Raw genomic sequence first — 113432 nt, 5'->3', positions numbered from 1 at the left:
CGGGATATGGTACTTGTTGTTGAACTCGACGAGCGCCTCCCGGAGGCTCATCCCGTAGTTCACCTTCGCGTACATCACCTCGAACTCCTCGGCGAGTTTCCCGCTCGAGGTGTCGGCCGTCGTCCGGATCGACTCCAACAGCGTCTGCCCGGTGTCGTTGGCCGACGAGAGCTTGCGGAGGTTGTCCGAGAGCTTACCGGTGATCCCGCCGCGCCGGAGCTGGTGCCACTCGTAGAAGACCACCAGCGGGATCAGCGTGACGTAGGCGGGGACGTACACCCACACGAACGTCGACCACACCGGGTTGTCGACGAACCCCTGGAACGTCAGGGGCGCGTCGCCGGAGGCGACGCCGAACCCGACCAACACGAGCGCGGCGGGCACGGTGAGCGCGAGGGTGAACAGGGGATTGTCCCGGAAGAACAGGTGCGGCGCCCCCAGCAGCTGCCCGGTCTTGTACGTTCCCTCGCGCGACCGGATCCGGTCGAACAGCGAGAAGTCGCCGACGAACGCCTCGACGAGCCCGAGGTGAAGCAGCCCCTCGCGCTGCTCCTCGGCGAAGTGCTCGTCGACGCCGCCGGGCTCGAGGTAGCCGTCGCCCGGCTCGTCCTGCTTCACCGTCGACACGAGCACGAGGAAGCCGACGCCGATGAGCGGCGTGAGCAGGTACACGGTCGCCGTCAGCAGGAAGTCCTGGCCCTGCCCGAGCATCGACATGATGACGAGGATGATGATGAGCAGGAGGGGAAACAGCGACAGCGTCATGTACATCTCCCCGAACAGCTCCAGTGTCTCCAGCGTCAGCTCCTGCTCCTGTTTCGCCGTGCGGAGGTGCTTCTCCTTTTTGTCGTAGAGGAACCGCTCCATGTCGCCGCCGGAGTTGATGATAGACAGCATGTCCGTGAGGAACTGCGAGAACTCCTCGCTGGGCGTCTCGATGGACTGCTGGCGGACCGCGTTGCGGTAGTCGGTGCCGAAGTAGCTCGTCTCCTGGACGATGCTCTGGAACTCCTTTGCCACCTCCCCGTAGGTGTCGTCGGCCTCCGCCATCGCCTCCAGGATCTCCAGTTGGTTCAGCCCGCCGACGGAGAGGGCGTACATGAACGAGACGGCGTCCGCCAGCAACATGTTGATCTCGCGCTTGCGGGCGTCCGCCCGCTGGTACGGGATCGCAAGGAGCGTCCCGAACCCGAGCCCGAAGCCGACGCCCCCGAAGACCACACCGCTGACGATCACGGCCGCCGGCTCCGTGAGCGACTCCAACAGCGCCGCCTGTTCCGGAGAACTCACCGGGATCCCGAGCCCGATCGACTCAGCCTGGACGATCCCGAGCGCGAACAGCCCCCACCCCAGCAGCATCCCGACGAGCCACAGCGCCAGCCCCACGAGTACGCCGACGCCGAGCGCCCGGGAGACGTACAGCTCGACCGGCTGGTTCATCCGCGCCTGCGTCAGTTTCGTGTCGACGGTGTCGACGAAGTCGCCCTCCTCGTCGAACACCCGCCGGAACAACGGGTAGAAGGCGTCCGCGAACCCCCGCGCGCTCCCGAAGCCCGCGTCGGTGTCGAGGCTCATCTACGTCTCCCCCTCCTCGTCGTCCGGTCCGCCCTTCGCCGCCGCGTCGTCGTCGGGTTCCGCGACCTCCCCGAACCCCCAGTCGTCGATCACCTCCTCGTCGGGGGACTCCCCGTCGACGCCGGGATCGGACGCGTCGCCGTCGTCGAGGGCGCCGGTGTCGATCGCCGTGTCGTCGTCGGGACGGTCGCCCTCCGACCGGCCGCCATCGGAGCGGTTGACGCCGGCGTCGCTGCCCGACGGGTCGTCGTCGAACTGATCGATCGCGTCGAACGCGTCGGCAGCCTCGCCGGCCGGATCGGTCGCGTCGTCAGCCGTGCCGTCGGCCGCCTCAGGCGCGTCGTTCGAACCGCCCGTGTCGAACGATCGGCCGATGTCGAGCGGCTCCGGACCGATCCCGTCGAACGGTGCGCCGGCGGCGTTCGCGTCCGCGTCCGCGTCGCCGGCGAGCGCGTCCCCCGCGCCGGGTTCGGCGGCGACGTCGCCGGCAGGCTCGACCGCGCCCAGGGCGGCCGCGACGCCGTCGGTGCGCTCGCCGCGGAACTCCGCGAGGATCGACTCCGCCTCCTCGAGGATCGACTCCGCCTCCGCCGCCTGCGCCTCGGAGGGCTCCGGACGCGGGACCATCTCTTCTTTGTCCTCGTCCACGTCGATCAGGACCGACTCCATCTCGCGGAGGTCGTCGAGGCTCGCCTCCAGCCGTTCGTTCGCCATCAGCGAGAGGATCGTCTCGGGGTCGTTAATGAACGCCTGCAGCGTCGCCGCGACCTGCGTGTACGTGTTGAGGTCGCGGTCGATCAGGTAGGCGATCACCGCGCGACGCTTGAGCAGCTCCTCCTCCAGCCGCTCGTGACTCCATCCCCGGTCGAACATGATCTCCTCGAGGGTGTTCGAGTCGCCCATGTGGAGGAACTCGTCCGTCTCGGCCTGCCACTGGTACACGTCCTGAACGTTGATCTCGTCGTTCTCGGCGTCGTAGTGGTTGATCTCCGTGAGCGACTTGTTCCGGCGGACCTTCCGACCCTGTACCCGCGTCGACGCCTGCACCGACACGAGATCCAGCGCCGTGAACATCGTCTTCGAGACGTTGATCGGCTCGGTCGTGAAGCGCTTGAGCACCTCGCCGACGTTGTCCGCGTGGAAGGTCGTGTACGTCGTGTGCCCGGTCGACATGACCTGAAAGAGGGTGCGCCCCTCCTCGCCGCGGATCTCGCCCATGACGATGTAGTCGGGTCGCTGGCGCAGTGCGGCCTCCAGCAGGTCGAACTCGTCCACGTCGCCGCCGCCGTCGTCCGCGAACGAGGGTCGGGTGACGGAGGCGATCCAGTTGCGCTGAGGCAACTCGACCTCGCGGGTGTCCTCGATCGAGACGATCTTCGAGTTCGAGGGGATGAACAGCGAGACGGCGTTCAGGCTGGTCGTCTTCCCGGAGGCGGTGCCGCCCGCGAAGATCAGGCTCTTGTGGTTCTCGATGCACAGCCACAGGAACGCCATCTCGTCGAGGCTGAACGTGTTCCAGTTGATGAGGTCGATCGGCGTGAACGGGACGTCCTTGAACTGGCGGATGGTGTAGTTCGTCCCGTGATCGGACACCTCCTTGCCGAGGGTTAACTGTGCACGCGAGCCGTCCGGGAGCGTGGCGTCCACCTGCGGGCGGCGCTTCGAGATACCCTTCCCCGAGCGCTGGGCGAGCTTGACGACGAAGTCGTCCAACTCCTGCTCGCCGTGGTAGACGTTCGAGATGATCTGCTCGTAGTCGGAGTGGTAGACGAAGACGGGGGAGTTGTACCCGTCACAGGAGATGTCCTCGACGTTGATGTCGTGTTTGATGCCGTCGATGCGCTCGTAGCCGACGAAGTCGCGTTCGAGGTAGTACAGCGCCTTCGTCACGGTGTACTCCGTGAGCGTGTCCGGGTCCTCCGCGAGGACCGCGGGCTCGGGTCGCGCGGCGATCCCGTCGATCTCGCCGTGTGACTCCCGGGGTGCGACGCCGAGCGCGCGGATCAGCCGACCCGCGGCACCCTCGTCGTCCACGTCGACGCCGAACAGATCCGCGAGCTTGTCGCCGAGCTGCGGGCCGGCGTCGCGGGTGTAGAGGTCGTACCGTTCCAGCAGGTCGTACGTCTCCTCGCGGATCGTCAGCCGGCGGTGGTCGTCGTCGGCCGCGACGGCGCCCTCGTCGGCGTACTTGATCGCCGAGCGGAGCTTCCCCTCGAGGAACTCGAACAGGTCCTCCTCGATGGCGTTACGGTACGGTTCGACCACGTAGTACTTTTTCTCGTTCTCCTTGGTCGAGTGAAAGACGATCACGAACGAGTACGGTTCGTTCACCCAGTAGCGTTCGACCTCGCGGAAGTGACGCTTCTTCGGCATCGGCACCGCCTTCTCCAGGTCGTAGCGGTTCGCGACCGTCGTCGTCCCGGCGGCGTCGCTGAAGAACGCGTCCTCGTCGACGTCGTCGGCGATGTCGACGGTACGCTCGTCGATCACCTCGTCCAGTTCCGGCGCGCGTTTCGCGAGGTGCCCGAGCGTCTCCTCGACGCGGTTCGGGTCGAACCCCAGCGCCTCGGCCTTGTCGGCGTCGGTGAACTCCAGCGGCTCGTCCTCCTCGTCGGTCGGTGGGTTCCCCTCCTCGTCGAGGAAGTACTCCTCGCGGTAGTCGTCCCACGTGTAGATGTCCTTCCAGACGGGCGTCTCGTCGTACGCCAGCAGCGGGGAGCGGTCCGCGATCGACTCACCGAGCGCGCCGGCCGAGCCGACGGCGGCCGACACGTCGCCGGGGTCGATACCCAGCGCGTCGGCGGCCACATCGGCGACGCCGAGCGCCGCCAAGTCCTCGGCGGTCGCGGCGCGGACCTCGATCCGCACGACCTCCTCGCCGTCCTCGTCCTCCTCGACGACCTCCGTCCGGAGGCGCTCGGCGAGTTCGTCGGCAGCGTCCTCGTGTCCGTGCTCCCGCAGGAAGTCCGGCCACGTGTACTCCCCGACGACGGCCGCATCCCCCGAGCGCGCCGCCGACCCGGATTCGCCCTCGAATCCGGAGCCGGCGGCCGCGTCAGCCTCGTCGGTAGCCATTGAGTCCACTCAACTCCGGCGCCACGTTAAATGCTTGCCCTCTATATCATCGGTGAGAAGCACCGATACACACGTTATGTGGCCGGTTTTCGAGCGAAACCGCGTCCGTCCTGTTCGGTTTGTAATGAGTTGTCCGAAGTCGGAAAGAATTCTTCTACCGGGTAGTCCCCGTCGCGAGCAACGCCCGATACCGCTCACGGGTCGCTTCGCTCACGGGTCACGGGGTTCCCCGCTCGCTGCCGCGGCCTCACTCACGTTCGGCCGGGCGTTCGCCGTTCGCTGTCGGGGTCTCGCCGCCGCTCGACCGCGCACGCTCCCCGTTCGCATCGAGGTCTCGCTGCGCTCGACCTCGCAACGGGCGTGACGGGAGTCACGCGAGCGAGCGGAGCGAGCGAGTGTTACTACGTCACGGCCGTGAACGAGCGAAGCGAGTGAACGGGCGTGACGGGATTCGAACCCGCGATCTAGCGGTTAGGAACCGCTCGCCGTATCCGCTTGGCCACACGCCCCGCGGTGGGGAGTGTTCGGCGGGCGGGTAAAAACGGTCCGGGACGGCGCCTCAGTTTTTCTCCGTGTCGGTCTCGACGGCGTCGTCGGTCGAGCCGGTGGACGTGTCGGCCGTCGAATCGACGGTCGAGTCGGCGGCGATCTCGTCGTCCTCGTCGATCTCGCCCTCCTGCATCTCCTGAAGCTCCTCTTCGACCTGCTCGCGGCCCTTCTTGAACTCGCCCATCGCCTGCCCGGTCGAACGGGCCAGCTTGGGGATCTTGTTCGCGCCGAACAGCAGCACCAACACGAGCAGGATGATGAGCATCTCCGGACCGCCCGGGATGGCGCCGAACAGGGGTAGGGTGGTAGGCATCTCTACTCCCGGCTTACCCGGTGGCAATTATAGGCTTTTTGGACCGAACGGTACGGCCTCCACAGGCGTTCTTGCACGGAGCAACCGGAATATCCCCGTTTGACGGAGGGACGGTGTCGATCCGATGTCCCCTCCTCGGCGAACCCGTGATCGGCAGTCGAAACCCGACCGGCGTACAGTCGGAGGGGATGTTGAGCGTAGATGGTACGGATCCGTCCGTAGATCTACTGCGACCGGCGCGGCGCGCGCCGGGGCGTGTTCCTGCGCCGGCCCTCGCCGTCACGTCGACGGACCTACAGGAACATCATCGCGCCGAAGACCATCCCGACGACGAGGGCGAGACCGCCCCAGGCGGCCACCGCGATCCCCTGCACTTCGTCGAAGTCCCTGTACACTCGGTAGCCGCAGTAGATCGAGAGCGGGCCGAACACGATCGGGAGCAGGACGAACGCGATCAGGCCGGAGACCGCACCGCCCACGAGGAACGTGTTCTTCCCCGTCGACGAGCCGCCCGCCGCAGTTCCTGAAGCCGCGGTCCCCGTCGAACGCGAGCCGGTGACCCCGGTGTTGCCCGTCGCAACCCCACACTCGGGGCAGAGCTCGGCGTTCTTCTTGATGACCGCGCCACAGGAGGAACAGTACATGTCGTTGGGTCCCTTCTCGCGAGGGTCCGTGTCGCCGGGGTCGTCGTCGTTCAGCTCCTCCGTGGCCTGTTCGACGCCTTCGACGGAGCCGCCGCCGGTCGGGTCTCTCCCGGACTGTTCCACACCGTCACCGGGACTGTCATCGGTCGATCCCTCCTGAGAACGTTCCGCTCCGTCGGTCGGATCGGGCGCCATGCCGAGCGCATCACAGCATTCGTAAGTAATTGTTTCGACAGATCCGGCCGAAACGGGGGCCGGAAGACGATTTCCGAGCATCGATCCACGCCGACGGAACCTCCAGCGCGTCGATAGCGGAGGGTCGCGGAGACGAACTACGGGAGAGGCCGAGCCCTTTTGCGGGCGCCCCCCGTCCGCCGTAGTATGAGCGACAACGCCGGTTCGACGGGGACGTCTCCGGACGACGATCGGATCGACGACCCGAACAAGATGAGCGTTCGGCAGTACGACCCCGACGCCGAGCACGCGTTCCCCGACGAGCGCGTGAACGAGGTGTTGGCGGCCATCGAGTCCGACCCCGAGATCCGGACGTACCTCCGCGCGCAGAACGTCAACGCCGTCACGCGCAAGGGATACAACGACCACGGCGCCAAGCACATCGAGATCGTTCGCAACCGGGCGTTGCGACTGTACGACCTGCTGAAGCGCGGCGGCGTCGCGTTCAACGGCGCGAGCGAGCAGGGGCTCGACGAGGCCGACGAGGCGGTGATCGTCGCGCTCGCGGCAACGATCCACGACATCGGGCACGTCGTCCACCGCGACGACCACGCCTACTACTCGATCCCGCTGGCGGCCGACCTGCTGGATCGGTTCCTCCCGCAGTTCGACTACTACGGAACCGAGGAGGCCGTCCGCGTGAAAGCGGAGGTGCTCCACGCCATCCTCTGTCACCACACCGAGGAGACGCCGCTCACCCGCGAGGCGGGCGTCATCCGCGTCGCCGACGCGCTCGACATGGAGCGGGGTCGCTCCCGGATCCCCTACGAGAAGGGCGGTCGCGGGATCAACACGCTCTCCTCGCAGGCCATCAGCAACGTCGACCTCAAGCCCGGCAGCGAGGCCGACGGCCACGACGGCGACGCGATGCCAGTGCTCGTCGAGATCGAGATGGTGAACGCCGCGGGCGTCTATCAGGTCGACAACCTCCTCAAAGCGAAGCTTCGCGACTCGCTCATCGAGGACCTCGTCCGCATCGTCGCGATCAACACCAAAAGCGACGACCAGCTCGTCGAACGGATCGAGCTGTAGCGGCGTCGACGCCGGGGCGATCCGGGGACTGCGATGAACGTACACCGTGAGAATCCACCCCGTATCCGGCCGCGATGATGGAATTTAAGCGCACCCTGTGTGTTTCGGAACGTAACAGTGGTGCAGTTCGGCAACTCCGTCGCGCTGTTGCGCGACAAGGAGTTCTCGGCGCTGGCCGGCACGGCGTTCGCGCGCAGTCAGGCGTACTCGACGCTGCTCATCGCGCTGGCGCTGTACGCCGAGGACTTCGGGACGACCGGCACGGTCGAGGGACTGTTCGGCACCGCCTTCGCCGTCGTCCAGTTGCTCATCGTCCTCCCGCTCGGCCGGAAGGTCGACACGAGCAACGCGAAACACTGGCTCCTGCTGGGGCTCGCGATCAACGTGGTCGTCTTCTTCGGATTCATGCTCGTCGAGAGCGCGACGCACGTCATCCTCGTCCGGGTGTTGCAGGGCGTCGGCGCGTCCGTCCTCTGGATCACGGGCTCGACCGTCGTCGGGCACATCGCGCCGGACGACCAGAACGGCCGCTGGCTCGGTTCGTACAACCAGGTCGCGGCGTTCTCCAGCCTCGCGGGCGACGTGGTCGGCGGCTACCTCCTGTTCGCGGAGGGGTACACCTTCACCTACGTCGTCCTCACCGCGGTCACGATCCTCGCGTTCGTCCTCGTGTTCCTCAACCTCCGCGACGATCCCGGCGGCGGCACCGAGAACGACGCCGGCGGCGGCGTCGCGACGCTGAAGGCGCTGCTCGACCTCCCGATGATCCGCGCGCTCGTCGTCTTCCGGCTCGCGTTCTCGGTCGGCAAGATGGCCGTCATCATCTTCCTGCCCATCCTCGCGCGCACCGAGTTCGGCACGACCGCGTTCGCCATCGGCTGGATCCTCGCGGGCGGGAAGCTCACGAAGTCGATCACCCAGGGGTACGTCGGCGATCTCTCCGACCGCGTCGGCAACAAGGAGTACTTCGTCGTCGCCGGCGCGTTCCTGTACGGGATCGGCACGGCGCTCATTCCCCTGAGCTACTACTTCGAGGGGACGGTCGACCCGGTTCGATTCGTCGCCTTCGGGGGCGAGCAGGTGCTCGGCGGCGCGTTCTTCAGCCTCTTCGGGGCGTACATGGTCCTCGGTGTCGCCGACTCGATCCGCCTGCCGGCGTCGATGTCGCTGTTCGTCGAGGAGGGCGAGCGCTACGACTCCGTCGCCTCAGCGATGAGCCTCCGCTCGATCTCCTGGAAGGTCGGGCAGGTAGCGGGGCCGGTCGGCATCGGGGCCATCAAGCAGTACGTCTCCACGAGCGCCGCCTTCTACACCGCCGCGGGGTTCATCGTCGTCGCCTCCGGCGTCTTCTGGGTCGTGTTCCGCCGGGCGTCGGCGCGGGAGGCGGCGCTGGAGGAACTGGACGCGGACCCCGCGGACGACTGATCCCGTCGGCGCCGCTGGCGACGTGGAACCCGCAAGAACTGCGCCGGCCGGGATTTGAACCACGCCCGGACGTGCTCACTCCGCTGCGCGCGTCCGGTCTAGTTTAAATCCCTCGAAGGCGAGTACGTCTCTCACTTCGTTCGAGACAGTACTGCACCGGCCGGGATTTGAACCAGAGCAAGACGGTCGCGCTCACTCCGTTCGCGCGCTGCGACTTGCAGGGTAGCAAATCCCTCTGAAGCGATTTTCACCTCACTTCGTTCGGCAGAAAATGCGCCGGCCGGGATTTGAACCCGGGTCGTTGGCTTGGAAGGCCAAAGTCATACCAGCTAGACCACCGGCGCACATCGCTCGCTTCGCTCGCTCGTGCGCCGTACCTCGCAAACCCTTCGGGTTTGCTCACCACCGGCGCGCGGGAGCTATCTCACAGTTTCCGGTCCAAGAATAAGGGGTTTGCCGTTTCCGTCGGCCTGTCGCCGTCCCGGATCAGTCGTCGGCCGTCGCCTCGCCCTCGACCTCATCGGCGTCTGGTCGCGGGCCGCCGGCGTGTCCCTCGTGGGCGACGGCGGTCGCCATGAGTTCGGGCGAGATGGCCGGCACCTCGCTCTCGTCGACGGGGCCGAGGTCGGCGATGTCGTCGGTCGACCGCGGGAACGCCCGCAGGTCCATGTGGATCGCGATGCCGCACTTGGCGCCCTCGCCCATCGCGACGGGGATCTGGTTGTGACCGGGCGTGAGGTCGCCGACGGCGTACACGCCCTCGAGGGAGGTCCGCCCGTGGTCGTCGACGGCGACCTCCCCCGAGTCCTCCCGCTCCAACCCGAGCGCGTCGGCGAGTTCGGCGTGGTAGTCCGAGCCGTACATCGGGAAGCCACCCTTGTACTCGCGGACCGTCCCGTCCTCGAACTCGAAGCTCTCCAGCCAGCCGTCGTCGTCCTTGTTCATCCCGGCGATCTCCTCTCGGACCACGTCGACCGGGTGGTTCTCCAACATCTCCGCGGTGTCGTCGGACCACTCGGGCTCCTCGCCGCGCAGGAGGACGTCCACCTCGTCTGTGAAGTTGAGCATGATCATCGCGACGTACGCGGCGGAATCGCCCGTCCCCATCACGTACACGGACTCGTCGACGAACATGTACGCGTCACAGTGGAGGCAGTAGTGCAGCCCCATGCCGGTGCGGGGCAGCGGCGGGTCGGGGCGCTCGTCGGAGAACCCGGTCGCGAGCACGACGCGGCGCGTCGTCAGCTCTTCGTCGCCGGTGTCGACGCGGAATCCGTCGGGGGCGCCGTCGTCCCCCTCGTCTACGTCGCCGTCGTCCCCACTGCCTCTGCTGTCGCTGTCCCCGCCGCCTCCACCGATCGCCTCGACGTGCTCCACGAACCCGCGACGGTACTCCCCGCCGTAGCTTTTGACCTGCTCCTGGGCGGTCTTGAGGAACTCGTTGCCCGAGGTCTCCTCGGTGACCCCGATGACGTTGTGGGTGTCTCGCATCATCGCCGCGCGGCCGCCGCCGCGGTTCACGACGAGCGTGTCGAGACCGAGCCGGGTCGCGTACAGCGCGCTCGTCAGCCCCGCCGGACCGCCGCCGACAACCGTCACGTCGAAGTCGAACTCGTCGTCGCTGATCATCTGTCTCGACGTTGGGTCGGCCCCCGTATAAAAACGCGTCCGGTCGTGCGGCCGTCGTATCCACCCGGCAGGCGTTCACATACACGCAGACACCGCTCGCCGGCCGGTTCCACGGACTGCGGCTCGGCAGTTCACTCCGGCGCGACGACCGCATAGCAGTTGCCGCTGGAGACGACCGACCTGACGACCCGAAGGTCGCTCGCGGTCAGATCCGCGTCGAACTCCCGCGGCGCGTAGATGTGATAGAAGCGCGGCACCGTCTTCCCGCCCGGAAGGGTCCAGTCGATCGTCGTGTCGAACCCCGCCTCGGCGTCAGCGTCGGCGTCGAAGCGGTCGTGCGCGGTGCTCCACGCGCTCACCAGCGCCCGACCGCCCGGCGCGAGCGTCCGGGCGAGCTCCGACAGCGAGGCGACCCGTCGCTCGCGCGTCCGGAGGTGATGGAGCGCGGCGACGTACACCGCCAGATCGACGCGACTGTCGGCGACGGGAAGCGCGGCGGCGTCGCCGCTGACGAACGACACGTCCGAGCCGTACCCGCGCTCGCGGGCTCGTGTTCGCGCTTCGAGCAACACCCCCCGGCTCACGTCAACGCCGACGACCCGGTCGACACGGTCCGCGAGCGGTTCGCAGTGGCGCCCGTTTCCGCAGCCGACATCGAGCCCGACCGCTCCGGAGCGGCCGTCGAGGAACGACTCCACCTCCGGCCAGGCGTGCTCGCGCGTCTTCGAGAAGTGGGTCGCGATCCGGTCGTACGTCGACGCGGCCGCCGGCGGCGACCGTAACGAGTCGGCAGCGTCGACGCCGTCGGCTTCGGGAGCGTCCGCAGGATCCTGGGTCATCCGACGATCACGAACGTGAGGTACGCGAGCAGGAGCATGACAGTGGCATGTTTCACGCCGTCGCTGACGTTCCCCTCGCCCAACTGTCCGGCGATGAGTCCCGACGCGACCGCCTGGATCGCCGAGGCGTGATAGAAGATCAGGACGTAGCTGTCGGTGTCGACGCCCCCGATACCCTCGAACACGCCGGTCGAAACGCCGGAGACGCCGCCGGGGGACGACAGCTGCGCCCCCTCGACGGCCGGGATGAACGCCACCGTCAGCGCCCCGATGATGCCGAGAAACACCGCGAACGAGACGTAGATCACGAGCAGGTACGTCACCATGACCTGTCGTCGCTCCCTGCGGAGCCGCCGCGTCGAGCGCGCCTCGTCGGCGGCGATCTCGAGTACCGGCGCCACGTCGCCGCTCGCGTCGACGGCGTTCGTGACGAGCGCGATCGCCCGCGACACCATCGGCGAGCGAACCCGCCGGCGGAACCGATCGAGCGCCGTCGTCACCGTCGCACCCCACTGTACGTCCCGCCACGTCCGCCGTATCTCCGGCGTGAGCCGTTCGAGGTCGGACCGCGTAAGCCGACGGAGGCTCTCGATGACACTCACGCCGGCGTCGTTGACGCTCGCCATCCGATCGAGGAAGTCGGGAACCGCGCGTTCGATCGCCCGGATCCGTCGCTTCTCGATTTCGTAGGCGAGACCGTAGGCGGCGAGCACCAGCAGCGCCGCCTCGATCACCGGCGAGTCGACGGCCCCGGCGAACGCCGCCGGCGTGGACCGGAACGACGGCGTCCGCATCCACACCCACCACAGGCCGACCGGAACCGTGAGGAGGGCGGTCAGCACCGGCCGTTCCAGCAGGATCCCTATCGGGCGCCGTGCGGCGTCGAGCACGGCCTCGATCCGGTCGTACGCAGCCAGCCGCTCCCTGCTCGCCGCCCACCGATCCCCTCGCTCGGCGCCGCCGTGATCGACCCCCGTCGCGCCGCCGTCCGCCCGAGCGTCCGAGGCGCCGCCGACCCCGGCGACGTTCGGCCCCGCAACCGCGCGAACACGCGCGTCTCCCACCGGCTGTTCAGCCGCGATCGCGTCGCCCGTCGACCGAGTGATCGAGTCGATGTAGACGACGAAGCCGAAGCTCGCCAGCGGGATCGCGAGGTAGACCACCGCTCGCAACAGCGGAAGGGTGTCCGAGAGGACGATCCCGATCACGACCAGGATCGTGATGAAGAACAGCGGGCCGGCGACGAGCACCGTCACGTACGCCTCCGCGAACGTCGAGACGAGTTCGAGATACTGCTCCTGTTGGGACTCCGCCTCCTCCTGGTATCGCTCGTACTGGTCGTGCAGGAACGCCGACAGCTCCCGACCGCTGCCGAGCACGGACGCGAGGTTCTCGCCGAACTCGGCCATGTTCTGGGAGGGCGTTCGCTCGGCCATGCGTTCGAGCGCGGTGAGGACGTCCGTTCCGAACGTGTTCATGTCGCGGACGGCGACGCCCAGCTCGCGGGCGGCCTCGCCGTACACGTCCTCGTTTCGCGACAGCGTCTCCAACACCGCCGGCAGCGCCATCCCCGAGCGCGACAGCGCGTACACGAACGCGACCGTCCGGGGGAGCGTCGCCTCGATCTGTGTCGCCCTCGCGTGGGCCCGCTGGTCGAGGATCTCCCATCGGAGGAGGTACACGCCGACGGCCGACCCGACGCCCACGGTCGCCGAGGAGAGCAAGAGGAGGGGGAACAGCTCCGTGACCGTGAGCTGCCCGATCCGGGTCAAGTCCGCGAGAAAGCCCAGCGGCGCGGGCAGCGCCGCCCGGATCGCCTCCCCGCCGATCCGCAGGAGCGCCAGCGTCGCCGCGGCGACGTACACGCCGAGGACGCTCCCCGAGACGCCGGCGACAGCGGTGTACAGCAGCGTCTTCGAGGCGTACAGCCGGTGTGTGACGCCGACGTGTGCCGCCCGAAGGCGGTCGCGTTGGCGGTGCTTCCGGGGCCGGTCGACGCCGACGTAGTCGCCGAAGGCGTGAACCGCGACCCGGGTCACCGCGAGGTTCGCCCCCGGGCTCACCGACGCCGCGGCGACGGGTGCCAGGAGGAGCAGCGCCCCGACCAGCGGCAGGAACGACAACACCATCCGTCAGTCCCCGCCGCCGGTGTCCGACCCAACCGAACCCGTCGAACCGTTCGGGTTCGTCGAATCGTCCAGTTCCGGCGAGTCGTCCGGGTCCGGCGAGCCTCCCGGGTCCGTCGAGTCGTTCCGATCCGCCGACCGATCCCGATCCGTCGGGTCGTCGCCGGCGGGGCCAACGGTTCGGTCGTCGTCCGCGGTTCGGCCGGTTGGGCCGGGGTCAGCCGGATCCGCCGTGTCCGATCCGAGCGCCTCGCCGTCCGTGCCGTCCTCGGCCTCCTCGATCCGGGCCATCACGCGGTCGGGGTCGGCGTAGTACTCGTTGACGAGCGCAGTGAACCGCCGGTAGTCGGTGACGCCGCGGTCGTGGAGGTGTTCGAGGAACCGTCTGCGGTCGCGAAGCTCCGACAGCAGCTCCGCCCGGCTCCACCCCCGTTCCGATTGGATCTCATCGAGCAGCGAGGAGTCCCGGCTGGCGAAGCTGTCCGACCCCGCCTCCCACTCGAACACCGACGAGTAGTCCAGCTCGCCGGTCCGCTGGTCGATCCCCCCGATCTCGCCGACGGTCTTCGCGCGGCGCACCCTCCCGCCCTCGAACCGGGCGAGCGTCTGCACCGACAGCAGGTCCAGCGACCGAACCATCGCCCGGGGGACGTTGATCGGCTCGTTCTCCAGGCGGTTGATCACCGTCTCGATGGAGTCGGCGTGCATCGTCGAGAACGTGGTGTGGCCGGTGTTCATCGCCTGGAACAGCGTGAGCGCCTCCTCGCCGCGCACCTCGCCGACGATGATGTACTCGGGGCGGTGTCGCAGCGCCGAGCGCAGGAGGTCGTACATGTCGATGTCCTCGCCCTCGCCCATCCGCTCGCGGGTGACCGACGAGAGCCAGTTGTCGTGATACAGCGACAGCTCCCGGGTGTCCTCGATGGTGAGCACCTTCGAGCGCGGCGGGATGAACATCGACACCGCGTTCATCGAGGTGGTCTTCCCGGAGGCGGTGCCGCCGGCGAAGATGAGGCTCTTGTTGTGCTCGATGCACAGCCAGAAGTAGGCCATCTGCTCGATCGAGAAGGTGCCGTACTCGATGAGGTCGATCGGCGTGAACGGCTCCTCGGCGTACTGGCGGATGGTGAACGCCGACCCGCGCGGGGTGACCTCCTCGCCGAGCGCCAACTCGGCGCGCGAGCCGTCCGGGAGCGTCGTCTCGACGATGGGGTCGCCGACGGAGATGTGTCGCCCCGACCGCTGGGCCAGGCGGATGACGTAGTTGTCCAGCTCGTCGGGGCCGAAGACGACGTTCGTCTCGATATCGCTGTACTCGTCGTGATAGACGAAGATCGGGAGGTCGTAGCCGTCACAGGAGATGTCCTCGATGTGTCGGTCCGACAGGAGCGCGTCGACCTTCCCGTACCCGCGGAAGTCGCGACGGAGGTAGTACGACAGCGCGTGAAACGTCGACATCGACGCGTCGACGCCGTACTGTTCCAACAGCGCCGCAAGCTCGTCGCGAAGCGTCTCGTCGTCGGCCTCGTTCGGGTCGTCGCGGAACAACAGCGGGTCGCGGATGTCGTCGACGACGCGCTGGAGCAACTCGAGCTCGAAGTTGTCGAGTTCGGGCTCGACGACGTGGTAGACGTGGTTGTCGTCCTCGGTGTCGTAGGTGACGACGACGTACGCGTACGGGGCGTTCACCCAGTAGCGGTCGACCTCCTCGTGGTCGGGGGGCGGGTCGAACGACGCCAGCGGGCCGTCCTCGCCGGGGAGGAACGGCCGAACGTCGAGGTCGGCGCCCCTGAGCACCTCGATCGTCCGTTCGAGGCGCCGCCTGAGCGTCGACAGGGGGCTGTCCTCGGCCGTGGCGTCAGCGGCGTCCCCCGACATCGGTTACTGGTTGTCGTAGGGAAGTCCGGTACTTAACTTCACCACCGGCGGTCACAGATCTGATACCGTCGCGGTCCGCCCCGACGAACGGGACTCGTCGTCGCGGTTCCCGGTCCGACCGTCGCGTTCCTCAGCTCACTCGCTCCGCCCGCAGGAGCACGCCGCCGAGCACGAGCTGGAGCACGGCGCCAACCGGGATCGACACGCCGGGGATCCCGCCGCCGACGCCGAGGCCGAGACCGAAGAAGCGCTCCGGAAGCAACATCGAGGCGACGAGGAACAGCACGGCCGAGGCGACGAGCAGGCCGCCCAGCACGTCGACCGGGTCGACGGCCCACGACTCGGCGCGCTCCTCCTCGCGGTAGTAGTACACGGAGATCACGAACGCGACGAGGTACGCGACCGCGCCGACGAGCCAGAGCCCGTAGGCCACCTGCACGGAGGTGCCCGACTGGAGGAGGAACGCCGACACCGGCGAGGAGACGCTCGTCGCGCGGACGAACGGGAGGCCGAACGCGTAGCGGATCTGAAACAGCGGGAAGCGGACGAACAGCACCGACCCGCCGGCGACGGCGCCGTAGAACACGTTCCACGGGAGCAGCGCCGCGACCCACGTCGAGAGGACGGCCAGCTCCCCCGCGTACTCCGAACGGACCCAGACCATGTTCCCCGGAGTACTCTCCGTCGAAATAAATCGATTGGACCGTCGACCGCGCGGACGGGGGCCCGCGACCGTCGTACGTTCCCGGGGCGTTACGTACTTACACACCGATCCCGTACGACCGTTCACGGAATGAGGCGCGACTACTTCGAGTTGACTGTGGAGCACATCGACTGGGTCGAGACCGACGCTGATCCCGCCAAGCCCCACGTATATATCGACTTTCACGGCCAGGAGGACCTCCTCCGGGAGCGCCTCACCGGGACCGACGGCGAGCTGCTCGACGCCGGGGAGACCGACGTGGCGTTCCGGCTCCAGTCCGACCACGAACGTGACTCCGAGGCGACGGGCGTCGTCGGGGTGACGAACCGCCACACCGGCGATTTCGTTCTCGAACTCAACGAGTCCGCCGACGACGTGCTCCGGTTCATCCGCGCGGCCCGCGAGTACGGCCGCGCCAGCGACGGCGACGGCCGCTACCGCGTCGAGATCGACGTCGACGGCGACCCCCTCGTCACCTACGAGAAGGAGACGTTCCTCGTGTACGACGCCGAGGGGAACCTGCTTCGCCACGAGAGCCTGATCCCGTCCGGCGTCGAACTCTGATTCGGTGGGACCCCCCGAGGAGGTCACCGCGTTCGTCGCAGCGTGTAGTTCGTCTCCGGATACGCCTCGCCGCCGATCGTCGTCTCCGCCTCCCCCGTCCGTTCGAAGCCGAACGATCGGTAGAACTCGTTTCCGGGGTCGTTCTCCCTCAGCACCGTCGCGTGAATCCGGTCGACGCCGCGGTCGAACAGGTCGTCGCGGACCCGTTCCAGCAGCCGACGCCCCCGTCCCTCGCCACGGGCGTCCGGGTGGACGTACAGCCGGAGGACGTGACCGGCGCCGGCGTTCCCGTCGACGACGCCGTGGGCGAACCCGACGATTTCCTCGGCGTCGGCGGCGTCGGCGGCGTCGGCAGTGGTGTCCTCGCCGCGCTCGGCCACGTACAGCAGCTCGTCGTCGGCCTCGACCGCTCCCCGGACGCGGGCGGGATCGTACCACTCCTCGACCCCGGACTCGGCGCTCTCCCTGCTGAGGATCGACGGGTAGTCCGTCTCCCACGAGTCGCCGGCGATCCGCCGGACGGCGTCCGCGTCGCCGACGGTCGCGCGTCGAATTGTCATATGGTATCATACCGCTCGCGCGACGTATCCGTTTCGGCTGCCTGCCCGGGCAGCCCCGCGGCCGAGCGCGCGAACCGGAAGCGCCATGTGGCTCAGACGGCCAACGAGTGTCCGTGAAGAACGTCACCGACCGCGTCTCGAACCCCTTCGGGATGGACCCGGGCTGCGAGCGGTTCGTCCCCGGGTACGGCGACGCGAACGCCGACTTCCACGTCGTCGGCGACCATCCCGGCGTTCACGGCGGCCTCGACACGGGCGTCCCGTTCACCGGCTCGCCCGCCGGCGAGCGGTTCCTCGACGCGCTGGTCCGCGCCGGGCTGTTGGAGTCGGCGGGCGACGCCCCGGTCGTCGACTCGACGTACCTCTCGTATCTCCACATGTGCGAGGCGACCGGCGACCGGCTCGGCCCCGACGGCTCTCCGACGCCGGCGTCGTACGACGACATGGAGCGGTTCTTCGACGCCGAGCTTCGCGCCATCGCCGCCCACGTCCTGCTTCCGGTAGGCGAGCGCGCGACCCGACACGTGCTGGAGCAGTACACAGCACAGGCCCACAAGACCCCGATCCGGATGGACGACCTCCACGGCCGCGAGATCCGCGGCTCCGGCTGGCTCGTCCTCCCGGTCAAGGAGCCCGCCGAGTGGACGCCCGGCGCCGGCGAGGCCGCCGAGTCGACCCGGGCGGCCGGCGCGACCGACGGCGGCGACGCGACCGCTCCCGGCAACGCCACCGCCCCCGGCGACGCCGACCGGCTGGTCGAGTCGCTCGCGACGCTCCGGGCGACGGATTACCGGCGCGAATCGGACCTCGGGCGGTTCATCGCCGGCTCGGACCCGTACCTCGTTCGGTGAACGCCGCGCGGACCGGTCTCGCCGTTCGTCGGTCGTCGGGGCGACCGCGGAACGGTTTCGGGCTCCGGCTCGTCTACTCCGGCGGATCGGCGGCGGGGAACTCCACCGTGACCGCGGTGCCCGTCTCGTCGATGTCGAAGGAGACCCGTCCCCCCGATTCCTCGGTGACCCATACGACGAGCCACAGCCCCAGTCCCGACGAGTGGGTGACGGCCGTCTCGGCCTCGGTCTGGAACGTCCGAAGCTCCTGACTGGGGATCCCCGGACCGTCGTCGGCGACGGTCACGGCGACGTACTCGCCGGACTCCGTGACGGTCACCTCGATGGCCGGCCGCTCGCGGTGACTGTGTTCGATCGCGTTCTCGAGGAGGTTCACGAACACGGTGTCGATCAGTCCGGTCGCGGTGATCCACGCCGACTCGGGGGCGTCGACGGTTACCTGCGGGTCCGCGGACGGGTACTCCATGGCGAGCCCGTCGACCTGCGCGCGCACCAGCCCGGCCACGTCGAGTCGCGATCGGGCGGACACGTCCGCGTCCAGCGTCGCCTCGACGTGGCGAACGGTCTGGGCGCGGTCGAGCATCGTCTCCGCGGCGCCGGTGACCCGCTCGAGCGCGGTCGCCGCCTCGTCGTCGGGGGCGTCCTCGGGCGCGTCGCTCCCGGCTGCCTCCCGTCGGAGGCGGTCCTCGATCAGTTCGGTGTACCCCAGGACGACGTTCATCTCGTTCCGGAGGTCGTGGCGGAGAAGTCGGTTCAACACCCCAACCCGCCGGCGAAGCCGGTGTTCGTCGGTCACGTCGCGGAAGGTGAGCACCAGCCCCGCGAGTTCGGTGCGGTCGAACCGGGAGACGCGAAGCTCGTAGTGGCGTTTCCCCTCGTCGGTCATCCGAGTGAGACGCGGCGTCCCGGTGGCGTCCACGTCCGTGGCCGTGCCCGTGTCGGCCGCGACCTGCTCGTCCTCGTCTGCGACCTGCTCGTCCTCGTCTGCGACCGGTTCGTCGCCGTCCACGAACGGTTCGTCGCCGGCGGCGTCGACCGCCTCGCCGATCCGGGCGGCTATCTCCGGGTCGAGCGTCGCGATCGGCTCGCCGACGGCGAGTTCCGGATCGATCCCCATCGCGTCGGCCGCGGTTCCGTTACACTCGAGCACGACGCCGTCGTCATCGACGACGATCACACCCTCGGTCGCGCCGTCGACCGCTACCTCGCGTGCGACCGCCAGCGCGTCGGCCGACGGGTCCGCGTCCCCGCCGTCACCGTACCGAACGGCGGCTGCGGACGCCCACGCGCCGGCCGACGCCAGGGCCGCGGTGACGGCGTCGCGCACGCGACCGCGTACGTACCGCCAGATCATCGACACGCTCCCCGGCCGTCCCCGGCTCCGGCGTCCCGGTGCGACCGGGCGCGGCGATGACTGGCACGCTGTACGGTAAACACTCGCGAGTATGTACGGTGTGCCCGTCGGTGAAAAATGTGCGTGTCGACGCGAGATCGGCGGATCGTGGTCCTCGAGTCCGTCGCGATCCGAGTCGGAAGGGTTCTTGCCACGGGGGAGCCCATCCGTCGGCATGGAGCGGATCCGTCTCACCAACACCGTCTTCGAGGGGCTGAACAACGTGTACGTGCTCGACGGCCCCGCGGACGGCGGTGACCCGGACGAACTCGTCCTCGTCGACGCCGGCGTCGCCCTCCCCGAGGTTCGCGAGCAGTTGGCCGTCGGTCTCGCCGACCTCGGGTACGGGATCGCGGACGTCGACCGCGTCCTGCTCACGCACTGGCACGCCGACCACGCCGGCCTCGCGGGCGCGATCCAGTCGGAGTCGGGCGCGACGATCCACGCCCACGAGGCGGACGCGCCGCTCGTCGCCGGTGACGAGTACAGTCTGCTGGAGGAACGACGGCTCCAGCGCGAGAAGTTCCGCGAGTGGGGGATGCCGGAGGGACCACGCGCCGAGCTCGTCGACTTCCTCGAGGGTCACGCCGACCTCGGGGGCGAGCCGTGCGACGTGGAGCCGTTCGCCGACGGCGAGGAGTTCGCCGTGAACGGCCGCACCCTCGAAGCCGTCCACCTTCCCGGACACGCCGCCGGGCTCACGGCGTTTCACGACCCCGCGGCCGACGAGGCGTTCGTCGGGGACGCCATCCTCCCGAAGTACACCCCGAACGTCGGCGGCGCGGACGTCCGCGTCGAGGCCCCCCTCGCGAGCTACGTCGGGAGCCTGCTGGACCTGATAGACCTCGACCCCGGGACGGCGTGGCCGGGGCACCGCGACCGCATCGACGACCCCGCCGGGCGGGCGGCGACGATCCTCCGGCACCACGTCGAGCGCACCGGGAACGTCGTCGACGCGCTCGCCGACCTCGGTCCGTCGACGCCGTGGGAGGTGAGCGCCGCGCTGTTCGGCGACCTCCACGGGATCCACGTCCTCCACGGCCCGGGCGAGGCGTACGCCCACCTCGACCACCTCGCCGAGGCCGGCGTGGCCGAGCGGACCGGGACGCGCTACACCCTCGTCGACGCGGATCCGGACGTGTCGGCGCTGTTTCCCGACCCCGGGATCGACCGCGTTGTCGAGTGGGAGGGGGAGTGACCGGTCGGGTCGCGAACGCGGGACGCGACGATCCGAACAGACCAGACGGCGACGTGCCGGCGACGCGCGAATCCGCGGAACACAAGCTTGAAACGCGCCTGCGGCGAACGCTCCGGCAATGGAACTTCGCGTCATCGACAAGACGGACGAGGAACTCCGCATCGAGATCGCGGGCGAGGACCACACGTTCATGAACGTCCTCAAGGGGCAGCTCCTCAGGGCCGACGGCGTCGCCGCGGCGACGTACGACATGAACCCCGAGCAGTCCGGCGGTCAGACCGAGCCGATCCTCTCGATCAAGACCGAGGACGGGCTGGACCCCCTGGACGCCCTCGAACAGGCCGCCACGGGCGTCTCGGACAACCTCGAAACGCTGTACGACCGGATCGAGGCCGCGTTCGACGACGCCCCGGCCGCCGAGGCCTGAGCCGGGACCCGTCGCGGTCCGTCCCTTCGTTCTCTCTCGGTACTCGTTCCGTGCTCGTCGGGCAGCGTCTCGCCCGCCGGAACAGCCACGTCGAGTCAGTTCTCCGTCCGGACGAGCGGACGCTCGGTCGGCTCAGAGCCGGACGGGGACGCCGTGCTCGTCGAGGTAGCGCTTCACCTCGTCGATGCCGTACTCGTCGAAGTGGAAGATGCTCGCCGCGAGCCCAGCGTCGGCGCCGGCCTCGACGAACACCTCCTCCATGTCCTCGGGGCCGCCACAGCCGGAGGAGGCGATCACCGGCGTCGACACGGCGTCACACACCGCCTTCGTGAGCGGGATGTCGTAGCCGTCCTTCGTGCCGTCGGCGTCGATGGAGTTGACGAACAGCTCTCCCGCGCCGCGCTCCTCGGCCTCCTTCGCCCAGGTGACCACGTCCATCCCGGTTCCCTCCCGGCCGCCCTTGACGGTGCACTCGAACCAGCACTCCTCGGTCTCGCCGTCCTCACGTTCGATCTCGACGTAGTGGTCGCCCTCGTCGTCGAACCGCCGCCGGGCGTCGACGGAGATGACGATGCACTGGCTGCCGAACGCGTCGGCGCCCTCGGCGATCAACTCGGGGTTCTCGATGGCCCCGGAGTTGATGGACACCTTGTCCGCCCCCGCCCGCAGCGTCTCCTTGATGTCGGCCTTCGTTCGGATGCCGCCGCCGACGGTCAGCGGGATGAAACACTCGTCGGCGACCGCCGACACGGTATCGAGCATGGTCTCGCGCCCCTCCGCGCTCGCGGTGATGTCGAGGAAGACGAACTCGTCGGCGCCGACCTCGTTGTACTTCTTCGCCATCTCGACGGGATCGCCGGAGTACTCCAGGTTCTCGAAGTTGACGCCGGTGTAGACGGCGGCGTTCCCGTCGTCGTCGAGATCGACGTCGATACACGGGATGATCCGCTTCGTGAGGGTCATACGTTCGATAGCCCCGAACCGGGTTTCATCGTTTCGCCTGTCGGCGTGGGCGCCGCCACACCGCGCGCCGGCGACCGCGCCCCCTTCATCGTTCGTGATTCACCCGAACCCCGCTGTCCGGCTCACTGCTTCCAACCGGCGACGGTTCCGCCGCCGTACAGCCAATCGCGAATGCGGGTGACGACCGAGTGGAGGAGGACGAACAGCACGAACACGTACGCGAGACCGACCACCGCCTGCGCCATCGGCTCGACCCGCGCGGCGACCGTCGGAAGGACGTACCGGAAGTACAGGTACCCCCCGCCGACGACGCCGCCGAGGCTGATGGCTGCGACGCTGACGGCGTAGCATACGAACACGGACCACCAGATGGCCTCGGCGACGTACTCGTTTCGCTGTGCCGACCGCCGGACGAATCGGAGGAGCGACGTGTGTCCTCGGGGGACCATGCAGTCGTGTGCAGGTGTCCGTGTCAAAACCCTGATGGCCGTCGGGGCGGAGGGGCGGCCCTCCCGGCCCCGGGCGCGCGCCGCGGACCACGACGGATTAAGTACCAGCGCGACGCCCCCTCGATCACGAACCATGGCCGACCACCACGAGCACGACCACTTCAAGGAGTTCGACTACGAACGCGTCACCTCGCCGATGCAGGAGATCACGAGCGGACAGGCGGCCACCGGCGCGGTCATCGCGCTCGTCGGCATCCTCGTGACCTTCGTGGTGCCGCTGTTGCTGGTCTAACTCCGGATCATCCGGTCTCGTTCACACGGAGGGTGACTGCGCCGTCCGTGCCGGACGCCGTCGCGCGCGTCACGAACCGCTCGTCCCCGAGCAGTACCACGACCGTCCCCGGCGCGGCGCGAACGAGCCGCACCGTCGACGCGTTCGCCGGACGGTCCGCCCGCCACGTCTCGAACGCCGCCGCGAACGCCGTCGCGTTGGCGGCGTCCTCGAATCGGATCGCCCACGCGTAGCCGGTGTGTGTCGACCCGTCGTCGGCGTGCGCGACGAACCGCCGTCGCACGTCGTTGTCCCAGCCGTGTGCGGCATCGGCCGCGGTCGGTTCGTCGACGCTCGTCTCCAGCAGCGTGCGAACGAACAGCTCCCCGTAGGTGTCCCTCGCCCGTCCGTCGCTGGTCCACCCGTCGCCCGGCGCATCGCGAACGGCCAGCGCCGCGAGCGGCTCGCTCCCCGGCGGGCGGTCGTGGAGCAACTCCTCGGCCGTGCGGGGCGGATCGGCGTACACCTCGCGAACCTCGCCGGGGTCGGACACCCGGCCGTCGACGTAGCGCGCGCCGGCGAGATACGGCGCGGCCCCCAGGCGTGTCGCCGCCGACCCGTTCGCCGCTCGCGCGCGCAGCGACTCGGTCGGCCTGGGGGCTTCCGGGGCGTACCGGCGGACGTACTCCCCCTGCACGTACGTCGCCGACCCCTCGATGATCGCCGCCCGAAGCAGCCGCGAGGCCGTCGATCCCGGCGGCGTCGCCGCCGTTCCGTCCAGGTCCTCGAACGCGCCCGTCCGGAACTGGACGACGTGAACCGACTCGTGGGCCAGCGTCGACTCCGCGTCCGCTGCGTCCGCGAGGACCGCCTCGTTGACGACGACCGCCTCCGCCGACGCGACGTACGCCGCCGCGGTGAGTGCCCGCCCGCGCTCCTCACCCACGCTGAAGCCGAGCAACCGGTAGAACTCCGGATACTCGCTCCCGCCCAACTCCATCGACTCGTTCGGCTCGACGCGGACGACCGACGGCGGCTCGACCGTCGGCCGATCCACCGTCACCGCGACCCTGGCGAACACCAACGGGTACTCGACGGGCAGCGACCCGCCGGACACGCGAACGTCGTACCCGTCGGCGAGCGCCCGTGGCGACGGCGGTGTCGCTTCCGACGTGTTCGCGGCCGCGCCGTCCGCACCCGGCGACGGCTGCGGCGACTCTGCCGGCGGCTGCGTCGACTGTGGCGACTGTGCCGACGGCGTCGACGGAGACACCGTGGATATCGTGGCATCCGGCGATCCCCCGCTCGTCGTGTGGTGGTCCGAGGCGGCGGGGTCGCCCTCGGTCGTCGCCGGGGGGACCGCGGGGGCCGCACAGCCGCCGATGACGAGGAGGGCTGCGAGGAGGAGGGCACGGATCGACACGACGTATTGTCAACGTGAGAACTAAAAAGCGCTCGTTCGATTCTCACGATGTCAGGTCCCTGGAACGCCCGACCGGTCCGTCGACGCCGGCCGTCAGTCCAGTTCGCGCTCGATGACCGACCTGAGGTCGCGGATCGACGCGGCGTCGCGCGTCAGTTCCGCGTCGCCGACCGAAAGCGAGAGCGTCCCGTCCGCGGTCGCCTCGCCGATCTCCTCGACCGGCGCGACGCCGTCGAATGCTGCCCGGACCGCGTCCGGGTCGGCCGTCTCGATCACCGCGCGACCGGGGGTCTCGTCGAACAGCGCGAGCGCGTCGTCGAGGGCGACCTCGGCGCCGGCGTCGTCGGTCACCATCTCCGCGAGCGCGACCGCGAGTCCCCCGTGACTCACGTCGTGCACCGCGAGGGTGTCGTCGCCGTCGGCGACCGCCGCGAGCGTCTCCACGACCGCCGGCGCGTTCTCCGGAAGGGCGGGGAAGCGGTCGCTCCCGCCCGACTGCGCGAGATACTCCGAGCCGCCCAGCGCGCCGCCGGCGGCGCCGACCGCGAGCACGGTCCCCTCGCCGGCGAACGCCGCCGGGGGGGCGTCGAATCCGGCCTTCGTTCCGATGACCGCCAGCGTCGGCGTCGGCGGGATGGGGCCGGCGACCGAGTCGTTGTACAGCGAGACGTTGCCGCCGACGACAGGCATCGAGAGGTCCGCGCACATCTCGGCGAGGCCGTCGACGGCGGCCGCGAAGCCGCCGTACACGTCCGGCTTCTCCGGGTTGCCGCCGTTGAGGCAGTCGACCGCCGCGAGGGGGGTCGCGCCCTTCGCCGCGAGGTTCGTCGCGTTCTCCAGCGCGACGGCGCGGGCGCCCTCGTACGGCGCCGCCTCCGTCCACCGCGGCTCGGAGCCGGAGGACAGCGCCAGCCCGACCGGGTCGCCGCCGTCGGTTTCGGCCTCGCGGATAGCCAGCACCGCGGCGTCGTCGCCAGGGAGCACCGAGGTCCGGACGCCGACCTCGTGGTCGTACTGGCGGTACACCCAGCGCTTGCTCGCGGTGTTCGGGTGGCCGACGACGGCGTCGAACGCCTCGGCGAGCGCGTCGGGATCGGGCTCCCCGTCCGCGACGAGCGCGGGGAGGTCGCGGTCGGGCTGGCTCGGCTCCTCGCGATCGAGGTCGTTCATCGGCGCCCCGTCGGCGAGGTACTCGGCGGGCGCATCGACGACCGTCTCCCCCTCGAAGGTGCACACGTAGTTGCCGTCGGTCACCTCGCCGATGACCGAACAGCCCAGGTCGAACCGCTCGGCCAGCTCGGCGACGCGGTCGGTGTCCTCGGGCCGGACCTCGTACACCATGCGCTCCTGGCTTTCGGCCAGCAGGATCTCCATGGCGTTCATGTTCGGCTCGCGCTGGTGGACGCGGTCGAGGGCGATCTCGGCGCCGAGGCCGCCCTTCGCGACCAGCTCCGAGGACGCGCCCCCGAGTCCGGCCGCGCCCAGGTCGCGCGCGGCGACGAGCAGTCCCTCGTCGACGAGCGCCTCGTTGCACTCGATCAGTCGCTTCTCGGCGTACGGATCGCCCACCTGAACGGCGGGACGGTCCTCCGTCTCGGCGTCCTCGGCGAGGTCCTCCGAGGCGAAGGAGGCGCCACCGAGGCCGTCGCGGCCGGTGGCGTTGCCGACGAGCACCAGCTCGTTGCCGGGCGTCTCGGCGGTCGCGGTGACCAGTCGGTCGGGTGTCGTCAGGCCCACGCAGGCGACGTTGACGAGCGGGTTCCCCTCGTACCCGTCGTTGAACGCGACGGAGCCGGCCACCGTGGGGACGCCGATGCAGTTGCCGTAGTGGCTGATCCCCTCGACGACGCCCTCGAACAGGTATCGCGAGTGCTCGCGGTCGAAGTCCCCGAAGTACAGCGAGTCCGCCAGCGCGATCGGGTACGCGCCCATCGACATCGTGTCGCGGACGATGCCGCCGACGCCCGTGGCGGCGCCGTCGAACGGGTCGACGTACGAGGGGTGGTTGTGGCTCTCGATGCCGAGCGTGGCGTACGTGTCCTCGTCGAGCGCGACTACCGCGGCGTCGTCGCCGGGGCCGATCACGACGTCCTCCGACTCGCTCTCGAAGGCGCCCAACAGCGGGCGCGACGAGCGGTACGCGCAGTGCTCGCTCCAGAGGTTCTCGAACAGCGCGGCCTCGGCTCGGGTGGGCTCCCGTCCGAGCTCCGCCTCCACCAGTTCGCGGTCCGCGTCGGCGAGGGGCATTCACGAGTACGGTCAACATCGCCGCTCAAATGGCTTTCTATGTGCACGGTCGTGTCTATTCGGGTCGCGAGCGACCGGCGGTCGATCGGACCGGATTCCTTTTCTACGGTCCACGAGTATCCGCGACCGTGCTATCGGTCGAGCTGCACAGTCACTCCGCGCTCTCACACGACGGCCGCGACCCGGTCGACATGCTCCTCGAACAGGCGGCCGCCGTCGGGCTCGACGCGCTGGCGGTCACCGACCACGACGAACTCGACGCGAGCCTGGAGGCCGCCGACATGGCGGACGACTACGGGCTCGTCGGCATCCCGGGCATGGAGATCACCTCCGCCGCGGGCCACGTGCTCGCGTTCGGCATCGAGGAGTTGATCCCCGCCGGCCTCGACTACGACGAGACGCTCGACCGGATCCACGACCAGGGCGGCCTGGCGGTCGTCCCGCATCCGTTTCAGAAGTCGCGCCACGGCGTCGCGCCGCACATCACCGACGACCAGTTGGCGAGCGCCGACGCGATCGAGGTGTACAACTCCCGGCTCCTCACGGGTCGTTCGAACCGACAGGCGGAGACGTTCGCGGTGAACCGGGGGCTCCCGATGACCGCCGGAAGCGACGCGCACATCGCCGAGATGGTGGGGCAGGCCGTCACCGAGGTAGGCGCAGACGAGCGCTCGGTCGACGCGATCCTCGAGGCGATCCGCGACGGCCGTACGAGCGTGGTCGGCAAGCGGACGCCGTGGTACATCTCCTTCCGGCAGGCCGCCGGCGGCGCCAAGCGCCGGATCGGCCGCCGAGTCGCCGACTTCCTGTGACTCGCGAGCGTCGGTCCCCGGCGACGGATCTCGACGGCGACGAAGACGCCACGGACCCAGCCCTTGTCCGCACCGCGCTCGCGGACGGCGACCCGCTGCCCGGGACCGACGGGTTCGCGGGCGTCGTCGACGGGACGCTCGTTCGCGACGTCCTCGGTCGTCGACCGCTGTTCGTCGACGCGGACGACCCGGACCGCTGGAGTCGCAGCCCCGGCGGTCTCGAACGCCCGCGGTCGCTTCCGGCGGGACACGCGCTCGACGGCGACGGCGAGCGACGCGTCTGGGCGCTTCCCGACCCCGATCCGCCGGGCGACGAAGCCGCGCTCGGCGCGGTCGCCGACGCAGTCGACACGAGCGTTCACGCGGTCGACCCCGACGGCCTCGCGGTGGCGTTCTCCGGCGGCGTCGACTCGGCGGTCGTCGCCGCCGGCGTCCCCGGGGCACCGCTGTACGTCGCCGGCTTCGAGGGCGCACACGACGTGGCGGCCGCTCGCGACGCCGCCGAGGCGATGGACCGCGACCTGCGGGAGGTCACCCTCTCGCACGCGGATCTCGAACGCGCCGTCCCCGAGATCGTTGACGCGACGGGACGGCGCAACCCGATGGACGTGGCTATCGCGCTCCCGCTGTATCTCGTCGGGGAACGTGCGGCCGCCGACGGCTACGACCGCCTCGCGGTCGGTCAGGGCGCCGACGAGCTGTTCGGCGGCTACGCGAAGCTGGTCGACCCGGCTGACGACCCCCGCGTCGACGCCGACACCGTCCGGGGTGCCCGCCGCGAAACGGTCGCGACGCTCCCCGACCAACTGGAGCGCGACGTGCTGGCGCTGCGGGCCGCCGGCGTCGAGCCCGTCGCGCCGCTGCTGCACGACCGCGTCGTCGCCGCGGCGCTGGCGCTGCCCGGACACCTGCTCGTGGCCGACGGCGAGCGGAAGGTGGCGCTGCGCGCCGCCGCCGAGGGACTCGTCCCCGAGCGCGTCCGCTCGGCGGAGAAGAAGGCCGTCCAGTACGGCACCTACGTCTCGCGGGAACTCGACCGCCTCGCCCGACAGGCGGGGTTCAAACGGCGGATGGACGACCACGTCGGACGCTACGTCGCCGACTTGTGCGGCGAGGAGTACCCGACGGATGGCGACGCCTAGGCGCCGCTCGCCGTCGATCGATGGCTGACAGTCGACACGGCCTCGCGGGCCACCGCCGGGCGACGCGGTGTCGCGCACCCGCTGTGCGCCGCCCGTCTTGGGTCACTCGATGGCGGCCGTGGTCCCGGCTTCCCCGAAGAAGGTTCGCGGCGACACCGGTACGGTCGCGCCGCGGACCGACGGCGGCGATCGCCCACACCGACTTCCGTTCGCTACTCCTCGCTCGCGGCGGCGACGGTCTCGATGGCCTCGATTCCGATCCGGGTGGTGTCGCTGTCGATGTCGCTCTCGCGGAGGTCCTGGGGGGTGTACCACGCCCAGGCGTCGGCGCAGACCTCGTCGTCGCCGTTCGGATCGATCCGGCGGCCGTCGACGGCGGCGAAGTAGATCGAGTCGATGTGCTGGTGGCCGACGGTTCCGTCGTCGTGGACGTTGATGTCGTACAGCATCGTGTGCCGGGGCGCCGGGAGCGTCTCGCCGGCGGGAGCCCCGATATCGGGGGTGTCGTCCACGAGCGTCGGATCGAGGCCGGTCTCCTCGCGCGCCTCGCGCAGCCCCGCCTCGTGTGGGAGTTCGTCGCGGTCGACGTGGCCGCCCGGCGGGATGCGGATCCCGAGCTTCGGGTGTACGTGCAGCGCGGTCGCGCCGTCGTGGACGAGATAGACCGTCGCGGTGAAGTGGCGCGTCGTCTCCATACCCGTGGCTGGCGGGTGGGTGGCTTCGGCGTTACGAAAGCGCGAGCGCGTTCGGGGGCGACGAGAGATCCGTCAGAATCAGCCGAGCTGGACCTGTTCCTCGGCTTCCAGCAGCTCGTGGTACCGGTTCCGGATGGTGACCTCCGAGATGTTCGCCACCTCGCTCACCTCGCTTTGGGTCACCTTCTCGTTGGTGAGCAGCGAGGCGGCGTAGACGGCCGCGGCGGCGAGTCCCACCGGCGACTTGCCCGAGTGGACGCCCTCCTGTTTGGCCGTCTGGAGGAGCTGGCGGGCGCGACGTTCGGACTCGTCGGACAGGTCCAGGTCGGATGCGAACCGCGGGACGTAGCTCTCGGGGTCGGCCGGCTGGATCTCCAGCTTCAGTTCGCGGACGACGTAGCGATACGTCCGGGCGATCTCGTCCTTCTCGACCCGCGAGACGTTCGTGATCTCGTCGAGGCTGCGGGGCGTCCCGGCCTGTCGAGCAGCCGCATAGAGGCTCGCGGTGGCGACGCCCTCGATGGAACGGCCAGGGAGGAGATCCTCGTCGAGCGCGCGGCGGTAGATGACCGAGGCGGTCTCGCGGACGTTGTCCGGGAGGCCGAGCGCGCTCGCCATACGGTCGATCTCCCCGAGCGCCTGCTTGAGGTTCCGTTCCTTGGAGTCGCGCGTGCGGAAGCGCTCGTTCCAGGTGCGCAGGCGCTGCATCTTCTCGCGCTGGCGGCCCGACAGCTGGTTGCCGTAGGCGTCCTTGTCCTGCCAGCCGATGTTGGTCGACAGCCCCTTGTCGTGCATCATGTTCGTCGTCGGGGCGCCGACGCGGGACTTCTCGTCCTTCTCCTTGGAGTCGAACGCGCGCCACTCCGGCCCGTGGTCGATCTCGTCCTCCTCGACGACGAGACCGCAGTCGCGACACACCGTCTCGCCGCGCTCGGTGTCGTTCACGAGGTCGCCGCCGCATTCGGGACACTCGAGCTGTTCTCCCTCCGACTCGGACGCCGACTCGTCCTCGTCGACGGTGGCCGTACTCGATCGGTCGTCCGTGTAACTTCGGACGTTCTCACTCATTGTAGGGTTGGGGAACGAAAGCCAGAGAGGCGTCTCTCTGCCTGATTCGCTGTATCCAGTACAGGTCCGCAAGTCACTTATACCTGCTGGCTGACTGCGCCGGGTCATCGACAAAATCTACCCGACCGCGACGGGGCGGTTCGACGCGGTCCGGTCGCGACGAACGGCGCGCTAAGCCTCCTAAGCGTTATGATATTGACGGGGTTGAGTAGTCCCCGAGCAGGACGTTCGCCCCCGAGAAGCCGCGGGGTGTCGGGACCGCCCGAGGCGAGCCGGATCACGTGAAGTAACCGCGCCGCCGTCGAGGTCCCCGCCGCCGTGAGGGACCCGCGTTGCCGCGAGCGAACCGCCCCCGCGAGGGCCGTGGGTCGGGGGTATCGAAACCCTTACTCGCGGTCCGCGGCACCCATCGCACATGACAGCGACGGACGAGGGCGACGCGTCGGCCGCCGACGCGGACGCCGTCGACCCAGACGAGGTCCGCCACGTCGCCGACCTCGCCCGGGTCGACCTCGACGACGAGGAGGCAGCGGCGTTCGCCGAGCAGTTCGCGGACGTGCTCGACTACTTCGCGGCGCTCGACGAGGTGCCCGAGGTCGAGGACGAGCCCGACCTGGTGAACGTGATGCGCGCCGACGAGGTGCGCGACGGCCTCACCCAAGAGGAGGCGCTGGCGAACGCGCCCGACTCGGAGGCGGGCTTCTTCAAGGGCCCGAAGGTCTCATGAGCGCCGACGACGCCCCCGACGGCGAGGCGGCCGACGGGCTGAACGCGTTCGTCACCCGCGTGACCGTCGATGGCGACGCCGACGGGCCGCTCGCGGGCAGGACGGTCGCGGTGAAGGACAACATCTCCACCGAGGGGATCCGCACGACCTGCGGCTCGGCGATGCTCGATGAGTACGTGCCGCCGTACGACGCGACGGTCGTCGAACGCCTCCGGGAGGCCGGCGCGACGATCGTCGGCAAGACGAACATGGACGAGTTCGGCATGGGTGGCACCACCGAGACCTCGGCGTTCGGACCGACGAAGAACCCCGTCGACCCCGAGCACGTCCCGGGCGGCTCCTCGGGCGGCTCGGCGGCCGCCGTCGCCGCCGGCGAGGCGGATCTGGCGCTCGGCTCCGACACGGGCGGCTCCGTTCGCAACCCCGCCGCGTTCTGCGGCGTGGTCGGGATCAAGCCGACGTACGGGCTCGTCTCGCGGTACGGACTCGTCGCGTACGCCAACTCGCTGGAGCAGATCGGCCCCTTCGCCCGCACCGTCGAGGACGCGGCCGCGCTGCTGGACGCGATCGCCGGCCCCGACGAACGCGACGCGACGACGCGCTACGACGCCGCCGAGGGCGGCGCGGCCGACGCGCCCGGCGTTCCGGACGACACCCACCCCGCCGACGCGACCGAGTACGCCGCCGCGGCCGACGGCGACGTCGACGGCATGACCGTCGGCGTCCCGACCGAGCTGGTCGAGGGTGCCGACGACGAGGTCGTCGCGGTGTTCGAGGACGCGCTCGCGGACTTGGAGGCGAAGGGCGTCGAGACCGTCGAGGTGTCGCTCCCCTCCGTCGAGCACGCGGTGCAGGCGTACTACGTCATCGCGATGTCGGAGGCGTCCTCGAACCTCGCGCGCTTCGACGGCGTCCGCTACGGCGTCGACGGCGGCGAGGGCAACTGGAACGAGTCGTTCGCCAGCTCCCGCGAGGAGGGCTTCGGCGACGAGGTGAAACGGCGGATCCTGCTCGGGACGTACGCCCTCTCGGCGGGCTATCACGACAAGTACTACAAGAAGGCGCAGGACGCCCGAGCGTGGGTGAAGCGCGACTTCGACGAGGCGCTCTCGGAGGCGGACGTGCTGGCGACGCCGACGATGCCCGTGCTCCCCCCGAAGCGCGGCGAGAGCCTCGACGACCCGCTCTCGCTGTACCTCATGGACGCCAACACCGTGCCGGTGAACCTCGCGAACCTCCCGGCCATCTCGGTGCCGGCGGGCGAGGCCGACGGCCTCCCCGTCGGGATGCAGTTCGTCGGCCCCGCCTTCGGCGAGGAGGCGGTCATCCGCGCCGGCAGCGCCGTCGAGAAGTAGACGGCGCGACCCCCTGCCCCTTCCTCCCGACTCACCGCCGCCAGTATTCGGGCGTGAGACACACGAGGACCGGGATGATCTCCAGCCGGCCGATCCACATCAGAAACACCATGTAGAGTCTGCTCGCGTCCGTGAACCCGAGGTAGCTCCCCATCGGCCCGACGACCCCGAACCCGGGGCCGACGTTCCCGAGGGTGGCCGCGACCGCGCTCATCGTTTCGAGGACCGAGACGGTCTCCGGGAGGCGAGTGCCGTCGAGGAACAACACCAGCGTCGAGACCAGGAACAACACGAGATACAGCAGGGTGAACGCGAAGATGCCGCGGACACCACGCTCGTCGAGCGCGCGGCCGTTGAGCCTGACCGGCCGGACTGCGTCGGGGTGGGCCGTCGTGAACAGCTCCCGCCGGAGCGACTTCAGGATGACCACCCACCGGATCACCTTGATCCCCCCGCCGGTCGAGCCGGCGGAGCCGCCGATGAACATAGCGAAAAGCAGCGTGTACTGCGCCGGCGCGGACCAGGTGTTGAAGTCCATGCTCGCGTACCCGGTCGTCGTGACGATCGAGACCGTCTGGAACGCCGCGTGCCGAAGCGAGGGCTCGATGCTCCCGGAGATGGCGCCCGTAACCGCGGAAAGGTAGGCGGCGTCGTACGTCTCGCCGGCCGGGGCGGCGGCGACGAACGCCCCGGCGAACAGCAACCCCGTCACCAGTGCGGCGATCACGCCCATCGCCCCGATGAACGTCCGGAACTCCACGTCCCGGAGCATCCGTCTCGGGTCGCCCGTGACGACGCCCCAGAACAGCGCGAAGTTGATCCCGGCGGCGACCATGAACGGAATGATGACCCACTGCACGGCCGCGGAGAACGCCTCGATCGAGCGCGCCTCCGGCGAGAACCCGCCGGTCGGCATCGTCGTCAGGCCGTGAGCGACGGCGTTGTACAGCGTCATGTTCGGGGCGAGCCCCGGCATCCCGAGCGCCGGCCCGGCGAGGTGCATCCCGTACAGGAGGACGATCTCGAGGGCCGTGATGCCTGCGTAGACGCCCCACAGCACGCGGGCGGTCTCGGCGATCCGCGGCGTGAGCTTCTCGATGCCCGGGCCGGGCGCCTCGGCGTCCATGAGCTGGGCGCCGCCGACGGAGAGCTCGGGGAGGATCGCGACCGCGAGGACGACGATCCCCATCCCGCCGAGCCACTGGGTGAGCTGGCGCCACAGCATGATCCCGCGGCCGTGGGTGTCGAAGGAGATGTCGCCGAGGACGGTCGCGCCCGTCGTCGTGAAGCCGGACATCGACTCGAACAGGGCGTTCACGGGGTTCGCGAGTGTCGATGCCGGCGCGAGCGGGGCAACGATCCCGGGGATCCCGTGGGCCTCGATCAGATACGGGACGGCTCCGACGAGCCCGACCGCCAGCCACGTGGTCGCGACCATCAGGAACCCCTCGCGGGCGCCCAGATCGGGCTCGGGATCGAGGCGTTCGAGTCCGGTGCCGACCGCCAGCGCGAGCGCGATGGTGACGAGGAAGGGAGCGACCGACTCGCCGTAGTACACCGAGACGAGAAGCGGCGCCACAAGCGGCACCGAGAGGTAGCGCACGACGGTGCCGACGAGGCTCAGGCTCGCCCGGTACTCGACGCGGAGGTTCACTCTCGAATCGCGCGGTCGCGTCAGTGTTCAACGTATCGTTCTCTCGTCGCCGGCCGCCAGCCGTCGCTCTCCGGTCGTCTTCCGCCCGTCGTCCGCCCGTCGCCGTTCTCCCGTCTCCGTTGTCCCGTTACGGTTCCCCGTTCAGCGGCTAGCCGGTCGGGGGGCGACCGACCGCGCAACGGTCAAGTCGCTCGGCGAGCGAACCCGTGTATGGACACGGTACTTCACCTCGCGCCCGCCGCCCACGGCGTCGTCTACGCGCTCGTCGTCGCCCTCGGCGGGCTCGCCGGCGCCGGGCTGCTCGGGCTCGGCCTCGCGGCGTTCCTCAGGCGTCGGTCGCGGTCGTACCTCCTCGTGGCGCTCGCGCTCGGCACCCTCGCGCTCCGGGCGGGGCTCGGGGGCGCGACGGCCTTCGGCCTCGTCGGCGCGGAGGCGCACCACTTCGGCGAACACGTCCTCGACGTGGTCATGGCCGGCCTCGTCGTCGCGGCGGTGTACTACGCACGGACGATCCGGACGGAGGCGGCCTCGTGAGCGACCGCGCGACGCCGGCGGGCGGGCGCCCCACCCGCGAGCGCGTCGCCGATTACGTGGTCGCCAACCCCGGGCTCCACTTCAACGAGCTGGTTCGCCGACTCGATCTCGCGCCGGGGCAGGCGCAGTACCACCTCCGGCGGCTCGCCCGCGCCGACCGCGTCGTCGGCGAGGAGGTCTCCGGGCGCACGCACTACTTCGACCCCGCGCTCGACCCGCTGGAACGCCGGCGGATCGCGCTGTTCAGACGCGAGACCGCCCGCGACGCCGTCGTCGAACTCCTCGACGGGCCGGCCCCTCCCGACGCGGTCGCCGAAGCGGTCGGCGTCGCCCGCAGCACGCTCGAACACCACCTCGACGGCCTCGTCGACGCCGGCGTCGTCGAGAAGCGCCGCGACAACAGGGGCCGGGTGACGCTCGCGCTGACCGACCCCGAGGCCACCGCCCGATCGCTGCGCCGCATCGAGCCGTCGCTCCCCGACCGGCTGCTCGACCGGTTCACGCGGCTCGTCGACGCCCTCCTGGAGTAGCGCCGAACCGGACTGCGGCCGCCCCGTTTTTCAGTCCGGATGGTACACCCTTCCCGTGTGCCCTCCGTCGACTCGCTCCGACCGCAGACTCCGTCGTCAGCACTGTTCGCGACCGTGTTCGTCGCCGCCGGCGTCGCCGGCGGCGCGACCGAACTGCTCGAACTCGCCGTCGTGAGGTCCCCGGTCAGGGGGATCGCGCTCACCGTCCTCGTGGGGGGACTCGGGGAGTATCTCCACGCGCTGCTGCCGTTTGCGTTCGTCGCGGCCGCGGTCGGGCGGGGCGACCTTTCGCCTCCCGCGTCGGTCCGGGCCGTCGCAGCCGTGTCGCTGGCTGCCGGAGTGATCGGCCGGTACGTCGGGACGGTGCTGGGCGCGCTCGTCCAGGGACGCGCAATTCCGTCGCCGATCGTACTCGTGGGCTCGGCGGACTTCGCGGTCGACAGCTTCGGCCCAGACATGTGGGCCGTGACTGTCCTCGGGATCGTCGCTTCCGGACTCTGGGCGCTCGTCGGCGCGTTCGCCGGGGTCGGGGTCTCGACGGTCTCCGGAGGACGGGAGTGAATGTCGGCAGGCAGAGGTCGGCGGGCGAACGTCGTGCGGTGGGGGTCGCTGCGCGTTACCATGCCGCCACGGCCGCGTTCGACGCCCACACCACAATCCCCTTCTCCGGGAGCGCGCTAGGACGCGTATGACCGACGCGGACGCCGACGCATCCGATGCACCGTCGCTCGACGGGCTCTCCCGCCGAGAGGCGCTGAAGGCGGCCGTCGCCGTCGGCGGCGCCGCCGGGCTGGCAGCTTGCGTCGACCGACTCGACGGCGCCGAGCCGATCCCCGCCGGCGACGGCGCCGACGCCCACCCGGAGCGGCAGTACGCCTGGAACGATTACGTGCGAACCGACGACGCCGGCAACTGGCAGCTCCCCCGTCACCAAACGCTGTTGTACCTCTCGCTGCCGGATGAGGGTACCCCCGGAGCGGAGGAGCGGGAGGCCGTCCGCGGCGCGCTCGACGCGCTCGACGAGGCGTACGCCTGGAGCCACGAGGGGCTGCTCCACTCGGCGGCGTACTCGCCGTCGTACCTCGACCGCTTCGAGGCGGAGCTGGCGGTGCCCGACGACGTGTCGCTCCCGGAGCCGACGCCGCTGGCGGACTTCGAGACCCCGGAGTTCGACACCCAGGACGTGCTCGTCCACCTCGCGTCGGACCGCCCGGACGGGTTGTTGGCCGCCGAGGAGGCGCTCCTCGGCGAGCGCGAGGAGGCGAACGGCGTGACGTTCCCGTCGGCGCTGACGGACGCGCTCGACCTGGACGACCGCCGGACCGGCTTCTTCGACCCGGGGATGCCCCACGAGAAGGCCGACGAACTCTCCGGCGTTCCCGACCCGAACCCCGTCCCGGAGGACGCACCGCTGTTCATGGGGTTCGCCGCGGGGTTCCGGGGCAACCAGGCGACGGAGGACTCCGTCGCGATCGGCGAGGGGCCGTTCGCCGAGGGGACGACCAAGTCGGTCGGCAACTGGCGCCAGCGGCTCGACGACTGGTACGGCGAGCAGGACTTCGAGCAACAGGTGATGGAGATGTTCTCGCCGGGCCACGCCGCCGAGAACCTCGTCGAGGGCGTCGGAACGAACCTCGGCGACGACTCGGGGATCGATCGCTTCCTCGACTCGGTGGTCGAGGACGCCAAGGAGTACGGCCGCGTCGGCCATGCGCAGAAGGCCGCCCGCGACAACCGCGACGACGACGGGAACCCGATCCTGCTTCGCCGGCACTTCGAGTCGGCCGACGACGACATCGCGAGCCTGCATTTCCCGTCGCTCCAGCGTTCCATCGACCAGTTCGAGACCGTCAGGCGGTCGATGAACGGCGTCGACGCGACGGAGGCGACCCCGGCGGTCCGCCAGCGCGTCAACAACGGCATCCTCGAGTACATCTTCCTGCGCCACCGCGGCTACTTCCTCGTCCCGCCGCGGTCGCTGCGCGCGCTGCCGACCCCCGCCGGCGACGAGGGATGACCCGCTCCGGTCCGATCTGATCCGATTCGGATCCCGGACCGGGTCCGGTTAGAAGTGAACGAACGCGACGAACGCCCCGAGAACCGTCAGGACGGCACCGACGCCGACGCCGGCGCTTCGTGTACGCTCGGTGAGGACGCCCTCGTGAGCGAGCAGTAACACCCCCGAGGCCAACAGCACCCCCGCGAGTCCGATCCCGAGTCCGGTGGGGGATGCCCCGGCGAGCGGTCCGCTCGGGGTCGCCGCCGGGTGGCCCGGATGGGCGAGCACGCTCCGGGGAAGCGACGCGAACGCGAGCGCCGCCGCGAGCGCGGCGACGGCGGATCTCCGTCTCATCGGTCGAGGTGACGGTCGGCGCGCATAACACGGTTTCGACCACGGCTCCCGGTCGCCGTAGCGACACTGTCGGTTGCCGGTTCGATGGGGGGTACCCGTCGTCGGGGTGGCGGTTCGACGGGGCAGCCGTCGGACGGAGCGGCCGTTCGACGGGCGTACCAGAATCCCCTTTCGTAGGCGTCACCGAGTGTCCGTATGGACAGACGTACGTTCCTCAGGAGCGCGGCAGCGGGCGGCGCGGCCGCCGGTATCGGCGGCGTCTCGGGGTGTCTCGGCTTCGAACTCGCCACCGGGAGCGCCTCGCGGGCGCCGCCGATCGTCGAGGACCGTCCGGACGGCGTGTACCTGCCCAGCCACGTCGAGGGGATGGAGATGGGCGGAATGGGGAAGGACGGGGACTACCAGGTCGGCGTGTTCTACTCGTACGCCCACCGGTTCTGGAACGTCAACGGCACGGAGGTCGAGCGCACCGACATCGAGTCCGACGACGACGTGCACCTGATGGCGAGCGTCTGGGACCCCGAGACCGGGCAGGTGCTCCCCGAGACTGGGCTCTCGATCGAGGTGACGAAGGACGGCTCGCTCGTCACGCAGGAGGTCATCTACCCGATGCTCTCCCAGCCGATGGGCTTTCACTACGGCGGCAACTTCCCGCTCGACGGCGACGGCACCTACACCGTGAACGTCTCCGTCGGCGCCGTTCGCACCCGCCGGACGGGGGCGTACGCCGGCCGCTTCGAGTCGCCGGCGGACATCCCCGTCGAGGTGGAGTACAGCCAGGAAGCGCGCGACGAGATCATGTTCCGGACGCTCGAGAACGCGGGCGAGCGCGACGCCGTCGACCCGATGCGGATGGAGATGGTGCCCGACGCGACCGCGCCGGCGACCGACGACCTCCCCGGGGAGGTCGTCGGCGAGGCGAACAGCAACGACGCGGTCCTCGTCGCCACGGTGCTGGAGGAGCCGCCCGAGGGGATCGACGCGGAAGGCCCGTACCTCGCGGTGTCGGCGCGGACCCCGTACAACCGGATGCTGATCCCCGCGATGGGGCTGGAGGCGACTCACGCGCGGGGCGGCGAGACGGTGTTCTCCGGAGAGCTCACCCGCACGCTCGATCCGGACCTCTCCTACCACTACGGCGCCGCCCTCGACGGCGCGAGCGTCGAGTCCGGCGACGAACTGACCCTGACGCCGACGGTCTGGCCGCAGGTCGCCCGCCACGAGGGGTACGAGACGGCCTTCGGCGCCCTCCAGGACGGAATGCCCGAGCGGACGATCACCGTCGAGTAGTCGCCGCGACGCGTCAGATCTTGCTCGAGACCTCGTCGACGACGCTCTCCTCGAAGAAGACGACGACGTGGTCGCCGGGCTCGATCACGGTGTCGCCCCGCGGGGTGACAAGCTCCCCGGCGCGGGTGATCGCGCCGATCACCAGACAGTCGGGGAAGTCGTGGATCGACTCGCTGATCGGCCGGTTCGCGAGCAGCGACTCCTCGGTCACCTCGACCTCCAGCACCTCCGCGCGGTCGTCCTCGATGAGCGCGACGTTCTCGGCGCTCCCCTCACGGGTGAACCGGGAGATCTCCTCGGCGACGACCGCACGCGGGCTGACGCCCACGTCGATGCCGACCGTCTCGAACAGATCGACGTAGACGGTTCGGTCGACGACCGCGACCGTCCGCTCGACGCCGAGCCGGCTCGCCAACAGACACGACAGGAGGTTCTTCTCGTCGGAGTCCAGCGCCGCCACGAGCACGTCGGCGTCGCCGACGCGCTCGCGCTCGAGGAAGCCAACGTCGGTCGCGTCCGACTGCATGACGACCGTCTCCGGGAGCTCCTCCGCCAGCTTCCGGGCGCGGTCCTCGTTCTGCTCGATCAGCCGCGGGGAGAACCCGCGCTCGCCGAGCAGCCGGGCGGTGTGGTAGCCGATCTCCGACCCGCCGAGGATGACCACCTCCTCGCCGGTCCCGACGTGCTCCTCGGGCGCCACGTCGGCGGCGAACCCGCGGACGCTGTCGGGCGAGCCGATGACGACGGCGCGGTCGCCCGCCTCGATCAGCGTCTCGCCGCGCGGGATCACGACCTCGTCCTCGCGCATGATCGACGCGAACGTCAGCGAGTCGAACCGGTCGGCCTCGCTGACGGTCTGGCCGACGAGCGGGCTCCCCTCGCTCACCACGAACTCCGCCATCTGCACCTTGCCGTCGGCGAAGGGATCCACGTCCCGGGCGGCCGGCAGGCCGATGACGCGGACGATGGACTCGGCGGTGAGGAGGTTCGTACACACCATGAAGTCGATACCGAACGCCTGCCGGGAGCGTTCCCACGTCCGGAGGTACTCCGTGTGTTTGATCCGGGCGATCGTGAACGCGTCGCTGACCGCCTTCGCCGTGGAACAGGCGACGATGTTCGTCTCGTCGTCGTCGGTCGAGGCGACCACCATGTCGGCGTCCGCGATCCCCGCCTCCTCCAGCGTCGAGACGGCCGTGCCGTCGCCGTTGACCGTCAGCACGTCCAGCGAGTACGTCAGTTCGTCGCAGCGCTCGGCGTCCCGTTCGACGACCACCACGTCGTGGCCGTCCGCGAGGTCCGCCGCGATGCTCTCGCCGACCTGCCCCGCGCCGATGATCAGCACCCGCACGCCGGAGCCACCCCAGTCATGTCCCCACCTGTTCGACCGAGGGGAATGAGCGTTCCGGACTCGTGTCGACCGCCTATCCCTCCGCTATCGGCGGATCACAGCGCCTCGGAGTCAGTCCGAACCGTGAGGCTGACCTCCCGCTCGCGTCCCTCCAGGTCCGCGACGGCCCGACGGACGACGCGTTCGGCCTCCTCGGCGACGAGCCCTTTCACCTTGTCGAGCACCCACCCGAAGGAGACCAGCGGCGGGAGCGACACCGACGAGGAGTCGGCGCTGTCGGCGTCGAACCGGATCGAGAGCGTCACCCGACAGCCCTCGGTCGCGTCGGCGGGTGCGTCCGCCGGCAGCTCGTCGAACGGCTCGATCAGCCACGCGCCCCGGGCGTCGATGTCCTTGAGGACGCGCCAGTCGATCCGCGTCGGCGGCGTCACCTCCGTCACCTCCGAGCGCGCGGTGTAGGTGAGCTTCCACCAGGAGAACCGCATCGCGTAGCGCGACCCCGGACCGCCGTCGCCGTGGGTTCGCGAGACGCGGTCGAGGTACTCCGTGTAGCGCTCGTAGCGCGGGAACTCGAGGAGGAACTCGTACGCCTCCTCGGGGGCGACGTACACGTCCGTCGAGACGACGAGCTCGTCCATGTCATCGGATCCGCCGGACCGGAGGTAAGGGTTCGGGCTCTGCCACGGACCGGGGGTCGGTCACCCGCCTGCGGTGCGGTTTTGTACCGCCGGGCGAAACCCGCGGTCGACCCGGCGGACGCCCGGCCGGACCGACCGACGATGACGGATATCACGACGCTGCTCGACCGAGACGACACGGACGCCGTACGCGCCCGCCTCGCCGACCGACGCGAGGGCGACGCCCGCGAGCGCAAGGACCTCCTCCGGGCGCTCCGTTCGGCCGCCGAGGACGACGCCGCGGCGGTCGGCCGCGTCGCCGACGCGGTCGTCCCGTACCTGACCGACCCCGACCGCGCTGTCCGGCTCTCGACGGCGAAGGTGTTCGTCGCCGTCGCCGAGCGTTCCCCCGAGCGCGTGGTCCGGGTCCGCGACGCGTTGGCCGAGCGACTGGCCGACGAGGACGAGTTCTACTACGTTCGGGCCCGCGCGGCGGAGGCGCTCGGCTACGCCGCCGTCGCCGACCCGGCGGCGGTCGCGTCGCCGGAGCTGCTCGCCGACCTCCGGATCGGGCTCGCGTTCGACGAGCGGGAGGTGCGCGAGAAGCTGGCGAAGGCGCTGGAGCACGTCGCGCTCGCGGACCCCGACCGGCTCCGCCACCGCGTCGCCGACCTCGCAGAGCACCTCGACGACGACGCGGAAACGGTCCGCTATCACCTGCTCGCCGCGCTCGTCGTCGTCGGCTGCGTCGATCCCGGGCGGCTGACGGACGCGCGTGGAGCGCTGGTCGCGCGGCTTGACGACGAGAGCCCGTACGTCCGTGGACGCGCCGCCGGGGCGCTCGGGCTCCTCGCCCGCGCGGACGACGCCGAGGAAACCGAGGACGGCGCGCAGGGTATCGAGGACGACGCCGGGGGTGGCGCCGATGCCGTCGCCGGCGTCGCCGACGACCTCCGGGCGGCCGCTCGCGTCGAGGAAGCCGACGGCGACGCCACGAGGTTCGTGGCCGACCGCGTACGGTTCGCGCTGGCGTCGGCCGCCGGCGTGGACGCGGGACTCGTCCCGGAGTCCGACGCCGACCCCGGTCAGGAACCGGAAGGCGTGTTCGGGGACGACGCCCCCGAGGACGACACGTGCGGGGACGACGCGGCCGTCGGGACGGTCGAGGGCGTCCGCGCGACGAGCGAGGCCGCCGTGACGGCGATCCGACGGCCGAACGAGACCCGTTGTCCCCACTGCGGAACCGACGTTCCCGACACCGCCCCGATCTGCCCGGTGTGCGGATCCCCTCGCTGATCCCCGTTCGGGCGGACCGGTTTCTTTAGGCGAACCGAAACCGATTTACTCAGTTAGGCGAGCCTAAATCACATGACGAACGACGAGCGACGCGGGGACCGACCCATGCGCAGGGAGCACGCGAGATCCGGCGGCGCCGTCGTCGCCGGGGCGGAGTAACGATGACTGACCACGACGTGGCCGTCGTCGGCGGCGGTCCCGCCGGCGCCTCGACCGCCGTCTTCCTCGCCCGAAGCGGACTTGATACGGTCGTGTACGACCGTGGCCGCTCATCGATCGGCCGGTGTGCGCACCTCGAGAACTACCTCGGCTTCCCCGCCGGCATCGACGTGGAGACGTTCTACGCGCTGGCACACGACCACATCGAGACCGCCGGCGGAACGCTCGTCGACGACATGGTCGAATCGGTCGAGCGCATCGACGGCGACGGCGACGGCGGCGACGACGACAACGACGGCGACCGCGACGACAGCAACTGCGACCGCGCCGGCGACGAGGCAAATGGCTTCCGCGTGACGCCGCAGGAGGGCGACCCGATCACGGCGACCCGCGTCGTCGCGGCCGCCCGCTACGACGGCGAGTTCCTCCGCGGCCTCGACGACGAGGACGCGATGTTCGAGACCCACGACCACGACGGCGAGACGCACCGACACTTCGCTCGCGACTACGCCGACGACGAGGGCGCGACGCCCGTCGAGGGGCTGTACGTCGCGTCGCCGTCGCCGGAGACGGACGCCCAGGCGATCGCCGCGGCGGGCCGGGGCGCGATGGTCGCGCGGCGCGTGCTCGCCGACGTGCGGATCGCCGACGGCTGGTGGCCGGAGGCCGCCGAGGGCGTCGACTGGGTCCGACGTGAGGCGGAGTTGACGAGCGAGTGGGCCGAGCGCGAGCGCTGGGTCGAGTGGTTCGATGAACACCACGCCGAGCACGCGCCCGTCGATGTGGACTCCGAGCGCTTCCGACGCGTCCGCGAGGCGTACCTCGACGAGGGGCGTTCGCCGTATCTGCCCGACGACGAGATCGAAGCCCGGGCCGCGAGCGGCCACCGCACGCTTGCGGGCCATCTCGACCCCGAAGCCGTCGTCGACGCGCACGACGCCGCGGACCTGCTTGACGCGATCGACGACGGGACGATCCGTGCGTACCTCGACGGACGTGACCACGACGGGGCGGCGATCGCCACTTCGACCGACGCTTCCGCCGAGACCGGCGAGTAGGGGCTCGTAGCGAGCGAATCAGCCTCCGAACGCCGACGCCCGGCTGTCGCCCCCGCGAACCGATACCGTTTTCAACTTTTAGGCTGGCCTAAATCACATGCCGAGAGAGACCGCAGACCGAGACGGCGACGGACCGACCCGGCGGGAGTACGTGAAGTACGGCGGCGCGGTCGCCGCGGGCGGCCTGTTCGCCGGCTGTACCGGCGGGACCGGCGGCGATTCGACCGAGACGGGACCCGCCGGCGACCCGACGGAAACGGGAACCGCCGGCGACGACGGCGAGACACCGACGGCCACCGGCAAGGACGCTCCCTACACTGTGACGATGGAGCCGATGGGCGAGGTCACATTCGACTCGACGCCCGAGCGCTGGATGTCGTACTTCAGCACCTACGGCGACATGGCGATCGCTCTCGGCCAGCTCGACGGCCTCCGCGGCCTGGTCTTCACCGAGAACTGGCCGATGAGGTTCTTCGACGCGCTCCCGGGCGTCGATGTCGACTTCTCCGACGTTCCGCAGCTCATGGGCGAGGGAACCATCGACAAGGAGGCGTTCTACGAGCTGGACTGCGACGTCCACCTGTTCGACCCGAACTTCCTGCAGTTGCTGGACGACAACTGGACCGACGATGACTTCGCGGAGGTCGTGGACAACGTCGGCCCCATCGTCGGCAACTCCATCCGACGCCGCGGCGACGACTGGCACGACTACCCGTACTACTCGCTGTACGAGGCGTTCGAGAAGATCGCGGACGTGTTCGACGAACGCGAACGCTACGAGGCCGTGCGGGCTGTCCACGACGAGACGCTCGCGACGATCCGGGCGGACCTCCCGCCGGAGGACGACCGCCCGAGCGTCGGCCTGCTGTCGGTGAACTCCGACTTCGAGGGCGGGTCCTTCTACGCGTACCCGGTCCACGACGGCAACGGGCACAAGCAGTACCGTGACCTCGGGATGCGCGGCGCGTTCGACGACGAGATCGACGGGAGCTACGCCGAGTGGGACTACGAACAACTGTTGGAGGTCGACCCCGACGTGCTGGTGTTCCAGTACGGCTTCTCGCACGTCTCCGACGAGGAGTTCGAGGCGCGGATGGACCGGATGCGCGAGGACCCGGTCGGGGAGCAGCTCTCCGCGGTCCGAAACGACCGGATCTACCGCGGCGGCACCTCCTACCAGGGGCCGATCATCAACCTCTTCCAGACGGAGGTGGCCGCGAAGCAGTTCTACCCCGAGCAGTTCGGCGAGTGGCGCGGCGTCGGGGAAACCCCCGAGGACGAGCACCTGTTCGACCGCGAGCGCGTCGCCGCGGCGATCCGCGGCGAGGTCGAGTAGTCGGGACCGCGAACGGGTCCCGCCACCGGCCCCTCCGTTCCAACCCCCACACCCCACCATGATCGGAACCACCCTCGGCGACCTCAGACGCCACATCGAATCGCTCGCGGACCCGACGGGCGCCTACCGCCTCCGCTGTGCCCGCACCGGCGAGCGCCCGGTCCCCGTGGCGGGGCTCGCGTTCGACACCCGCGCGACCGCACGGGCGGCGGCGCGCTGCGGCGAGCAGTACCGCGCCGCGTTGCGCCGGTACGACCCGCAGGTCCCGTTCTACGACCTCGTCGCCGTCGAGCGGGCCGACGCGCCGGCGGTCGAGCCGGACGGTTCCCCCCACGACGCGACCGACGAAGGCTTCGACAGCGGGGGAGCAACCGAGCGCCACGCGCTCGACGGATACGCGTCCGACTCGGCGATCGACCTGTGTCACGCCGTCGTCGGCGTCGTGTTCGAGGCCGTCGCCGACTCCCCGCACACGGCGGTTCAGGACGCCGTCATGGAGACGTACTTCGCGGCGGCGGAGTCGGTCGACGGCCCGGACGAGCTGTGTCTCCGCCTGCTGGCGAGCGTCGCCGACGGCCTCGCCGAGCACCTCGACGACGAGGAGACGCTCGCCGTGCTCCGCGAGGCCGGCACGCGACTATTGCCGGCGCCGCTCGACGGCGACCCCCTCGAGGCGGCCCTGTCGCGCCTGCGGACGGCGGGGATGCTCCGGTCGTACGCCGTTTCGCCCGCGACCGTGGACCTCGACGGGGAGACCCGTCGGTGGCGCGTCGAACTCGACGGCTACGCCCTCGTCGACGGCGGGGACCCTCTCGTAGCCGATTCTGGTTCTGACGACCACGGCGACCCCGACCGCATCGTCACCCTCCCGGTGGTGGTCACCCTGTTCGGACGCGCGTCGGTTTCGGCGGTGGCGGTCACCGACGCGACGCGGAAGCCCTCGGGCGCGTGGCGTCTCACGGTCACGACGAACCCGCCGGACGAGGCCACCGGGCTGACGACGGTCGAGGGGGAGCGATGACCGACGACGCCGCGGCCACGCTGTCGGCCGCCCGGGACCGGGTGGCCGACGAGCGTGACGCCGTCGCCGCCAAGCGCGAGGCGTACGAGGAGTTCCGCAGCGAGATCGCCCGGATCCCGGTCGAGGGTGTCGACGACGACGGTGCGGCGGGCGGCGTCACGGCCGGCGCTTCGAGCGCGTCGGGCTCCGTTGCGTGCCGGGCGCCCGCCGTCCGCGACGCCCGATCGCGCATCGGGACGGTTCGCGAGCGGTTCGCGACCCTGATCCGTCCCCACAGCCTCGTCGACGTGGAGACCTCGGGGACGACGGAGACGCTGGCGGAGACCATCGAGGCGGAGTTCGACGCGGGCGTCGCGCGACTCCTCACGGAGCCGGGGAGCCGGTTGACCCCGGAGACGAGCGCGCACCTCCGAACCCTGGCGGCGACGCGGCGGGACGAACTCGACTCGATGGAGTCCGTGTTGGCGAGGGAGGCGGAGAGCCTCGACGCCGCCGCGGACCTGTTCGCCGACGCAGAGCGAACGGTCGAGACCGCGTGCGACCGGGACCCGCTGAGGCTCGGCTTCGAGACGCTCCGCGGGCGCCACGAGGAGCTCGGCCGCGTCCGCGACCGATGCGGGGAGGCGCTCGACGCGCGCCAGGACCTGCTCCAGCAGCCCGCGGGCGGGACCGGCGCGTTCGACATCGACCACCGCGAGGTCGTCCGCTACCTCTACGAGTCGCTGGACGCGACGTACCCCGTCCTCGCCGCCGGGACCGACCTCCTGGAGCGGTGTGAGGACGTCCGGGAGACCCTCCGCGATCAGATCACGAGGCGCGTGTAATGTCGCCCAGACGTGTGTGATTCCGGGGCGCTCCGGCAGACTGAAGCCGTGTTTTAGGTAGACCGAAAGCATCTTCAGTCAGGTGGCCGCTCGTGGGAGTATGGACGACCAGCACGGAGACGACGGCTCCATGTCGCGCAGGGATTACGTGATGTACGGCGGCGCGGTCGCCGCGGGCGGCTTCCTCGCCGGCTGTTCCGGCGGAAGCGGCTCGGAGGGCACCGAGACGACCGGCGACGGGTCGACGCCGACCGCCTCGTCGGGGTCGGACTCCGAGACGGAGACGAGCACGCCCGAGGACACGAGCTACACCGTGTCGATGGCGCCCGTCGGCGACGTGACGTTCGAGGAGGTTCCGGAGACGTTCTCGGCCTACGAGTCCGGCTACGCGGACATGGGCGTCGCGCTCGGGAAGGGCGAGGACCTGCTCGCGGTCGGCAACACCGCGCGCTTCCACACCGACCACTACGACGACCTCGACGGCGTGACCGTCGCGAGCGAGCCGACGCAGTTGCTCGGCGACTCCTACGCCATCGACCGCGAGCTGTTCTACGAACTCGACAGCGACGTCCACCTGATCGACCCGCAGTGGCTGATCAACAACGGGTTCTTCAAACTTGAGCGGTCGGACATCGACACCGTCGTCGAGGACGTGGGTCCGTTCGTCGGCAACACGATCTTCCGCCGAACGGACAGTTGGCACGACTACCGTTACTACACCCTGTACGGAGCGTTCGAGAAAGTCGCACAGGTTTTCGACCGCGTCGATCGCTACGAGGCCGTCAAGGCGGTCCACGACCGGTTGATCGCCGACGTGCAGGCGTCGCTGCCGGCTCCGGACCGGCGCCCGAACGCGCTGCTGTGCTTCGGCGCCGGCAACGAGCCCGAGGCGTTCTCGCCGTACCGGCTCTCCGGGCAGGGGACGAACAAGAAGCAGTTCCACGACCTGGGTCTGTCCGACGCGCTGGCGGGCACCGGCGTCGAGGGGCTCTCGACGAACGACCGCGGCCAGATCGACTTCGAAACGATGCTGGAGGTCGATCCCGACTCGATCCTCGTCCGCGGCCACGAGGGCAAGACCGAGGAGGAGTTCCGCGACACCGTCGTCTCGTTCATGGAGGAGCACTCCGTCGCCTCCGAGCTGACCGCCGTCCGGGAGGGGCGCGTGTTCCGCGGCGGCCCCATCTACCAGGGCCCGCTCCAGCACCTGTTCAACCTCGAACGGTTCGCGACGCTGTACTTCCCCGACCGGTTCTCCGGCGAGCTGTTCTCGCGGGCCGAACTGTCGGCCGCGATCACCGGCGAGGCCTGAACCGGCCGTACACCGACGCAACGTTCGGTTTCCTTACCGATCTCGACGGACGAACCGACACCCTTTTCAATTTTTTAGGCTAGCCTAAAACCGTGACACGACACAGACGGCAGTTCATCGGCACGGTCGGCGCCGCGCTCGGCGCCGGCCTCGCGGGTTGCACGGGCGGCAGCGGCGGCGCGGTCGAGACGACCGCCGACGAGGGCGGGTCCGAGACGACCGCCGACGGCGACGGCGCTTCGGAGACCGAGCAGTCCACGGCGTCGGACGAGTCGTACACTGCGTCGATCGTCCCGGTCGGCGAGGTCGAGTTCGAGGGCGTGCCCGAGACGTGGCTGTGCTACAACGGCGGCTGGGCGGACATGGCGTTCGCGCTCGGCCGGCGCGAGGGGTTCCTCACCGCGGGCAACATGATCCCGGGGTTCTTCTTCGAGCCGTTCGGGCTGGACGTTCCCCCGCAGGAGGACCTGACGGCGCTGGCGAACTGGAGCGGCGGGGGCTGGAGCAAGGAGGTCTTCTACGAACTCGACCCCGAGGTGATCCTCATGGACCCCAACTACCTCCACGACACGGGGTGGGACGACGACTGGGACGAGTCCGACACCGAGGAGATCCGCGAGAACGTCGCGCCGTTCTTCGGGAACAACTGTCGCCGCCGCCGGGAGTTCCACGACTACAAGCTCTACAGTCTCTACGGCGCCTTCGAGCGGCTCGCCGAGGCGTTCCAGGAACGGGAGCGATACGAGGCGTTCGTCGACCTGCACGACGAGCTGCTCGCGGAGGTGCAGTCGCGGCTGCCGCCCGAGGAGGAGCGCCCCGAGATCGGCCTGATCAACGGCGGCTCGAACCCGGAGAAGGGCGTGTTCTACCCCCTGCACACGCAGGACGAGGGGTACGAGATGAAGCCGTACCGCGACCTCGACGTGAAGAGCGCCTTCTCGACCGACATGGAGGCGGCCGGGGAGGCCGACTACGAGCAACTGTTGGAGGTCGACCCGGAGATCATCATCGTCCACTGGGGGATCGGCACCACCGGACCGGACGCCGACGGCTTCTCCGCGGAGGCGTTCCGCGAACAGTACGTCCGGCCGATGGAGGAGGACGGCGTCGGCGGTCAGCTCACCGCCGTACAGAACGGACGCGTTTACCCCGGCGCGTTCGGCGAACAGGGACCCATCGTCAACCTCCTCCAGACGGAGATGAAGGCCCAACAGCTGTACCCCGAGGAGTTCGGCGAGTTCGACCCCGAGTCGTTCCCCGAGGTGCCCGAGGAACGGCAGCTGTTCGACCGCCAGCGCGTGCGCGACATCGTCGCGGGCGACGTTTGATGGCCGGAACGTCCGCTGTCGAGTAGCCGGACGGTTCGACACCCTTTTTAACAGTTAGGGCGACCTAAAACACATGTTCGGACGGAGGGATCGGAGTGGCGAGTGAGGTAGGCGAGGCGGTTCCGGAACTCGATGGCCCGTTCTCGTGGGTCGATTCGTCGTTGTTGACGACGATCGCCGCCAGCACGATCGTCGTCGTGATCTCCGGGCTCGTGCAGGTGAGCTTCGGCGCGTTCACGATGTCGGTCACGACGGCGTGGGGCGCCGTGTTCGACCCGCTCGTGTGGACGAACCCGCAGGTACTGTTGCGGCTGTTCCTCGGCGAGGGGTTCGGCAACGGGGTCGCGAGCGCGCTCGGGTTCTCGACGGCGGCCGTCGACCTCCCGAAGGAGACGCTGATCGTCTGGCAGATCCGGATGCCGCGGGTGATCGTCGGCGTCATCGTCGGCGCGAACCTGGCGGTCTCGGGCGCGGTGTTTCAGGCTGTGACGCGCAACGAGCTCGCGTCCCCGTTCATCCTCGGGGTCTCCTCGGGGGCCGGACTGGCGATCCTGCTGACGCTCATCGTGTTCAGCGGGCTCACGGCGGTCCTCCCCCTGATCGCCGCCGGCGGGGGCGCGGTGGCGTTCCTGTTGGTGTACGCGATCGCGTGGAAGGGCGGAACCAATCCCGTCAGGCTCGTGCTCGCGGGCGTCATCGTCTCGACAGTGTTCGGCTCGCTTCAGACGGCGCTGTTCTTCTTCGCGGACGACCTGGGCGTCGTCCAGTCGGCCATCGCCTGGACGACCGGGTCGCTGACGGGCGTGGACTGGGAGCAGGTGCGGATGGCGCTCCCGTGGACGTTCATCGCGGTGCCGCTCACCCTCGTCGGGGCCAGACAGCTGAACGTCCTCCTGCTGGGCGAACGGACGGCCCGGTCGCTCGGGATGTCCGTCGAACGCGTTCGCTTCGCGCTTTCGGCGGTCGCGGTGCTCGCGGCCGGGACGGCCATCGCCATCGCCGGCATCGTCGGGTTCGTCGGCCTCATCGTCCCGCACATGGTCCGGCAGCTCGTCGGCTCGGACTACAAGCGCCTCGTCGTCGCCTGCGTGTTCGCGGGCCCCGCGCTCGTCACCCTCGCGGACGTGGGCGCCCGGCTCGCGCTCTCGCCCGCACAACTTCCGGTCGGTATCGTCACGGGACTCATCGGCGGCCCGTATTTCCTGTACCTGATGCGAAAGCAGGACGGGTTGGGGGACCTATGAGCGCCGACGATACACCGTCCGCCGATGGCACCGACGCCGCCGAAACCGCCGACGCCGACACCGTCGACGCCGCCGGCGACTCGGTGGACGCGGGCAGCGCGGACGCGAGCGCGACGGCGGGGGAGTCACCCGAGGACTCGCCGCCGCTGTCGATCAGGAACATCGCGCTGTCGTACGGCGACGACGAGCCCGTCGTCGAGGCCGAACGGCTGGAGGTTCCGGCGGGCGAGATCACCGCGCTGATCGGGCCCAACGGCAGCGGGAAGTCGACGCTGCTGAAGGCGATGAACGCGGAACTGAGCCCCGACCGGGGCGCGGTGACGTTCGGCGGGCGCGACGTGGAGGAGTTCGCCACGACCGAGCTGGCGCGACGGCTCGGCCTGCTCTCGCAGGAACACGTCGCCCCCGAGTCGACGACGGTTCGCGAGCTGGCGACCCACGGCCGCTACCCGCACCGGAGGTTCTTCGAGGGGATGCGCGAGGAGGACTACCGCGCGGTCGACCGCGCCATCGAGCGCGTCGGCGTCGAACACCTCGCCGACCGGCAGGTCGGCGGTCTCTCGGGCGGGCAGGCGCAGCTCGCGTGGCTCGCGATGGTGCTCGCACAGGAGACGGACGCGCTCCTGCTGGACGAGCCGACCACCTTCCTCGATCTCCACCACCAGCTCCGCGTGCTCGACGCCGTCCGCGATCTGAACGAGGACCACGGCGTCACCGTCTGCGTGGTGCTCCACGACCTCGGGCAGGCGGCCCGGTTCGCCGACAACCTCATCGCGCTCCGGGACGGCGAGCCCTACGAGTGGGGGCCGCCCGACGAGGTCGTCACCGAGGACCTCCTCCGGGACGTGTTCGGCGTCGAGGCCGAGGTCGGCTTCGGCCCGAACGGCCCCCGCGTCACCCCGCGGCGGGCGATCGACGAGTGAGCCGCGGCGCCGACGTCCGACCGCCTTCTTCGCCGGGAACGCAACCGTAAACCGTCGGCCTCGCCGAGTGCCGCCGACTCCCGTGTCCGTCGCCTCGAACCTCGCGTTCATGCTCGCCCTGCTGGCCGCCGGCGTCGCCGCCCGGAGGATCGGGCTGCTGACGCCGCGTCGCCGGGACGCGCTCACCGACGCCGCCTTCTACCTCGCGTTGCCCGCGCTGGTGTACAGCTCGACGTACGCGCAGCCGCTCGGGGAGGTGCTGTCGGTCCGCCTCGTCGCGGGCGTGGTCGGCGCGCTGGCGGTCGGCATCGGCCTGAGCTGGCTCGTCCACCGACGGCGGTCGGACGCCGCCGCCCGCAGCGTCGCGGTCGTTCAGTCCTACCACGCGAACCTCGGGTTCCTCGGCCTCCCGCTCGTCGCCGCGACGTTCGGCGCGGGCGCCGTCGAGGCGGGGAAGGCGAGCGTGATCCTCGGCGTCGGCGCGCTCGTCCACGTGCCCGCGACGGTGACGATCCTCTCGCTCGTGAACGACGCCGACGCGGACCTCGCGAGCGAGGCCGTCTCGCTCCTCCGCAACCCGGTTCTCGTCGCCCTCTCCGCCGGCCTCGCCTCGGCTGCCGTCGGGTGGGCGCCGCCGGCGGCGGTCGCGACGGGGCTGTCCTGGGCCGCCGAGTTGGCGCTGCCGATCGCGCTGCTGGGCGTCGGGTCGTCGCTCGTGCTCGAGGGCGTCTCCATCGACTACCCGACCGTCGGCGCGGTGGCGGGGACGAAGCTGATCGCGATGCCGCTGATCGCCTTCGCGGTGTTCTCCGGGCTCGGCGGCGACCCCTCGACGGTCCGCGCGGGCGCCGTCATGTTCGCGATGCCGACGGCCGTCTCGACGTTCGTGTACGCCAGCGCGCTCGGCGGCGACGACGGGCTCGCGTCGGTCAACGTGTTCGCGACGACGGTCGCCTCGGCGGCGACGCTGTTGCCCGTGTTGTGGCTGGTCGGTCCCTGATGCGACACCGGTTCGCCTAAGTCGCCCCCGCGGGTTTCGATTCGTAATGAGTACCGAGGAGGAGAGCGCCTTCGACGTGTATCGCGACCGCGTCGATCGGCCGCTGTACCGCCTGTTCACGGAGTACGGGCTCGACAAGTGGCCGTGGCTCCTCGTCGGCATGACCGCCAACGTGATCGCCCGGGGGGCGAGCCTGCTGCCGCCGCTGGTGCTGGGCGTCGCCATCGACGCCGCGTTCACCGGCGACCAGCCGTACACGCTGCCGCTGGTGCCCGCCGCGTGGCTCCCGACGACCGCGCCCGACGTGGCGCAGTTCTGGTTCTCCGCGTGGCTGATCGTCGGCTCGTTCGCCGTCACCGCGGCGCTGACGTGGGTGTACGGCGTCTCCGCGAACAACTTCGCCCACCGCGTCATGCACGACGTGCGGACCGACTCCTACGCGAAGATGCAGGACCTGGACATGACGTTCTTCGACGACAAGCAGACCGGGGAGGTCATGTCCGTCCTCAACAACGACGCGACGAACCTCGAACGCTTCCTCGACGACGCGCTCCAGAACTCCGTGCGCCTCGGCGTGATGCTGCTCGGGATCGGGATCGTCCTGTTCGAGCGCAACGCGCAACTCGCGCTCGTCACCCTCGTCGTCGTCCCCGGGATGGTGCTGTTCACCTACTGGTTCATGAAGGCCGTCGAGCCGCGCTACGCCGCCCAGCGCGAGGCCGTCGCCGACCTCAACACCCGCCTGGAGAACGCCCTGGGGGGCATCCAGCTGGTGAAGACCACGGGCACCGAGGACTACGAGACGAGCCGCGTCGAGGACACCTCCTACGACTACTTCCGCAAGACGCTCGCGATGCTTCGTCTCAACTACGTCTACCGGCCGGGGATGGAGCTGTTCGCCGGGATCGCGTTCGCGGCGACGTTCGTCGTGGGCGGCCTGTGGATCGTCTCCGGCACCGCGCCGGGACCGCTGACCGGCGAGCTTCGGGCCGGTACCTTCGTCACGTTCCTGTTTCTCACCCAGCGGTTCGTCACGCCGCTGGCGGAGGTGTCGAACATCGTCTCGCAGTACGAGAACGCCAAAGCCTCATGCGAGCGCGTGTTCGGTCTCCAGGACATCCCGGCGGAGGTCACCGAGGCGCCAGACGCGGTCGCCCTCGACGACCTGGAGGGTGCGATCGAATACGACCACGTCGACTTCGGCTACGAGGACGAGGACGACCTCGTCCTCCGGGACATCGACTTCGCGGTCGATCCGGGCGAGACGGTCGCGCTCGTGGGGCCGACGGGCGCCGGGAAATCGACGTTGCTGAAGCTGCTCATGCGGCTGTACGACGTGGACGACGGCGCCGTCCGGATCGACGGCCACGACGTGCGCGATGTGACGCTTCGGAGCCTCCGCGAGTCGGTCGGCTACGTCAGCCAGGACACCTACCTCTTCGACGGGACGGTCGCTGAGAACATCCGATACGGGCGCTTCGACGCGGACGACGGGGCGGTTCGCGATGCCGCGAAGGCGGCGGAGGCCCACGAGTTCATCACGAACCTCCCGAAGGGGTACGGCACCCGGATCGGCGAGCGCGGCGTGAAGCTGTCGGGCGGCCAGCGCCAACGCCTGTCCATCGCCCGCGTCGTCCTCCAGGACCCGGACGTGCTCGTCCTCGACGAGGCGACCTCCGCCGTCGACACGGAGACCGAGCTGCTGATCCAGCGCAGTCTCGACCGCCTCGCGGAGGACCGGACGACGTTCGTCATCGCCCACCGGCTCTCGACGGTGAAGGACGCCGACGAGGTGCTCGTGTTGGAGGGCGGCGAGGTCGTCGAGCGCGGCGGCCACGAGGAGCTGTTGGCCGCCGACGGGCTGTACGCGAAGCTTTGGGGCGTCCAGGCCGGCGAGATCGAGTCGCTCCCGGAGGAGTTCGTCGAGCGGGCGCGCGAGCGGCAGGCCGAGACGCTTCCGGGCCCCGCAGGCGACGACGACTGAGCCACGGCGGTGGCCGGGTAGTGGCAGCGTCGACGCCGAGGGTCAGACGTCCTCGACGAGTTCGCCCATGCGCTCGATCGGGACCGCGCGCATCGTCTCGGTGTCCAGCCCGTGTCCCTCGATGGCGATCGCGATCTGGAGGGCCGCATCCTCGTCTTCGACCTCGAACGTGAGCTGGAAGTCGTACTCGCCGATGAGCGCATAGCTTTCGCCGAGCTCGCCCCCGAGTCGTTCGATGTCCTCGCGGATGTCGCCCCAGATCGACACCAGTTCCTGCGGGTTCTGGAACTGCGTCTCGTTGGCGTCGGCGAGCACGGTGTACGTAGGCATACCTCACGATAGGGGACTCGCGCCGAAAGGCGTTCCCACGCTCCCACGACCGATGGAATCCGCCACGGCGGGACGGATCGTGGTACTGAAGCCGGCGTGAACTGACCTGTCGGCCATGCCCGACACGACGCTCGACACGGACGCAGACTACGACGCGCTCGTCGTGGGCGGCGGCGTCGCCGGCCTCACCGCGGCGACGTTCCTCGCGCGCGCCGACCTCGCGACGCTCGTCGTCGACGGCGACGAGTCGATCCTCCGACGCAACGCCCATCTGGAGAACGTGCCCGGCTTCCCGGCGGGCGTGAACCCCCGGTTGTTCGCGGACATGCTGCGCGACCAGGCCGAGCGCAACGGGGCCGAGATCCGGGCCGGGCACGTCGAGGGGGTCACCGGCGAGATCGACGCGTTCACCGCCGCAGTCGACGACGGCACCGCGGTCACGGCCGCGCGGGTCGTCGCGGCGTCCTGGTCGGACCTCGACTACCTCGACGGCCTCGGCGTCGAGGCTCGCGACGCCGGGAGCAAGCGCTACGCGCAGGAGCACGCGCTCAGTCGCACCTCCGTCGACGGCGTGTACGCCGCCGGTCGGATCGCCGAGCGCTATCACCAGGCGGTCGTCGCCGCGGGCCACGGCGCCGAGGCGGCGATCACCCTGCTCCACGACGCCGAGGTCCCCTTCTACCACGACTGGGTCGTCCCCGAGGGGTACTTCACCGACCGCGGGCGCGAGGTGCCGCCGGGCTGTGAGGAGATCACGGCCGCCGAACAGGAGCGCCGCGCCGCCGAGTCCCGGGAGACGATGCGGGCCTACTTTGCAGAGGAGCACCCGGAACGCCAGCGCACCCACCCGAGCCTCGTCGACGACGACCTCGGCCGGGTCGACCCAGAGTGGTACGATGACGGTGGCGGTGGCGACAGCGACGGTGGCAGTGGCGGCGACGGGCCGATCGAGAGCGACGACTGACGCGACAGCGGTCGGCCGAGTCACACCGCGAGGATTTACCACCCGTACCCGCCAAGCACCCCGGTAATGAGCGACCTTCTCGCCGACACCGACGTCGCGCTCGGCGTCTCCGGCTCCATCGCGGCCGTGAAGGTGGTCGAACTGGCCCACGAGCTTCGCCGCCACGGCGCCTCGGTCCGCGCGGTGATGACCGACGCCGCGACGGGGATCGTCCACCCGTGGGCCGTCGAGTTCGCGACCGAGCACGATGTCGTCACCGAGATCACCGGGAGCGTCGAGCACGTCGAGCTGTGCGGACGCGACGGCTGGGCGGACGTGTTGCTGCTCGCGCCGGCGACCGCCAACACCGTCGGGAAGATCGCGGCCGCCGTCGACGACACGCCGGTCACGACGTGCGCGACGACCGCGCTGGGGGCGGACGTGCCGGTCGTGTGCGCGCCCGCGATGCACGAGCCGATGTACGACCATCCCGGGGTGCTGGACGCGATCGACCGCGTCGAGTCGTGGGGCGTCGAGTTCGTCGACCCGCGCATCGAGGAGGGGAAGGCGAAGATCGCCACCGAGGGAGCGATCGTCACGGCGACCGCGCGAACGGCAGGCGACCGACCGCTGGCGGGCGAGCGGGTCGTCGTCACCTCGGGCGCGACCAGCGAGGCGGTCGACGACGTGCGCGTGCTCACGAACCGCGCGTCGGGGCGAACCGGGCGGGCGGTCGCTCGCGCGCTCGTCGCCCGCGGGGCCGAGGTGACCCTGCTCCACGACGCGGACGCCCCTCGCGCGTCCGAGGTCGAGGAGCTTCCCCACGTCGAGGTGGTCGACGTGGAGTCGGCCGCGGAGATGACCGACGCGGCCGTCGAGGCCTGTGCGGACGCCGACGCGCTGATCTCGGCGGCGGCCATCGCCGATTACACCGTCGAGGCGTCCGAGGGGAAGATCCGCTCGGGTGCGGAGTCGCTGTCGCTGGAGTTGACGCCGACGCCGAAGCTGCTCGATACGGTTCGGGAGGAGTATCCCGACCTCCCGCTCGTGGGGTTCAAGGCCGAACCCGGCGGCGACGACGACGCGCTCGCCGCGAAGGCGCGCGAGACGCTGGATCGGGTCGGCCTCGCGTTCGTCGTCGCCAACGACGCGAGCGTGATGGGGTCGGCCGACACGCGGGCGCTCGTCGTGCGCCCGGAGGGGGAAGGGGTCGACGCCTACCGGGGGTCGAAGCTCGGACTCGGGCTCCGCGTCGCCGACGAACTCGCGGCCGTGCTCGGGTGAGATCGGCGCCCGTGATCGGCTGACGATCGACACCCGTGGTCGCGCTCTCGCGTACGCGGGATCACAACGGTTTTGATCCGCTCATTCCAACGACGGCACAACAGCCAGTGATGCCAACCAGCTACCGCCGACGCACCCGCGCCGACCGGGCCGCCCGCCTCGAACCGGAGGGGACGCCGTGACGGACGGCGACGCCGCATCCGCCGAGGATGCCCCGCCATCCGGCGATATCGTGGTTCCCGTCGAGGAGTCCAGCACGCTCCGGAACACGGTCGGGTTCGTCGTCCGACAGGCCGTCGAGTCCGGCGAGCCGTCGACGCTTCACTTCGTGTTCCCGCTGTCGAGCCGCGGCGCGGTCGGCGACGAGTACGACCGGGCGAACGACCTGCTCGAACGGATCGAGCTGTGGGTCGAGGAGGACCGGGGCGACAACGGCGACTTGGTGTCCGTCGAGACCGCGGTCGTCGGCGCCGACGAGTACCTGTTCAGCCCCGGCGACTACGCCGACGCGATCGCCGAGTACGCCGACGAGAGGGGCGTGCGCCGGGTCGTGCTCGACCCCGAGTACCGTCCGACCGGCGCGACGCCGCTGCTGCCGGCGCTGGAGTGGGAGATCAAGGGAACCGGGCTCGATGTCGAGGAGGCCACGGTCGAGCGCGAAACTCGGCGGGGACGGCTCGTCCGTCGGTCCGGCGTCGGGCAGTTCCTGCTGCTGTTCGGCCTGTCCGCCGGGTTCTACCTGTTCCTCGCCGGCTGGTCGCTCACGCCGTACAACCTCCTTACGGGCGCGGCGTCGGCCGGCGCGGTCGCCGCCACGCTGTGGCACGTCTCCTTCACCGGCGCGGTCGAGCCGCGACGGCTGGCCGTTCAGTTCGGCCGGCTGAGCCTGTATGCGGTCTTCCTGCTGTGGGAGATCGCGAAGGCGAACCTCCAGATAGCGTACGTCGTGTTGCACCCGTCGCTGCCGATCGACCCGAAGGTGGTCGAGTTCGACGCGGACGTGTGGTCGACCGTCCCCGCGGCGACGCTGGCGAACAGCATCACCCTCACTCCCGGGACCCTGACCGTCGACGTGGAGCGTCGGCACTTCACCATCCACTCGCTGACCGCCGGCGCCCGCGAGGACCTGCTCGACGGGAAGCTCGAACGGGCCGTTCGGTTCGTCTTCTACGGCCGTTCGGCCGCCCGCCGTCCGACGCCGAGCGAACGCGAGGAGGTGGAGGAGTGACGCTCGTCGCCGACGCGCTGTTGACGGCTGCCGCGGGGTTCGTGCTCGTCTCGATCGTGGTGCTGTATCGCGCGGTCAAGGGCCCGACGATGCAGGACCGCGTCATCGCGGTGAACGTCGTCGGCTCGAACACGGTCGTGATCGCGGCCCTGTTCGCCGCGGCGACCGACACGCCGGGCGCGCTCGACATCGCGCTCGTGTACGCGCTGCTCAACTTCCTGATGAGCATCGCGATCTCGAAGTTCACCGTCGAGCGCGGGGGGGTGCTGTAGATGGTGACCGTCGTCGAGGCGGCCGTGATCGCGCTGCTCGCGGGCGGCCTCTTCTTCGGGGTCGTCGCCGCGGTCGGCCTGATACGGCTGCCGGATCTCTACACTCGGACCCACAGCGCCTCCAAGAGCGACACGCTCGGGGCGGTCCTCACGCTCGGGGCGGCCGCGCTCGCGCTCGATGCGGGCGTCGACACGCTCAAGCTCGTGCTGTTGATCGTCTTCATGTTCATCACCAACCCGACCGCCGCCCACGCCATCACGCGGGCGGCCGCGGATCAGGGCATCGAACCGTGGACCGTCGAGGACGCCGACGGGGACGCCGACGAGGCCGACGCGCCCGCCGCCGACGCGGCGGACGCCGGTCGCGATCTCGCCGACGGCGACCCCGACGGCGCCGCCACCGACGGGGGTGAGCGCCGGTGACGCCCGTCGAGTGGGCGATCCTGGCGTTCGTGCTCGGCTGTGCGCTCGCGACGGCGCTGCTTCGCGACGTGCTCGCGTCGATCATCGCCTTCGCCGCCTACAGCCTGGGTATCGCCGTCGTCTGGCTGCTGTTGCGCGCGCCGGACGTGGGGCTGACCGAGGCCGCCGTCGGCGCCGGCGTCACGACGGTGCTGTTCCTGTTGACGATCGCCAAGACCGTCAGGCCCGCCGGCGACGACCTGTTCGTCGACATCGACGTGAGGGCGCTCGGCGTCTCCGGGCTGCTCGTGGCCGCGCTGGCGACGACGCTGTCGGCGCTGCCGGCGGTCGGGTCGGCGTCGACGCCGGTGGCGACCTCCCGGGTGACGAACTACTACCTGGAGAACGCCTACACGGAGACCGAGGTCGAGAACGCCGTGACGGCGGTGCTTGCGGCCTACCGCGGGTTCGACACCCTCGGCGAGGCGGTCGTCGTCTTCGCCGCGCTCATGGGACTGCTGGTCGTGCTCGACCGGGGGGTGTTGGCATGAGTTCGCCGTCGACCGCAGACGGCGACGACGAGTTCGCCGTCGGCGACGGCCCCGCCCGCCCGTACGTCGAGAGCCCGATCATCATGGCGACCGTCCGGGTCGTCGCGCCGTTCGTGTTCACGCTCGGCGCGTTCGTGATGTTCCACGGCGCCGATTCCGCCGGCGGCGGCTTCCAGGGCGGCGTCATCGTCGGAACGGTGATCCTGATGATCGCCATCGCCTTCGGCGTCGGCCCGACCCGCGACTGGCTCTCGTCGTCGTTCCTGACGGCGCTGGTCGTCTCCGGCGTCGCGCTGTTCATGGGGATCGGACTCGCCGCGGTCGCCTCCGGCGGTGCGTTCCTCGAATACGCCGCGATCCCGGTGTCCCACTCCAGCAAGTACGGCATCGAGCTGGTCGAGGTCGGGATCGGGATCATCGTCTCCGGCACCGTCGTCGGCCTGTTCTTCGCGCTGGCGGCCGGCCACGCGACGGACGAGGCCGAGGAGGTGGAGGAATGATCGACGTGCTCGTCGACCGGGCGTACTTCGTCGTCGCGTTCCTCCTCCTCGGGATCGGCGCCCACATGCTGATCGGGGACCGAAACCTCGTCAAGAAGGTGATCGGGATGAACGTCTTCCAGACGGGGATCTTCCTGTTCTTCATCGCCTCGGCGTACGTGACCGGCGCGTCCGCGCCGCTCCTGTCCGAGCCGGGCCCGTACGTGAGCCCGCTGCCGCACGTGCTCATCCTGACGGCCATCGTCGTCGGGGTGAGCCTCACCGCGGTCGCGCTGGGGCTCATCGTGCGCATCTACGGGGAGTACGGGACGCTTCGCGCGGACCTGATCGCGGAGGTGAACGACGGTGAGTGACCTTCCCGCGCTGCTCGTCGTCCTCCCGATCCTGGGGTCGTTGGTGTCGCTGCTGGCGGGGATCCGCTGGGGCCGCTCCGGCTGGTACGTCGCGGCGGCGACGCTGTCCGTGCAGGTCGCCGGCGCGGTCGCGTTCGCGGCCGACGGCCTCTCGGGCGCCCCCGGAAGCTACGCGGTCGGCGACTTCACGATCCCGTACGGCATCGAGCTGCTCGTCGACGGCCTGTCGGCGTCGATGGTCGTGCTCGTCGCGGTCGTCGCGCTGGGCGTGCTCGCGTACGCGCGCCGCGCCGGGCCCCGCTCGAACCGCTTCTACTCGACGTATCTCCTGCTCGTCACCGGGCTCACGGGGATGTCGATCACCGGGGACGCGTTCAACATGTACGTCTTCCTCGAGATCACCGGCCTGACCGCCTACGCGCTCGTCGCCAGCGGCGAGGGCGGACGCTCGGCGGTCGCCGGCCTGAAGTACCTCCTCGTGGGCACGTTCGGCGCCGCCATCTACCTGCTGGGCGTCGGCTACGCGTACATCTCGACGGGGACGCTGAACATGGCCGACCTGTCGACCGAGCTCGCTGCAGTCGGCTACGGGTCGCCGCTGGTTCGGGCGGCGTTCGCGTTCGTCGTCGTCGGGCTGTTCGTCAAGGTCGCGATGTTCCCGCTGCACACCTGGCAGCCCGACGCGTACGCGGGCGCGCCCGACTCAGTGAGCGCGCTCATCGCCTCGCTCGTGTCGACGGTGAGCGCGTACGCCCTCGTCCGGATCGTGCTCACGGTGTTCACGCCGGAGTTCCTGGACGCGGTCGCGTTCGCGCGCCCGCTGTTGGCGGCGACCGCGGCCGTCAGCATCGTCGTCGGGAGCGGCCTGGCCGTCTCCCAGACGAACATCAAGCGGATGCTCGCGTACTCGTCGGTGTCGCAGTTCGGGCTCGTCGTCGCCGCGCTGTCGGTGACGAACGCGACGGCGCTGGTCGGGCTTGCGGTCCACCTCGTGGGCCACGCGGTGATGAAGGGCGGGCTGTTCCTCGCGGCCGGGCTGGTCGCCACCGGCGTCGGCGGCCGTTCGGTCGCCGACTACGACGGGCTCGGCTCGCGGATGCCCGTCGCCGCCGCCGGCTTCGGGACGCTCGCGCTCGGGATGGTGGGCGTGCCGCCGGCGATCGGCTTCTTCGGCAAGTGGTACATCGTCGTCGGCACCCTGGAGGCGGGCGCGTGGGGGCTCGCGATCGTCATCCTCCTGTCGACGCTGTTGACGCTCGCGTACTTCGCGCGCCTGCTCGAACGGATGTTCTTCCGCGAGGCGCCCGCGGGGACCGGTTCGGCTGCCGACGCCGACGCCGCCGTCGCCGACGGCGGTGACGGACGCGACGCGGGCGATGTCGGCGACACGCTCGCCGACCGCGGCGTCTCGCTCGGTATGGTCGCCGCCGTCCTCGCGGCGGCGCTGCTCGCCGTCGGCCTCGGGGCGGCCGTCCCGGCATATGAATCCGCCCTCGCCCCGACCGTCGAGGTGCTCCTCTCATGACCGATATTACCTCACTCAGACCGCTCGCGGCCGTGCTCGTCTCCGCCGTCGCCGTCGGACCGATCCTGCTGTCGGGCAGCCGGCCGAACCTCCGCGAGTCGTGGACCGCGGTCGCGGCGCTCGCGAAGTTCGGCATCGTCGCCAGCATGGTCCCCGGCGTCCTCGCCGGCGACACGTACGTCACCGATCTGGGATCGTTCCTCCCCGGCGCCCGGTTCGCGCTGGAGGCCGACGCGCTGGGCATCCTCTTCGCGCTGCTCGCGAGCTTCCTGTGGATCGTCACCAGCAGCTACAGCATCGGCTACATGCGCGGGCTCGACGAACACGCCCAGACGCGCTACTTCGCCGCCTTCGCCGCCAGCGTGTCGGCGGCGGTGGGCGTCGCGTTCGCGTCGAACCTGCTGGTGATCTTCGTCTTCTACGAGCTGCTCACCGTGGCGACGTACCCGCTCGTCGCCCACGACGAGACCGACGAGGCGCGCTCGGCCGCCCGGAAGTACCTCGCGTACACCTTCGGCGGCGGGGTCGCCGTGCTGGCGGGGACCGCGCTCGTCTACTGGCTCACCGGAACCGTCGCGTTCACGCCCGGCGGCATCGAGGGGCTCGCCTCTGCGGACCCGATGTTCGCCCGCCTGGCGTTCGCGCTGCTGTCGGCCGGGTTCGGCGTGAAGGCCGCGCTGATGCCGCTGCACTCGTGGCTGCCGGACGCGATGGTCGCGCCGACGCCGGTGTCGGCGCTGCTGCACGCGGTCGCGGTCGTGAAAAGCGGCGTCTTCGGCATCGCGCGCGTCGTCCTCGACGTGTTCGGGCCGGAGACGGTCGGCGACCTCGGGATGGGGCTCCCGCTGGCGACGGTCGCCGCGTTCACGCTCGTCGTCGCGTCGGTGATCGCGCTCAGGCAGGACAACCTCAAGCGTCGGCTCGCCTTCTCGACGGTGAGCCAGCTGTCGTACATCGTGCTCGGGCTGGCTGTACTGGCGCCCACGTCGCTGGTGGGCGGCCTGCTGCACATCCCGGCACACGGGTTCATGAAGATCACCCTGTTCTTCGCCGCCGGCGCGATCCACGTCGAGACCCACACCGACGACATCTCCGACATGGCCGGCATCGGGAGACGGATGCCCCTGACGATGGCGGCCTTCGCCGTCGCCGCGGCGGGGATGGCCGGCATCCCGCTGGTCGCCGGCTTCGTGAGCAAGTACTTCCTGCTCATCGGGTCGATCTCGGCGGGCGAGACGCTGTTCGCGGTCGCGCTGCTCGTCTCGGGCGTGCTCAACATCGGCTACTTCTGGCCGGTGGTGTACACCGCCTTCTTCGAGTCGCCCGAGGAGAGCGACGAGAAACCGCTCGTCGAGGGGCCGCTGGGCGGCCGGCTATCGTGGGGTCGCGCGGCCGCCGCCGAAGCGGCCGACGACGCGGGAACGGACACTGACGCGGTCGCCGACGGCGGCGATGAGGCGGACCACGACAGCAGCGATGCTCACGGCCACACCGACGCTCACGGGCACGGCGACGCTCACGACCACACCGACGCCCACGGCCACGGCGACGTCCACGGCGGCGGCTGGGAGCGCCGCGGCTGGACCGGCGGCGAGTCGACGTGGTTCATGCTCGCGCCGATCCTCGTCACCGCCCTCGGCTCGGTCGCCCTCGGGATCGTCCCCGACGGCGCGGTGTTCCTCAGGGTCGTCCGCCTGATCGTCGCGGGCGCCACGGGGGTGAGCGTCTGATGGTCGCGGTCGACCCGCTGATCCCGCCGTTCCTGTTCGTGCTGGCGGCGGCGCTCGTCGTCCCGCTGCTGGGTCGCCGCGCCGGCCACGCGCTGGGCGTGCTCGCGACCGCGGCGGTCGTGCCGTACGTGTGGTTCGTGCCCGGCGGCGCGCACCTCCCGACGCTGTTGTTCGGGTTCGACGCCGTCCTGTTCAACGTGGACGGCTTCTCGCGGCTGATGGGCGTCATCTTCGGCTTCATCGGCGCGATCGCGGTGCTGTACTCGTGGGCCAGCGGCGCCGACGAGCGCCAGACCGCCTTCGCGCTCGGCTACGTCGGCACGAGCCTCGGCGCCGTCTTCGGCGGCGACTGGCTCACGCTGATCCTCTTCTGGGAGCTGATGGCCGTCACCAGCACGCTGCTGGTGTGGCACTACGGCGGCCGCGCGGTGCGGGCGGGCTTCCGGTACGCCCTCCTGCACGGCGTCGGCGGCACGCTCCTGCTCGGGGCGATCGCTTGGCACTACGTGGCGGCGGGGACGTTCCTGTTCACCGGCGACGGGCTCGCGGGCGTCGTCGCCCCCGTGCTCGCGGCGGTGGGCATCGGCGTCAACGTGGGCTTCATCGGCCTGCACGCGTGGCTGCCCGACACGTACCCGCGTCCGCACATCGCCGCCAGCGTCTTCCTGTGCGTGTACACGACGAAGACCGGCGTGTACGGGATGTTCCGGGCGTTCCCGGAGGGGGAGATCGCCGTTGCGTACATGGGCGCGCTGATGGCCGTCTTCGGCGCCGGGATGGCGCTGCTGCAGGGCGACATGCGCCGGCTCCTCTCGTATCACATCCAGTCCCAGGTCGGCTACATGGTCGCGGGCGTCGGCCTCGGCGGCGCGCTCGCGACCGCGGGCGCCTTCGGCCACGTGTTCAACCACATCCTGTACAAGAGCCTGCTGTTCATGACCGTCGGCGTCGTCATCTACCGCACCGGCGAGGAACACCTGGAGGAGCTGGGCGGCCTCTGGCGGCACCTCCCCGTCACGGCGGTCGCGTTCCTGATCGCGGCGCTGTCGATCGCGGGTTTCCCCGGGTTCAACGGCTTCGTCTCGAAGGGGATGGTGATCGCGGCCGCGCACAAGAAGCACTACGACATCATCTGGTACCTGCTGCTGGCGGGCGGGGTCGGCACCTTCCTCTCGTTCATCAAGCTGGGGTACTACGTGTTCCTCCACGGTGAGTACGGCGGCGACGACGTGCGCCCGGCGAACGTCGGCCAGAAGCTCGCGATGGGCTCGGTCGCCGTGCTCTGTGTCGTGTTCGGGCTCTACCCGCCGGCGCTGTTCGCGGTGCTGCCGGACACGGGAAGCTACGAGTACACTACCTACACCGTTCCCCACGTGCAGGAGGGCCTGATCCTCGCGGCGCTGGGCGTGGTCGGCTTCGCGATCGTGAAGAAGCCGCTCTCGAAGGTCGGCCGCGTCCCCGACGTGGACGCGCTGTACAACCGTGCGGGCTTCTACGGCACCCGCGCGCTCGTCGTCGGCGTCACCGAGCTGTACGCGGCCGTCGACCGTGCGGTCGTCGCGACCTCTGGGGCTATCGCGGGTGCCGTCAAGGATCCCGCGGGGACGCTCGACCGGTTCGGCGCGGTCGGCGTCATCGCCGGCGACGACGCGTTGACGAACGGCGCACGCGAGCGGACGGAGGTCGACCTCCGAGCCGGGTTCGGAACGAGCGTGCTACTGGTCGTGTTGCTGGTCGTCGTCGCGCTGCTGTTGCTGGTGTGAGCCGGCGGCCGCGAACGGGCGTCGCCGGCGACCGTGCGTCGTCGTACCGCGGGACGCTCACTCGACCGCTGCGGGGATCCGCCGCGCTTTTCACCTCGGTGGCGGTACCGGCGACATGGACCGCCTGCGCCAGTCCCTGCTGGACGCGCCGATAATCGAGAAGGGCGAGTACCAGTACTTCGTACACCCCATCAGCGACGGCGTTCCGATGCTGGAACCCGAGCTCCTCCGGGAGATCGTCATCCGGATCATCCGGAAGGCCCAGATCGAGGACGTCGACAAGATCGTCACCCCCGCGGCGATGGGGATCCACATCTCCACCGCGCTGTCGCTGATGACCGACATCCCGCTGGTCGTCATCCGCAAGCGCGAGTACGGCCTCGACGGCGAGGTCGCGCTCCAGCAGGAGACGGGCTACTCCGAGGGCGAGATGTACATCAACGACGTCTTCGAGGGCGACCGCGTGCTCGTCCTCGACGACGTGCTCTCGACTGGCGGCACGATGAAGGGCATCCTCGACGCGCTCACCCACATCGGCGCCGACGTGGTCGACGTGGTCGCGGTGATCAAGAAGGCGGGCCCGAACAAGCTCGACGACACCGACCACTCGGTGAAGACGCTGATCAACGTCACCGTCGAGGACGGCGAGGTCGTCGTCGTCGACGAGTACGGCGACGGTTGAGTCGGCCGACTCCCCCGCGCTTTTCACGACGGCGACCCCACTAGCGGCATGGTTTCCACTCGCTTTCTCGGCGTGATCTCCACGTCGATGCTCGTCGTCGGCGCCCTCTCGATCGGCCAGGCACTACACCTCTCGGTCGTCACCGGCGAGGTGGGCGTGACCTCGACGCCGGTCGTCGTGTACGGCGTCGCCGGCGTCGTCGCCATCGCGATCGGCTACCGCGCCCGTAAGCCGATCGCCGAGGAGTACGCCCTCACCACCGATGCCCGCGAACGCGGCGAACACGAGCGTCGCGACCGGTCGCCCTCCGCAGCCGGGGACGGCCCGGCCGACGACGAGTCGGCGTTCGACCCCGAGATGAGCCCCCTCGGCGACGCCGAACCCGGAGCCGCCGAACGCGACGGCCGCGGCAACGGCGGCGACAACGACCGGTAACAGCCGCCGGCCCCGACTGCGCCGACCCTGCTCGGCCGACACCATGCCACCGCGTAACGGGGGAATTAAGACCCGCGAATCCGCTACCGACACGTACGAATGTCCGTGAGCAATCGTGTCCCCGATCCCCTCAAAGGTCCCCTCGGCGCCGCCTCGCTCGGCGTCATGATCCTGGGGCTGGTCGTTGGCTACATCTTCACAATGCTCGGGATCACGCTGTATCTGGGTCTGAACGGGATCGAGGGGATCTCCAACCTGGAGGCGCTGACCGTGACTGCGACCGGCGTCGCCTGTATCGTCGCCGGGTACATCGGCTGGAAGGGGTTCATGGGGTTCGCGTACTGAGATGCAGTACGACATCCGAGACCATCCGCAGTCGCCACCGGTCGAGGAGCTTCGCGAGTTCACGATGGTCCCGATATCGCGCGAGGAGATCCTGTCGCGCCGCGAGGAGGGCGCCTCCCTCCGTGAGGTGAACCTCCGCGAGGCGCGCAACGACGTCCACGTCGAGCTCGAGCCCGACCCGACCGAGCGCGGCAGCCACGACGACATCGGCACCGCCCTCTACCGGCTCGTGCAGCTGTTCGGCACGCCCAACGTCCCCGGCTACGACGCCGGCGACGACCTCTCCGACCGCGAGGACACGACGTTCAAGTACCTCCTCCGGGTGATCAACGAGTCCGACGCCGACGAACGGACGCTTCCCGACGAGTGGCTGATCACGGTGTACGACTACCACGTCGAGTTGGGCGTCGGCACCGCCGCCTGGGACGACGACGCGGTCGACCCCGGCGAGTACGACGACGCCGTCGAGATCGTCTCGATGGCGCTGGCGACGAACGTCGTCACCGAACCCCTCCAGTGCGTGTACAAGGACAAGTGGTACTGATCCCGTTCGCGGCCGCACAGTAAGTCCTCACGCCGTCTCGCTTCGACTCGATTCGATTCTGAACGCTCCTCGGTTCCGCGTTCCGTCCGAGTCGCTCGCGACGCCCAAGCTGAACCGGACTCCCCACCGCGGGCACCCGTGCCTCGCCTGGCGGTCGGCCTCACCTGCCTGTCGTGTAGTGCATCACCGCGAACACGCCGGCCAGCCCCGCGAGGAGCAGCCCCGCGAACGCGGGGACGACCGTCGACTCCCCGTAGAGCCCGGCCCAGTAGCCGACGTACGCGAGCGTCACGAACGCCGGCACCGACAGGAGAAAGAACAGCGACGAGAGGTACGACGCCAGCGTCGGGTCGTTGCCGTCGTTGGCGTACGTCCCGCGCTCGCGCACCGACTTCTCGTCGGTCGGGATCTCCTTGGGCATACCCTCGCGTACCGGACAGCGGAGTAAAGGCCTGTCGTCGCCGTCGTCGTCGGCGTCGCCGGCGCGACCCCTCAGGCGGTCGCGCCGTCGTAGACGATCGCGACGAGGTAGCCGAACAACAGCAGCGGCACCTGTCCGAAGACCACGAGCGTGATCACGTCGCGAAGCTCCGGCAGCAACACGATCCCACCGAGCGTCCCGATGTCGAGCAGCAGATACGGGGCCACCCCGGCCGCCGCCGTCAGGGCGGCGCCCGCGACGACGGCGATCGACAGCGCGAGCACGCTCGTCTCGAGGTTCTGGCACAGCAGCTTCACGAGCGCGCCCGCCGCGAACACGAGCGCCGCCATGACGGTGTCGCCGGCCCACCCGGGGGCGAGCGAGGTCTGCCACAGCGTGTACGTGGCCATCGCGGTCGCCAGCCCGGTGAGCAGCCCGACCGTGACCGCCGACGCGATCCGCTCGCTGCGCGACCCGTAGGAGGCGCGCGCGGGCCGTATCACGGCCGCGGCCAATCCGGACGTTCGCTCAGACATTGGCCTCGTAGCTCCGCCCGCGGATGGTCACGGCGACGGTTCCGGACGTGACCGCGCGGTCGGCCTCGATGGCCGCCCGCGCCCGTTCGACCGTGTCGGCGGGGACCTCCGCGACGAGCGTCACCGTCGTCGTTCCGCGGGCGGGGACCGCGGCCTCACGGTCGCCGGTCAGCCGCTCGCTTCGCGGAACCGTCAACGCCTCGCCGTCGGCTGGGTCGCCGTCGTACACGACCAGCGAGCCGGCGCGAACGCGCGCGTCGACGCTCGTCGGGTTCCGCACGTCGATAGTCACCCGTAGCCGCGGGTCCTCGCCGTCGACGAGCTCGTAGTCGGTCGCCCGGAAGTCGATGCTGTCGCGCTGTTGCCACGCTAGCTGTGCGCTCGCGGTCGCGACGAACGCGGCGGCGCTGACGGCGAGCACGACGGCGAGCGCGACGAGGAGGGCGCGCTGGGTACGTGGGGACCTGACCACCCGTCAGTCCTCCGCGGGGGCCGCGTTGAGCCCGCCGTCGGAGCCGCCGATCCCCTCGACGCCGTCGTCCTCGTACCGGTGACACGCGACCTCGCGCGTCCCCGACGGGAGCGGCCGCGGCTCGCGGGTTGCACACGATGTCGTGATCACGTCGTCGAGCGCCGCGACGGCGGCCTCGGCGTCGCCGTCGAGCACCGCCTCGGCGGACTCCTCGAGGGCGGCGCTGGCGTCCGACGGGAGATCGAGCGTCGACGCGTCGACGCGGTGGCCGCCGGTCTCGATCTCCGTCTCCGAGCGGTACTCCTCGGGCACGTCCAGCGTCAGCCCCTGTTCGACGAGGGATTCGACCGCGTCGCCGGCGTCGCCGGCGTCGTCGCGCGCGGCGTCGGCGTCGAGCTCGCCGCGCTTCGCCTTCAGCTTGAACTGGAACGCCCGCCGGAACGCCTCCTGGCTGCCGCCCCAGCCGTCGGGCGGGATGATGTGGGCACACCGCGGGTGGTACCGACAGCCGCTCGGCGGGTTCCGGGGGGAGGGGACCTCGCCGGTCGCGTTGGCGCGACGGCGGTCCTCGCCCAACTCCACGTCCGGCACCGCGTCGAACAGCGCCTCGGTGTACGGGTGCTTGGGGTCGTCGATGACGTCGTCCGTGGGACCCTGCTCGACCATGTTACCGAGGTACATGATCCCGGCACGGTCGCACATGTAGCGGATGAGCGAGAGGTCGTGGCTGATGAACAGGTAGGTGAGGTCGTACTCGTCCTGCAGCTCCTGCATCAGGTTCAACACGCCCGCGCGGATGGACACGTCCAGCATCGACACCGGCTCGTCGCAGACGATGAAGTCCGGGTCGACGACCAGCGCCCGAGCGATCGCGACGCGTTGGCGCTCGCCGCCGGACAGCTCGTCCGGGAACGCGTCGAGATACACCTCGGCGGGACCCAGCCCGACGTCCTCGAGCACCTGCTTCACGCGCGCACGCCGCTCGTCGTACCCCTCGGTCATCTCGTTGATCTTGAGCGGCTCGGCGATGGTGTCGTACACCGTCATCCGGGGGTTGAGCGACTCGAACGGGTCCTGGAAGATCATCTGGACCCGCTTGCGGAACTCGCGCTCGTCCTCGCGGGTCATGTCGGTGATCTCCTCCCCGTCGAAGCTGATCGACCCCTCCGTGGGCTCGTACAGCTTCACGAGCAGCTTCCCGAGGGTCGTCTTGCCGCAGCCCGACTCGCCGGCGATGCCGACCGTGTCGCCCGGGTAGATGTCGAGCGACACCCCGTCGACTGCGCGAACCGGCTGCGGCTCGCGACCCAGGACGGTGTCGATGATGCCCTGTGACTGGTCGAAGAGCTTCCGGAGCCCCTCGATCTCTACTAACGGTTCTCGATCGTCTGGTCGGTCCATGTGGATTCGTTGAGTGCGTCGGTTCGGAGCTGTTCGAGGTCGTCGATTCGGTAGCAGGCCGTCGCGTGTGCCCGCCGGTCGGTCGCCTCGACCGTCCGGCCGTCCTCGTCGGCGGCGGCGACGTCGTACATCGGCGGGTGCGCGGCGTGACACTCCTCGACGGCGAACGGACACCGGTCGCGGAAGCGACAGCCCTCGTCGGGGTCACGGAGCGTCGGCGGCGTCCCCGGAATGGAAACGAGGTCCTGATCCGTCGAGGTGATCGTCGGGAAGGAGTTCTTCAGCCCGAGCGTGTACGGGTTCGCCGTCTCGCCGAAGATGTCCTCCGTGCGCCCCGACTCCATCACCTTCCCGCCGTACATCACGGCCATCCGGTCGCAGATCTCCGCCATCACCGAGATGTCGTGACTGATGACGAGGATCGAGACGCCGAACTCCTCCTGGAGCGCCTCCAGCTCCTCGAGGATCCGGTCCTGAATGATCACGTCCAGCGCCGTCGTCGGCTCGTCCGCGATCAGCAGGTCCGGGCTGCAGGCCATCGCCATGGCGATGACCGCCCGCTGTTTCATCCCGCCGGAGAACTGGTGGGCGTAGTCGTCGGCGCGGTCCGGCTCGATGCCGACGCGCTCGAGCAGGTCGCGGGCGCGTTCGTGCGCCTCCTCGGCGGTCGTCTCCGGCTCGTGTCGGAGGATCGCCTCGACGATCTGGTCGCCGACCTTGTACACCGGGTTCAGGGCGTTCATCGCCGACTGCGGGATGATGGCGATGTCACGCCAGCGGATGTCGCGGATCTGCTTGTCGTCGAGCCGCGCGAGGTCCGTCTTCCCGTCCTCGCGCACGGGCTTGTCCGGGTCGTCGATGACCGACTGCTTCGGATCGCCGTTCTCGTCGGCCCACTGGGGGAGCGTCGTGTCGAACCACACCTCCCCCTCCTCGATGTACCCGTTGTCGTCGAGCAGGTGCACGAGGCTCTTCGCCAGGGTCGTCTTCCCGCAGCCGGACTCGCCGACGAGCCCGTAGGTCTCGCCGGGCTCGACGGAGAAGCTCACGTCGTCGCTGGCGTGAACCGACGAGCCGTCGTCGACCGCGTATCGGATCGAGAGGTCGTTTACTTCGAGTAGTGTCATGTGCTATCAGATCACCGCTGCGGGTTGGTCACGTCCTCCATCGAGAAGCCGATGAAGTAGAACGATGCGGCCATCAACATCAGCGCGATGCCCGGCGGCAGCAGCCACCACCAGGCGTCGAAGATGTATCCCTGCGATTTGATGTTCTCGAGCATGATCCCCCACGAGTTGGCGGTGAAGTCCGCCAGCCCGAGGTACGCCAGCGACGCCTGCGCGATGACCGCGCCCGCGGCGTCCTGCGCGAGGAACACGAACGAGATGGGGAGGACGTTCGGCATGATGTGCCGGAAGATGATCCGGGTGTCGGAGGCCCCGGCGACCTTCGCGGACTCGACGTACGACCGCTCCTTCAGCGAGAGCGTCTCCCCGCGTATCGTGATACAGTTGTTGAGCCAGGAGGTGACCGCGATGCCGATGATGATGTTCGTCGTCGTGATCCCGCGGATGGCGACGAGGACGATCAGGAACGGCAGGAACGGCAGGCCGTACATGATGTCGACGAACCGCTGGATCGCCTCGTCGATCCACGTGTCGCCGTAGAACCCGGAGATCAGCCCCAGCGGGACGCCCACGAGGCTGGACAGCAGTCCGGCGGCCAGGCCGATGTACATGGCGTTGCTCGCGGAGTAGATCACGAGCGAGAGGATGCCGTTCCCGTTCGCGTTCGTCCCCAGCGGCGCGAAGAACGGGTCCCCGAACGCCGGCGGGTGCGGGAGCGAGCGGACCTGGTCGGCCGTGAGTCGACTCTCGATGGGGGGCTCGCCGATGTACGCGATCCAATCGGGGGAATGGGGCGCGAAGACGCCCGGGATCACCGCCCACAGGCTGAATATCGCGAGGATAACGAGCCCGAGGATACCGATGTTGTGCTCGGTGTACCGGCTCCAGCCCCGCTTGAGTCGCTCGATCCGCGGCCCCCAGCGCCGCGCGTACGATTCGCCGTCGGTCTCGGTGTCTCCTTGTCCGGTTGCCATTATTCACCCTCCCCGAACTTGATCCGGGGGTCGAGGTACGTGTACACGACGTCGGTGAGCAGCCGCATGATGACGACCAGCACGGCCAGCAGGAAGAACGTGGCCTGTGCGACCGGGAAGTCGCGCTCCAGCACCGACGTGACGATGATCTGCCCCATGCCCGGCCAGTTGAACACGTTCTCGATGATGATCGAGCCGTCGATGAGGAACGCCAGTCCGACGACCGCGCCGGTCGCCACCGGGATGAGCGCGTTGCGCGCGGCGTGTTTGATCATCACCGTCCGCTCCGAGAGGCCCTTCGCCCGCGCGAGGAACACGTACCCCTCGTCGGTGACCTGGTTCATCGTCGGGCGCATGATGAGCATGGACCCGACCCAGCCGATGAACGTGAGGCTCATTATCGGCAGCGCGATGTGGTACAGCACGTCGCGCATCACGGTGAAGGCGGTCCACTGGAACTCGGGGAACTGCGTGAACATGTACGCGCTCGGCAACAGGCCGAACTCGTAGTTGAACACCCAGATGAACAGCCACGAGATCCAGAAGCTGGGCATCGAGTACAGCAGCAGCGAGGTGCTAAAGATGGACTTGTCCTTCTTCGACCCGCGCCACCAGCCGAGGTACATCCCGACCAACGGGCCGATGATGAAGCCGATCAGGAACGTCGATCCGAACAGGATCAGCGTCCGCGGCATCCGGCGGATCATCAGGTCCGCGACGGGGGCGTTGTACGTGGGCGACCGGCCGAAGTTGCCGGTCTGGTAGTTGATCATGAAGTCGAGATACTGTCTCCACAGCGGTTCGTTCAGTCCCCACGTCTCCCGGATCCGCTCGATCTGTTCGGCGGTCATGCCGGAGCTGATCATGCTCGTGATGAACGAGCCCGGCATGCTCCGCAGGAGGACGAACAGAAGCGACATGATCACCAGGAGCGTCAGGTACGAAACGACGATCCGCTTTGCGAGGTATTTTCCACTGATTCTGGTCATGCGTTTTGTGGGACCGTTCCGCGTACTACTGTATCACGAAGGCGGCCGTTTGAACCTGTTGAATCGTCCGATACCCGACGGGCGACGCCGTCAGGGGCCCCGCCCCGCCCCATCGGTTCGAGGGCGGTGCGGGGTGCCCGACGCCGCGCGTCAGTCGGACGCGGCGATCGTTTCGAGGGGCGTTACTCGTTCTGGTGGATCTGCAGGATCTGGGTTCCCAGGTACGTCGAACCCGGGCCCGGGATGTTCTCGATGGCGCCGGTCCACTCCGAGGAGTTGATCGGCCACTTCGGCACCCCGTAGTTGGTCACCATCGTCGGGAAGTCGAGGTAGATCCGCTCGACGGCCTCACGAGAGGTCTGGTTGCGCGCCTCGGCGTCGAGGGTGGTGCGCGCCTCGTCGATGAGCTCGTCGGCGCCCGCGTCATCGAACAGCCCGTAGCCCATCGCGTTGTTGAGCAGCGTCGAGGTGTTCTCGTCGTCGCCCTCCGTCTCCGCGACCGAGTGGTCGTCGGCGTTGTCGGAGTGGAACAGGCTGTACAGCGTGTTCGTCGCGAACGGCGAGAGGTTCACCCAGCCCATGCTGAAGATGTCGAAGTCCTCCGAGCCGTACGCCCGGGTCACGCGGGTGTTGAACGAGACGACCTCGCGGTCGATCGGAATGCCGACCTCGTGAAGGGAGGTGATCCAGTCGGAGACCATCTGGGCCGTCTGGGGCGCCTCCTGCGCCGGCGACAGCAGCATCGTGAGCGGCCCGTCGTGGACCTCGGTGAGCGTCTCGCCGTTGACGCGGATCTCCTGATCGGGCTCCGCGTCGGACTCCTGGAGCACTTCGGACTCGACGGGACCGAAGCTGTAGTCGTGCTTCGGCTCCGTCTGGCTCGCGGTGACGCCGGTGAGGCTGCCGGGGTACTCCTGTCCGACGAACGTCCCCTCCTCGCCGGTGATCATCTGCCCCTCCGTGAGGAACGAGCGGATCGCCTCGACGTTCGGAACGCTCGGGCTCGACTGGCGGAACGTGAACGCCTGCGTCGACGGCCCCTCGAGCAGTTCCTGGTCCGACCCCGTCTCCGGCCGCACGGCCGTGTAGCCTGGCGGCATCACGAAGTCGCCCTGCTGGGCGTAGCCGCGAAGCAGCTGCTGGGTCCAGTAGAAGTCGTCGAACGCGAAGCTGAGCGCCTGCCGGAACGGCAGGTCGTCAAGCGGCGTCCGACGGAGGTTGAACGAGTAGTGGCTGTAGCCGGTGTCGAAGCCGTCGAGCAGCTCGATGTCCTCGTCGTCCTGGGCGTCCTCGATCCGCGAGGTGCGAACGCCGTCGTACAGGGAGTCGATGTCGCCCTGGAACAGCGCTTGGTGCAGCGCGGACGTCGAGGAGTACACGCGGATCCGCATGGCGTCGATGAACGGGCCGCCGGCGATGATGCCGGAGACCTCCTCGCGCCAGCTCAGCTCCGAGAGGTTGTACTCGCCCTCGCGGTCCGCGAAGGACACCTCGACGGCCGTGTCGGGGTCGTACTGCGTGACGACGCCCGGGCCGAGCCCCACGGGACCGAAGTCGGTGTCGGCCGGCTCGTAGGTCTGGTAGTCGTCGACGTCTCCCCAGCGGTGCTCCGGGAGGATCGGCAGGCCGAGCTGGTCGTACGCGAACGTCCCGTTCGGCTGGCTCAGGGTCATCACGCAGTCCCAGTCGCCGTCGTGCTCCTCGACGCTGACGATGGGGTTGATGGACGCGGCGTAGCCGCCGGGGTTCTGCTCCATCAGGTAGTTGTACGAGAAGAGCACGTCGTCGACGGTGAACTCCTCCCCGTCGTTCCAGGTGAGGCCGTCCGTGCGGACGTTGAAGTACACCTCGACGTTCGGCTGGTCGTCCTCGCCGGTCTCGTCGAGCACCTCGTAGTCCCAGTCGGTGAAGACGTTCGGGTGCATCTCGAAGTTGACCGGGTCGATCGCCGCGCCGGACTCGTAGATCCGGTCGGTGATGACGCCGACGTACGCGGAGGAGCTCGCGAGCACGTTGAGCGTGTTGGGCGAGGTCCCCATCCCGAAGTCGAAGATCCCGCCGGTCGGGATGTCGTCGGTGTTCTCTACCTCGGTCGGCGTCTGCTCTGGGGTCGGAGTCGAGTCGTCCCCGGAGGTTTCGGTACCGTCGCCGTTGCCTGAGCAGCCGGCGAGGCCCGCGGAGACCGCCGCGACGCCAGTTCCCTGGAGGAACCGACGCCGGCTGGAACCGGACTGGTTGTCTGACATACGCGCTTTCGTTATGGAATACCAAACTTAAGTATGTGGGATCCTCGCACAACGAAGCAGATCACTGAAATCAGTATTTCACCTATCTGTACCGTTGTTTCCGCAGTAATTCGGCACAGAACTCACGAATGTGAATTAGTCGCCGATTACGTTCGACGATCGTGACCTCGCGAAAACCGCCGTAAACGAAAGATGAATTTATTGTAGTTTTGAGAATGTGTTCGGCGCGGGGAGAGCCCCGTTCGACCGCTCACTCGCCCCTCGTGAGGGCTCGCGCGCGCATCCCGAAGTACATCGCGAGGGTGACGGCGGCCATCGCGCCCGAGAGGTACGTCGTCTCTGGCGTCGACGCCCTGCCGAGCCGGGCCAGCTCCATGCCGAGAAACGCCCAGGCGGCCGCGGTCGCGAACCCGAGCGCCATCACCGCGTAGCCGGTGCTCTCGCGCTCGGTCGCGTGGAGGTACACCCCCACCGTCAGCACGACCCCGCCGAGGAGGGCGAGCACCGTCCGCGTACCCACTGCCATGGGTCCACGTTGTCGGTCGGTCGGCATAAGCGACCCGGGAACGGCCGACCCGGGCGCCACTGCGGGCGATAAGTCGTCCGCCGCCGCGGTCGCCCTCGCGACGGCGGGACGGCCGCCCGCCAGTGGAGCCGGTTCCGCCGGCGACACGTTTTCCGGAGTTCGGGTCCACCGTTCGGACGCATGAGCGAAACTACGGCGTTGTTCGTCGTCAGCGAGGAGGGGTACTGGGCCGAGGAGTGTATCGAGCTGCTCACGACGCTCGACGCCGCCGGCGTCGACGTGACCGTGGCGACGCCGTCCGGGTCGCCGCCGGTGGTGGACGAGCGTTCGCTCGACCCCGAGGACGTGGGCGAGGAGACCGTCGAACGGTACCGCGAGATCCACGAGACCGACGACCGGCTTCGCGATCCCGAACCGATCGCGACGGTCGACGCCGCCGACCACGACGCCGTCGTGTTCCCCGGCGGCCACGGCACCGTCTGGGACGTGAACCAGGACCGCCACGCCCGAGGCGCGCTGCGGGAGGCGGTCGCCGGCGACGACGGGGTCGCGCTGGTCGTCTGTCACGCCGTCGGGATCCTCGCGTTCGCTCGGAACGCGGACGGGGAGTTCCTCGTCGACGGCCGCGACGTGACCGGCTTCCCGAACGAGTGGGAGGAGGGGATCGTCGACGACCTCGACCGGATCGAGGGGCGGAAGCTCCCCTACTGGGTCGAGGACGAGGTCGTCGCCGCCGGCGGGACCTTCGACGCCGAACTCGACGCCGAGACCAGCGTCACCGTCGACGGCGACCTGATCACCGCCCGCGGGCCCGGCTCGTCGAGCGAGGCAGCCGAGACGCTCCTCGCGGAGCTGGGCGTCGAGGCGACGGCGTGAGCGAAGCGATGGCGTAGGCGAAGCGACGGCGTAGGCGAGACGACCGCGTAGGCGACGCCGGTCGGCGTCAGTCGGACTCGATCACGAACCGCGGCTCCTCGACGTTCTCTCCCTTGCACTCGGGACACCGCGACGGGGCGTTCACCGGGTCGTCGAAGTCGTCGAAGCCGCAGTCGCGACACGTCGGCGGCGCGACCAGAAACTGTTCGCTCTCCGGCAGCGACTCCGCGACGTGGTCCAGGTGGTCGTACACGACGGAACGGGGCACGTCGAACTCGGCGGCGAGCGCGCCGCCGGAACACGCCCGCTCGCGCAGCGTCTCGGCGATCCGCTCGCGGGTCGTCCGATCGGGCATACCGATCGTTGGTCGCCGCCGCGGGAATCGGTTTCGGGCGACCGCCGTCCGGGTCGGTGCCGGCGATAACCTGTCGGGAACGTGAACCGAGAGAGGAAAAACCCTTGTCGGTCGGGCGTAACCCTGAGTCCATGAAGGCAGTTGTGCTCGCTGGGGGGTACGCGACGAGGCTGTGGCCGATCACTCGCAACCGGCCGAAGATGCTGCTTCCGGTCGGCGACGGCACCGTCATCGACGAGATCTTCGGCGATCTGGAGGCGGACGACCGGATCGACGAGGTGTTCGTCTCCACGAACGAACGCTTCGCCGGGGAGTTCGAGGACTACCTCGCGGACGCCGAGTTCGAGAAGCCGACCGTCTCCGTCGAGGACACCAGCGCCGAGTCCGAGAAGTTCGGCGTCGTCGGCGCGCTCGCGCAGCTGATCGACCGCGAGAACGTGGACGACGACCTGGTCGTCGTCGCCGGCGACAACCTGATCTCCTTCGACGTGGCGGAGTTCGTGGACTTCTTCGCCGAGAAGGGGACGCCGGCGCTTGCGGCCTACGACGTGGGATCGCGCGAGCGTGCGAAGAGCTACGGCCTGGTCGAACTCGACGGCGACCGCGTCGTCGACTTCCAGGAGAAGCCCGAGGACCCCAAGAGCACGCTCGTGTCCATCGCCTGCTACGCGTTCCCGCAGGAGACGCTTCCGGACTTCGAGGAATACCTCTCTGACGGCAACAACCCGGACGAGCCCGGCTGGTTCATCCAGTGGCTCCAGTCGCGCCAGCCCGTCCACGCGTTCACCTTCGAGGAGGCGTGGTTCGACATCGGCACCCCCGAGAGCTACCTCGACGCCGTCTCGTGGTACCTCGACGGCGAGTCGGTCGTCCACCCGGACGCGACCGTCGAGAACTCCGAGATCGGCGACGACGTGTACGTCCTCGCGGGCGCGGAGATCGTCGACTCCTCGCTCGACTCGTCGGTCGTCTTCGGCAACGCGACCGTCCGCGACGCGGACGTGCGCCGGAGCATCATCGACGAGGAGACCGTCGTCGACGGGCTCGATCTCTCTGGCGCCCTCATCGGCGCGCACTCGCGGCTGACGAACGAGGAAAGCTGAGCCGACGAATCGCTCCGACTCGCTCGCCCGTTTACTCCGCCAGCCGGGCGTCCGTCACCCGGATCCGTCCCCGAGTGCCGTCCCATTCCGTGTCGTACTCTACCTCGATCCGCCGGTCCATGTGCGGGCCGTCGACCACGAACGTTTCGAACTCCCCGCCCTCGCCGAGCACGTGGACGCCGTACTCGTCGTTGAGCCGCTCCAGCTCCGCGAGCGCCTCGCGATCGATGGTACGGCCGAGCCACGACTCGTCGAGCCCCGCGGCCGCGACCTGGAGGATCCGGATCTCGAACCCGGCGTCGATCATTTCCTCGGCCAGCGTCCGGGGATCGCGCTGCCACAGCGGCGCGAACAGGTCGATCCCGAGGCGGTCGCACATCGCCTCGATCCGGCTCGTCTGAAACTCCGACTCGACGGCGCCGGCGGTGACGCCCGCGAGCGGCAGGTCCGCCGCGAGGTCGGTCAGCGCCGCCTCCATCGGCTCCAGCTCGCTGTCGCCCTGCGCGCCCGAGTCGGTCGCCTCGCCGGCGTGGAAGTCCTCGGGTTCCACCTCCACGAGGGGGAGCCCGATGCTCTCGGCCGCCAACGCGGCCAGGCGCGTTTCGGGGACGTGGTACATGTACGAGTCGCCCGCGGGGTGGACCGTCAGCAGTCGCTCGACGGGGAGCCCGCGCTCCAGCGCCCGGTACACCGCCCACGACGAGTCCTTCCCGCCGGAGAACAGCCCGACGTAGGCGCCGTCGCCGTCGCCGCCGGCGGCCGTGTCGCCGCCATCGTTGTCGCTCATACCGTCGATACGCGCCGACCCGGCCTTACCCGTGACGGTCGGCGGCGGCGTCCCGTCGCCCGCGCCGACATCGGTTTGAGCGCACGCGGCGTAGGACCGACGACTCATGTCGACGGCCCCGGACCCCCCCCTCGGACTCCGGACGGCCATGGTCGTCGCGGGCGCGGCGACCATCGCGGTCTACGCGGTCGGTGCCGGCGCGGTCTGGCTGCTCGCGCGGTTCGTCTGGGCGAACCGTCCCGACCCGCTCGCGCTTGCGGCGGCGTTCATCGTGGCGACGCTCGCGTCAGGCTACCTGACATACCGGTTCGGAACCGGTCGCACGCTCGTCGGCCTCGACGCCCGTGAGGTCCCGCGCAGGCGCGCGCCGACGGTCCACCGGATCGTCGACGCGCTCGCCGGCGGGATGGACGTGGCGCGTCCGCGCGTGTTCGTCGCCCGCCTGGGCGAGCCGAACGCGCTCGCGCTCGGCGGCCCGACTCCGGCGCTCGTGATCGACTACTCGCTGTTTCGTCTGCTGTCGGCCGCGGAGCTGGAGGGCGTGCTCGCCCACGAACTCGCCCACATCGAGGGTCGCGACGGCCTCGTACAGACGCTCGGCCACAGCGTCGTCCACACCGCCGTGGGACTCGTCGCGCTCGCGCTCGCGCCGGTCGCGGCCGTCGCCGGCGGGTTCGCCCGCGGGGTCGCGCTCGTCCGGGGCACGCCGGACCGCTGGCACCGGACGCTCCCCGGCCGGCTGCACGTCGGCCTCGCACGGACGCTGACCCTGCTGTTGATCGCGTTGACGCTGCTGTTGCGCGCGTACTCCCGGCGGCGGGAGCACGCAGCCGACGACCGCGCGGTCGAGGTGACCGGACGGCCGCTCGCGCTGGCGAGCGCCCTGCGGAGGATCGACAGTGCGAGCCGGTCGCCGTTTCCGTTCGCGCCGCTGTATCGCCGCGGCCGCGACGGGGAGGAACAGCCGCTCGTCCGCCTCCTGTCGACGCATCCGCCGATGGACGAACGGATCGAACGCCTTCGACGGCGGGCCGAGCGCGAGGGGGCGCTCGGGCGATCGCCCGATCGTGGCGTCGACGACCTCCGTCCGATCCGTCCGGACCGCGCGGGCGACGGCTGGACCCGGGTCCCGATCGAGAAGCGGTAGCTCGGCGGCGAACCGATCGCTGCCTGGTGGGCGATCCGAGTCCCGGTCAGAAAGGGTGGGCGTGTCGGTGACAGGCTACGCGGTCCGGTCCGACCGTCGGGTGCTCGCCGTCCTCACATGTAGCCCAGGTCGCGGAGGCGCTCCATCAGGTCCTCCTTGTCCTGGGCGCGGCCGGCGCGCTCGGTCGTGTTCTCCATGTCCTGCAGCCAGGCGGGCTCCTCGGCGGACTTGTCCGTCGAGATCTCCGAGCCCAGCGAGCGGAAGCCAGCGAAGTACTTCGGCGAGACGGGGATGTCCTCGATCTCGATGCCCTCCGGCAGGTCGTCGAACCCCTGCGGGACGTAGCCGTCCTCGGGGTAGCCCTCCACCGTCTCCGGCACGACGAAGTACCAGAAGGCGTCCCACACGTCGGCCTCCTTGAACTGGAGGATCGGCTGAATGCGGTCGTGCGGCGGGTAGATCTCCGGGTCGTGGCGCGGCGAGAAGAACGTCTCGTCGGCGCGGGCCTCCTGCTCGTCCCAGCGGATGCCCGAGATGATGCCGTCGATCTCCTCGGACTCCAGCGTGTCGTTGAGCGCGACCGTCTTCAGCAGGTGGTTGCCGACGTACGTGTCCAGCAGGAACGGGAACGTGTCCTCCTCGTACTCCAGGATGTTCCGGATGTGGTGCCGGTTGTGCTCGGAGAGCGCCTCCACCGGGATGTCGTCGCCCGGCTCCAGCCCGTTCTCGTCGACGTACTCGCCCACGTCGGTGTTGCGGGCCCACTTGACCTCGAGGTCCCACTCGTCGGCCCAGTGGCGAACGAAGTCCATCAGCTCGTCGAAGTGCTGGTAGTGGTCGATGAACACCGTCACCGGCAGCTCCAGCTCGTCGTGCTGCTCGACGACCTCCTTCACGAAGTACAGCGTCAGCGTCGAGTCCTTCCCGCCGGTCCACATCACCGCGGGGTTGTCGTACTCGCGAAGGCCGGTCTCGACGACCTCCAGCGCCTTCTCGAGCTTGTGCTCGATACTGGGGTAGTCGCCGGGCTCCTCGCCCTCGCCGGCGGTGTAGTCCACGTCCAGATAGTCCGGGAACTGCTGTTGTGAGTCGGCCATGCCTGGTAATGAGATATAATTAGACGACTAAAGTTCTTGTGACCCTACCCGGATGTCGGGAGCGCATCCGAGTGACTCGCGAGCGCCGTCTGCCGTCCGGCCCGGACCGACGCGGGCGACCGTTCCGGATGCGGCGTCGCGATCAGCTGATGAACTTGTTGTCCCGCCACTCGACGCCGCCCTTCTCGGCGTCGCGGTTCGGGGTCTCGACGACCTCGACGCTGGCGGGGCGCTCCTCGCCCTCGACGATGCGGTGGGCGTGCAGCTCCTCGTCGACCTCGGTGATCGCGGTGAGCGTCCCCTTCTCCGACAGCAGCGCGATCTCGCGGAGCACGAGGAACATCTGATACTGCAGCGCGGTGTTCTGCAACACCGTCTCGCGGTCGCCCTTGAAGCAGGCGAACTCGACGAGTTCTGAGGGGATCTCCTCCTCCTCCTCCTGCATCCAGCCGCCGCCGGTACGGGGCGGCTCCTCCTCGTACACGCGCGTCTCGGAGACGCTCGCCTTCAGCTGTGCGGTCGGGGTGTACTTGCCGATCGATTCGTCGTCCGATACCGCCTTCAGGATCAGCGTGTTGTTCCGGCGTGTGATGTCGACGTCCTCGACGCCCTCCGGGAGTTCCGGGTCGGACGCGAAGTGGTCCTGTAGGTCTTCCAGTGGCAGTTCGAGCGTCGAGTGAAGTCGGTATACGCGGCCTGACATGTGTGGGGTGGTGGGGTGGGTGCGACGAGGAAGCGCCGCGGCGTCCCGCGGTCGCCGTCCGTACGACCCTACTCGCCGGTATCTACGCACCCGATGCGTAAAACACCTGTCCCCGACCGATGTCGCCGCGTGGGTACGGGTCCCCCCGCCGGCTCGGCGCGGCTACGCGTCGACTTCAAGCGTTTCGGCCAACTCGCCGCGCTCGTCCAACTCGGCGAGGATGTCGCTGCCGCCGACGAACTCGCCGTCGACGTACGTCTGTGGGATCGTCTCCCAGCCGCTTTCGGCCTCCAACGCCTCGCGGAACTCCGGCAGCGCGGGGAGCACGTCGACCGTCTCGAACTCCTCGACGTGCTGGGAGATGAGCCCGAGCGCGCGCTTCGAGTAGCCGCACTGGGGCATCAGCCGGTTCCCCTTCATGAACAGCACCACGTCGTTGGTCGCGAGCGCCTCCTCGACGCGCTCGGCGGCCTCCTCGGCCGTCAGCTCGCTTTCGGGTTGAAATGCCATGCGATATCGTAGGCGACTCCGGTTGATAGACGTTGTGACGGGATCCGCGACCGTCGTTCGACTATCCGGCGTACGCGTACCCCGAGGACCATCGGTCACCGTGGTCTTCGGTGACGAACCGCCTCGTGAGCTCCCGCGGGAGTCCGACCGGACCTAGTCGCGACCGACGCCGACGACGTTGATCAGCGAGTAGACGGGGACGCCGGAGACCTCGTCGAGTCCCTGCTTGTCGACGATGACGACGCACGCCTTGGGCTTGCCGCCCTCCGCTTGCACCGCCTCGACCGTCTCCGTGAGCGTCGTGCCGGAGGTGACGGTGTCGTCGACGACGAAGCACTCCCGCCCGCGGATCGTCGCGAAGTTACGCGAGAAGCCGCCGCCGGTCTGGTCGAGGTCGCCCTCCTCCCACTGGTGTTTCGCGGGGGCGTACGCCGCCATGTCCGTGTCGAGTTCGCGCGCGATCGTCGTCGCCAGCGGCGTGCCGGCCTTCTCGATGCCGACGGTGAGGTCGACCTCCTCGCCCTCCTTGGCGAGCAGGTCGGCCATCGCCCGGCCGACGTGGGTGAGTCGCTTGGAGTCGCGGCCGATCGCCGACCAGTCGACGTGGATGTCCTGCGGGCCCGAGGGGCCGGTCGCGCCCGCGTCGTCGGTTCCCGCGGCGTCGCCGGGGGTCGCGCCCGAGCGGTCCACGAGCCAGGAGGCCGTCTCCCGGGAGACGTTCAGCTCGTCGGCGATCTCGCCCTTCGAGAGCCCGCGTTCTGCCAGCTCCGCCGCGTCGTCGATGAGGTCGTCGACGTTCTTCATCGTGACCCGAATTCCACGGCCGTCTTGATAGTGGTGTCGTCGTCGTCGAACGCCCGCTCGAACTCGTCGAGGCCGTACACGCCCGTCACCAGATCGTCGGTGAACCACTCCGGCAGGGCCGCGACGGACTCGACACCCCGTTCGAAGTGGCGGACGTTCGAGTTCACCGAGCCGACGAGCGCCTTGTTGTGGAGGACCAGCTCCCGGTGGAGCGCGCCGCCGTCGACCTCGAACTCCCAGTCGCTCGGGACGCCGAGCAGCGCGCCGACGCCGTTGGGCGCCAGCGCCTCGACCGTCTCGAAGGCGTGTTTCGCGTACCCGGTCGCCTCGTACACGAAGTCCATCGGCTCGTAGACGTCGGGCACCTCGTCGACGGGCGTCTCGCGGGAGTCGACGTACGTCGCGCCCAGCTCGTCGATGATGTCGATCGTCGGGTCCGGGCGGTCGCGCCGCCCCAGGCAGTAGAGGCGGTCGAACGACGCCTGCAGCATCGCCACGGTGAGCAGCCCGAGGCTCCCGTTGCCGAGCACGAATGCGGACTCGGGGTCCCACTCGAACGCCGACCGGCTCGCCCGCGCGTGTTCGATCGCCTTCTCCGTGATCGACGCCGGCTCGACGAGGAAGCCCAGCTCCGCGAGTTCGGGCGGGCAGTGCACGAGGTGCTCGGCGGGGCTGGTGAAGTACTCGGACATGAACCCGTGGGCGCCGTCGATGCCGCGCTCGTGGTAGAACCCCTCGGGCGCCATGTCCGGCTCGCCGCGGGCGAAGTAGTCGTTCGAGCCGTTCGGTCGCCGTCGGACGGTCGGCACGACCACGTCGCCCGCCGAGAGCCCGGTCCCGTTCGGGTCGACGACGACGCCGACGGCCTCGTGGCCCAGGACGATGTGGTCCTCCCCCTCGGGGTAGCCGCCGTGGCTGCCGGCGATGACCTCGTGGTCAGTCCCGTCGACGCCGACGCGGAGCGTCCGGACGAGCGCCTCCCCCTCGGCCGGGTCCGGTCTCGGCTTCTCGAGTACGGACGGGGTCTCCTCCCCCCGGCGAACGGCGATGGCTTTCATACCCGGTCGTACCACGCGCGCCGCCAAAAGGCTTATTCTATCATGAGTAAATAGTTGTGTCAGCGGCGGCGGCCCACGGAGCGTCTCCGGCCAGCACGCGACGCTCCACCGTCTGTCACCACAGTACTGTCACCACGTCTGGGGTCGCCGCCGCGTTCCGTGCCGACACACCCGTCCGCACCGGCGCCGTGCCGCCCGCACGGCGTCGCGGACGAGGTGTCCGGAGACCGTAGCCGCCGAGTGCTCACTCCAGAACCCGCCGAGCCGTCACTCCAGTACCCGCCGAGTCGTCACTCCACTCGGCGGTACATTCCCTTCGACGCCGGCCGCGTCTCCGCGTAGCCGGCGCCCTCGTAGAAGCCGTCCACGTCAGCCATGAGGTTCACGTAGGCGCCGGCGGGCGCGTCGTCGTCGACGAACCGGTCGATCGCGTCCAGGATCCGGCGTCCGAGCCCGCGGCGCTGGTGATCCGGGTGGACCGCCATATCGCAGACGTGGTACACCGATCCCCCGTCGCCGACGACGCGGCCCATCCCGACGACCGTGCCGTCGTCGACGCTGGTCGTCCAGTCATCGACGCCGGCCGTGTCGTTGTCGACATCCGGCTTCCCGCCGCCGAGCGCGTCCGGATCGCCCTCGGTGTCGACGGCGCGGACCGCAAAGAGACTGTTCGGCAGCCCCCGCTCGATCCCCGCGCGCGGGCGCTCGCTCATGCCTGCGAGCGCCCGCAGCCGCTGGAATTCCTCGACCGTCGGCGAACCCGCACGCAGATCGTACCGATCGTCGCACATACCTGCGGGTGGCGGGTGTGGATGAAAAGCGGTCCGGCGAGGCGGAGCGAACCGGGCCGTCCGCGGAAACGGTCGACGGTCCTTATTCGTCGGGAGCGTCGTCCTCGGCGCCCTCGTCGTCCTCGGCCAGGTAGCCGAACTCGTCGAGGTAGCCCTCGATCGAGGCGGCGTCGTGGTCGACGTACACCTCGTCGTCGACGCCGATCGTCGCGAGGCCGACGCCGTCGGGTTCGAGCCCCTCGTCGTCGCCGGACTCCGCCAGCGCGGCGAGCGCGAGATCGATCCCCTCCTCCATGGAGAGTTCGTCGCTGTAGCCCTCCTCGAGGCGCTCGCGTACGTCCGCGCGGTTCGCGCCGATCGAGAGCGCCTTCCACTCGTACGGGGTACCCGAGGGGTCCGTCTCGAACAGGCGGGGCTCGCCGTTCTCGATGCCGCCGACGATGAGCGCGACGCCGAACGGGCGCGCGCCCCCGACCTGCGTGTACTGCTGGATGTGGTCGGTGACGGTCTTCGTCAGCGTCTCGATGCCCATCTCCTCGCCGTAGCGGAGGCGGTTCACCTGCGCCTGCCGGCGGGCGAAGTCGATGAGCTGTCGGGCGTCGGCAACGTGGCCCGCGCTGGCGATGCCGACGTGGTCGTCTATCTTGTGGAGCTTCTCGACGGAGGCGGGCTCCATCAGCTCCGAGCGCGACCGCTTGTCCGCCGCAAGCACGATGCCGTCGGTCGTGCGGACCCCGACGCTCGCCGTGCCTCGTTTGACTGCCTCTCGCGCGTACTCGACCTGATAGAGGCGACCGTCCGGGGAGAAGATGGTGATCCCCCGGTCGTACGCCTGTTGTTGGGATTGTCCCTGCATCGTGTCTCAGTGATCGTCCGGGGCCGCGTCGTCGTCCGGGTCGGACAGCCCCGGTCGGGAAGTGTCTGCGTCGGTCGCGCCCACGTACCCCGACGGCGTCGAGACGTCGACCGCGCCGTCGCGGCAACGACGGCCGGGTCCGCTCGCGTCGTCGGCCGTGAGTTCGACCGTACTCTCGTCCACGAATCCGCCCGCGTCGCGTAAATAGCTTTCCTCACCGGCCCGTATCGTCCCCGAGACGCCGCGTACGCGCACGCCGACCGGGTGACCGTCGACCGCGTCGATGCACGCCAGCGCCGCCCGCGCGCGCTCGACCTCGCCGCGGCGAGCGCGGACGATCGCCGCGCCGCGGCCCGCCTCGAACCGGAACCGGACGACCGTCAGGTCGGCGTCCGCGCTCCCGGGGTCGCCCAGGAGGTTCTGGGCGGCGTACCACACCTCGCGCTGGAACGGCCCCCGCGAGAGGTCGGCGTCGGGCCACGACTCCAGCCCGACGACGAGGTAGCGCCACCGGGGCCGGAGGTGCTTGGGGAGGTGCTTCACGCGCGGTCGACTGCGGCGGTCGACTCGATCACGACTCGCTTCGGTTCGATCACGACTCCCGGCCGCCGGAGACGACGCGCTCGGCGGTGATCACCCCGACCTGGTCGTGCACGCGGTCCACCTGCGTCACGGCGTAGCCGGCGTCGGTGAAGTAGTCGACGAGCGTCCCGACGGTCGCGGGGTCGTCGACCTCGGGGCTGTAGAACGGTTCCTCGGGATCGGGCTCGCCGAAGAACATCACGTCGCCGAGGACGATCCGCCGCGGGCCGACCGAGTCGCTCCGGCTGGGCGTCGTCCCGCCGTCGAGGCCCGCCCACGTCTCGATCGCCTCGCGCTTCTCCTCGTCCGCGAGGTGATGCAGCGCGAAGTTCGAGGTGACGATCTGCGCGTCGCCGTCGTACCCCGGGTCGCGAAACTCGCCGTAGCCGAACTCGACGTTCTCGGTCCCTCGATCGGCCGCCTTCCCTCTCGCCTGTTCCAGCATCCCCTCGCTCACGTCGCGCCCGACGACCTGACCGGCCTCGTCGGCCAGCGCCAGCGCGATGGCCCCGGTTCCCGTGCCGAGATCGAGCACCGTGTCGCTCCCGGCGGGCCCCGCGCGGCGGATGACCAGCCCGGCGCACGCCTCGTACTCCTCGCTGTTCTGCTCGTCGTCGTAGTCGGCGGCGGCCTCGGAGAACCGCGCCGCGTGGTCAGCGATCGTCTTCTTCACACCGGTCCACTCGGACCCCCGGGGAAATGAACTCCGCGGACAGTCGCTCGCGGTTGCGCGCCGCCAGCCGACCCCACTCCGCGAGCCCATCGCGGATCCACTCCTCCGTGAACCCCAACTCGGCGCCGAGGGCGACCAGCTCCCGCGGCGACCGCACCTCGAGGTGGGAGGTCGGCCGCGCGCTCACCACGTACGGCGCGTCGTAGTGGCCGACGATCTCGCGGAGCTTCCGGAGACCCTTCAGCGCGCGCACCCGCCGTCCGCCCGATTCGCGCAGCGCCGGGCCGAGATCGAACTCCACGCGCGTGCCGTGTGTCGCCGCGGCCTTCGCGAGCACGTGGTTGAACCCGCCCTCGCCCGACAGCGGCGCCGCGAGCACGTCGACGCGGTCCTGCTCGACGGCGAAGCGGTTGAGCGCGTCCGTTCCGCCGCGCACGAGCACGAGGGGGTAGTCGGGCCGGAAGTTCCCGACCGCGCCGCTGGCGGATGGCGGCTCGTCGGCGACGACCTCGACCGCCGGCACCACGTCCACGTCGTAGCGCTCGCGGAGCGCGTCGGCGTCGAACTCCGTCTCGCGCGTGCGTATCACGAGCCCGTCGTAGCCGTATCGCCTCGCGGTCTGTGCGAGCCGGGCGGCCGTCGCGTCGCCGTCGGGACGGGCGTACGCGGTCTCGTACGGTCCCGGGTCGCTCGCGGTCACGGGTCCTCCCCGTCGCTTCCGGTTCCGTCACCGTCGCCGGCTCTTCCGTCGGCGGCGACGCCGTCATCGTCGCCGCGGCCGTCCTCGCCGCCGTCGGGTCGCGGCGCGTCGAACCCCTCGGGGTCGGCGGCGGCCGCGGCGACCCGGACGGCCGCGACGTTCTCGGCGGCGTCGTGCACGCGGACGATGTCGGCGCCGTTGGCCGCCGCCAGCGCCGTCGCCGCGACGGTGCCGTGGGGCGCGTCGCCGGCGGTCTCGCCGGTCAACTCGAACATACGCTTGTGGGAGTGCCCGAACAGGACCGGACACCCGAGCGCGTCGAACTCGCCGAGGCGCCCGAGGATCGCGAAGTTCTCCCGCGGCGACTTGCCGAAGCCGATCCCGGGGTCGACGATGACGTTCTCGCGGGGGATGCCCGCCTTCTCCGCGAGGAGCACGCGCTCGCCCAGCTCGGCGATGGCGTCCTCGACCACGTCGTCGTACTCGGGGTCGCTCTCGGGGTCGACCGGCGCGTCGATGCTGTGCATCACGATCACCGGCACGTCGCGCTCGGCCGCGAGGAAGCGCATCTCGGGGTCCTCCAGGCCGGTCACGTCGTTGAGGACGTCCGCGCCGGCGTCCAGCGCCGCCTCCGCGACGGCCGCCTTCCGCGTGTCCACCGAGATCAGCGCGTCCACGTCGGCGATGGCCTCGATAACCGGCTCGATGCGGGCGATCTCCTCCTCGACGGACACCGTCTCCGCGCCCGGCCGCGTCGACTCCCCGCCCACGTCGACGATGTCGGCGCCGGCGGCGGCGAGCGCCTCCGCCCGCGCCCGCGCGTCCGCCTCGTCGAAGAACTCGCCGCCGTCGTGGAACGAGTCCGGCGTCACGTTCAGGACGCCCATCACCGCGGTGCCGTCGGTCCAGGGGTAGTCCTCCGCCGGTGCCGACGCCGACGCCGACGCCGACGCCGACGCCGCCGACGCTGACGCCGACGCCGAGTCGGGTGCGTCCCGGAGGTCCGCCGCCACGCCGGCGAGTCCGTCGCCGAGGCCCTCCAGCGCCCCGACCAACGCGTCGAACTCCGCGCGCGATCCCGAGAGCACGACCTCCGCGAGTTCGCCGCCGCCCACGCCGCTGACGCCGCAGGCGACGCCGGCACGGGCGGCCTCCCGGCGGAGCGTCGTCGCCTGCGACTCCGAGACCCGCGTCTTCACCGTCCGGTGGACGCTCTCGCGGGCGGTCGCGTCGATCTCCGGTGTCGGGACGTTCGCGTCCGCGAGGGTCTCGCGGGCGCCGGCCTCGTCGTCGAGGTCCTTCGGGACGACCTGTCGGGTCCACGTCGTCCGCGCCTCCGCGACGCAGAACAGCGACCCCGTGAGCAGCACGCAGTCGTCCGGATCGGCCGCCTCGCGTGCGGCCCCGAGCGCGTCCGCGACGGAGTCGCCGGCTGTCACCGCCCCGTCCGTCTCCCGTTCGAACACCCGCGCGAGCACCTCGGGGTCCTCCGCGCGATCCAGCGCCGGCGCGCAGGTGTGGACCGTCGCCGTCGGCGGGAGCGCCGCCGCCATCTCGCCGTGGTCCTTGTCGTGCATCGCCCCGAAGACGAGATGGAGGTCGTCGTAGTCGAGCTCCGAGAGGGTCTCCCCGAGCGTCCCGCAGGCGGCGGGGTTGTGCGCGCCGTCGAGCACGACCAGCGGCTCGGACTCCATCACCTCGAAGCGCCCGGGCCAGTGGGCGTTCCGGAGCCCGCGCGCGAGTGTCCCCCCGTCCTCGACGCCCAGCGCCCGCGCGAGCGCGGCGGCGACGCCCGCGTTCGTCGCCTGGTAGGCCCCGAGCAGGGGGATCCGCGTCTCGACGGCCCGGCCGCCGCCGACTATCGCGACGCGCGACTCCTGGGGACTCACCGCGCCCTCGTACGTCGCCGTCAGGTCGGCGTCCGCGGGGTCCGGGCCGCCGGTCGGCCCCGAGACGGTGATCACGTCGGCGTCGCGATCGCCGGCGACCTCCCGGACCGTCGCGAGCGCCTCACCCTCCGTCGCCGTGACGAGGGGACCGCCTGCGGGAGCGACCTTCGCCTTGGTGCGCGCGATCTCCTCGACCGTGTCGCCGAGGACGGCCGTGTGCTCCAGCGAGACGTTCGTCACCGCCGCGGCGACGGGGTCGACGACGCTCGTGGCGTCGTACTCCCCGCCCATCCCGACCTCCAGCACCGCCACGTCCACGTCGGCGCGGTCGAACCGCCACAGGGCCAGCGCGGTGACGACCTCGAAGAAGGTGAGCGGCTCGCCGTCGGCCGCGCGGCCGACCAGCCACGGCTTGGCCGCCTCGACGAACGCCGCGACCTCGGCTTTCGGGATCGACCGGCCGTCGACGCGGACGCGTTCGCGGACGTCCTCGAAGTGCGGGGAGGTGTAGAGGCCGACGCGGCGGCCCTCCTCCCGGAGGACGGACTCCACCATCCGGGCGACGCTCCCCTTCCCGTTCGACCCGGCGACCTGGACGAAGTCGATCCCCTCGTGGGGGTCGCCCAGGTGCGCCAACAGGTCGCGCACCGATTCGGTGCCCGGCTTGACCTGAAAGCGCCGGAGGTCGAAGAGGAAGTTCGCCGCCTCGTAGTAGCGCATACCCGGACGGATTCGCGGCGCGCGCTTATGGCTAACGGGAGCCGTCGACCGTCGCTACCGGGACCAGTAGAACGTCACTACCGGGAGCCGTCGAACGTCAGCCGGAGGCCGCCGTCGCCGCTCTCGGCGACCTCCGCCGTCCAGCCGTGGGCGCGGGCGATGTCGGCGACGATCGCGAGTCCGTAGCCCGTGCCGTCGTCGGCGGTCGTGTACCCGCGGTCGAACACCTTCTCGCGGTCACCCTCGGGGATCCCGGGACCGTCGTCGGCGACGAAGAAGCCGTCCGCGGTCGCGCCGACGACGACGGTCACCTCGGGGCCCGCGTGGTCGACGGCGTTACGCAGGCAGTTCTCCAGCAGCGTCCGCAGCCGCTCCGGGTCGGCCGTGACGACGGGCGCGTCCTCGACGGACAGCGTCGCCTCGGGCGCGTCGACGACCGCCCACGCCTCCCGCGCGAGCCGCCCGACATCCGTTTCCTCCGTCTCCTCGACGGTGCGCCCCTGTCGGGCCAGCGACAGCGTCGCGTCCACGAGGTCGTCCATCCGATCGAGCGCCTCGGCGGCCGCGGGGAGGTGCTCGGTGTCGTCCTCCTCGATCGCCAGGTCCACGTACCCACGGGCGACGTTCAGGGGGTTGCGGAGGTCGTGACTCACGATCGCGGCGAACTCGTCGAGGCGCTCGTTCTTGCGCCGCAGCGACTCGGTTCGCTCGGCCAGCGTCGCCCGCCGCCGCGCGCGGTCCATCGCCGCCTCCACGTTCGCCGCGAGCACGCGCGCCAGCTCCACGTCGGCGGGGTCGATCCCGCCCTCGGTCGTCGATCCGAGGGTGAGCACCCCGTGGTCGTCCAGCGGCGCGACGAGCATGCTCCCGGTGCCCGAGCGTGGCACGTCGTCGTCGATCTCGGTGATGTCGTCGAACACGAGCTGCTCGCCCCCGTCGAACGCCTCCCACTGGATCGTCTCCCCCCGCTCGTACGGCGTCCGCTCGCCCGCAAGCTCCTCCACCCCGTCTGACACCGCCGTCGGCATGAGCCGGTCGCTCTCGGGGTCGTACAGCCGAACCGTGTTCAGCGGGAAGCCGAGCACGTCGGTCGCGGCCGTCGCGGCCGTCCGCGCGACAGCCTCGCGCGACTCCGCGAGCATCATCGACCGGGTTGCCTCGTGAAGGTTCGCCAGCCGGACCGACGTCGACGGCGCGGTCGCGCTGGCGTCGATGGGGGTCACGTCCTCAGTCATGCGCGGATCCGAAGCTGTCTCGACGCCTGTACCCGGCTCTCATAACTGCTCCGGTCGACATCTCAGTGAGAATACTCGTTCGGGCGAGCTGGCCGAGCGGGAGTCAGTCGTGGCGGAACGCGCGGTCGCCCGTGAACACCATCGCCATGTCGTGTTCGTCGGCCGCGGCGATCACGTCGTCGTCGTTGACCGAGCCGCCGGGCTGGATCACCGCTTCGATGCCCGCCTCGGCGGCCTCCTCGATGCCGTCCGGGAACGGGAAGAAGGCGTCCGAGGCCATCACCGCGCCCTCCGCGGACTTGCCCTCGGCGTCCTTCTCGGCTTTCATCGCCGCCAGCGTGACGGCGTCGACGCGGCTCACCTGCCCCATGCCGACGCCGACCGTCTCGGTGCCGGTGGCGAAGAGGATCCCGTTCGACTTCACGTGCTTCAGCACGCGCCACGCGAACAGCATCGTCTCGATCTCCCCGTCGGTGGGCGCGCGCTCGGTGACGACCTCCAGGTCGTCGCGCTCGGGCGCCTGCAGGTCGCGCTCCTGCACCAGCCGGCCGCCGACGACGGGCTTCTCGGTGAGCGTCTCGGGCCGCTGTGCGAACGTCTCCTCGTCGCCCACGTCGAGCACGCGGAGGTTGTCCTTCCCGAACAGCACCGCCAGCGCGTCGTCCGTGTAGCCGGGGGCGACGACGACCTCCTTGAACGAGTCGACGATCAGCTCGGCCGTCTCGGCGTCGCACTCGCGGTTCAGCGCGACGATGCCGCCGAAGGCCGATTTCGCGTCCGTCGAGAGCGCGTCCGCGTACGCCTCCGCGAGGGTGTCCGCGGTGGCGCAGCCGGCGGGGTTGGTGTGTTTGATCACCGCCGCGGCGGGCTCGTCGAACTCCTTCACCAGGTTGAGCGCGCCGTCGGCGTCGTTGTAGTTGTTGTACGAGAGCTTCTTGGCGCCCTCGTTCAGTTGCTCGGCGGCGACGACGTTCGCCTCGTCGCAGGTCGTGTCGGCGTAGAGGGCGGCGTCCTGGTGGGGGTTCTCGCCGTAGCGCAGCTCCCGGACGCGGTCCTCGCTGGTCGTCCGCCGGGACGGGAAGCGTCCGCCGTCCCCGTCGCCCCCGGCGTCGTCGCCGTCGACGTGGACCTCGTGGGCGTCCGGATCGACCGTCACGCGGCCCTCGGCGAACCACTTCACCGCGCGCGGGTAGGCCGCGAACTCCGCCTCGTACAGCACGCGCTCCTTCAGGTCATCCGTATCGTCGCCCTCGTACACCGGCACCGCCTCCTGGGTGACGATGGGGCCGCCGTCGACCTCCTCGGTGACGACGTGAACGGTGCAGCCCGTCTGTCGAACGCCCGCGTCGAGCACGCGCCGGTGGGCGTCGTTGCCGGGGAACGACGGCAACAGCGACGGGTGAACGTTCAGCGTCGTCGGCGCGGCGTCGAGGAACGTGTCCGTCAGGACGCGCATGTAGCCGTCGAGACAGACGACATCGAACTCGTGGTCGGCGAGGGCGTCGAGAACGCGCTTCTCGTGGGCCTCCCGTGCCTCGCCCTCGTCGCGCTCGACGACCTCGGTCGCCACGCCGCGCTTACCCATCGCGTCCAGCACCGGCGCGTCGGCGTCGTTCGTCAGGACGACCGACACCTCGGCGCCGCCCGGCGCTCGGTCCGCGATGTTCCGAAGGTTGCGCCCGCGATTGCTCGCCATGCCCGCGATCTTCATGCCCGAACGCTCCCGCGCCGGCGGAAAGAGCGTTGCGGTCTTCGCGGCACGATTATGCACGAATCCGGATCGAATTCGCGAACTGTACGGGTCGATCGCGGTGTCGTATGCACACTCGTGGTGGTTCGCACGCTGGTCGACCGAAACCGCTTTCATGCGCGCGGGTGGACCGCCGGACATGGACATCCCCCGCGAGGACCCCCTCGCAGCCGTCTCGCCGCTCGACGGGCGGTACGCCGGTCGGACCGCGCCGCTGGTCCCGTACGCCAGCGAGGCCGGTCTGATCCGCGCGCGCGTCGAGGTCGAGGTCGAGTACCTGCTCGCGCTCGCCGAGGAGGCGGGCGTCGACCTGGCGCTCTCGGACGGCGAGCGCGCCGACCTGCGCGCCGTCGTCGACGACTTCTCGGCCGCCGACGCCCGGCTCGTCAAGCGCCTCGAGACCGAGGGCGCCGAGGGGTATTCGGCGACCAACCACGACGTGAAGGCCGTCGAGTACTTCCTGCGCACGGAGACGCCCGAGCGGCTCCACCCGTGGATCCACTTCGGGCTCACCAGCGAGGACGTGAACAACCTCGCCCACCGGCTGCTCGTGAAACCCGCCGTGGAGGCGGTGCTCGTGCCCGAGCTGCGCGACCTGCGCGACACGCTCGTCGACGAGGCCCGCGAGCACCGCGACGTGCCGATGCTCGCGCGGACGCACGGCCAGCCCGCGACGCCGACGACGTGGGGGAAGGAACTAGCGGTCTACGCCGCCCGTCTCGGGACGGCGCTCGGGCGCGTCGAGCGCGCGGCCGAGAACCTCTCCGGGAAGCTCGCGGGCGCCTCCGGCACGTACGCCGCCCACCGCGCAGCCTACCCGGACGTAGACTGGCGGGCGTTCTCCCGCGAGTTCGTGACCTCGCTCGGCCTCGACCACACCGCGCTGGCGACGCAGGTGAACCCCTGCGACGACCTGGCCGCCGTCTTCGACGCCCTCCGCGGCGTCAACAACGTCCTCCTCGATCTGGACCTGGACGTGTGGCTGTACGTCTCCGACCGCTACCTCGGCCAGGAGGCGGCCGCGGGCGAGACCGGGTCCTCGACGATGCCGCACAAGGTGAACCCCATCGACTTCGAGAACAGCGAGGGCAACCTCTCGAAGGCGAACTCCGATCTCAGCTTCCTCGCGGACTACGTCACCACCTCGCGGCTCCAGCGCGACCTCTCGGACTCGACCGTGAAGCGAAATATCGGCGCCGCGCTGGCGCACTGCCTCATCGGCTATTCGAAGACCGCGGCCGGGCTCGCGAAGGTGGTTCCCAACGAGCAGGTGATGCGCGAGGAGTTGGAGGCGACCCCCGAGGTGATCGGCGAGGCCGTCCAGACCATCCTCCGCCGCGAGGGCGACACCGCCGCCTACGAGCGCGTGAAGGAACTCACGCGCGGCAAGCGCGTCACCATCGAGGACTTCCGCGACCTGTTCGACGACCTCGACGTGGACGAGTCCGTCCGCGAGGAACTGCACGCGCTGACGCCCGCCGGCTACGTCGGCTACGGCGGCGACCTCGTGGACGAGTTGGACGACGACGGCGACGGGAACTGATCGCGGTCGCTACCGCGGACGCACCGACGCGAACCGCTCGTCGTCGAGGTACACGTCGTCGTCGCGGACCTCGACGCCCACGGGGTCGAGTTCCTCGCCGACGCACGGCCCCCACGTGCACAGGCCGTCGCCGCACTCGAAGCGCGCGCCGTGCTCGTGACAGACGATCTCGCCGCCGTCGACGCGCGCCCCACGACCGGGGTCCAGCGGCACCTCCGGCTTGTGGGGACAGGAGTTGCGCCACGCGAACACCTCGTCGGTCTCGGCGTCGCGCCGGAGGATGAACCCCACGCCCCGGCGGTCGTCCGGCCGCATCGCCGTCCGCCGGATCGTGGAGCCGGTCGGCACCTCCGAGAGCGACGCTACGAACATGGGATCCTCCCCGTCGGTCGCGGTGCCGTCGTCCGGCTCGGCAGGCTCGGCTGTCTCGGTTGCCTCTGCGTCGTCCCCCTCTGCTCCGCCGTCGCTCGCCCCGCCGACGCTGAACCGGAACGTCGCGCCGCCGGCGTCGACTTCCCCCTCGGAGCCGTAGACGGCCTCCCGTGTCGCCTCGCCGTCCGCCTCCACGGTCACGCGTGCCGGGTCGTCCATTCTGACGCCCGTAGCCGAACGACGCGGAAATGCGTGTCGTTGTCAGCGCGACCGTCCCGTTCCTCCCGTCGCTCGGGCGACCGGAGCGCGGACTCGGATACGACGACGACAGAAGGGAACGGGACGACGGCGGGTCCGCGACCGACGCCGTCAGTAGGGTCGGGATCGGTTCGGTCAGTACTCCTCGTACGCGAGGTTCATCAGCCACTGCGTGAACGCGTCGGAGTTGGGGTCGATCTCCTCCTCGCCGATGAACGGCGAGAGCATGTCGCCGGCCATGAGCAGCGAGAAGTCAAGGTCCTTCGCCGTCGGCGCGAGGAAGTACGTGTTGTGGCCGTCGTAGACCGCGTCCTCGCGCTCGATCAGCCCGAGGTCCTCCAGCTTCTCGGCGATGCGGCTCCCCTTGCGCGAGGAGACGTCCAGCTCCTTCCAGAAGTCGGACTGGTGGATGCCGCCGGTCTCGCGGACGAGTTCGAGGCCGGCGAGCTCGTCCTCGGCGAGGCTCGCTTCGGCGTCGGAGGCGCTCATACACGCCACAAGGACCGCGCCCCCGTTTACCCTTTCCCTTTTAGTTCGTCCGGCGGCAACCTACACGGATCAAGTTCCCGGCGTCGCCGCGGCGTTGTCCTCCTCGCGACCCCACCGTTCACCCGTCGGTCGCGACGGGCTCGAACGCCGTCTCGCAGGGGGGTCCGTCAGCGTGCTCGTAGCGGATCTCGCCGGCGGACCCCAGGCGGACGAGCGAGGAGGAGACCGTTCCGAACCCGCGCGCCTCGTCGTGGACGCACACGCCGAACCGGTGGTCGCCCAGCGCGGCGCCCGCGCGGTCGAGCCACGCGTCCGCCGACTCTCCCGACTCCGGCGCGAGTTCGGTTCGGAGCCGAGTCGCGTTTCGCGCCTCCTCGGCCCCGGCCTCGGGCCGTGCCGGCGGCTCGAAGTAGTGCCCGTCGTAACCGGTGTTGCCGACGACGTGGACTCCCGGATCGAACTCGGTCACGGTGAGGTGGCCGTCCCACTCCAGCAGGAGTGCGGCCTCGGCGTCCGCCAGCACGAGGTTGAAACCGTCGTACCCGTGCTCGCGACACGATTCCTCGACGAGCCGGGCGGCCGCATCGGCCGACGCCGCGCGGAGGCAGTCGTCGACGAGCAACCCACGGGAGCGCTCGCCGGCGGGGCCGTCCACCCAGCGGTTGGTGATCCCGACGAACAGGCCGTCGCGGGTGACGCCCATCCAGGTCCCGCCGGCCCTCGCGTCCCGCGGGGCGATCACGCCGTCGCCGCGGTCGGCCGGCCGCTCGGAGGGCCGGCCGTACGCCTCGTCGCGGTTGGCCGCCACGACGACCGTCGCCTCGTCGAACACCCGCCAGGCCAGCGTCAACGTACACATGGGGTCGGCTACCCGCCCGAGGGACAAAGCGACGGCGGTCGGATCACCCGAGCAGCGAGTCGAGCGCCCGGCGCACCGTTTCGGCGGCGTCGCGGACGCGGTCGACGCGGACGTACTCACGCTCGCTGTGGGCGACCGCGCCGGCGTCGTCCGCCAGGTGGCCCGGGCCGAACACGACCGTCGGCGCCGGCGCGAAGTACGACGCCTCCGTCGCCGCGCCGAACGGCCGGATCTCGCCGTCGGCGTCGCGATCGCCGTCGCCGCCACCGTTCCCGTCGGCGCCGTCGGCGCCGCCGCCGACGGACCGCGCCGCGTCGCTCACGGCCTTCACTAACGGGTGCCCGGGGTCGGTGTCGAACGCCTCCAGGAACGGCGTCGGACGCTCCGTGAGGGAGAACGAGGCGCCGACCTCGTCGGCGACGGCCTCGCGGACCGTCGCCTCCAGGTCCGCCCGGAACCCCTCCGCGGTCTCCGGCGGCACCGACCGCCGGTCGAGCGTGACCGTTGCCTCGGCGGGCACCTGATTTGTCGCCTCCCCGCCCGTCACGCCGGTTGCGACGAGCGTCGGCTCCCCGAGCATCGGGTGCGCCTCGGCGTCGTCGTCGAACCGTCGGATCGCCGCCAACGCGTCCTCCAGCGCCGCGACGGCGTTGACGCCCGAGTCGGGCTCGGCCGCGTGCGCCGCCGAGCCCGTGAGCGTGAGCGTCCCCTCGAAGCGCCCGCGGGCGGCGACGCAGGCGTCGCAGTCGGTCGGCTCGCCGACGAGGAACAGGTCGCCGTCGACGGGGTCGACCGGACCGCCGGGGTGGTCGTCGCCGCGGCCGCGAACCAGCGCGTCCGCGCCCGTCGACAACGTCTCCTCGTCGGGCGTGATCGCGAGCGTTACCGTCCCGCGGGCGGGTTCGACGGCCAGAAAGCCGGCCAGTAGCGCCGCGAGCGGCCCCTTCGCGTCGCAGGAGCCGCGGCCGCGGAACACCTCGCGTCCCTCGTCGTCGACGCCGCGCTCGAAGGGGGCGTGCGGCGGCACGGTGTCGATGTGCGTGTTCAGAACGAGGTGCGGACCGTCGGCGGCGTCCGACGCGGCCGACGCGTCCGCCGTGTCGGCCGGCTTCGTCGCGCGGACGTTGCCCGCGGCGTCGATCCGTGGATCCGCGCCGTGGGTCGAGAGCATGTCGACGAGGAACTCCCGCATCGCCTCGGCCGACTCGTGGGACTCGATCCGGACGGCGTCGGCGAGGAACTCGACCGGGTCGAAGTCGGTGGCGGACGCCGAGGGCGCTCCGGCACCGTCACTCATTCGTCGGCCTCCGCCCGCGACTCCGGGACCGCCAGATCGATCCTGAATTCCCGCGCGGCAGGTCCAGTGAGCGTCGCCGACGCGTCCTCGGGAACCGTGATCCGCAGGGTGCCGCCCGGCGGCGACACCGACAGCTCGGGTCGGTCGGTCTGGCCGAGGCGGCGCGCGGCCGCGCCCACGGCGACCGCGCCGGTGCCGCACGCGCGCGTCTCGCCCTCGACGCCGCGCTCGTAGGTGCGCTGGTCGAAGGTTCCCTCGCCCGTTCGCGTCGCGAGGGTGACGTTCGCCCCTTCCGGGAAGGCATCGGCGTGGCGGACGGGCGGCGCGACCGACTCCAGATCCACGCTATCGACGCCGCCGGCGTCGCCGTCGACGAACGCGACGGCGTGGGGGACGCCGGTGTCGACGGCGGTGACGGTCAGTCCCTCGATCGACTCCTCGACGAGCGGTTCGTCGCGATCGGCCGCCAGCGGCACGTCCGCGGGGGCGAACGACGGGCGACCCATCTCCACTTCGACGGTGACCTCGTCGGGGTCGCTCGCGCGGTCGTCGCCGTCGGTTCCGTCCACGTCGCCGACGCGGACCTCGGCGCGTCGAACGCCAGCCGGCGTCTCCAGGTCGACCACGTCGGCGCCAGTCCGCTCACGCACCCACGCGGCCGCACAGCGCGCGCCGTTGCCGCACATCTCCGCGATGGACGCGTCCGGCTGGACCAGCGTCATCGTGGCCGTGACGGGACCGTCGCCGCCGACCGTGTTCTCGTCGATGTCCATGAACAGGACGCCGTCGGCGCCGGTCCGGTCGTCGCCCTCGACGCCTGTCTCGCGGTCGCAGTGGTGGACCGCGAAGGCGCCGCGGTCGGGCACCCGCCCGTCGGCGTCGGCGGCGTCCACGACGAGGAAGTCGTTGCCCGTGCCGTGGTACTTCGCCGCCGGCACCGTCCGGGAACCGGCGGATTCGGTCGGCTCCGTCGACTCGCTCATTCGTCCGCCCCTCCGCGCTCCAGCTTGGTAACTCCCGCGAGCGTCTCGCGCTCGCGGAGCACGTCGCCGGCGAGGCTCACCTCCGCGGGTCGCGGGCGGGAGTTGTACGTCGAAGCCATCTCGTAGCCGTAGGCGCCCGCGTTGCCGACTGCCAGCAGGTCGCCCCGATCCGGGAGCGGCAGCTCCCGCCCGTCGCAGAACGTGTCGCCCGTCTCGCAGATGGGCCCCGCGACCGTCACCGGGCCGGTCTCCCGGGCGTCGCCGGCGTCGCCGGCGTCGAGGTTCCGGATCGCGTGGTACGCGTCGTACATCGCCGGGCGAAGCAGGTCCGTCATCCCGGCGTCGACGCCGGCGACCGTCGTCTCGGGCGTCGGCTTCACGGTGTTCACCCGGGTCAGCAGGACGCCCGCGTCGGCGACGACGTAGCGCCCGGGCTCGACCGCCAGCGTCGCGTCGAGGTCGCCCAGCGCCTCCCGGGTCGCGTCCGCGACCGCATCGAGGTCGAGCGCCGGGTCGTCCTCATGGTACGGGACGCCGAACCCGCCGCCCACGTCGACGAACTCCAGTTCGTCGTCGCCGATCTCGCGCGCCAGCTCGCCCATCCGGGCGACGAGGTCGCGGTGGGCGGCCAGGTCCGCCTCGCCGTGGATGCCCGACCCGGCGTGGGCGTGGACCCCGACGACCTCGAATCGGTCGCGCGCGTCGGCGACGACCTCGGCCGCGCGGTCGTACGGGACGCCGAACTTCGGCGCCGCGCCCGTGCGGACCTTCTCGTGGTGGCCCGCGCCGACGCCGGGGTTGACCCGGACGCAGACGCGGCCGTCGTAGCCCCGCTCGGCGAGCCGGTCGAGCGTGTCGCGCGCGCCGACGGTGACCGTGAGGTCGGGGTGGTCGTCCCACCACTCGACCACGCTATCGAGGTCGCGAGCGGGAGGGTTGACCGCGGTGTAGTCGACGCGCGCGCCGGGGAACCCGGCGTCGAACGCCCGCCGCACCTCGCCGGCGGACGCACACTCCGCGTCGAGACCGGCCTCGCGGACCGTCTCCAGCACCGCGCGGCCCGTGTGCGCCTTCACCGCGTACTTCACGTCCGCGTCCGGGAAGGCGGCCCGGAGACGGGCGCAGTTCTCGGCGACCCGGTCGAGGTCGGTGACGTACAGCGGGGTGTCGTGCTCGCCCGCCAGCTCGCGCAGTCGCTCGACGTCCCACTCCGCGAGTCGCCGGATCGGCGGGTTCTCAGCCCCTCGTAGCTGCTCGTCGCTCATTCGCGCAGCGCGTCCTCGCGCCGAGTCGCCTCCAGCGTCTCCGTCTCCACGTCGGTGGCGACGACCGCGGGCTTGTACGCGCCGCCCTCGAACAGGTCGTGGTCGCTGACGCTCGACTCGACGAACCGGGTGAACGCGCGGCGGTTCTCGGGCAGGTGACCGTAGACGACCTCCTCCTCGACGAGGTCGTACACCGGGATCCTGGGGGTGAGCAGCGTGTTCTCCCCGACGATCGAGTTCTCGCCGACGCGGAACCCGGAGGTGACGCGACAGCCCGCGCCCAGCGAGACGCCGTCCTCGATGATCACGGGCGCGTCCTCGACCGGCTCCAGCACGCCGCCGATCAGCGTGTTCGCGCCGAGCTTCACGTTCTCGCCCAGTTGAGCGCAGGAGCCGACCGTGTCACAGGAGTCGACGAGGGTGCCGTCGCCGACGGACGCGGCGATGTTGACGAACGACGGGCTCATCATGATCGTGTCGTCGCCGAGGTGGGCGCCCCGGCGCAGGACGGTTCCGTCGGGGGTGTTGCGCGCCCCGCTGGCCGCCAGGTCCTCGGTCTCGCGCAGCGGGAGCACGTCGTAGTAGCCGACGCCGCCGTATTCGCGGCGCTCGGTCTCGCGCAGGCCGAAGTTCAGGAGGACGCCCCGCTTGACCCACTCGTTCGCCTCCCAGGAGTCGACGCCGTCGCCGGTCTTGCGCGCGGCGCGGACCTCGCCGGCCTCCAGCGCGTCGAGGAACTCGTCGAGGGTGCGTCGGTCGTCGGCGGTCGCGTCGGCCGCGGTGAGTCCGTCGTCGTAGCGGTGCCACAGGTCGTCGATGTCGGATTCCAGTGTCGTCGTCATTCGAGTACCTCCGTGAAGTCGTAGGCGCCGGCGTCGCGGCCGGCCAGCCACGCGGCGGCGTCGAGCGCGCCGGCGGCGAACACGCGCCGGGAGCCGGCGCGGTGGGTCAGTTCCAGCACGTTCTCGTCGCCGGCCATGAGCACCTCGTGCTCGCCGGCGATGTCGCCCGCGCGGCGGGCGTGGACGCCGATCTCCCCGTCCGTCCGCGGGGCGTCGCCCTCGCGGCCGTGGACGCGCTCGTCCAGGTCGGGGCGGGCCTCCTCGATGTCGTCGAGGAGGGTGAGCGCCGTTCCGCTCGGCGCGTCCACCTTCCCGTTGTGGTGGGTCTCCGTGACCTCCACGTCGTAGCCGGGGAGCGCGGCGGCGGCGGCCGAGACTGCCCGGCGCAGGGCCGCGATCCCCCGCGAGAAGTTCGACGCGCGCAGGACGGGAACCGCGTCGGCGGCGTCGGCGATCGCGGCCTCCTGCTCGTCGTCGAAGCCGGTGGTCCCGACGACGCAGGCGACGCCCGCCCCGGCGGCGGCGGCGACGTACTCGACGCTTGAGTCGGGGCCGGTGAAGTCCACGAGCACGTCGACCGCGGGGTCGGCGCCCGCGAGCAGCGCCGGTAGGTCGGCCGCGTCCGCGACCTCGACGCCGGCGACGGGGTCGACCGGCGAGCGGTTGACCGCCAGCGAGACCTCGCAGTCGTCGCGGTCGCTCGCGGCCTCGATCACTTCCCGTCCCATCCGGCCGCCGGCGCCGGTGACGGCGACCCGGATCGAGTCGCCCGTCTCGGCCGCCATCTCAGGCCTCCGTCGCGGTCGCCGCCGTGTCGGCTGTTTCCTCCAGCTCCGCGAGCAACTCCGTCAGCACGCGAAGGGTCTCGTCGCTGCCGCGAGTGAGCGGCGGCCGCAGTTCGGCGGGTCCGTAGCCGCGGATCGCCATCGCCTCCTTCACCGGGATTGGGTTCGTCTCGCGGAACAACGCCCGGGTCAGCGGGCCGAGTTCGTGGTGGATCTCGCGTGCGCACTCGAAGTCGCCGTCGAGGGCGGCGTGAACCAGCCCGGCGGTTCGCTCGGGCTCGACGTTGGCGGTGACCGAGATGGTGCCCGTCGCGCCCATCGACATGAGCGGGAGCGTCATCCCGTCGTCGCCCGAGAGCACGTCGAACTCCTCGTCGCGCGTGCGCTCGATGACCTCCGAGATCCGGTTTGCGTCGCCGGAGGCGGCCTTGTACCCCCGGACGTTCTCGTGGGCCGCGAGGTCGACGACGGTGTCGACGTCGAGGTTGAGGCCGGTGCGGCTCGGGACGTTGTACACGACCTGCGGGATGTCGACGGCGTCCGCGACGGTCGCGAAGTGCTCGTACTGGCCCGCGGGCTCGGGCTTGTTGTAGTACGGCGAGATGAGCAGGGCGGCGTCGGCGCCGGCGTCGGCCGCGCGCTCGGTGAGATCGAGCGCCTCGCGCGTCGAGTTCGAGCCGGTGCCGGCGATCACGGGCACGTCGACGGCGTCGACGACCGTCTCGACGACCTCGGCGTGTTCGTCGTGGGTGAGCGTCGCGGCCTCGCCGGTCGAGCCGACGGGGACGAGCCCGTCGACGCCGGCGTCGGCGAGTCGTCGGGCGTCGGCCGCGAGCTGTTCGTGGTCGACCTCGTCGGTACCGTCGGTGAACGGCGTCGTCATCGCCGGGTAGACGCCGGCGAAGGTGTCGTGGGATATCGTCATGGATGTGGTGTGTCTGGGTTCGTCGGGTGTGTTCTGGATGCGGGCGGGCAAGGGCGGGCCGAAACTCACCCCCGACCGGCCGCTACGCCAGGCCGGGGACGATCTCACACACGTTTCGGTTTCGCGGAGAAGGGGGGGCGGACGCGGGGCTCGACGGCGACGGCGCGCGTCGAGGTCGGCGTCTCGCTCATTACTGGAGTACAGATCCGACGCGAGTAAAGGCGTTTCCCTGTGGGCCGAATTTGTGACCCGGTCGCGTCGAACCGCACCGTCACCGAGCCCGAGCGATCGCGGCTGTAAACCCTTATACGAACACCGCCACGAGAGGCCGGTAATGAGCGACCTCCCGGACGACTTCGACTGTACGGTCACCAATTGGGAGTACATCTACGGGCTGTGTCGGGACGTCTCCGATCAGGTGAAGGCCGCGAACTTCGAGCCGGACGTGGTCGTCGCGCTCGCGCGCGGCGGCTGGTTCGCGGGCCGATGTATCTGTGATTTCCTCGGGCTGAACGACCTCACGAGCCTCAAGATGGAGCACTACGTCGGCACCGCCGAGAAGTCCGGCGAACCGACCGTCCGCTACCCGATGCCGGAGGGGAGCGTCGAGGGCAAGGACGTGCTCATCATCGACGACATCGCCGACACCGGCGGCTCGATCAAACGCGCCCACGAGTACGTCGCCGACCGCGACTGCGGCGAGGTACGCACGGCGACGCTCCAGCTGCTGCAGACCTCGGAGTTCGACCCCGACTTCGTCGGCGAACAGCTCGAGGAGTGGACGTGGATGGTGTACCCCTGGAACTTCATCGAGGACATGATCGACCTGACCTCGGGGGCGATGGAGCAGGCGGACGCCGAGACGTTCTCCGTCGAGGACGTGCGCCACTACCTCGCGGAGTTCCACGGTATCGACCGCATCGAGATGGAGATCGCCCAGCCGGGACGGGTCGAGGAGGTGCTCGACGAGATGGAGCGCCGCGACGTGGTGCGCGAGACGGCCGACGGCTACCGCCTGCTCGACAACGGCGGCGACGAGTGACCGTCGGCCGGACGGGGCCGCTTACCGGATATGTACTAATTCAGAACGGAATGGGTTCGATTATACGATCGCACGCACAACGGTGGGCCCATGGTCACGTCTCCGCTGAGCGAGATCGCGCTGTTCGGGCCTGAGGGCCGACGCATCTCGATCCTCCTGGTGGACGACGACGAGGACATGGCCGAGCTATCCGCGACGTTCCTGAAGCGCGAGCTCGCGGACGCCGAGACGACCGTCCGAACCGACCCGGAGGCCGCGCTCGGGGAACTGCGCGAGGCGGAGTACGACTGCGTCGTCAGCGACTTCGACATGCCGGGGACCGACGGGCTGGAACTGCTCGAGGAGATCCGCGACGAGGGGATGGAGGTGCCGTTCGTCCTGTTCACGGGGAAGGGGAGCGAGGAGATCGCGAGCCGGGCGATCTCGGCGGGCGTCGACGAGTACCTCCAGAAGGGCGGCCCGGAGGAGTACCCGGTGCTCGCCAACAAGGTCGAGAACCTGGTCGAGAAACACCGGGCGGAGGCCCAGGTCCGACGGGGGTTCCAGGCGATCGAGTCCGCAGAGGAAGGGATCGGGATCATCGACGAGGACGGCGTCTATCAGTACATGAACGAGGCGTACGCGGGGGTGTACGACCGCGACCGCGCCGAGCTGATCGGCGAACACTGGGAGGTGCTGTACCCGCCAGAGGAGACGCGGCGGTTCAACGACGAGATCCTCCCGCGGCTCGAGTCCGAGGGGACCTGGCGGGGACGCTCGACCGGGGTCGCCGAGGACGGTCGGCCGGTCCCGGAGCGGCTGGTCCTGACGCAGATGGACGACGGCGGCCACGTGTGCATCGTGCAGGAGCTGGACCGCGAGGACGAGCTCGAGGCGGAGTTGGCCCTCAAGACCGACGCGCTCGACGCCGCCGAGCTGGGCGTCGTCATCACGGACCCGACGCGGGAGGACAACCCCGTCGTCTACGTGAACGACTGGTTCGAGGAGATGACGGGGTACGACGAGTCGGCGGTCCTCGGCCGGAACTGTCGGTTCCTGCAGGGGCCGGAGACCGACCCCGAGACGGTCGCCGAGATCCGGGCGGCGGTCGACGCCGGCGAGCCGGTCTCGACGGAGATACGCAACTACGACGCCGACGGGGAGCTGTTCTGGAACCTCCTCAACGTCTTTCCGATCCGCGACGATACCGGGGAGGTCACCAACTTCGTCGGGTTCCAGAACGACGTAACCGAGCGGAAGCGGCGCGAGCAGCGCCTGCATGCGAGCACCGCACGGCTGGAGGCCCTGTTCGAGAACTCCCCGGACATGATCGTGATACACGACGCCGAGGGGGTCGTCCGCGACGTGAACCGCCGGTTCTGTGAGGAGGTGGGGTACGACGAGGGGGAACTCGTCGGGATGCGGGTGTGGGATCTCGACCCGACGGTCGACCCGGAACACGCGCGCTCCTTCTGGGCCGACCTGCCCACGAACACGCCGCGGCGGTTCGAGGGCGAACTGAAGCGCAGTGACGACACGACGTTCCCCATCGAGATCCACCTCATCAGGCTCGACCTCGACGGCGAGGACAGGTTCGTCGCCATCGACCGCGACATCAGCGAGCGGACGGCCCGCGAGCGGGAGCTGGTCGACCGCAACGAGCGGCTGGACCGGTTCACGAGCGTCGTCAGTCACGACCTCCGAGGCCCGCTTGCTGTCGCGCGGGGGAATCTCTCGCTGGTCGCCGAGGAGACCGACAGCGAGCACGTCGCGGCCGTCGAGAACGCGCTCGACCGCATGGACGCGCTCACCGACGACCTGCTCACGCTCGCCAGGGAGGGCGAGGACGCGATGACCGTCGAACCGATCCGCCTGGGTGAGCTGGTCGGCGCCTGCTGGGGGACGGTGTCGACCGGCGACGCGACGCTCGCTGTCGAGTCGGACGCCGTCGTCGAGGCGGATCGGGACCAGCTCCGCCAGCTCCTCGAGAACCTGATCCGGAACGCCGTCGAGCACGTCGGCGAGGAGGTCACGGTGTCGGTTGGCCGGACCGACGGCGGTTTCTACGTCGCGGACGACGGCCCAGGGATCCCGCCCGCCGAGCGCGACACCGTCTTCGAGGCCGGCTACTCGACGGCCGACGGGGGAACGGGGTTCGGCCTGAACATCGTCGAGCAGATCGCGGACGCACACGGCTGGCGGGTCCGGGTCGACGAGAGCGGGGCGGGCGGCGCTCGCTTCGAGTTCGCGGGCGTCGACGTGCGGGAGCCGTGACGACGTGCTGGAACCGCGAGTCCCCACCCCGTGAGGCGGTGGTTCGGGACACCCGGCCCGGACCATCGGAGCGGTCCTCGGGGACGCGGCGGCCGTCGCGCCTGCCGGAGCCGATCCGCTCTTGGCGTCGCCCGCAGGAACGGCCCACGTGGCGCTTCTCGACATCTTCGCGGGCGCGGTCCTGCCGATCATCGCGGTCGCGGCCGTCGGGGTCGCGCTGGGGCGCGCGAGCGACATCGACGCCGACCCGCTGAACACGGTCGTCGTGTACGTGCTCGCGCCCGCGCTCGTGCTCCACAGCCTCGCGACCGCCGCCTTCTCCGGCGCCACGATCGCCCGGATGACGATCGCGGTCACGGCGTACGTCCTCGGGATGCTCGTCGTCGCCGAGGGCGTCGGACGGCTGCTCGGCGAGTCGGAGCCCCGACTCTCGGCGCTCGTGCTCGCGGCGACGTTTCCCAACTCGGGGAACTACGGCATCCCGCTGTCGGATTTCGCGTTCCCCGGGGGCGGCCGCCCGGCGGCAGTCCTGTACCTCGCGATCCAGTCGGTGCTCATCTACACCGTCGGCGTGTACGTCGCCTCCCGGGCCGGCGGCGGGGGCGGGATCAGGGGTATCCGCCGCGTGCTCACGATCCCGCTGGTGTGGGCCGTCCCCGTCGCGCTCGGCGCCCGCGCGCTCGGCGTCGTCCCGCCCGCGGACGGCACCGCGATGGGGACGCTCCAGCTCGTCGGCGACTCGTCGATCCCGGTGATGCTGCTGATCCTGGGCATCCAGCTCGCACGCACGGACTACGGCGCCGCGCTCTCGCAGGCCGCGGTACCCTCGATCCTGAAGATGGTCGTCGCGCCCGCGGTCGCGGTCGCGATCGCGGTCGCCGTCGGCTTCCAGGACGCCACCGTCGCGCGCGTGTTCGTCCTGGAGTCGGCGATGCCGGCGGCGGTGACGCCGCTCATCCTCGTGGGCGCGTTCGCCGACGACCTCGAGATCGGCGGCGTCTCCGTCCCCGAGTACGTGAGCACCGTGATCCTCGTGACGACGCTGGCGTCGATCCCGATGCTGACGGCGCTGATCGCGCTGTTGGAGGGCGGAGGGCTGATCTGAGACGGAGGGGCGCTGATCTGACACCGCCGTGGGTGATCTGACACCGCGGAGCGCCGGTCCGATCGTGGCGACTCAGCCGAGTTCGAGGGTCTCGACGTATCGGACGCACGACTCCAGCCCCCGGTTCCGGTGGTACCTCACGACGCCGCCGGCGGCGTCGTAGTCGACCACGCCGATGTCGTCCAGCTTCGGGAGGTGAACGTGTCCGAGCGAGATCTCGAGGTCCCCGCGCGACCGGTCCGACCGGCGCCTCGGGATCGAACGTTCCCGCTCGTCGACCAGATCGATCAGCCGGTCGAAGGGGATCTGGTCGCACCGACACGACCGGAGCACGTAGAGCAGGGTGCGGCGACGGGGCTGGGAGATCAGGTCGACGACCGAGTCGAACGAGTACGGCATCGGGACCGTCTCGGGACGCTCCGGGTCGGTCCGCGCCGCTCCCCCCGGCGGGGCGGTCGTCTCCCGAAACGAGGGCTCGGCGTCCGACCGGTCGTCCGCGGAGACGATCCACCCGTCGTCGGGCACGTGCTCGACGACGGTTCCGTACAGCGGGCGCAGCGTCGCGATCGTTTCCTCGTCGTGTCCGTCGGGGTCGAGGTGGTGATGCGCGCGAACGCCCAATCGCTCACAGAGGGCGTTGAGTCCGTTCACGAACCCGATCACGCGTTCGGGCTCGAAGCGCCGGAGCGCCGTCGACAGCGAGTGCAGACACAGAACGGTCCGCCCCTCGGAGCTCCTCCACTCCCCCAGCGTGCACGCGATCGACAGACACAGGTCCATGAGATCCGCGTGTTCCGGGAGCACGTCGACGTCCATCCGCGGGAACTCGTCGGACGCGACCGCCTGGGATTCGGGGTCGGCGCCGCTGCCGGCGTCGACGACGGTCGCCCGGTTCGGGAGCGCGTCCCCGACCTCCCGCTGCCAGACCGCCAGTCGCTCGTCCGGCGTCGCCTCCAGAGTGACGCTCACGACGTTCGCCGCGGCCGGGTCCTCACCCGCGAGCAGGTCGATGCACGCCTCGTCGTCGGGGGGTCGATGGGCGGGCGCCAGAAGGAGCACCGGTCGATCGCCGTCCGGCGACGGTTCGGACGTTCCGGGTCCATCACTCATTGTCGCCCCTCTCTTGGTCGGGAATAAGGATGTTCCGCTAGTGACATTCAAGAAAACTAGGGAACATTCGTGACAAACACGGATCCGTGTCGACTCAATCGTCCGCGGGGACGCCCGACGGCGGCTCAACCACCGACCGCATCCACGTCCCGTGGAGGAGCCACGCCAGGCCGGCGATCGCGCCGACCACGTCGCCGGCGACGACCGCCCACCAGATGCCGGCGGTGCCGAAGTCGTACACGAACACCGCCGCATAGGTGACCGGAACCCGCACGAGCCACACCGCCACGAGCGACAGTGCGAGCGCGGTGCCGGTCCGCCCGGCGCCCCGGAACGCCCCGCGGCTGATCTCGAAGACCCCGAGGAACACGAACATCACCGTGGCGACCCGGAGGTACGTCGAGGCGTACGAGATCGTCTCCGCGGCGTCGGGGGACCCCGGCGGCAGGAACACCTGCACGATGGGTTCGGGGAACGCGGCCGTCGCGATCGCGACCGGGAGCATCACCGCGGTGACGACGCCCAGGGCGGCCCGAACGGCGCGCCACGCGCGGTCGGGCTTCTCCGCCCCCAGGTTCTGGCCGACGACGGTGTTGACCGCCTGCGCCAGCCCCATCGCGGGCAGGAACACCAGCGAGATGAGGCGGTTGCCGAGGCCGTACGCCGCCACGACCGCCGGCGGGAACGTCGCCACCAGCGCCGTCAGCACGACGAACGCCAGCGAGACGCCCGACTGCTCCAGCGCGGAGGGGACGCCGAGGCGGACGACCTTCCTCACGATCCCGAGGTCGGGCACGAGGTCGCCCGGTCGGACCGTCGGCCCGGCGGGCGTGGCGAACAGCACGTACCAGCCGACGACGGTCGCGACCGCCCGGGAGAACAGCGTCGCCCACGCGGCCCCCTCGATCCCCAGCGCGGGGAACGGTCCCCACCCGAAGATCAGGAACGGGTCGAGCGCGACGTTGACCGCGACGGAGACGACCATCACCCGAAGCGGCGCCCGCGTGTCGCCGTAGCCGCGCATCAGCGAGACGAACACGAAGAAGCCGAACAGGAACGGCGTCGCGAGGAAGAACACCCGCATGTACTCGGCAGCCAGCGGCACGATGTCCGTCGCGGTCGCCTGGTCGGCCGGGATGAGCGACAGCGCCGGGCCGACCGCGAGGTAGCCCAGCGCGCCCAACACCATCGCGACGAGCATCACGAACCCGAGCACCGTGCCGGCGACCTTGCCGGCCTCGCGGTCGCTCCCGCTGCCCGCGGCGCTCGCGCCGGTGTGCTGGGCGACGAGGATCGCACCCGCGGCGGTGAAGCCGCCGCCGATGCTGATGAACAGGAAGACGATGGGGAACGCCAGCGAGAGCGCACCGACCGCGTCGGCCGAGAGCCGGCCGAGCCAGAACGTGTCCGCGACGTTGTACATCACCTGCAGCAGCTGGATGAGCACCAGCGGCCACGCGACCCGCAACATCGGCCGGAGCAGATCCCCCTCGACGAGATCCGACGCCTGCGCTGTCGAGGGGGAATCGGTCATACCACCTACGAAGCGAAGGTGGGACTTGAACGCTTCTCACGCGTGGTACCACGAAACACGGGGACCGAACGGCTTTCACGGAACGGTCGGGAGCGGTCGTATGGTCGACAGCTACGTCGTCAACGTCGACGCCGCGGTGTACCACCTCCGCGACGGCGACCCGGAGTACCTGCTGATCGAGCGCGGCGCCGACGAGGACCACGCCGCGGGGACGATGGGCCTCCCCGGCGGGACGATGGAGACGAGCCCCGACGACCCGGCGGACCCCGGGGCCGCCGGCGCCATCGAGTCGACCCTCCGGCGGGAGCTCCGCGAGGAGGTCGCCGTCGAGGTCGGCGAGGTCGTGGTCGTCACGAGCGGCGTGTTCGCGCTGGACACCGGCGCGCCGTGTCTGAACGTCGTCTGCCTCGCCGAGCACGAGGCGGGCGACCCGTACCCGGCCGCGCCCGACGAGGTCGCCGCCGTCGACTGGTACACGCTCGACCGGCTCGCCGGCGACAACGGCGATGAGGCCGACGTGCCCGGATTCACCCGCGGGTACGTCGAGGCGGCGGAAGCGGCACGAACGACGGACCCGTGAATCGTCTCACGCGTCGACGCCGGGCACGTCGAAGGCGTTCGCCTCCCGGCGGATCCGCTCGGCGTCGAGGGTTCGGTGACCGCCGTCGGCCCCGTCGTACAGCACCGCGCCGTCGACCATCGTGAACGCCACGTCGTCGCCGTGGGCCGCGAACACGAGGTGGCCCACGGGGTCGTGGATCGGCGTCGCCCGCGTCAGGTCGGTGTCGATGCCGAGCACGTCCGCGCGCCACCCCTCCCGGAGCGCGCCGACGCGCTCGAAGCCCGCGGCCCGCGCGCCGTTCACCGTCGCCATCCGGAGGACCGTCTCGGCGTCGACGGCGGTCGGGTCGAGCGCGTCGACCTTCGCGAGCAGGCTCGCCTGCTTGAGTTCGGTGAACGGGTCGAGCGTGTTGTTACACGGCGGGCCGTCGTTGCCGAGGGCGACGTTCACGCCGCGCGCGAGGTAGTCCTCGACGGGCGCGATCCCGGAGGCGAGCTTCATGTTCGAGGACGGACAGTGCGTCACGTGCGTGCCCGTCTCGGCGATGATCTCGCGCTCGCGTTCGTCGGTGTGGACGCAGTGTGCGAGGATCACGTCCTCGCCAGTGAGGCCGACCTCGTGCAGGTATTCGACGTTGCGCTTGCCGGTGCGCTCCTCGACGACGGCGATCTCGTCGGTGTTCTCGGAGGCGTGGGTGTGAATGCGAACGCCGTCGTAGGCGTCCGCCAACTCGCGACACCCGCGCAGACATTCGTCGGTGCAGGTGACGGCGAAGCGCGGCGTGACGGCGTAGCGGATCCGGCCGTCGTCGGCGCCGTGGTACGTCCAGATGAGTCCCTCGGACTCGGCGAGCGCCCGCTCGGTGTCCTGGCGCAGCCCGTCCGGGGCGTTCGTGTCCATCAGCACCTTCCCGGCGCGAGCGCGGATACCCGACTCGACCGCCGCCTCCAGCGCCTCCTCGGCGTGGTGGACCGACAGGTGGTCGATCACCGTGGTGACGCCCGATTCGATGCACTCCAGATAGCCCAACTCGGCCGCGAGTCGCATCCCGTCGGGGCCGAGGCCGGCCTCCATCGGGAGCACGTGGTCCTCCAGCCAGTCGAGGAGGGCGGCGTCGTCGGCGATCCCCCGTCCGAGCGACTGCACGGAGTGGACGTGCGCGCCGACGGTGCCGGGCGCGACGATCCCGAACTCGCGTCGCTCGTGCCCGGGGTAGCGATCCCGGAGGTCGGCGTCGTCGCCGACGGCGACGATCGTGTCGTCCTCGACGACGACCGCGCCGTCCTCCACGACGGTTTCGGGGTCGGCGACGACGGTTCCCGCGAGTAGCATGATCCGACTGTTCTCCCGCGTCGTCGTACAAAGACGTGTGGATCCGTGGTCGGGGCGGTCCCCCCGGGCGGTCGACTCCGGTCCGATCCCCCGGTTCGGGTCGGATCCCCCGGTCCCGATCGGATCCACATCCCTTTAGCCGGAACCGCCGGAACCGTGAATCACGAATGACCATCGGCTTCATCGGCGGCAGCGGCATTTACGAAGCGCTTCCGCTGCGGAACACGCGCACCGAGTCGGTTACGACCCCCTTCGGCGAACCCTCCGCGGACCTCGAGATCGGCGAGTTCGGGGACACCGGCCGCGAGGTCGTGTTCCTGCCCCGTCACGGCCCCGACCACCAGCGTTCGCCCACGGACCTGCCGTACAAGGCCAATATCCACGCGCTGAAGCAGGCCGGCGTCGAGTACGTCATCGCCAGCAACGCCGTCGGATCCCTGAAGGAGGAGCTTCCCCCGCAGACGATCGTCATCCCCGACCAGATCTACGACCGAACGAAGCATCGCGACCTCTCGTTCTTCGGCGACGGGATCGTCGTCCATCAGCCGTTCACGCGGCCGTACTCCCCGAAGCTCGCCGACCATCTGGCCGGAGCCGCCGAGCGCGCGCTCGACACCCTGGACTCCGACTCCGATGTCGTCGACGAGGGAACCTACGTCTGCATCGAGGGGCCGCAGTACTCCACGAAGGCCGAGTCGGAGTTCTACAAGAGCCAGGGCTGGGACCTCGTGGGGATGACCGCGATCCCCGAGGCGAAGCTCGCCCGCGAGGCCGAGATGGCGTACGCGACGATCGCCGGCGTCACCGACTACGACGTGTGGAAGCAGGACGCCGAGGTCACCCTGGAGGAGGTGCTGGAGAACGCCGCCGCCAACGAGGAGGCGATCAAAGAGACCGTCGAGGAGGCCGTTCGAACCTTCCCCGACGACATGGACTGCGAGGCCCACGGGTCGCTCGAGGGGACGATCAACACGCCCGCCGAGGCCGTCCCCCAGGAGACGCGCGAGCGCGTCGGGCTGTTCGTCGACGAGTACCTGGACGAGTAGCGAGGCGCGAGCGGGGCGAGCGGGGCGAGCGCCTCGGACGGCGACGGCGGGGTCTGTGTGCCGAGCCGTCCGGACGGATTCACGAGCGAAGCGACGACTCGGAGAGAACACCTCCAGGAGCGTGTCACGCTTCGGTTCAACGAGTCGTGAGTCAGCCGACGGGGAGGACATGGAACGGAACGTTGCCAAGCAAACAAGTATCAAATGGACAATATTTGCTAACCTTCTTTGAACTCTGAACTGGTATCCGTCCAGTATGACAGATGACCGATCTGAACCGAAGATCGAGATCGACTTGCCGGGAGAGGATCCGGAGCCGCCGGAGTATCAGCGGACGGTCGACTTCGGCGAGCAGATCCGTGAGGAGTTCACTGATTACAGCTGGGATCTCTACACGCTGTCCGGGACCGACGGGGAGCCGAGGGTGATCCCGACTCTCCCTGCCTGCATAGAGTCCGCGTTCCGTATTCAGGTGGCTGGAACGTTGGACGACGCTACGTTCCCCGACCACGTGTACGACGCCCCCGACGCAGACGCCGATTTCGTCGTTACCGATCAGGACCTCGGAACGGAAGAGATCGCGGTCTCCGTTTCAGCGACGAACGCGGATAGCCCTCCACACGGACAAACCGGC

At 70.2% G+C, this 113432-nt stretch carries 109 protein-coding genes, 2 tRNA genes and 1 pseudogene (2 of these 112 only partly in view); 52 read left to right on the top strand and 60 right to left on the bottom strand.

The window, feature by feature from the left end; translation table 11 throughout:
* The 5 genes from K6T36_RS00825 to K6T36_RS00805 form a co-directional block, all read right to left on the bottom strand.
* A protein-coding gene (locus K6T36_RS00825; protein ID WP_222922179.1) for a type II secretion system F family protein crosses the window boundary here: on the bottom strand, window positions 1-1575 show its 5' portion. The gene continues 480 nt to the left of window position 1, outside the view; only the first 1575 of its 2055 coding nucleotides appear in the window; its start codon is at window positions 1573-1575; its stop codon lies beyond the left edge, outside the window.
* Entirely contained in the window at window positions 1576-4650 is a 3075-nt protein-coding gene (locus tag K6T36_RS00820; protein ID WP_222922178.1) for a type II/IV secretion system ATPase subunit, read from the bottom strand.
* Window positions 4651-5086: 436 nt separating this feature from the next.
* A tRNA-Arg gene (locus K6T36_RS00815) sits at window positions 5087-5159 on the bottom strand.
* A 50-nt stretch (window positions 5160-5209) separates the two neighbouring features.
* Window positions 5210-5512: a Sec-independent protein translocase subunit TatA/TatB gene (locus tag K6T36_RS00810; protein WP_222922177.1), complete on the bottom strand. Its 303-nt coding sequence runs from the start codon at window positions 5510-5512 to the stop codon at window positions 5210-5212.
* Window positions 5513-5805: 293 nt separating this feature from the next.
* Window positions 5806-6279 carry an acetolactate synthase large subunit family protein gene (locus K6T36_RS00805; RefSeq protein WP_222922176.1) on the bottom strand — a complete coding sequence of 158 codons (474 nt, stop codon included), beginning with the start codon at window positions 6277-6279 and terminating at the stop codon, window positions 5806-5808.
* Between the two features lie 324 nt (window positions 6280-6603).
* Between K6T36_RS00805 and K6T36_RS00800 the strand changes: the two genes are divergently transcribed.
* Window positions 6604-7422, top strand: coding sequence for an HD domain-containing protein (locus tag K6T36_RS00800; RefSeq protein ID WP_225935235.1), 819 nt, complete (start codon window positions 6604-6606; stop codon window positions 7420-7422).
* 117 nt (window positions 7423-7539) lie between these two features.
* The gene (locus tag K6T36_RS00795) at window positions 7540-8847 is read left to right on the top strand and encodes an MFS transporter (protein ID WP_222922174.1); all 1308 of its coding nucleotides are present in this window, start codon (window positions 7540-7542) and stop codon (window positions 8845-8847) included.
* Window positions 8848-9119: 272 nt separating this feature from the next.
* Here the strand turns inward: K6T36_RS00795 and K6T36_RS00790 are convergent.
* The 6 genes from K6T36_RS00790 to K6T36_RS00765 all read right to left on the bottom strand — a co-directional run bounded on the left by K6T36_RS00790 (window position 9120) and on the right by K6T36_RS00765 (window position 15983).
* A tRNA-Gly gene (locus K6T36_RS00790) sits at window positions 9120-9191 on the bottom strand.
* A gap of 142 nt (window positions 9192-9333) precedes the next feature.
* On the bottom strand, window positions 9334-10476 hold the full coding sequence (locus K6T36_RS00785) for an NAD(P)/FAD-dependent oxidoreductase (RefSeq protein WP_222922173.1): 1143 nt from the start codon (window positions 10474-10476) through the stop codon (window positions 9334-9336).
* Window positions 10477-10607: 131 nt separating this feature from the next.
* Window positions 10608-11315: a class I SAM-dependent methyltransferase gene (locus tag K6T36_RS00780; RefSeq protein ID WP_222922172.1), complete on the bottom strand. Its 708-nt coding sequence runs from the start codon at window positions 11313-11315 to the stop codon at window positions 10608-10610.
* Window positions 11312-13444 carry a type II secretion system F family protein gene (locus K6T36_RS00775; protein ID WP_222922171.1) on the bottom strand — a complete coding sequence of 711 codons (2133 nt, stop codon included), beginning with the start codon at window positions 13442-13444 and terminating at the stop codon, window positions 11312-11314. The genes K6T36_RS00780 and K6T36_RS00775 overlap by 4 nt, the downstream gene beginning before the upstream one ends.
* A 3-nt stretch (window positions 13445-13447) precedes the next feature.
* On the bottom strand, window positions 13448-15319 hold the full coding sequence (locus K6T36_RS00770; protein ID WP_225935149.1) for a type II/IV secretion system ATPase subunit: 1872 nt from the start codon (window positions 15317-15319) through the stop codon (window positions 13448-13450).
* A gap of 130 nt (window positions 15320-15449) precedes the next feature.
* On the bottom strand, window positions 15450-15983 hold the full coding sequence (locus K6T36_RS00765; protein ID WP_222922170.1) for a DUF7549 family protein: 534 nt from the start codon (window positions 15981-15983) through the stop codon (window positions 15450-15452).
* 129 nt (window positions 15984-16112) lie between these two features.
* Between K6T36_RS00765 and K6T36_RS00760 the strand changes: the two genes are divergently transcribed.
* On the top strand, window positions 16113-16586 hold the full coding sequence (locus K6T36_RS00760; RefSeq protein WP_222922169.1) for a DUF5793 family protein: 474 nt from the start codon (window positions 16113-16115) through the stop codon (window positions 16584-16586).
* Between the two features lie 23 nt (window positions 16587-16609).
* On the opposite strand, the gene K6T36_RS00755 is transcribed toward K6T36_RS00760, so the two are convergent.
* Window positions 16610-17146, bottom strand: a complete 537-nt coding sequence (locus K6T36_RS00755; protein ID WP_222922168.1) for a GNAT family N-acetyltransferase — start codon at window positions 17144-17146, stop codon at window positions 16610-16612.
* Window positions 17147-17259: 113 nt separating this feature from the next.
* On the opposite strand from K6T36_RS00755, the gene K6T36_RS00750 reads away from it, so the two are divergent.
* On the top strand, window positions 17260-17997 hold the full coding sequence (locus K6T36_RS00750) for a uracil-DNA glycosylase family protein (protein ID WP_222922167.1): 738 nt from the start codon (window positions 17260-17262) through the stop codon (window positions 17995-17997).
* A 73-nt stretch (window positions 17998-18070) separates the two neighbouring features.
* Here K6T36_RS00750 and K6T36_RS00745 read toward each other — a convergent pair whose 3' ends face one another.
* Window positions 18071-19351: a sensor histidine kinase gene (locus K6T36_RS00745; protein ID WP_222922166.1), complete on the bottom strand. Its 1281-nt coding sequence runs from the start codon at window positions 19349-19351 to the stop codon at window positions 18071-18073.
* Between the two features lie 214 nt (window positions 19352-19565).
* On the opposite strand from K6T36_RS00745, the gene K6T36_RS00740 reads away from it, so the two are divergent.
* Together K6T36_RS00740 and K6T36_RS00735 are read left to right on the top strand one after the other, a co-directional pair.
* On the top strand, window positions 19566-20588 hold the full coding sequence (locus tag K6T36_RS00740) for an MBL fold metallo-hydrolase (protein WP_222922165.1): 1023 nt from the start codon (window positions 19566-19568) through the stop codon (window positions 20586-20588).
* A 118-nt stretch (window positions 20589-20706) separates the two neighbouring features.
* Window positions 20707-21015, top strand: a complete 309-nt coding sequence (locus tag K6T36_RS00735) for a DNA-directed RNA polymerase subunit L (RefSeq protein WP_222607606.1) — start codon at window positions 20707-20709, stop codon at window positions 21013-21015.
* A 132-nt stretch (window positions 21016-21147) separates the two neighbouring features.
* Here the strand turns inward: K6T36_RS00735 and hisF are convergent, their stop codons facing one another.
* Window positions 21148-21978: an imidazole glycerol phosphate synthase subunit HisF gene (hisF, locus tag K6T36_RS00730; protein ID WP_222922164.1), complete on the bottom strand. Its 831-nt coding sequence runs from the start codon at window positions 21976-21978 to the stop codon at window positions 21148-21150.
* Between the two features lie 122 nt (window positions 21979-22100).
* Window positions 22101-22427, bottom strand: coding sequence for a hypothetical protein (locus K6T36_RS00725; protein ID WP_222922163.1), 327 nt, complete (start codon window positions 22425-22427; stop codon window positions 22101-22103).
* Between the two features lie 133 nt (window positions 22428-22560).
* Here K6T36_RS00725 and K6T36_RS00720 point away from each other — a divergent pair, with 133 nt between their 5' ends.
* Entirely contained in the window at window positions 22561-22719 is a 159-nt protein-coding gene (locus tag K6T36_RS00720; RefSeq protein ID WP_222922162.1) for a DUF7550 family protein, read from the top strand.
* A gap of 7 nt (window positions 22720-22726) precedes the next feature.
* Here the strand turns inward: K6T36_RS00720 and K6T36_RS00715 are convergent, their stop codons facing one another.
* Window positions 22727-24121, bottom strand: a complete 1395-nt coding sequence (locus K6T36_RS00715) for a hypothetical protein (RefSeq protein WP_222922161.1) — start codon at window positions 24119-24121, stop codon at window positions 22727-22729.
* Between the two features lie 93 nt (window positions 24122-24214).
* Window positions 24215-26368 (bottom strand): phosphoribosylformylglycinamidine synthase subunit PurL, encoded by a 2154-nt coding sequence (gene purL, locus K6T36_RS00710; protein ID WP_222922160.1) that lies wholly within the window; start codon window positions 26366-26368, stop codon window positions 24215-24217.
* 128 nt (window positions 26369-26496) lie between these two features.
* Between purL and K6T36_RS00705 the strand changes: the two genes are divergently transcribed.
* Window positions 26497-27180: a PHP domain-containing protein gene (locus K6T36_RS00705; RefSeq protein WP_222922159.1), complete on the top strand. Its 684-nt coding sequence runs from the start codon at window positions 26497-26499 to the stop codon at window positions 27178-27180.
* On the top strand, window positions 27177-28322 hold the full coding sequence (locus K6T36_RS00700) for an asparagine synthase C-terminal domain-containing protein (protein ID WP_222922158.1): 1146 nt from the start codon (window positions 27177-27179) through the stop codon (window positions 28320-28322). The genes K6T36_RS00705 and K6T36_RS00700 overlap by 4 nt, the downstream gene beginning before the upstream one ends.
* A 212-nt stretch (window positions 28323-28534) precedes the next feature.
* Here K6T36_RS00700 and K6T36_RS00695 read toward each other — a convergent pair whose 3' ends face one another.
* Both K6T36_RS00695 and K6T36_RS00690 read right to left on the bottom strand, forming a co-directional pair.
* Window positions 28535-29017: an NUDIX hydrolase gene (locus K6T36_RS00695; RefSeq protein WP_222922157.1), complete on the bottom strand. Its 483-nt coding sequence runs from the start codon at window positions 29015-29017 to the stop codon at window positions 28535-28537.
* Between the two features lie 78 nt (window positions 29018-29095).
* Window positions 29096-30085: a transcription initiation factor IIB gene (locus K6T36_RS00690; RefSeq protein ID WP_222922156.1), complete on the bottom strand. Its 990-nt coding sequence runs from the start codon at window positions 30083-30085 to the stop codon at window positions 29096-29098.
* Window positions 30086-30500: 415 nt separating this feature from the next.
* Here K6T36_RS00690 and gatC point away from each other — a divergent pair, with 415 nt between their 5' ends.
* On the top strand, window positions 30501-30812 hold the full coding sequence (gatC, locus tag K6T36_RS00685) for an Asp-tRNA(Asn)/Glu-tRNA(Gln) amidotransferase subunit GatC (protein ID WP_222922155.1): 312 nt from the start codon (window positions 30501-30503) through the stop codon (window positions 30810-30812).
* The gene (gene gatA / locus K6T36_RS00680; protein ID WP_222922154.1) at window positions 30809-32167 is read left to right on the top strand and encodes an Asp-tRNA(Asn)/Glu-tRNA(Gln) amidotransferase subunit GatA; all 1359 of its coding nucleotides are present in this window, start codon (window positions 30809-30811) and stop codon (window positions 32165-32167) included. Before gatC ends, gatA begins: the two co-directional genes overlap by 4 nt.
* Window positions 32168-32198: 31 nt before the next feature.
* Here the strand turns inward: gatA and K6T36_RS00675 are convergent, their stop codons facing one another.
* Entirely contained in the window at window positions 32199-33821 is a 1623-nt protein-coding gene (locus K6T36_RS00675) for a TrkH family potassium uptake protein (RefSeq protein ID WP_222922153.1), read from the bottom strand.
* A 210-nt stretch (window positions 33822-34031) separates the two neighbouring features.
* On the opposite strand from K6T36_RS00675, the gene K6T36_RS00670 reads away from it, so the two are divergent.
* From K6T36_RS00670 to K6T36_RS00655, 4 genes are all read left to right on the top strand, one after another.
* The gene (locus K6T36_RS00670; protein WP_222922152.1) at window positions 34032-34355 is read left to right on the top strand and encodes a DUF7471 family protein; all 324 of its coding nucleotides are present in this window, start codon (window positions 34032-34034) and stop codon (window positions 34353-34355) included.
* The gene (locus K6T36_RS00665; RefSeq protein ID WP_222922151.1) at window positions 34352-34885 is read left to right on the top strand and encodes a winged helix-turn-helix transcriptional regulator; all 534 of its coding nucleotides are present in this window, start codon (window positions 34352-34354) and stop codon (window positions 34883-34885) included. The genes K6T36_RS00670 and K6T36_RS00665 overlap by 4 nt, the downstream gene beginning before the upstream one ends.
* 57 nt (window positions 34886-34942) lie before the next feature.
* On the top strand, window positions 34943-35446 hold the full coding sequence (locus tag K6T36_RS00660; protein WP_222922150.1) for a hypothetical protein: 504 nt from the start codon (window positions 34943-34945) through the stop codon (window positions 35444-35446).
* A 127-nt stretch (window positions 35447-35573) separates the two neighbouring features.
* Window positions 35574-36902, top strand: a complete 1329-nt coding sequence (locus tag K6T36_RS00655; RefSeq protein ID WP_222922149.1) for a DUF7405 family protein — start codon at window positions 35574-35576, stop codon at window positions 36900-36902.
* A gap of 48 nt (window positions 36903-36950) precedes the next feature.
* Here K6T36_RS00655 and K6T36_RS00650 read toward each other — a convergent pair whose 3' ends face one another.
* A complete protein-coding gene (locus K6T36_RS00650) occupies window positions 36951-37238 on the bottom strand; it encodes a hypothetical protein (protein ID WP_222922148.1) in 288 nt (95 codons plus the stop codon).
* Window positions 37239-37433: 195 nt separating this feature from the next.
* Between K6T36_RS00650 and K6T36_RS00645 the strand changes: the two genes are divergently transcribed.
* A complete protein-coding gene (locus tag K6T36_RS00645) occupies window positions 37434-38528 on the top strand; it encodes an iron transporter (RefSeq protein ID WP_222922147.1) in 1095 nt (364 codons plus the stop codon).
* 13 nt (window positions 38529-38541) lie between these two features.
* On the opposite strand, the gene trkA is transcribed toward K6T36_RS00645, so the two are convergent.
* Window positions 38542-39879 (bottom strand): Trk system potassium transporter TrkA, encoded by a 1338-nt coding sequence (trkA, locus tag K6T36_RS00640; protein ID WP_222922146.1) that lies wholly within the window; start codon window positions 39877-39879, stop codon window positions 38542-38544.
* Between the two features lie 95 nt (window positions 39880-39974).
* Window positions 39975-40517, bottom strand: coding sequence for an SRPBCC family protein (locus K6T36_RS00635; protein ID WP_222922145.1), 543 nt, complete (start codon window positions 40515-40517; stop codon window positions 39975-39977).
* A 141-nt stretch (window positions 40518-40658) separates the two neighbouring features.
* Here K6T36_RS00635 and K6T36_RS00630 point away from each other — a divergent pair, with 141 nt between their 5' ends.
* The 11 genes from K6T36_RS00630 to K6T36_RS00580 all read left to right on the top strand — a co-directional run bounded on the left by K6T36_RS00630 (window position 40659) and on the right by K6T36_RS00580 (window position 53981).
* Entirely contained in the window at window positions 40659-41792 is a 1134-nt protein-coding gene (locus K6T36_RS00630) for a zinc-ribbon domain-containing protein (protein ID WP_222922144.1), read from the top strand.
* Window positions 41793-41953: 161 nt separating this feature from the next.
* Window positions 41954-43009: an FAD-dependent oxidoreductase gene (locus K6T36_RS00625; protein ID WP_222922143.1), complete on the top strand. Its 1056-nt coding sequence runs from the start codon at window positions 41954-41956 to the stop codon at window positions 43007-43009.
* 97 nt (window positions 43010-43106) lie between these two features.
* Window positions 43107-44345, top strand: coding sequence for an ABC transporter substrate-binding protein (locus K6T36_RS00620; protein ID WP_222922142.1), 1239 nt, complete (start codon window positions 43107-43109; stop codon window positions 44343-44345).
* Between the two features lie 58 nt (window positions 44346-44403).
* Window positions 44404-45366 carry a DUF7551 domain-containing protein gene (locus K6T36_RS00615; RefSeq protein WP_222922141.1) on the top strand — a complete coding sequence of 321 codons (963 nt, stop codon included), beginning with the start codon at window positions 44404-44406 and terminating at the stop codon, window positions 45364-45366.
* Complete coding sequence (locus K6T36_RS00610; RefSeq protein WP_222922140.1) at window positions 45363-46190, top strand: DUF7260 family protein; 828 nt, start codon at window positions 45363-45365, stop codon at window positions 46188-46190. Before K6T36_RS00615 ends, K6T36_RS00610 begins: the two co-directional genes overlap by 4 nt.
* A gap of 100 nt (window positions 46191-46290) precedes the next feature.
* Entirely contained in the window at window positions 46291-47502 is a 1212-nt protein-coding gene (locus K6T36_RS00605) for an ABC transporter substrate-binding protein (protein WP_222922139.1), read from the top strand.
* A gap of 92 nt (window positions 47503-47594) precedes the next feature.
* Window positions 47595-48830 carry an ABC transporter substrate-binding protein gene (locus K6T36_RS00600; RefSeq protein WP_222922138.1) on the top strand — a complete coding sequence of 412 codons (1236 nt, stop codon included), beginning with the start codon at window positions 47595-47597 and terminating at the stop codon, window positions 48828-48830.
* A gap of 95 nt (window positions 48831-48925) precedes the next feature.
* Window positions 48926-50074, top strand: coding sequence for a FecCD family ABC transporter permease (locus tag K6T36_RS00595; protein WP_222922137.1), 1149 nt, complete (start codon window positions 48926-48928; stop codon window positions 50072-50074).
* Window positions 50071-50997, top strand: a complete 927-nt coding sequence (locus tag K6T36_RS00590; RefSeq protein ID WP_222922136.1) for an ABC transporter ATP-binding protein — start codon at window positions 50071-50073, stop codon at window positions 50995-50997. The genes K6T36_RS00595 and K6T36_RS00590 overlap by 4 nt, the downstream gene beginning before the upstream one ends.
* 82 nt (window positions 50998-51079) lie before the next feature.
* Window positions 51080-51997, top strand: coding sequence for an AEC family transporter (locus tag K6T36_RS00585; RefSeq protein ID WP_222922135.1), 918 nt, complete (start codon window positions 51080-51082; stop codon window positions 51995-51997).
* A 46-nt stretch (window positions 51998-52043) separates the two neighbouring features.
* On the top strand, window positions 52044-53981 hold the full coding sequence (locus K6T36_RS00580; RefSeq protein WP_222922134.1) for an ABC transporter ATP-binding protein: 1938 nt from the start codon (window positions 52044-52046) through the stop codon (window positions 53979-53981).
* Window positions 53982-54023: 42 nt separating this feature from the next.
* On the opposite strand, the gene K6T36_RS00575 is transcribed toward K6T36_RS00580, so the two are convergent.
* A complete protein-coding gene (locus K6T36_RS00575; RefSeq protein WP_222607516.1) occupies window positions 54024-54311 on the bottom strand; it encodes a GYD domain-containing protein in 288 nt (95 codons plus the stop codon).
* Between the two features lie 115 nt (window positions 54312-54426).
* On the opposite strand from K6T36_RS00575, the gene K6T36_RS00570 reads away from it, so the two are divergent.
* The 15 genes and pseudogenes from K6T36_RS00570 to K6T36_RS00500 all read left to right on the top strand — a co-directional run bounded on the left by K6T36_RS00570 (window position 54427) and on the right by K6T36_RS00500 (window position 66868).
* Window positions 54427-55275, top strand: a complete 849-nt coding sequence (locus K6T36_RS00570) for an NAD(P)-binding protein (protein ID WP_222922133.1) — start codon at window positions 54427-54429, stop codon at window positions 55273-55275.
* A 66-nt stretch (window positions 55276-55341) separates the two neighbouring features.
* Complete coding sequence (gene coaBC, locus K6T36_RS00565) at window positions 55342-56538, top strand: bifunctional phosphopantothenoylcysteine decarboxylase/phosphopantothenate--cysteine ligase CoaBC (RefSeq protein WP_222922132.1); 1197 nt, start codon at window positions 55342-55344, stop codon at window positions 56536-56538.
* Window positions 56539-56716: 178 nt separating this feature from the next.
* Entirely contained in the window at window positions 56717-57766 is a 1050-nt protein-coding gene (locus K6T36_RS00560) for a monovalent cation/H+ antiporter subunit E (RefSeq protein WP_225935148.1), read from the top strand.
* Window positions 57763-58038, top strand: a complete 276-nt coding sequence (locus tag K6T36_RS00555; RefSeq protein WP_222922131.1) for a cation:proton antiporter — start codon at window positions 57763-57765, stop codon at window positions 58036-58038. Before K6T36_RS00560 ends, K6T36_RS00555 begins: the two co-directional genes overlap by 4 nt.
* Window positions 58039-58041: 3 nt before the next feature.
* Window positions 58042-58359: pseudogene (gene mnhG / locus K6T36_RS00550) on the top strand (monovalent cation/H(+) antiporter subunit G); the annotation flags it as partial.
* A gap of 98 nt (window positions 58360-58457) precedes the next feature.
* Window positions 58458-58991 carry a DUF4040 domain-containing protein gene (locus K6T36_RS00545; protein ID WP_222922129.1) on the top strand — a complete coding sequence of 178 codons (534 nt, stop codon included), beginning with the start codon at window positions 58458-58460 and terminating at the stop codon, window positions 58989-58991.
* Window positions 58988-59491, top strand: a complete 504-nt coding sequence (locus K6T36_RS00540) for an MnhB domain-containing protein (RefSeq protein WP_222922128.1) — start codon at window positions 58988-58990, stop codon at window positions 59489-59491. Before K6T36_RS00545 ends, K6T36_RS00540 begins: the two co-directional genes overlap by 4 nt.
* Complete coding sequence (locus K6T36_RS00535; protein ID WP_222607510.1) at window positions 59488-59844, top strand: cation:proton antiporter subunit C; 357 nt, start codon at window positions 59488-59490, stop codon at window positions 59842-59844. Before K6T36_RS00540 ends, K6T36_RS00535 begins: the two co-directional genes overlap by 4 nt.
* Window positions 59837-61369, top strand: coding sequence for a monovalent cation/H+ antiporter subunit D family protein (locus tag K6T36_RS00530; RefSeq protein WP_222922127.1), 1533 nt, complete (start codon window positions 59837-59839; stop codon window positions 61367-61369). Before K6T36_RS00535 ends, K6T36_RS00530 begins: the two co-directional genes overlap by 8 nt.
* Window positions 61366-63099: a proton-conducting transporter transmembrane domain-containing protein gene (locus tag K6T36_RS00525; protein ID WP_222922126.1), complete on the top strand. Its 1734-nt coding sequence runs from the start codon at window positions 61366-61368 to the stop codon at window positions 63097-63099. The genes K6T36_RS00530 and K6T36_RS00525 overlap by 4 nt, the downstream gene beginning before the upstream one ends.
* Window positions 63099-64862 carry a Na(+)/H(+) antiporter subunit D gene (locus K6T36_RS00520; protein ID WP_222922125.1) on the top strand — a complete coding sequence of 588 codons (1764 nt, stop codon included), beginning with the start codon at window positions 63099-63101 and terminating at the stop codon, window positions 64860-64862. The genes K6T36_RS00525 and K6T36_RS00520 overlap by 1 nt, the downstream gene beginning before the upstream one ends.
* A gap of 115 nt (window positions 64863-64977) precedes the next feature.
* The gene (hpt, locus tag K6T36_RS00515; RefSeq protein ID WP_159665962.1) at window positions 64978-65544 is read left to right on the top strand and encodes a hypoxanthine/guanine phosphoribosyltransferase; all 567 of its coding nucleotides are present in this window, start codon (window positions 64978-64980) and stop codon (window positions 65542-65544) included.
* Window positions 65545-65592: 48 nt separating this feature from the next.
* Window positions 65593-65979, top strand: coding sequence for a hypothetical protein (locus tag K6T36_RS00510; protein WP_222922124.1), 387 nt, complete (start codon window positions 65593-65595; stop codon window positions 65977-65979).
* Window positions 65980-66078: 99 nt separating this feature from the next.
* On the top strand, window positions 66079-66324 hold the full coding sequence (locus K6T36_RS00505; protein ID WP_222922123.1) for a hypothetical protein: 246 nt from the start codon (window positions 66079-66081) through the stop codon (window positions 66322-66324).
* Window position 66325: 1 nt separating this feature from the next.
* Window positions 66326-66868, top strand: a complete 543-nt coding sequence (locus tag K6T36_RS00500; protein ID WP_222922122.1) for a hypothetical protein — start codon at window positions 66326-66328, stop codon at window positions 66866-66868.
* Window positions 66869-67028: 160 nt separating this feature from the next.
* Here the strand turns inward: K6T36_RS00500 and K6T36_RS00495 are convergent, their stop codons facing one another.
* From K6T36_RS00495 to K6T36_RS00455, 9 genes are all read right to left on the bottom strand, one after another.
* The gene (locus tag K6T36_RS00495; protein ID WP_222922121.1) at window positions 67029-67289 is read right to left on the bottom strand and encodes a hypothetical protein; all 261 of its coding nucleotides are present in this window, start codon (window positions 67287-67289) and stop codon (window positions 67029-67031) included.
* A gap of 71 nt (window positions 67290-67360) precedes the next feature.
* The gene (locus tag K6T36_RS00490; RefSeq protein ID WP_222922120.1) at window positions 67361-67825 is read right to left on the bottom strand and encodes a hypothetical protein; all 465 of its coding nucleotides are present in this window, start codon (window positions 67823-67825) and stop codon (window positions 67361-67363) included.
* Window positions 67818-68297 carry an LEA/WHy family protein gene (locus K6T36_RS00485; protein WP_222922119.1) on the bottom strand — a complete coding sequence of 160 codons (480 nt, stop codon included), beginning with the start codon at window positions 68295-68297 and terminating at the stop codon, window positions 67818-67820. The genes K6T36_RS00490 and K6T36_RS00485 overlap by 8 nt, the downstream gene beginning before the upstream one ends.
* A gap of 3 nt (window positions 68298-68300) precedes the next feature.
* Window positions 68301-69698, bottom strand: a complete 1398-nt coding sequence (locus tag K6T36_RS00480) for an ABC transporter ATP-binding protein (protein ID WP_222922118.1) — start codon at window positions 69696-69698, stop codon at window positions 68301-68303.
* Window positions 69668-70825 carry an ABC transporter ATP-binding protein gene (locus K6T36_RS00475; RefSeq protein WP_222922117.1) on the bottom strand — a complete coding sequence of 386 codons (1158 nt, stop codon included), beginning with the start codon at window positions 70823-70825 and terminating at the stop codon, window positions 69668-69670. Before K6T36_RS00475 ends, K6T36_RS00480 begins: the two co-directional genes overlap by 31 nt.
* A gap of 11 nt (window positions 70826-70836) precedes the next feature.
* Complete coding sequence (locus K6T36_RS00470) at window positions 70837-71799, bottom strand: ABC transporter permease (protein WP_222922116.1); 963 nt, start codon at window positions 71797-71799, stop codon at window positions 70837-70839.
* Window positions 71799-72788 (bottom strand): ABC transporter permease, encoded by a 990-nt coding sequence (locus K6T36_RS00465; protein ID WP_222607496.1) that lies wholly within the window; start codon window positions 72786-72788, stop codon window positions 71799-71801. Before K6T36_RS00465 ends, K6T36_RS00470 begins: the two co-directional genes overlap by 1 nt.
* 182 nt (window positions 72789-72970) lie before the next feature.
* Window positions 72971-75034, bottom strand: coding sequence for an ABC transporter substrate-binding protein (locus K6T36_RS00460; RefSeq protein ID WP_222922115.1), 2064 nt, complete (start codon window positions 75032-75034; stop codon window positions 72971-72973).
* A 250-nt stretch (window positions 75035-75284) separates the two neighbouring features.
* Window positions 75285-75560, bottom strand: a complete 276-nt coding sequence (locus K6T36_RS00455; protein ID WP_222922114.1) for a hypothetical protein — start codon at window positions 75558-75560, stop codon at window positions 75285-75287.
* A 180-nt stretch (window positions 75561-75740) separates the two neighbouring features.
* Between K6T36_RS00455 and K6T36_RS00450 the strand changes: the two genes are divergently transcribed.
* Window positions 75741-76436: a type 1 glutamine amidotransferase domain-containing protein gene (locus K6T36_RS00450; RefSeq protein WP_222922113.1), complete on the top strand. Its 696-nt coding sequence runs from the start codon at window positions 75741-75743 to the stop codon at window positions 76434-76436.
* Window positions 76437-76503: 67 nt separating this feature from the next.
* Here the strand turns inward: K6T36_RS00450 and K6T36_RS00445 are convergent, their stop codons facing one another.
* Window positions 76504-76791 (bottom strand): transcriptional regulator, encoded by a 288-nt coding sequence (locus K6T36_RS00445; RefSeq protein WP_222922112.1) that lies wholly within the window; start codon window positions 76789-76791, stop codon window positions 76504-76506.
* 131 nt (window positions 76792-76922) lie between these two features.
* Here K6T36_RS00445 and K6T36_RS00440 point away from each other — a divergent pair, with 131 nt between their 5' ends.
* Window positions 76923-77894: a nucleotidyltransferase family protein gene (locus K6T36_RS00440; RefSeq protein WP_222922111.1), complete on the top strand. Its 972-nt coding sequence runs from the start codon at window positions 76923-76925 to the stop codon at window positions 77892-77894.
* 31 nt (window positions 77895-77925) lie between these two features.
* Here the strand turns inward: K6T36_RS00440 and K6T36_RS00435 are convergent, their stop codons facing one another.
* Window positions 77926-78681 (bottom strand): diphthine--ammonia ligase, encoded by a 756-nt coding sequence (locus K6T36_RS00435; RefSeq protein ID WP_222922110.1) that lies wholly within the window; start codon window positions 78679-78681, stop codon window positions 77926-77928.
* Between the two features lie 106 nt (window positions 78682-78787).
* Here K6T36_RS00435 and K6T36_RS00430 point away from each other — a divergent pair, with 106 nt between their 5' ends.
* Window positions 78788-79828: a M48 family metallopeptidase gene (locus K6T36_RS00430; protein WP_222922109.1), complete on the top strand. Its 1041-nt coding sequence runs from the start codon at window positions 78788-78790 to the stop codon at window positions 79826-79828.
* A gap of 113 nt (window positions 79829-79941) precedes the next feature.
* On the opposite strand, the gene K6T36_RS00425 is transcribed toward K6T36_RS00430, so the two are convergent.
* The 13 genes from K6T36_RS00425 to purH form a co-directional block, all read right to left on the bottom strand.
* On the bottom strand, window positions 79942-80925 hold the full coding sequence (locus tag K6T36_RS00425) for a phosphoadenosine phosphosulfate reductase family protein (RefSeq protein WP_222922108.1): 984 nt from the start codon (window positions 80923-80925) through the stop codon (window positions 79942-79944).
* Between the two features lie 142 nt (window positions 80926-81067).
* Complete coding sequence (locus K6T36_RS00420) at window positions 81068-81628, bottom strand: DUF7110 family protein (RefSeq protein WP_222922107.1); 561 nt, start codon at window positions 81626-81628, stop codon at window positions 81068-81070.
* 162 nt (window positions 81629-81790) lie between these two features.
* Window positions 81791-82138: a glutaredoxin family protein gene (locus K6T36_RS00415; protein WP_222922106.1), complete on the bottom strand. Its 348-nt coding sequence runs from the start codon at window positions 82136-82138 to the stop codon at window positions 81791-81793.
* Between the two features lie 153 nt (window positions 82139-82291).
* Window positions 82292-82942: a transcriptional regulator GfcR gene (gfcR, locus tag K6T36_RS00410; protein WP_222922105.1), complete on the bottom strand. Its 651-nt coding sequence runs from the start codon at window positions 82940-82942 to the stop codon at window positions 82292-82294.
* On the bottom strand, window positions 82939-84000 hold the full coding sequence (locus tag K6T36_RS00405; RefSeq protein ID WP_222922104.1) for a glucose 1-dehydrogenase: 1062 nt from the start codon (window positions 83998-84000) through the stop codon (window positions 82939-82941). The genes gfcR and K6T36_RS00405 overlap by 4 nt, the downstream gene beginning before the upstream one ends.
* 290 nt (window positions 84001-84290) lie before the next feature.
* On the bottom strand, window positions 84291-84791 hold the full coding sequence (locus K6T36_RS00400; protein WP_222922103.1) for a GNAT family N-acetyltransferase: 501 nt from the start codon (window positions 84789-84791) through the stop codon (window positions 84291-84293).
* A gap of 82 nt (window positions 84792-84873) precedes the next feature.
* Window positions 84874-85647: an archaeal proteasome endopeptidase complex subunit alpha gene (gene psmA, locus K6T36_RS00395; RefSeq protein WP_222922102.1), complete on the bottom strand. Its 774-nt coding sequence runs from the start codon at window positions 85645-85647 to the stop codon at window positions 84874-84876.
* A gap of 6 nt (window positions 85648-85653) precedes the next feature.
* Window positions 85654-86190, bottom strand: coding sequence for an Rpp14/Pop5 family protein (locus K6T36_RS00390; protein WP_222922101.1), 537 nt, complete (start codon window positions 86188-86190; stop codon window positions 85654-85656).
* A gap of 49 nt (window positions 86191-86239) precedes the next feature.
* Window positions 86240-86902 carry a class I SAM-dependent methyltransferase gene (locus K6T36_RS00385; RefSeq protein WP_222922100.1) on the bottom strand — a complete coding sequence of 221 codons (663 nt, stop codon included), beginning with the start codon at window positions 86900-86902 and terminating at the stop codon, window positions 86240-86242.
* Complete coding sequence (locus K6T36_RS00380) at window positions 86883-87602, bottom strand: RNase P subunit p30 family protein (protein WP_222922099.1); 720 nt, start codon at window positions 87600-87602, stop codon at window positions 86883-86885. The genes K6T36_RS00385 and K6T36_RS00380 overlap by 20 nt, the downstream gene beginning before the upstream one ends.
* The gene (gene folP, locus K6T36_RS00375) at window positions 87599-90211 is read right to left on the bottom strand and encodes a dihydropteroate synthase (RefSeq protein WP_222922098.1); all 2613 of its coding nucleotides are present in this window, start codon (window positions 90209-90211) and stop codon (window positions 87599-87601) included. The genes K6T36_RS00380 and folP overlap by 4 nt, the downstream gene beginning before the upstream one ends.
* Window positions 90212-90288: 77 nt before the next feature.
* A complete protein-coding gene (locus tag K6T36_RS00370) occupies window positions 90289-91446 on the bottom strand; it encodes a sensor histidine kinase (protein ID WP_222922097.1) in 1158 nt (385 codons plus the stop codon).
* 103 nt (window positions 91447-91549) lie between these two features.
* The gene (purH, locus tag K6T36_RS00365) at window positions 91550-93157 is read right to left on the bottom strand and encodes a bifunctional phosphoribosylaminoimidazolecarboxamide formyltransferase/IMP cyclohydrolase (RefSeq protein WP_222922096.1); all 1608 of its coding nucleotides are present in this window, start codon (window positions 93155-93157) and stop codon (window positions 91550-91552) included.
* 178 nt (window positions 93158-93335) lie between these two features.
* Here purH and purB point away from each other — a divergent pair, with 178 nt between their 5' ends.
* A complete protein-coding gene (gene purB / locus K6T36_RS00360) occupies window positions 93336-94739 on the top strand; it encodes an adenylosuccinate lyase (RefSeq protein ID WP_222922095.1) in 1404 nt (467 codons plus the stop codon).
* Between the two features lie 9 nt (window positions 94740-94748).
* On the opposite strand, the gene K6T36_RS00355 is transcribed toward purB, so the two are convergent.
* The 9 genes from K6T36_RS00355 to dapA form a co-directional block, all read right to left on the bottom strand.
* The gene (locus K6T36_RS00355; protein ID WP_222922094.1) at window positions 94749-95330 is read right to left on the bottom strand and encodes a Rieske (2Fe-2S) protein; all 582 of its coding nucleotides are present in this window, start codon (window positions 95328-95330) and stop codon (window positions 94749-94751) included.
* Window positions 95331-95504: 174 nt separating this feature from the next.
* Entirely contained in the window at window positions 95505-95858 is a 354-nt protein-coding gene (locus tag K6T36_RS00350; protein ID WP_222607474.1) for a helix-turn-helix transcriptional regulator, read from the bottom strand.
* Between the two features lie 118 nt (window positions 95859-95976).
* Window positions 95977-96717, bottom strand: coding sequence for an NRDE family protein (locus K6T36_RS00345; RefSeq protein ID WP_222922093.1), 741 nt, complete (start codon window positions 96715-96717; stop codon window positions 95977-95979).
* 43 nt (window positions 96718-96760) lie between these two features.
* Window positions 96761-98014: a M20 family metallopeptidase gene (locus K6T36_RS00340; RefSeq protein WP_222922092.1), complete on the bottom strand. Its 1254-nt coding sequence runs from the start codon at window positions 98012-98014 to the stop codon at window positions 96761-96763.
* Window positions 98011-98997 (bottom strand): diaminopimelate epimerase, encoded by a 987-nt coding sequence (gene dapF, locus K6T36_RS00335; RefSeq protein WP_222922091.1) that lies wholly within the window; start codon window positions 98995-98997, stop codon window positions 98011-98013. Before dapF ends, K6T36_RS00340 begins: the two co-directional genes overlap by 4 nt.
* Window positions 98994-100262 (bottom strand): diaminopimelate decarboxylase, encoded by a 1269-nt coding sequence (lysA, locus tag K6T36_RS00330; RefSeq protein WP_222922090.1) that lies wholly within the window; start codon window positions 100260-100262, stop codon window positions 98994-98996. The genes dapF and lysA overlap by 4 nt, the downstream gene beginning before the upstream one ends.
* Window positions 100259-101104: a 2,3,4,5-tetrahydropyridine-2,6-dicarboxylate N-succinyltransferase gene (locus K6T36_RS00325; RefSeq protein WP_222922089.1), complete on the bottom strand. Its 846-nt coding sequence runs from the start codon at window positions 101102-101104 to the stop codon at window positions 100259-100261. Before K6T36_RS00325 ends, lysA begins: the two co-directional genes overlap by 4 nt.
* Window positions 101101-101889, bottom strand: a complete 789-nt coding sequence (gene dapB / locus K6T36_RS00320) for a 4-hydroxy-tetrahydrodipicolinate reductase (RefSeq protein WP_222922088.1) — start codon at window positions 101887-101889, stop codon at window positions 101101-101103. The genes K6T36_RS00325 and dapB overlap by 4 nt, the downstream gene beginning before the upstream one ends.
* A gap of 1 nt (window position 101890) precedes the next feature.
* Window positions 101891-102814, bottom strand: a complete 924-nt coding sequence (dapA, locus tag K6T36_RS00315) for a 4-hydroxy-tetrahydrodipicolinate synthase (RefSeq protein ID WP_222922087.1) — start codon at window positions 102812-102814, stop codon at window positions 101891-101893.
* A 334-nt stretch (window positions 102815-103148) separates the two neighbouring features.
* Between dapA and K6T36_RS00310 the strand changes: the two genes are divergently transcribed.
* The 3 genes from K6T36_RS00310 to K6T36_RS00300 all read left to right on the top strand — a co-directional run bounded on the left by K6T36_RS00310 (window position 103149) and on the right by K6T36_RS00300 (window position 107214).
* Window positions 103149-103856 (top strand): phosphoribosyltransferase, encoded by a 708-nt coding sequence (locus tag K6T36_RS00310; protein WP_222922086.1) that lies wholly within the window; start codon window positions 103149-103151, stop codon window positions 103854-103856.
* A gap of 90 nt (window positions 103857-103946) precedes the next feature.
* Window positions 103947-106109 carry a PAS domain S-box protein gene (locus K6T36_RS00305; protein ID WP_222922085.1) on the top strand — a complete coding sequence of 721 codons (2163 nt, stop codon included), beginning with the start codon at window positions 103947-103949 and terminating at the stop codon, window positions 106107-106109.
* Between the two features lie 148 nt (window positions 106110-106257).
* Window positions 106258-107214 (top strand): AEC family transporter, encoded by a 957-nt coding sequence (locus tag K6T36_RS00300; RefSeq protein WP_222922084.1) that lies wholly within the window; start codon window positions 106258-106260, stop codon window positions 107212-107214.
* A 72-nt stretch (window positions 107215-107286) separates the two neighbouring features.
* Here K6T36_RS00300 and K6T36_RS00295 read toward each other — a convergent pair whose 3' ends face one another.
* Both K6T36_RS00295 and K6T36_RS00290 read right to left on the bottom strand, forming a co-directional pair.
* Window positions 107287-108324 (bottom strand): DUF7504 family protein, encoded by a 1038-nt coding sequence (locus K6T36_RS00295; protein ID WP_222922083.1) that lies wholly within the window; start codon window positions 108322-108324, stop codon window positions 107287-107289.
* 94 nt (window positions 108325-108418) lie between these two features.
* Window positions 108419-109858: an MATE family efflux transporter gene (locus tag K6T36_RS00290; RefSeq protein WP_225935147.1), complete on the bottom strand. Its 1440-nt coding sequence runs from the start codon at window positions 109856-109858 to the stop codon at window positions 108419-108421.
* Between the two features lie 100 nt (window positions 109859-109958).
* On the opposite strand from K6T36_RS00290, the gene K6T36_RS00285 reads away from it, so the two are divergent.
* Window positions 109959-110438 carry an NUDIX domain-containing protein gene (locus K6T36_RS00285; RefSeq protein ID WP_222922082.1) on the top strand — a complete coding sequence of 160 codons (480 nt, stop codon included), beginning with the start codon at window positions 109959-109961 and terminating at the stop codon, window positions 110436-110438.
* Window positions 110439-110444: 6 nt separating this feature from the next.
* Here the strand turns inward: K6T36_RS00285 and K6T36_RS00280 are convergent, their stop codons facing one another.
* Window positions 110445-111752 (bottom strand): 5'-deoxyadenosine deaminase, encoded by a 1308-nt coding sequence (locus K6T36_RS00280; RefSeq protein ID WP_222922081.1) that lies wholly within the window; start codon window positions 111750-111752, stop codon window positions 110445-110447.
* Window positions 111753-111919: 167 nt separating this feature from the next.
* Between K6T36_RS00280 and mtnP the strand changes: the two genes are divergently transcribed.
* Together mtnP and K6T36_RS00270 are read left to right on the top strand one after the other, a co-directional pair.
* Window positions 111920-112798, top strand: coding sequence for an S-methyl-5'-thioadenosine phosphorylase (mtnP, locus tag K6T36_RS00275; RefSeq protein ID WP_222922080.1), 879 nt, complete (start codon window positions 111920-111922; stop codon window positions 112796-112798).
* A gap of 256 nt (window positions 112799-113054) precedes the next feature.
* A protein-coding gene (locus K6T36_RS00270; RefSeq protein WP_222922079.1) for a hypothetical protein crosses the window boundary here: on the top strand, window positions 113055-113432 show its 5' portion. It continues 120 nt past the right edge of the window; only the first 378 of its 498 coding nucleotides appear in the window; it begins with the start codon at window positions 113055-113057; the stop codon falls past the right edge of the window.

This window comes from Halobaculum roseum (assembly GCF_019880245.1).
Taxonomy (GTDB): Archaea; Halobacteriota; Halobacteria; order Halobacteriales; family Haloferacaceae; genus Halobaculum; species Halobaculum roseum.
This window is presented reverse-complemented; position numbering and strand designations above follow the sequence as displayed.

Bases quoted from the DNA above. Each gene is read 5' to 3' on its own strand.
- psmA (WP_222922102.1), bottom strand. From the start codon at position 85,647: ATGCAGGGACAATCCCAACAACAGGCGTACGACCGGGGGATCACCATC.
- gfcR (WP_222922105.1), bottom strand. From the start codon at position 82,942: ATGAAGAACGTCGACGACCTCATCGACGACGCGGCGGAGCTGGCAGAA.
- hisF (WP_222922164.1), bottom strand. From the start codon at position 21,978: ATGACCCTCACGAAGCGGATCATCCCGTGTATCGACGTCGATCTCGAC.
- K6T36_RS00695 (WP_222922157.1), bottom strand. From the start codon at position 29,017: ATGGAGACGACGCGCCACTTCACCGCGACGGTCTATCTCGTCCACGAC.
- K6T36_RS00310 (WP_222922086.1), top strand. From the start codon at position 103,149: ATGAGCGACCTCCCGGACGACTTCGACTGTACGGTCACCAATTGGGAG.
- K6T36_RS00460 (WP_222922115.1), bottom strand. From the start codon at position 75,034: ATGTCAGACAACCAGTCCGGTTCCAGCCGGCGTCGGTTCCTCCAGGGA.
- K6T36_RS00650 (WP_222922148.1), bottom strand. From the start codon at position 37,238: ATGAGACGGAGATCCGCCGTCGCCGCGCTCGCGGCGGCGCTCGCGTTC.
- K6T36_RS00510 (WP_222922124.1), top strand. From the start codon at position 65,593: ATGGTTTCCACTCGCTTTCTCGGCGTGATCTCCACGTCGATGCTCGTC.
- K6T36_RS00535 (WP_222607510.1), top strand. From the start codon at position 59,488: ATGATCGACGTGCTCGTCGACCGGGCGTACTTCGTCGTCGCGTTCCTC.
- K6T36_RS00575 (WP_222607516.1), bottom strand. From the start codon at position 54,311: ATGCCTACGTACACCGTGCTCGCCGACGCCAACGAGACGCAGTTCCAG.
- K6T36_RS00570 (WP_222922133.1), top strand. From the start codon at position 54,427: ATGCCCGACACGACGCTCGACACGGACGCAGACTACGACGCGCTCGTC.
- K6T36_RS00780 (WP_222922172.1), bottom strand. From the start codon at position 11,315: ATGACCCAGGATCCTGCGGACGCTCCCGAAGCCGACGGCGTCGACGCT.
- K6T36_RS00480 (WP_222922118.1), bottom strand. From the start codon at position 69,698: ATGGACCGACCAGACGATCGAGAACCGTTAGTAGAGATCGAGGGGCTC.
- K6T36_RS00455 (WP_222922114.1), bottom strand. From the start codon at position 75,560: ATGGCAGTGGGTACGCGGACGGTGCTCGCCCTCCTCGGCGGGGTCGTG.
- K6T36_RS00635 (WP_222922145.1), bottom strand. From the start codon at position 40,517: ATGGACGAGCTCGTCGTCTCGACGGACGTGTACGTCGCCCCCGAGGAG.
- K6T36_RS00505 (WP_222922123.1), top strand. From the start codon at position 66,079: ATGTCCGTGAGCAATCGTGTCCCCGATCCCCTCAAAGGTCCCCTCGGC.
- mtnP (WP_222922080.1), top strand. From the start codon at position 111,920: ATGACCATCGGCTTCATCGGCGGCAGCGGCATTTACGAAGCGCTTCCG.
- K6T36_RS00350 (WP_222607474.1), bottom strand. From the start codon at position 95,858: ATGAGCGCCTCCGACGCCGAAGCGAGCCTCGCCGAGGACGAGCTCGCC.
- K6T36_RS00785 (WP_222922173.1), bottom strand. From the start codon at position 10,476: ATGATCAGCGACGACGAGTTCGACTTCGACGTGACGGTTGTCGGCGGC.
- K6T36_RS00450 (WP_222922113.1), top strand. From the start codon at position 75,741: ATGAGCGAAACTACGGCGTTGTTCGTCGTCAGCGAGGAGGGGTACTGG.
- K6T36_RS00690 (WP_222922156.1), bottom strand. From the start codon at position 30,085: ATGAGTGAGAACGTCCGAAGTTACACGGACGACCGATCGAGTACGGCC.
- K6T36_RS00800 (WP_225935235.1), top strand. From the start codon at position 6,604: ATGAGCGTTCGGCAGTACGACCCCGACGCCGAGCACGCGTTCCCCGAC.
- dapB (WP_222922088.1), bottom strand. From the start codon at position 101,889: ATGGCGGCCGAGACGGGCGACTCGATCCGGGTCGCCGTCACCGGCGCC.
- K6T36_RS00445 (WP_222922112.1), bottom strand. From the start codon at position 76,791: ATGCCCGATCGGACGACCCGCGAGCGGATCGCCGAGACGCTGCGCGAG.
- K6T36_RS00820 (WP_222922178.1), bottom strand. From the start codon at position 4,650: ATGGCTACCGACGAGGCTGACGCGGCCGCCGGCTCCGGATTCGAGGGC.
- K6T36_RS00625 (WP_222922143.1), top strand. From the start codon at position 41,954: ATGACTGACCACGACGTGGCCGTCGTCGGCGGCGGTCCCGCCGGCGCC.
- K6T36_RS00305 (WP_222922085.1), top strand. From the start codon at position 103,947: ATGGTCACGTCTCCGCTGAGCGAGATCGCGCTGTTCGGGCCTGAGGGC.
- K6T36_RS00495 (WP_222922121.1), bottom strand. From the start codon at position 67,289: ATGCCCAAGGAGATCCCGACCGACGAGAAGTCGGTGCGCGAGCGCGGG.
- K6T36_RS00325 (WP_222922089.1), bottom strand. From the start codon at position 101,104: ATGACGACGACACTGGAATCCGACATCGACGACCTGTGGCACCGCTAC.
- purL (WP_222922160.1), bottom strand. From the start codon at position 26,368: ATGCCCCTCGCCGACGCGGACCGCGAACTGGTGGAGGCGGAGCTCGGA.
- lysA (WP_222922090.1), bottom strand. From the start codon at position 100,262: ATGAGCGACGAGCAGCTACGAGGGGCTGAGAACCCGCCGATCCGGCGA.
- K6T36_RS00340 (WP_222922092.1), bottom strand. From the start codon at position 98,014: ATGAGTGACGGTGCCGGAGCGCCCTCGGCGTCCGCCACCGACTTCGAC.
- K6T36_RS00520 (WP_222922125.1), top strand. From the start codon at position 63,099: ATGGTCGCGGTCGACCCGCTGATCCCGCCGTTCCTGTTCGTGCTGGCG.
- K6T36_RS00280 (WP_222922081.1), bottom strand. From the start codon at position 111,752: ATGCTACTCGCGGGAACCGTCGTCGCCGACCCCGAAACCGTCGTGGAG.
- dapA (WP_222922087.1), bottom strand. From the start codon at position 102,814: ATGACGATATCCCACGACACCTTCGCCGGCGTCTACCCGGCGATGACG.
- K6T36_RS00500 (WP_222922122.1), top strand. From the start codon at position 66,326: ATGCAGTACGACATCCGAGACCATCCGCAGTCGCCACCGGTCGAGGAG.
- K6T36_RS00525 (WP_222922126.1), top strand. From the start codon at position 61,366: ATGACCGATATTACCTCACTCAGACCGCTCGCGGCCGTGCTCGTCTCC.
- K6T36_RS00540 (WP_222922128.1), top strand. From the start codon at position 58,988: ATGAGTTCGCCGTCGACCGCAGACGGCGACGACGAGTTCGCCGTCGGC.
- folP (WP_222922098.1), bottom strand. From the start codon at position 90,211: ATGCGCTACTACGAGGCGGCGAACTTCCTCTTCGACCTCCGGCGCTTT.
- K6T36_RS00720 (WP_222922162.1), top strand. From the start codon at position 22,561: ATGGCCGACCACCACGAGCACGACCACTTCAAGGAGTTCGACTACGAA.
- K6T36_RS00755 (WP_222922168.1), bottom strand. From the start codon at position 17,146: ATGACAATTCGACGCGCGACCGTCGGCGACGCGGACGCCGTCCGGCGG.
- K6T36_RS00295 (WP_222922083.1), bottom strand. From the start codon at position 108,324: ATGAGTGATGGACCCGGAACGTCCGAACCGTCGCCGGACGGCGATCGA.
- K6T36_RS00430 (WP_222922109.1), top strand. From the start codon at position 78,788: ATGTCGACGGCCCCGGACCCCCCCCTCGGACTCCGGACGGCCATGGTC.
- K6T36_RS00470 (WP_222922116.1), bottom strand. From the start codon at position 71,799: ATGGCAACCGGACAAGGAGACACCGAGACCGACGGCGAATCGTACGCG.
- dapF (WP_222922091.1), bottom strand. From the start codon at position 98,997: ATGAGCGAGTCGACGGAGCCGACCGAATCCGCCGGTTCCCGGACGGTG.
- K6T36_RS00610 (WP_222922140.1), top strand. From the start codon at position 45,363: ATGACCGACGACGCCGCGGCCACGCTGTCGGCCGCCCGGGACCGGGTG.
- K6T36_RS00590 (WP_222922136.1), top strand. From the start codon at position 50,071: ATGAGCGCCGACGATACACCGTCCGCCGATGGCACCGACGCCGCCGAA.
- K6T36_RS00655 (WP_222922149.1), top strand. From the start codon at position 35,574: ATGACCGACGCGGACGCCGACGCATCCGATGCACCGTCGCTCGACGGG.
- K6T36_RS00740 (WP_222922165.1), top strand. From the start codon at position 19,566: ATGGAGCGGATCCGTCTCACCAACACCGTCTTCGAGGGGCTGAACAAC.
- K6T36_RS00630 (WP_222922144.1), top strand. From the start codon at position 40,659: ATGACGGATATCACGACGCTGCTCGACCGAGACGACACGGACGCCGTA.
- K6T36_RS00725 (WP_222922163.1), bottom strand. From the start codon at position 22,427: ATGGTCCCCCGAGGACACACGTCGCTCCTCCGATTCGTCCGGCGGTCG.
- K6T36_RS00765 (WP_222922170.1), bottom strand. From the start codon at position 15,983: ATGGTCTGGGTCCGTTCGGAGTACGCGGGGGAGCTGGCCGTCCTCTCG.
- K6T36_RS00580 (WP_222922134.1), top strand. From the start codon at position 52,044: ATGAGTACCGAGGAGGAGAGCGCCTTCGACGTGTATCGCGACCGCGTC.
- K6T36_RS00435 (WP_222922110.1), bottom strand. From the start codon at position 78,681: ATGAGCGACAACGATGGCGGCGACACGGCCGCCGGCGGCGACGGCGAC.
- purH (WP_222922096.1), bottom strand. From the start codon at position 93,157: ATGAAGATCGCGGGCATGGCGAGCAATCGCGGGCGCAACCTTCGGAAC.
- purB (WP_222922095.1), top strand. From the start codon at position 93,336: ATGGACATCCCCCGCGAGGACCCCCTCGCAGCCGTCTCGCCGCTCGAC.
- K6T36_RS00745 (WP_222922166.1), bottom strand. From the start codon at position 19,351: ATGATCTGGCGGTACGTACGCGGTCGCGTGCGCGACGCCGTCACCGCG.
- K6T36_RS00465 (WP_222607496.1), bottom strand. From the start codon at position 72,788: ATGACCAGAATCAGTGGAAAATACCTCGCAAAGCGGATCGTCGTTTCG.
- K6T36_RS00770 (WP_225935149.1), bottom strand. From the start codon at position 15,319: ATGTCGGGGGACGCCGCTGACGCCACGGCCGAGGACAGCCCCCTGTCG.
- gatC (WP_222922155.1), top strand. From the start codon at position 30,501: ATGACAGCGACGGACGAGGGCGACGCGTCGGCCGCCGACGCGGACGCC.
- K6T36_RS00605 (WP_222922139.1), top strand. From the start codon at position 46,291: ATGGACGACCAGCACGGAGACGACGGCTCCATGTCGCGCAGGGATTAC.
- K6T36_RS00440 (WP_222922111.1), top strand. From the start codon at position 76,923: ATGAAGGCAGTTGTGCTCGCTGGGGGGTACGCGACGAGGCTGTGGCCG.
- coaBC (WP_222922132.1), top strand. From the start codon at position 55,342: ATGAGCGACCTTCTCGCCGACACCGACGTCGCGCTCGGCGTCTCCGGC.
- K6T36_RS00760 (WP_222922169.1), top strand. From the start codon at position 16,113: ATGAGGCGCGACTACTTCGAGTTGACTGTGGAGCACATCGACTGGGTC.
- K6T36_RS00620 (WP_222922142.1), top strand. From the start codon at position 43,107: ATGCCGAGAGAGACCGCAGACCGAGACGGCGACGGACCGACCCGGCGG.
- K6T36_RS00475 (WP_222922117.1), bottom strand. From the start codon at position 70,825: ATGACACTACTCGAAGTAAACGACCTCTCGATCCGATACGCGGTCGAC.
- K6T36_RS00345 (WP_222922093.1), bottom strand. From the start codon at position 96,717: ATGTGTACGTTGACGCTGGCCTGGCGGGTGTTCGACGAGGCGACGGTC.
- K6T36_RS00405 (WP_222922104.1), bottom strand. From the start codon at position 84,000: ATGAAAGCCATCGCCGTTCGCCGGGGGGAGGAGACCCCGTCCGTACTC.
- gatA (WP_222922154.1), top strand. From the start codon at position 30,809: ATGAGCGCCGACGACGCCCCCGACGGCGAGGCGGCCGACGGGCTGAAC.
- K6T36_RS00670 (WP_222922152.1), top strand. From the start codon at position 34,032: ATGGACACGGTACTTCACCTCGCGCCCGCCGCCCACGGCGTCGTCTAC.
- K6T36_RS00355 (WP_222922094.1), bottom strand. From the start codon at position 95,330: ATGGACGACCCGGCACGCGTGACCGTGGAGGCGGACGGCGAGGCGACA.
- K6T36_RS00810 (WP_222922177.1), bottom strand. From the start codon at position 5,512: ATGCCTACCACCCTACCCCTGTTCGGCGCCATCCCGGGCGGTCCGGAG.
- K6T36_RS00425 (WP_222922108.1), bottom strand. From the start codon at position 80,925: ATGGCCGACTCACAACAGCAGTTCCCGGACTATCTGGACGTGGACTAC.
- K6T36_RS00290 (WP_225935147.1), bottom strand. From the start codon at position 109,858: ATGACCGATTCCCCCTCGACAGCGCAGGCGTCGGATCTCGTCGAGGGG.
- K6T36_RS00615 (WP_222922141.1), top strand. From the start codon at position 44,404: ATGATCGGAACCACCCTCGGCGACCTCAGACGCCACATCGAATCGCTC.
- K6T36_RS00645 (WP_222922147.1), top strand. From the start codon at position 37,434: ATGGACAGACGTACGTTCCTCAGGAGCGCGGCAGCGGGCGGCGCGGCC.
- K6T36_RS00370 (WP_222922097.1), bottom strand. From the start codon at position 91,446: ATGACTGAGGACGTGACCCCCATCGACGCCAGCGCGACCGCGCCGTCG.
- hpt (WP_159665962.1), top strand. From the start codon at position 64,978: ATGGACCGCCTGCGCCAGTCCCTGCTGGACGCGCCGATAATCGAGAAG.
- K6T36_RS00735 (WP_222607606.1), top strand. From the start codon at position 20,707: ATGGAACTTCGCGTCATCGACAAGACGGACGAGGAACTCCGCATCGAG.
- K6T36_RS00400 (WP_222922103.1), bottom strand. From the start codon at position 84,791: ATGTGCGACGATCGGTACGATCTGCGTGCGGGTTCGCCGACGGTCGAG.
- K6T36_RS00415 (WP_222922106.1), bottom strand. From the start codon at position 82,138: ATGGCATTTCAACCCGAAAGCGAGCTGACGGCCGAGGAGGCCGCCGAG.
- K6T36_RS00490 (WP_222922120.1), bottom strand. From the start codon at position 67,825: ATGTCTGAGCGAACGTCCGGATTGGCCGCGGCCGTGATACGGCCCGCG.
- K6T36_RS00775 (WP_222922171.1), bottom strand. From the start codon at position 13,444: ATGGTGTTGTCGTTCCTGCCGCTGGTCGGGGCGCTGCTCCTCCTGGCA.
- K6T36_RS00420 (WP_222922107.1), bottom strand. From the start codon at position 81,628: ATGTCAGGCCGCGTATACCGACTTCACTCGACGCTCGAACTGCCACTG.
- K6T36_RS00285 (WP_222922082.1), top strand. From the start codon at position 109,959: ATGGTCGACAGCTACGTCGTCAACGTCGACGCCGCGGTGTACCACCTC.